We start from the raw sequence: 115343 nt of genomic DNA, 5'->3' as shown, positions 1-115343 counted from the left end.
ATATTCCGGTTCTGTATCCAAAAGATTTAAAGATGTCAGCCATTGTTTCTTCATCAAGTTGCATATCTTCCCTTCCACGGGTAACTCCACTTACCCCGGTTTTTTGATGGTATCTTCCTGTTAATAAACTTGCACGTGTTGGTGCACAAACCGGACTTACATAAAAATGGTTGGCAAACACTCCTGATTGAGCCAGCTGATCAAGTGTTGGTGTTTCCAGCAATGAATTTCCGGTGTGTGATAAATCGCCATAAGCCTGATCATCTGTCACAATCAGAAGAATATTTGGAGTTTTTTCTACAGTATTATTAATGCGATTGCAAGAAAAAATACCAACTAAAAATATCAATAGGATTGTATAGGTGAATCTCTTTTTCATGACTTATATTTTTGCTTCAAATGGGCTTGCAGGAAGGTTTGCTGAGTTTATTAGGTTACAATCGGGATTCGAACTCCAGGCATAACGCACCGCTATAGGTTCAGCAACCATTTTGGAATTTAAAATCACCTTATTTTCGTTGATTTTTGCCTCTGCCCAATGGAAAACACCATCTTTTCCAGCTACCGCAAAGCCTCTTACTTTACCATTATCAGATGTTTTTAACTCCTTGTAACAATTCTCAAATTCTATAATCAGCTTACTATTTTTCCTACTAACAGATTTTAGTGTAGGACCACAAAAAGGAATATTTTCCTTGTATACCTTGTTACGTGCCCAAAGTGCAAGTCTTTTACCAACATCTTGTTTATTGCCAGGGTGAATATCATTTGCATCTCCAAGATCGATGGCAACTGCCATTCCTGTATTCGCTAACTTTTGTGTTTCCCTTTGTGCTTCTCTTAACTCCGACCAGGAATCTTCGACAGGGTGAAGGTTTCTTTTCAGATAAGAAGCTAACTGAACAAAAAGAAATTCAAAGTCATCGCCTCCCCATTGTTTTCTCCAATCAGTGATCAAAGCGGGAAATAGTTCTTTGTATTGATCCGCCCTTCCAACATTACTCTCTCCCTGGTACCAGATCACCCCTCTAAAGGCATAAGGTATTAATGGATGTATCATTCCATTATACAAAACACTAGGCTGATTGGGTTCATTTGGCTTCACAGGAATTGTTTTTACTGACTGTAGATCATAACCCAATTTACACTTCCAATTTTGAGCCAAATCCATTCTAAAGCCATTTTCTCCTGTTAGCGCAAAATGTGATGCTTCTCCCATAAAACCACCAGCTCCACGAAGGTCTGTCAGTCTTATTGTAATTACATTTTTACCCTCTTTAATGATTTTATCGGGTAAGGAATATTTTCTTGGCTCATCCCACACTTTACTTTCTCCTACTTTGTACGCATTAAACCAGGTTTCATCTTCATCATCAGGAGCTGCAATGTGCAAAAACATACTATCTCTAATATCTTCTTTTGAAAGCTGTATCGTTTTTCGAAACCATACGGCTCCATCAACCGGTCCAATTGGTGTACTTTCCACCATTCCAGGCAAATCCATTTTTACCCAATCAGAATCATTCAATTCTGTAGAAGTAAAAATTGTATCTACTCCCTGTATTCCAACATCCAATTTTGCTGATTCCAAAAAAAATGACTTTAGATCCTCGAAATATTTCTTTTCTAAATCTATTTTACTTTGACCAATTGTTTCAATAGCTTGCAATTGTTCATTAAAATCATTTATTTTTTTTAGGCCATTCGAACTTGTCCATGCTTCTGCAACAGTACCACCCCAAGCAGTTTGAATAAGACCAATTGGCATTTGCAAGGAATGTTCCAGATCTCTTCCAAAAAAATAAGCCACAGCTGAAAAATCGGCTACTGATTCCGATGAGCATACTGCCCAACCATTGCTTTTAATGTCTTTTATTGGTTGAAAGCTTGCCATTCTTTCCACCTTAAACAAATGAATATTAGGACAAATCGCTGCAAGTACTTCCTGCTCGGCATTATTCACGTGGGCCCAATTGCTCAACATTGGCATTTCCATATTCGATTGCCCAGAGCAAATCCATACCTCACCCACATAAACCTGTTGAATTACGAGTTCTTCATTTTCAGCCTGTATGATCATCTTATCCGGTCCCCCGTAAACTTCAGGTTTTAATTTTAACATCCATTTTCCATCTGCACCTGAAATTGTACTTTCTGTTTGGTCTCGAAATGTTACAATAATTTTCGTGTTGGGTGATGCTTTCCCAAATACCGGAATCTGTTTGTCCCTTTGAAGAACCATTCCCTCTCCAAACAAAGGTGACATATCGATTTCCTGTGCCATTGAAATGGTATTCAGTAAGGACAATAAGCAGATCAAAATAACGTTGGTATACCTTGTATTTTTCATGAGATAGTAATCTTTATGCTTTTGATTTTAGACGTTGTTTTTTTAGTTCATCCAGTATTTTCAACATATACTTATCGCTCAGTTTATAAAGCAGTATAAATAATGCAGAAACCGCTGCACCAACAGCAGGATAGATACTAATGATCATTTTAATTCCTTTAATCGACTCACTACTTTGTTCTGCATTTGCCTCAAAACCGTAAGCTGCAAGCAACCATCCTGTGATTGCACCACCAAGGGTCCAACCCATTTTCTGTGACATGGATGAAGATGAAAAAACCAATCCCGTTGCACGTCTTCCTGTCTTCCATTCAGAGTAATCTGCAATGTCAGCATACATGGACCATATTAGTGGCAATACAATTCCGGCCGTAATTCCAATAAATATATTCAATAGAAAAATGAGTCCAATCTGATCAGCATTCAGCCAATACAATCCGATACTAAAAACAGAAGCTAAAAGCATAGCCAGTATAAATGTTTTCTTCTTTCCTATTCTGGACGAAACAGGCTTTGCCAACAATACTCCAATCATATTTGTAGCCAACCAAATGGTCATGTAAGCACCAGCAAGTTTATCCCACTTTACCTCGCCAATCATTGGAATACTTTGATCCTTTACAAAATACTTAAAGTAATACATGATACTACCATCGCGCAATGAGTTGAATATTAAAACAGCGATACCTGCCCCCAGCATAATAAACCACTGAGCATTATTCCCCAGATCTTTTATATCTTTCCAGATGGATGTTTTATCGTTTAATGGCTTTACTCTTTCTCTTGTCCATAGGTAAGTCATCACAAAAAAGAAAGCTGCGACTATAGCATATACACTTACAGTATATTGATAACTACTTGCTTCTGAAGAACCCATTTCATTGAAAAAATCCAACAAATAAGGAATGCTAGCCGTCATGAATATACCACCTGAATATGCTCCGATAAATCTAAAAGAAGCCAAAGAAGTACGTTCATTAGGATCATCGGTCATTACTCCCATTAAAGATGAATAAGGTACATTAATGGCAGTGTAAACCATCATCATAAGGGTATAGGTGATATAAGCATAAATTAATTTACCCGATGGCCCTAAAGATGGAGTGGAAAATGTTAGTACGCCAATAATTCCGAATGGAACTGCAACCCACAAGAGATAAGGTCTGAACTTGCCTTTTGAAGTGTTGGTACGATCGGAAATGATTCCCATAAGAGGATCGTTTAATCCATCCCACAAACGGGTCAGTAACAACATTGTTCCAACAGACGCAGGAGACAACTCCACAACATCTGTATAATATATCATAAGGAACATGGAGAAAATTTTCCAAAACATAGAAGAGGCAAAATCCCCAAATCCATATCCTATTTTTTCTTTCAATTGAATTGCCTGATTCATCTTTCTTTTATTTAAGGCATTTTAGAATGAATGGAAAACGACAAGCATTTCCCATTCATCAACTAACTCATCTAACTATAACGCAATCGTGTAATCACTTCCATTAAGGCCCTGCAATTGTGGTAGGAGCATTTCCAGAATCCAACTTTATCTTCAGATTCAATTGGTTCACCGTTCTGGTTGACCCTCCAGTACCATTCACCATTTACTTTATCTACCAAATGTGCTTTGATAAATGTCCAAACCTGGCTCATTTTTCCTAGATATTCGGCTTTATCGTTCCACTCCCAGGCATCCACAAGGCCCACCATAGCTTCTGCCTGTGGCCACCAGTGTTTATCTGTATCTAGTTTTTCATCTTCACGTTCATTAAAAAGCGAAGCATCTTTATCCATTCCTTCATTAATTGTGATATCCACCAATCTTTTGGTAACCTTTTGAATAGAGGCCATTAAATTTGAATCTCCGATTTCTTCTGCTGCTTCATTCATTAGCCAAGCACCTTCTATATCATGTCCATATGAAATAGATGATGAATGTACTGACCAATCCATATCAAAGAAGAGATTGAAGTGTCCTGTATTGGAATCTGTAATTTTATTTACAAACAGATCTAGCAGGGACAACATACTATTTTGAAGTCTATCATCTTTCCAAACACGGTATAGGTTGGTATAGGGTTCCAAAATATGCAAATGGGTGTTCATCGATTTGGGACTATTGGCATCCTTATCGCTAAGACGCATATCTTCTTGCTTTGACCAATTTTGTGTCAAAGCTTCGATATAACCCATGTATTCCTTATCCTGGAACTTTTCCTCCAATATAAAATACAAGCTTTTAGCGTAGTCCAAACACTCCTCATTTTCTGTAATTCTGTAATATTCGGAAAGTGCGTAAATGCCAAATCCTTGCGCATATGCCTGCTTTCTGGTATTTAGTGCATTGCCTTTATAATCAATTGACCAAATTAAACCACCAAACTCTTTATCCCAAAAATGATTGATTAAGTAAAAATAGGCTCGGTTAGCACTTTCAAGGTATTTTTGTTCTCCTGTAAGTCTGTAAGCTGCCGAGAAGGTCCAAAGTATTCTTGAATTAAGCACTGCACCCTTATTTGCTTTTACATCCTTGTTCCCGTAATGATCGATTCGGCTGATGTATCCTCCAAACTCCGTATCTACTGCTTCTGTACTCCAGAAGTGTAAGAGCCTCCTAAGTTCTTCAGACATTTCAGCACACAAGTCATCCAGACCAGGTTCTAGCTGAACTTTAGTTGTTTTATTATGATGTATTTTCATTGATTAGGACTATAATTTTACCAGGTTTTCCTGGTTTTTCTGGATCAGTTCATTGATTGTATCTACTGAATGGTGAGATCTTAGCTTGTCTTGTGGACTATTGATACAATAATCCAATAATTGGTCAATGGTAGAACTTGCCACATGCATTCTTGTATCCGATGAAGCGTAATAGATATAAACCGTACCATTTTCGTCCGTGATCCATCCATTTGAAAAAACTACATTTGATACATCTCCAACCCTTTCCTCTTTTAATGGAGCAATAAAGTGACCATGAGGTTTATGAGTAATAATCCATGGCTTTTCCAAATCGGTAATAAACATGTATAAGGTGTAACGTAATCCAGCCGCCGTATTTCTAACACCATGAGCCAGATGTAACCATCCTTTGTCTGTTCTTATCGGAGCTGGCCCCAATCCATTTTTCACTTCGTAAATTGTGTGATAGGTTTTTGCATCAACAATCAATTCCTCCTTTACTTCTGCACTTTCCATACTTTCGGCCAAACCAAAACCAATTCCTCCACCTTTTCCGGTATCGATAAATCCATCCTGTGGTCTGGTGAACAAAGCATATTTACCTTCAATAAAATGAGGAAACAAAACCACATTTCTTTGTTGTCCTGTTGTAGATATTAGGTCTGGTAAACGCTCCCAGTTTTTCAAATCTTTGGTTCTAACGATTCCAGCAGCTGCAACAGCACTTGATGTATCTCCATCAGGAGCATTAGGATCTTTTCTCTCTGAGCAGAATATGCCATAAATCCATCCATCGTCGTGCTGGGTCAGTCTCATGTCATAAACATTGGTATCTTCCTCTTCACATTGAGGGATACGTATTGGTTGATCCCAAAATCTGAAATTATCGATCCCATTAGGGCTTTCGGCAATCGCAAAAAATGATTTTCTATCGTTACCCTCAACACGCACTGCAAGTAAGTATTTACCGTTCAACTTAATGGCTCCTGCATTAAATGTTGCATTAAAACCGATACGCTCCATAAAGTATGGATTGCTTTCAGGGTTAAAATCAAAGCGCCAGTTTAATGGCACATGATCTCTTGTTAATATTGGGTTTTGGTATCTATTGTATATTCCATTGGTACTGAACTGCTTTTCATTCTTCATTCCCAACAATTCCTCATGCATTTCGCAAATCATTCTTTTTCGTTCTGCAAACATGTTTTTGTTCATAACCGATGTTTTATTTTTTAGTTTGATTGTTTTTTCTCTCTGTTAAAATCTTTTAACAACAAAATATTTGGATGATTTAAAAATTCCCTGGCATCAGGTGCGGCTGCATGATCTTCAGCAGGAAAATAGAAGTGTACTTTTGGATCGCTTCTCCACACCATGGCATAACTTAACTCTTTACTGATTAATGAGTCATTGAGTACTTTACCCAATTTTTGTGTAAACCAAAGCGAGTCTGTCACATTCGACAAACCAGTTTCTGTCAATGCAGAGAGTTTGTTTTTTTCCTTTGCCAGTTCGATGACTACATGCAATTTTTCAATCACCTGCTTCTCTTTGCCTAATTTGAAATCATAATAATTGTCCATTCCCAGAATATCCACGTAGTCATCACCAGGATACCATGTAAGGTATTCCGATTTAGATTTGAAATTTCGGTCGGGTGAATAAGCAACAAGCATGGATGTTAAAGCTTTTTCCTCTCTTAGGTATTGCACGCTAAATTGAAATAGCTCCTTTACCTCTTCTGTGGTACAAGTTTTTGTTCCCCACCAAAACCATGAGCCATCCATTTCATGCCAAGGTCTGAATATAAAGGGAAGCATTTCTCCTTCTTTATTTTGCAATGATTTGAAAAAATCTGCCAGGATATCTAGCTGGTTTTTAAACTGGGAATGATGAGATCCACCAGGTAAAATGTGCTTTACCACAACACTTTCTGTATTCCAGGAGCTTTCCCCATTAATCACTGAGAAAGGGTGCCAACTAAAAGTATTAATACCACCCATTTCGTAGGCTTTAATGGACATTTCTCTCATGTATTCAAATGGGACACTATCCAAATTGTGCGTGTGCTTCATTTCAATGCCTCCCAATTCCCAGCCAAACAGGGCGGGATAATCTCCACTAACTCTCTTTACATCTGATTCTCCTTTGATATAACTCCAGTTCATGCCATAGGCCAAATCGTCCTGGTGACCGAAAAGAATTCCTTTTCCTTTTACGGCTTTCAATTCAATCTCTATTGGATTTTGATTTATACTCTTGTTACAAGAGCATGCAAAAATCAATAATGCAATTAATATCTGTGTTGGATTATTTATCATTTCAAAAAAATTCCGTTTCTATTCGTACACTTTTAAGGCCTTTGTTTCCTCTTGAAACAAGGTATGTGTATTATTCTTAAATTGTATAAAATCCTCTTTTGCAGCTTCTGGACTGCTTCCATTTGGTATAAATAAATCCTCTTGAGCACTCTTCCAGGGAGCGTTAAACCATGCCAACACCCATGCAATTCTGATTTCATTAGCCCCTTCAACAATTGCATCCAAGATGTTCGAGGTCCAGAAATCCGGATCATTACTGATATAGTTGTTTCTATTTCCTGTTTCTGCCAATATGGCAACCTTATTGTGCTCATAGGCAAAAGAACTCAATGATATCAGCTTCGATTTTAAATCGTTTTTATTTGGTTCGTAGATGTCAAAACCTACAAGATCCACATAATTATCGCCAGGATAATAAGATTCATTAAGTTGTCCGTTAGGCGACCAGGCAAACAGCACCCAATTTGTTCTTTCTTTGATATAGTCGGCTGCAATTTGATAAAACTCTATATACAATTCGGCAGAGTGGTTTTTGGTTTTTGTTCCCCACCAGAACCAGTCACCATCCATTTCATGAAATAGTCTGAATACCACAGGGAATCCGAGTTCATTATTGATAATATCCAAAACTTCATCCAGCTCACCATTAAACCATTCTCTTGCACCATTCTGATCATTTACAATATCATAAAGCAATTCTTTGTCGGAAGCAGTTGTAATATCCGAGTAGTATATTTTATTATCGCTTCTGCTCTGCTGATGAAAATCAAAAGTTACGACACTTCCATTCTCGTAGGCATGCTTGGCTTCGCTGATATGAGTTTGTCTTTCCTGATCTGTCTTGTATAGCATGTAATGTGGGTCAATACCGTAAACTCCGGGATGATCTCCTGTAACGTCAAAACAATCAGAGGTTGACAAATCGTGACGAATACTGCCCAATTGAAAAGACAACGGAAATTCCTGTCCAAAAATGAATTGATTGCTATTGGCAATTTTTCCAAGATTTTTAAGCAGATTAATCACTTCCTGATTTGCATCTGGATCTACAGGTTGGTAATTTCCAGCTTCTCTAATATCAATGGTTAAATCATCTGTATCTTTTAATCCTTTTTGATCTGTTACCTCAAGCGTTAAATTATGAATCCCTAAATCGAATTCAATTTCTACAAGCTCACCATTGGCAATCGTTTGACCATTTTCAATCCAGGCATAATCAGCTATTTCTCCTTCTAAATCAGATGACAATGAAGCATCTAGCTCAACCAAAGCTTTGTTAGTAGATTGTTCAACAACAATAACCTTATCATCTCCTGCATTTGCTTTAGGAGCTTGATTGTCCAATTCTGTAATTGTAACAACATAGTCTTTCTCTATTCCACCTGAACCAATCAAATGATAAGTAACTGCACTTGTAAAATCATTTTGGCTTTTGCCCGATTCTTGTTCAATACCATCAACGAATAATTGACTGTTTTCGCTGATATTGAACTCTGCAGTTAGCAAGCTCAAACCTGTTCCGTTCAGAACATCCGCTGATATTGACAGCTCATTTATCGAGAAACTTGTTTCTGGCAATTCCTTGATCTGAAATGTCAATATTTTAGAATCTTTACTGATGACAACAGTATACTCACTTGTGCTTCCATCTTCGGCTTCAACAGTGTAATTCACATTTTTTGAAAAATCATTCTTGGTATAAGAACTGGTTTGAATTGTTTTTCCAACGTATACTTTGGCCTTTTCCGATACTTGAAATACAGCTGTTAAAGATGATAAATTCACTTCATCATCCACCATAGTCTCAATATAGTTATCAGAACCAATACTAAAATCTACATCTAACTCTTTAATCGAAAAACTGATCATCTCTGACAATGGACTTTTCACATCCTCACTATCACTGCAGGATACTCCTAATAGCAAACATATCAAGCCCAACACACAAATTCGTAACATATTTTCAGCTTGTTAATTTTATATATTTCGGGGTCTCAATTCGAAACCCCGAAATCAATTACTTATTCATTGTATCTGGCTCCTTCCGTTATCACCATCTCGTCGATACTGACTCCAATAGGATTCTCACCATTCTTTCCTACAATAATTTCAATTCTATCAAATGGTATATCAGGATTAAATCTCTTTAATGAGGCATAATGTGCTCCAAGCTCGGTACTTCCATCACTCCAGTTTTCCATATCCGTATTGAATAGACTAAACTGAAAGGTGGCCCATTTTCCGTAAGTATTCGGGAAAAACTTTTGAACCATCACCAAATCTTCATCATACTGATACATTCTAACGATCACGTATTGAGAAGTCTCAGAGTTCAGTGCAAACGACAGGTAAGGATCTTCGAAAGCCGATAAATCAACATCCTTTACATCTTTAGAAATGGTTTGACCCCAGTAAGCACCCCAGGCACCTTGCGATCCATCATCTACATAAGTGAAGAACTCATTGCCAACGAAAGCATTTATTTCATCTTTTCTGAAATCCAAGGATGCAATCAAATTGTCACCATTCATAATGTCGGGCCATTCGTTTCTTTCCTCGAAATCCATGATAGAAATTACCGCTGGCTTTGTTGATCCTCCAATTGCATCGCCAATTTCCTGGCTTCCGTCGTATTTTCCTTCAGTTATCTTCACATATGCAATGTCTAAATCCTGGCTTGAACCTGCGTTACCCGCTTTGAAACCTAACTTTGGCATAAAGGCACCGATGTTAAAATCTCCGCCTTCCCAGCTGTCTTCCAAAGGCTGAGAAATGATAACCCACTCACCTCCTGTATTAAAACCATAACCGAAATGTCTCCAATTACCTGCCTGATCTTCCATTTGGAAATATCCTGCACTTCCTTCGGGAGTTCTGATACAAAATGTAAGATATGGATTCACTAATGAGCTTAAATCAGGAATCTCAGTAGCAATCATTTCACCTGTTGCTTTGTCCCAGCCATAACCAGGACCTCTTAAAGAGAAGTATTTCTCTGTTATCCCCAATACATCACCTGTTTCAACAGTAGCTGTACCTTCACCTGAATAGATGTGTGTACCATCCTCGAATCCCCAGATTACAATTTCTTCATAGGTAATAAAAGGATAAATTACATTTACTTTTGTTGCTGTTGGTATCTCATTTTTTGCCAAACTTTTAAAAGCAACGTCAACCAACGATCCAGCTTTTAGGTCAATTCCTGCAACCGAAACTACCAAAGTATTTATGCCGGAGGATATCACGGCTGTTGGCTCCCCATCAACAGTGATTTCCGTTAATAAATCCACATTTTCACCATTGATCGTAAAGGTCAATCCAGTTTGAATTGCACTCACTTCACTTACTGTAGTTACAGGAATAATTGGAACAAACAATTCTGCTGTCTCGAATGATTGGCGATATTCGTTTGTTACGCGAATTGGAGCTCCATCAACAGCCATTGTTCTAGGCACTTCAATAGTCAAAGAAGACTGATCATCTGCTACTTGCAGATTTTTCCCTTCTACTTCACCGAAATACACTTTGCTCACCTGGGTGAAATTCCCTTGTAATGTGATCGTGGCTGAAAGCAGATCGTTGTAGGAACTTACACCTGTAATGGTAGGAACCGGCCAGTCTATGTCGTATTCTGTATCATCTTCGCAAGCGGTAAATGCTCCCAAACAAAGAACCGACATCAATATATATAATAGATATTTCTTCATTTTGTAATAATTTTTACTGATTAGTAACCAGGATTTTGTGTTAAACCAAACGTATTCACATCACCTACAGGAATTGGTAATAATCCAGCGTGACTTGTATAATCCGACTCATAAGGGAGTAAATCGGTTCTTCCCGTTCTTACTAAATCGAAGTAACGAATTCCCTCCATTGCTAACTCCAGTCTTCTTTCTTTCCAAATGGCTTCCAATAAATCGCTTCCAGATTCTACCACCTGTGGTACAGAAGCTCCGGGATACAAATCGTATGTATAAGATGACGTTTGTCCTACAGCTGATCCTAAAGGATAAGTTGAAGCTTCTGCCCTTGCACGAACCATATTCACGTAATCTCTTGCTTCTGATTCCAAACCTTTGTAGTAAGCTGCTTCGGCATGCATCAGCAATACATCGGCATATCTTATTATCCTTTTATTATTCGGTTGGTTGTTATGATTCCCATGACGATTTTCAGGAGCAAGAGCATACTTTCTGTTCAAGCGACATGCTGTTACAAAGTCTTTTGTGCTTTCATGTGATAACGTCCATTCCTGCTTCGACCAAGCCTGCTCTACACCATACAGAACATTAAATTCCTCACCATAAATGGTACACTCTCGTCGTGGATCCGCACTTCCATAAGCATTATACAAATCATCGGTTGGAAGATTAAAACACCATCCCCAATCATCGCGGTTACCCATTTGAACGACAGTTGTATTTCCTACACTCTCGCCCCAATCATTGTTTGTGGTTTTGTGCTGAATTTCAAAAATCGACTCGATATTATTTTCACCTTCAATTTCAAAGTTAGTAGCAAAATTTGCAGCTAGGGCATATTCCCCTGACTCGACAATATCTGAAGTAAGTTCGTACACCTCGTTCCAAATATCTGCGACAGCAACAGGGTAAGATCCAAATGCCAATGCACTATTATAATGGTATGATGTTTCCTGCATTAAAACACGCGCTTTTAATGCTCTGGCAGCACCTTTAGTTACACGACCAAGATCACTTTCGGCATATCTGCTTTTCTCTGGCAACGCATCAATAGCATCGTCCAAATCTGTTTTAATTAAAGCATACACTGCATCTTCTGAGCTTCTTGGCTCTTCCAAATTGTCAACGGAGTAGTCTGCTGTTACTAAAGGCACACCTCCAAATAGAGCAACCAACTTCGAGTAAGAATAAGCTCTTAAAAACTTCGCTTCTCCTATAATTCTCTCCTTTAGTTCAGGATCAAAAGTTGCTGTCGGTAAAGAGTTAATTATTTCATTACACCTTACAATGCCAGTGTATAATAAGGACCATGTTCCGTTTGATACACTATTTCCTGGGTTTGCTTTAAAGGTTCTAATGTGCTCACGATCTACCCAGTCGAATAAATCACTACCGCCTTTTAAGGCGTCATCCGACATGATATCACCGTAAACAAAATACTCATCTTTCGATACTGATGAATAACATGCATTTAATCCTGCCAATGCATTCTCTGGATCATTAAAATAAACCTCTGCTGTTTGTGTTCCCAAATTATCCAGTTCCAACACACTATCGCCACAAGAACTCATTGCAACAATCACCACCAGAGATATATATTTGATTAATTTCATATCTAATAATTTTTGTCTTGATTAAAATGTTGCATTTACTCCAAAATAAATCAGCCTTGGTTGAGGGTAGTTACCCAAATCAACACCAACTCCTAAACTGCTTGCATCAGAGGATGCATCGTGAGTTAAATCTCCAATTTCAGGATCGTATCCGCTATAATCAGTAAATGTCAAAAGATTCTGACCAGACACATATAGTCTTAGTTTATCAATCTTAAACTTTTGGGTTAAAGACTTAGGGAATGTGTACCCCAATTGAACATTCTTTAATCTTAAGTAAGAACCATCTTCTACATAACGGTCAGAGAATTGGGTATTGTTGTTGTTATCCGATAAGGTTACTCTTGGTTGTGAACCATTTGGATTGTTATCAGGGTGAAATCTATCCATTCTACTTGCGTAAGCATTTCTATAATCCTTAACCTCAAGAGCAAAAATATTCATCCCATTTACGATCTCATTTCCATACACACCATAGAAATTACCAGACAAGTCAAATCCTTTGTACTCAACACTAAAGTTTAAACCATAAATAAAGTCAGGGGTTCCAGATCCAAGGTAAGTCCGGTCATCAGCATCAATTACACCATTTCCGTTTCTATCTAAAAATCGAACATCACCTACTTTTGCACTTGGCTGAATAGCACTTCCATCTTTTGAGTGTGCTGCCAATTCTGCCTCTGTTCTGAATATCCCATCTGTCTGATAACCGTAAAAATATGCTATTTCTCTACCAGCTTCAGTTCTGGTTGTATTTCCTAACTTGCTTATATAACCACCATCAATAAATGCTTCAGGATCGGAGTTTAGTTTTCTTACTTCATTTGTAATATAAGAGAAGTTACCACCGATATTGAATCGAACATCACCTATTGTTTTACCATAGTTTGCCGAGATTTCAAAACCTTCATTTCGAACGGTTCCAATATTTGCATTCGGACGATCTTTAGGATAATAACCTGGCAATGCTACACGAGTAATCATATCTTTCGTATCCTTAATGAAGTAATCTGCAGTTACATTCAGATCACCATTCAAAAATCCCATATCCACACCTACATTGGTCGTTTCTACAATCTCCCATTTTAGATCAGGAGTTGGAATATTGGTTGTAGTGCCACCCTTGTATGCAACATCGTTAAATACATAGTACATACCATAGTTTCCGATATTAGCAACATCAGATCCTGCCTGAGCACTGGCCTGGTTACCTACACGTCCCCAACCTGCTCTAACTTTTAAGTTTGAAAATAGTTTCAAATCTTTAATAAACTCCTCTTCTGTAGCTCTCCATGAAGCTCCAAGTGATGGAAAGAATCCCCATTTGTTGTCACCAGAGAATTTATTTGAACCATCGTAACGAGCTGTACCTGTTATCATGTACTTATCCTCAAAAGAGTAAAAAGCTCTAGCAAAATAAGATTCTGTTCCGCCTTCACCTTGCCACGATCCCAATTGCTCTTTATAGGTTTTTGCCAAATTAAGATAACGTAACATTTCTTCTTGAGGTACATTGATACCTGTGCCACTAAAGCCAGCATTCTGATCTTTGGATGACTCATGCCCCAGAGTTGCAATCACCTTATGTTTCTCTGCAAATGTCTTGGAATAATTTAGCAAGTTAATCCAAGTCCAACTGTACCATTCTCCTCTAGCCTCGTACAACTCGCTATCTGTTCTGTAGAAATTTTCATTTAGATAGTAACTTGGTCTGTAATCCTTATTATGTGTGTAACCGCGTGATAGGTTAATAGTTGTCTTAAAGTTAAGATCATCTGTAATATCAATTCCTAACCATCCACGAACACCATATGAATTGGTAGTATTCTCGGCGTATTGCATGTGATCGATCACCAAGCGTGGATTTTGTCCAAAAGTTGTTGGTGTCTCCACTAAATTGCCATTGCTATCAATCCCACTATCCATTGGACTTGTTGTTAAGGCCAATGGAATAGGACCTCCGTACAAACCTTGTGGGAAGTTACCATTTTCTTTGTGAAACAAATCAACCTGTAAACCAACCTGAACTCGCTTATTAAATTGATATTCAGTCTTGGTATTCAACATGTATTTCGTAAAATTTGTGTTTTCTACAACGCCTTCTTCATCATAGTAAGTTCCGCTTACAGAATAGGTTAGTTTTCTATCAGGATTTGCACTTGATTGCATACCACCTCTAACACTAAGGTTGTAGTTTTGCTGTTTTCCCGTCCTAAAGATTTCATCTTGCCAATCTGTACCATGATAATCATTGGCTAAAACATAGTTGATTCTGTTCTCTAGATTAGATGGAATGGAAATACCATCGTTTGCGGCTGCCTCTAAAATTAATTGTCCTTGTTGATTTGCATTTAACAAATCAATTGGATCGGCAACTTCGCCAAGTCCGTAATAAGCATTAAATGAAAACACTGGCTTATCGCTAACCGAACCTGATTTGGTTGTTACAATAATAACCCCATTAGCTCCTTTATTACCATAGATAGCAGTAGCAGAAGCATCTTTTAACACTTCAATACTTTCAATATCCTCTGGAGCAACATGTTCCATATCACTACCTGACGGGATACCATCAATAACATATAAAGGATCTGAGTTGTTTGTACTACCTACACCGCGAATTCTAACTTTCATACCAGCACCAGGATTTCCAGAGCTTTTCGTGATGCTAACACCTGCAACTCTACCCTGCATTGCTTCTACCGGTCTGTTGGATGCCACCTTTTCCAAGTCATCACCGGACACTGAAGCAACAGCACCTGTTAAGTCGCTCTTTTTCATTGTACCATATCCAACCACTACAACTTCATCGAGTCCCACAAGGTCGGTTTTTAATACAACATCTATATTATTCTTCCCTTCTACACCTATTTCCTGGTCGACAAAACCAATAAATGAGAATACAAGAACCTGATCGCTCTCAGAGAGCGAAATCTCATACTGACCATCAATATTTGTTACAGTTCCATTCGTTGTGCCTTTCACAACAACTGTAACACCTGCTAATGGTAATTTGCTTTCATCCAGTACCACACCCGTGACTGTTCTGCTTTGTCCATATGCTGTCCAAAAACAGGATAGAAAGAAAATCATTAAAATAAATCGCAGATTTTTTTTCATAGATTATTACTTTTTTAGTTTAGGTTAGATGAACAAAGCAGAATTATCAAAGCTCATTACATTGGTTTTCTGAATGTTCAACATGCTTTTTAGTTTATAAATACCACTACTTTTTTACTTCTTGTCAATTTCCGGAAATAATTACATGTCAAAAGTAGAAACGTTTGCATAGGGCAACAAGTATTTTTTAATCGTTACATGATACTATTTTATCATTTCAACTAATTGAAATAAAAAAGTAAAACTGTTTTCGTAAACAACTGATCCATTGTACACACCTTCTTTATCATGCATTAACAGTGCAATAATCATGTCTAAGCACTAATAATTCCTATGTTTTTAATGTTAGATTTTAGTACTATTTTATGATACTAAATTGACTTATTTGAATCTTTCTATTGTACTATTTTATCATTTTGCGTAATATTGCAAAAACAAAATGCATGAAAAATCAAATACACCGAGAAATAACCCCTCTGCAGGAAAACGATTGTTTTTTGATATTCGATCGTGAAAGAAATGCATTTACATTTCCTATACATTTCCATCCTGAGTTCGAAATCACCTTTATTCATAATGCCAAAGGAGGTAAACGAATCGTCGGCGATCATATCGCAGAAATACAAGAAAAAGAATTGGTAATGGTAGGTCCTAACCTATATCATGGTTGGGAAAATTATAAAAACACTGGCAAGGAATTATTGCACGAAATCACCATTCAATTTCCGCGCGAATTGTTTGATGATAATATTCTAAACAAAAACATACTAAAGCCTATTCGAGAACTATTTAATAATGCCAACAGGGGAATTCTATTTTCAGCGGATACCATTCGCATGGTTGAGCCAAAATTGTTGGCACTAAGCCAAAAAAGGGGATTTGATAGCTATCTGGCATTTCAATCACTTCTCTACGATCTGGCCATTTCACGTGACCAGCAATTATTGACCAATCTATCTTTTCAAAGGCAAAGTGATTTTCACAATAGCGAAAGAATTGAATTAATATATAAATACGTGCAAGATAATTATCATCACAAAATTAAATTGGAAGATGCTGCTGGTTTGGTTAATATGTCGGTGATCTCATTTAGCAGGCTAATCAAACAAAGAACGGGTAAATCATTTATAGATTTTGTGAATGAAATTCGTTTAGGGATTGCTACACGCTTATTAATAGAAACGAATAAAAGCATTGGGGAAATTTGTTTCGATTGTGGTTTTAACAATATTTCCAATTTCAATAGGATTTTCAAGAAAAAACAGGACTGCACGCCATCTGAATTTAGGATGAATTTTAATGGGATTAAAAATGTTCTCTAAAGGCATTGGACGCTTCATATCCTGACACAACAGACACGCCCTCTTTCAATTCCTAGAAAATCATTATATTTGATTTAAGCTCTGCTCTGAAATGACATGCTGCTAAATAGTGCAAAAACAAGTAAAAAGAACTCAAAATGTCACTATTTGTACCTCACTCAAAACTAATGCATCCATAAAGCCTATAAATACTGATTTTTCGTATTTTAATTACTTTCTGTATCGGGGAAATAACACGAAATCAACATAGCAAAACACAACAACAGCCCTATTTTCATCTTAAAACAGGGCTGTTGCTGTATAAGCTATTCAGTTTTACCATTCAAAATTCGCAAGACCATATCATCAAATTTATTTAGCAGGTCATAATCGCTGGCTGTTTTGTTTGTCAATTTAATGATATTCACCTACTTTAAAACAATACTCTGGCCAACAGTCATTTTCCTAAAACCTTTGCCAAAAGCCAATTCAAATAGTTTCAAACTTCTGTCACAACTGTCATGACCCGAAAATCCAATGCATTTCACACCCTTATTCTTTAAGAGTTCTATATTGTATTGAACATCCTGATCGGATAATCGTTCCCATGGCATTTTATCTACAACGAAGTATTTGTAAATCCATGTGATATTTCGCTTTTCTTCCATCGGAAAATGAAAACCTCCAAGCATGCCATACAATGGTTCTTCAAAAAGGAGATCGGTACGTTGCACTATTTTCTCTATGGATTGATGCCCACAACCGGAAATCAGAACAATGCCTTTCCCTTTTACATTTACAGCCAAAGCTTGTTCGGCGATATCGTTCAAAAAGATTGGTTTGTGGATGATTCCTATTGTTGCCACTCCTTTGGCTATTTTTGTTGGTTTAGGTATGTATTGTGGATGCAATCCGGGATAAGTCATTGGCTTAGGAACATACACCGGCATGTTTTGCAATTCCATTTGATAGTTGCTTAATGAAAAGGTGTTTTCCATGCTCCATTTCGGACCACCAACATGGTCGGGGTGATTGTGGGAGATGACCATCATATCAATCTCATTGATCGATACGCCCAATTTTTCCATATTGTGCAAGAGTGGCGAAGGATGTTTGGTCTTGGGATTCAGTCCCAAATCAAAAAGAATGGTCGTATCGTCAGTTTTTATTAAATAGGCAAGACCATTTTCCCCTTGTAAGCTATCTGAAGCAGTAAACCAATCTATCAAAGGAATGATTTCTAATTTTTCAGTTTCACCAATATCCATTACACTTAAACTGGCCTGGTCGGCTTTCCAAATCGAATCAGCCAGGTGCAAATTCTTTTTGTAAGCATGATACATGCTTTCTGCATCGCCATGCCAGGAAATAAACTTTGCCAACATTGTATCGGCTTTAAGTTCTTGATGCATTCGGTCTATTTCTGCCTGTGTCGCCTTATATTGATCTTGTTGACTAAAGGCATTCAAGAAACATATTAATACAAGTAAACTTAAAATTACTGATTTCATGAAAAGACTGTTTTGATTGGTTATAAAATTTGGTTGATTCATTTAATCAATTTCATTATCCAGAATAAATTCTTCCAGCATCCTGTTAAATTTAAGAGGCTTCTCCATCATTAAAAAATGTCCTACGCTATCCATCTCATAATAGCTCGTATTTGGGAACAAAAATTTCAGGTATTCGACATGGTCTTCTGCAAGTTCTTCATTCTGCGCATAAACCGAGAATGTTGGAATTGTAGTAATGTCTTCTGTCCAGTATTTTTCAAGAAAAAGATTTGTCATCGTGGAAGAACCAACATATTGGGGCGTTTGGGTCATGGTCGACAAGATATATTCTTTTGCCTGTTCAGGGGTATTCACCTTGATAAATTGATCCACAAAAGCTTTCACATTCTGGTTGTAGTTTTTGCCTTGAAATAGATTCACGAATCCGCTCATTTCATGCTTGTAATTCACATATGCAAGACTATCCTTCGGAAAACGCAAATACACACCATCTACATTGCAAATATTAATGTTAATATCGGGATATTGTCTTCCAACTTGCCTGCAAACAGGAAATCCCAAACTATGGCCTATGAGGGTTGTTCTGTTAATGTTGAGTTCATCAATTACCGTTTTCACCGATTTGGCAAACATATCAAGGGTATATTCAATTTGCGGTTTATCACTTTGCCCAAAACCGGGTAAGTCAATAAAAACAAGGCGATAATTATCCTTAAAATAATCAAACTGATTGTCCCAAACTTTTAAATCGCAGCCCCAGCCATGCACAAATACCAGGGTATTTTCGCCATCTCCATGTACTTTGTAATGCACTTGAATACTGTCCATTGTGCTATAATTAGACGATACAGCATCAAGATTTTCAGCTGTATTACAAGACGATAGTATAAAAACCGTAACAATTTGAAGGGCTAATAGTATTTGTTTCATGCTTAGGTGTTTTTTTGGGTTGAAATTCAATAATCGTGTCATCTTGATACAAGTTAGGAAGAAATTACTTTTCTGTTCCACATTCTTATCATACATCCTGGCTAAGCTTTAGGCATAAGGATTTTAAAAACCGTTCATCGGTTCCGCAACAACCTCCTAATATTTTAAATCCGTATTGCTTCTTTAGCACTACCATCTCGTCAATCATCTCATTAAAATCGTTCTGATGCAAGAGGTTGGAATTGTTTAATTCTTCCGGACTTAATACAGAAGCATTGGATTGAATGCCTTTAAACCTAGCTAGTTGTTCACTATTCTTGTTTAAGGGATGCTTTAATGCTTCATGCAGATTTGTAGGATGAATGCAATTTGCCATATAACAGATTGGCTTTGGGTAAACCTCATTGTCAATCATCTTTATGGCTTCCGATAATACAGTTCCATCCATTAAACAACCATCCTTTCTCAGCATAAAACTGATAATATAAGGAAGATTCGTCTCCGACATTGCTTTTGCCATGCCAAGGGCTTCATTCAGCTCGGGCATTATTCCTGCAAACAGGTAATCAACCTCCTGACTTGATAACTGCATGGTTTGCTGGCGATGAAATAAGTAGGCTTCTTCTTTTGAGAGAAGCTTATCTCCGCAATAAGCATCTCCTCTGCATCCAAGCAAAGCTCCAATCAAAATTTTTTCTGAATAATCGCCGTACCCTGCCTTAATGTCATTTAAAAATTTACACGCATCTCCTGTCACATCTTTATCAAAGCAGGATGACAATGTTATCGTTTCTGCATTCACCTTTCGTGTAGGTGTCATCATCATTATGGGAAGGTCGAAGGCTTGCCCAACATTGATGTATTGTTTATAAAAGACTTCTAAAACTTTTGGATTCGTGTAAATTAAACCAGCATGATTGATCATCGCATCCATTCTAATATTAAATTCTGATTTTAGTCGCTCAACCAATGCAGCTTCCGTAACAATCAATTCTGACTGATGATAGATTTTTTCAAATGACATATTCGATTGGCTTTATTTAATCTTATTTCAAGATGCAAATATTCAACGCACTACACTTACTAATCCTGTTTCTCTTTTTGTTCAATCTTAACACCAAGTTTCCTTAATTCTTCAAGACCATTTGTATTCTGAGGATTAAGCTCAACCGATTTTTTATAATAATAAACGGCTTTGTCTTTTTCATTGTTCTTAAGCAATGCTTCTGCATAGCTATCGTAAACATTCCAATCCTTAGGGTTAGCCTCTAAATTGATTTTAAAAATTGCCAATGCTTCTCTCATTTTTCCTTTTAACAGGTAACGATACCCAAGTTTGTTCAGTTCCTCTCTTGAAAAATTATAATCGTAAGCATTATTTTTCTTTAATTCGGTATAAACTCTTATTGCTGAGTCAATTCCCTCATTTTCGATCAGTTTGTTTAGTTCATTAGCAATGGAAGGTTTTGGATTTCTTAATTTCGCTTTAGGGCTTAACAAATGGATTCCAATATCATCTGGCATAAAAGCAGAATTAGATAAAACCACAACACCTCGTTCTCCATCTTTGGTAAATCCCATGAAAGACATGTATCCCCCGGTTCCGCCATTGTGCCATAGAATTTCTTTTCCTTCAACGGTCATTGTCACCCAGCCTAAACCAAGAGTCATATCACCAATTGAACTGCCTGAATATTTATGCGATAATTGCATAGCAGGATAAAGTTTGCTTTTAACTATGCCCATATTTGCAGCCAAATATTTTAACATATCAACAGCGGTGGATCTAATTGCACCGGCTCCAGCCATTCCTGGTAAATCCCAATTCTTTACCTCAACACCAATTCGATGTCCCTTGGCCAAATTCTTTCGCATTTCAGGCGTAAGGCTAATTCTGGTGTTATCCATCCCTAATGGGTTTGCAATATTTTCAAGCATTAGCTCCTCGTAAGAAGTGTTGTTTTTATCAGCTAATACATTACCTAACAAACCCATTCCCAGGTTAGAATAATTAAATTTGGTTCCAATATCGTATGACAATTCATAAGTATTTATAAACTCATAAATTTGTTGTACAGTAAGGTTTGCATACTTATTTTCAGGCTCAGTTATCGCGAAATTATTGGGGGTGCGTGGTAAAGATGATGAATGGTTGGCCAAGTGAAATAACTTTATAGAATTGCCATTTCTGCATGGGGCCTTAATACCCTCGGGCAACAAATTTTGAAGTGGAGTGTTCAAACTTAGTTCACCTTTGATCACTTCATTGGCCAGCAATATGCCTGTGAATGTTTTTGTAATGGAACCAATCTCAAAAATTGAATATTCATCAACAGGTTCTTTTGTTTCCAAAGACTTAACACCACAACTGTAAAAACTTGTGCCATTGGCAGTAACCACACCAATAACAATACCAGTATTAATTCCCTTTTCCACACGTTGCTTAACATTCTTCTTTAATTCCTCAGTAAAAACCTGATTTTGAGCATTGCCATTGAAATGAACTGCCCATAAAAACAGGTTAAGAATTATGATATATTTTTTCATGATGTTGATGAATTTTATTAACTGATGAATTGCTTGTATAATATATATTTAATATGATTTTTTAATATCAAAACAGCTAGAGTGATAAGTTAAAATTCTCCTGATCTCAAGTTCATTCAATTCCTCTATCCACTTTACCTTTTCAACCACTGAATATTTATCAATTATGGATAATGGACATTCTCTTTCACGACTACCATTTCCAAAGCTCAAATTCACTTTTGGACACCCAAACGCAATACTATATAACTGGATGGGACTCATTGCATTTTTCATTGAATAAAAACTCTAAATTAAATGATGAATTAACCAAACATTGGGTTCGATATATACCCCCACATTTCTTTCTAAGCACATGTAAACCGGGCTTAAGGCCTGATTGACTATATAATTTCCAGAATTCTTAAAATGCAACCCGGACCAATTCTCCCAATCTTTTATAGTACCTCTTATTTCCATTGATTTATTACAGACTCCAACTATGCTTCCTCCCAATTCCAGATGAACTCTTAACCATGGATCAAAAGCTTTCCCATCTTCTCTTTTCCATCTGATATACTTATCCATTGACATTAGAGGATATTTATATTTTAAAGTGGGTCGAATTGGCAAGGCTATATTTTCGATATTATTTTGCTTCCCAATATCCATCATTGCCTGAATCATTTCGGAACTTATCCCTTTACCTCTGTATTCTTTGTTGATTAAAATTTGAACAGCTACAAGTAAATTTACGTCCTTTTTTTCATCAAAATCAACATTTGCTTTCTCCATTGCCCAATCCAAACCATTATCTGGCAGATTATTAAGAGAATTTATCCATTGTAATGGTATCATATTTCCTATGCCAACAATTTTTTCTCCATCGAATAATGCAAACTGATAATCTGAAAAATTTTCATATAAGGAAGACCAGTACTTCTCTACAATACTATCGTTCTGCATGAACTCAGGCCAACTTTCCTCACCCAATAACTTCTGATGTATTTTGAGTGCTAATTCTGTATCCTTAACGATTTTAAATACCATAACATTAATATTTCATTCAAGCTTTAATAAAATTAGCTATGCAATGCTTCATACAGAATCCTAAAGCATCGCGCTTTATTGATTTAAGTAAGTAGTTTTTGGAGCAGTGCCCTTTCTGTAAAATTGAAAATGACAGTATTCCCCTCCTTTCGCAAGGGTACAGGACCTTCTAAATTCACATTGCACAGCTTGTTCAATTAAAGGGTAGCCAGCCAAATCGTGCTCGCAGCCAAGTGTATTCAATTCAGGGCATTCTATGCCTTCAAAGAGTTCTATATTTAAACATGATATCACTTTAAACTCTAACAAATCATCTGTTTCATTAAAACCACTGTTCTTCCAGCTTCCTACTCTGTCTATCTCTGTAAACATGGCACGATTATACTTCTTGAAATTGTCAAACACATCACCTTCACATTTTACCAGATCGTTTAATTCATACAAACAAGGCATTGATACCATTGCCATTTTTTGAATCATGGATGTCATAAATTTCTTTGCAAACAGCCTTCCTCTTTTATCAGCTAAAGCATAAAACAGTGCACCTAAAAAGATCAATTCCTTAGCGATTACAGCACTAATTTCATTTGCTTTAACCATTACTTCGGGATATTCGAATTCGATTCTCCTGGAGTGTTTTTTTACACTTAAAGCAATGCTGAAAACGCCAATCAAACCAAATTCTTTCCTCAACAAATGAAAGATGACTTTCTTTTGTTTTCTCAACGCTTTCCTGGGCATTTCTAAAGCTTTACCATACAATTTTAGCTCTTGTACTTTCATCGGGTCTGAATTCTATTTAAAGTTTCCAAACCAAAGGTATGGTTGAATAGCTTGTCGATCGTCTCATTATATGAAGATGAGACAAGAAGATGTCTCAAATATTCATAACACCCACATTATCAATAATATTAAAAAAAAGAGTACTGATTACACTTGAATATGAATTGCCACAGCTTATTTAAAACTTTTTGAATTCATTTTAAGAATATAGCGAGCAGTTATGAGTCGAACAATTCACGATAGGAACTGCATAAATGGTAATATCGTATTCTTAAAACTTATAATTCTCCCTGAATTCTGATGGTGTTAAGCCTGTAGTTTTTTTGAAGATTCTATTAAAGGTGGCTTTTGAATTAAAACCAGCGTCCATAGCCAGACCTAAGATTGAAATGTGTTTGTTTTTTGGATTGGCAGCCAAACTCTTAAACTCATTAACCCTGTATTCATTAATAAACTCAAAAAAGTTTACACCCAATTTGCTATTAATGATTTTTGACAATTGATGCGAATGAATATGTAATTCGTTTGCTATATTTCCAATATTCAATTCAGGCTCAAGGTAAGGTTTATTTGTATCCATCAGGAGCTTTAATTTTTGAATAATCGGATCCTTTTCATCCTGTTCTGTATTTATGGATTGCCTTGATGTCTCCTTTATTTTAGAGGACTTAGTCTGAATAATATTTTTTTGCCCTGTATCTACATCATTGTTATAGATCACTCTCTGCTTATAGCTTGAATATGCCAGGTAAAAGAAGATGACTATATTCAGCAGTATCATTACATAATCCAGCAAGTAAACCGAAATAATATGAGCCGAAACCAGTGCGAGGCCAATAAAATTCAAAATGATAATACCAAAGAGTGCAATCACAATACGTTTGATCCAGGAAAGATTAATTTCCTTTTCATATGAAAAAGCATTTTTGATATTGTTCTGGTGGTTGATCAAAACAATAATAGTGCGAATCAGAAAATAAACCTGTACCAAGAGTAGTGTTAGCAATGGAAGCATCATGTACATGGAAAGATCTTGTTGATTTTCTACTTGCAATAACCTTGCATCCTGATCTAATAACAAATATGGAACAAGTGCAGCAATAAATATAAAGATAACTCCAAAGTGGTATAAGTTCTTGAAATTTATTTTAAAACCAGGATCAGTTAAAGAATTGGTATAAACGAAAATAAAAGGAGCATGCAGAACCATGACTCCGCCCAATATTGCTCCCCAAATCGATTCGTGCAGAAGAATATTTCGTTCCAATAAGAATGGGATCCCAAATTGGAAAACAAAATTGATCACCCATATCATTAAGAGATAATCGCTAATACTTTTTTGACGTTTGAGAAAGATAATAATGGCAATTAACAGCGCATTTACAGCAGCAATCAGGCTAATGATATCCATTGGGTGAAATGTTTTAATAGACTTACTAAAGGTAAACATTTTAGGTGTACTTACCCAAAGAGAATAAAGTGCTGTAAGAAATAATAAACTCAAGCTTTTAAGACCATTTAAGGCTGATTCATTCAATTATATTCCTGTAGAAGTTTAATAATGTGGCATATATATATTATTGAGACTTCTCCTGGTCTTAACATTTAATTTTGATACCCCTAAAACTTAATCGAAATGTATTTTAGCAAACAATTTTATGGGAAAATCGAAATGATTTTGAGCTAGCATTTGGATTATTTCGAGTTCTTTTCTGATTTGTTCATCTTACCTAATAAAGTTAAAATGTGCTGTTTAGATTTATTTGCCGATTATTCTCTTACAACAATCTTTGCACTAGCTGTTCTGGCCTTTACTGCTGGATTTATAGATGCTGTTGTAGGAGGAGGAGGATTAATTCAAATTCCAGCTTTACTGATTAACTTACCCAACACGCCGGTAGCTACAATTTTTGGCACGAATAAGGTAGCGGCAATTACAGGAACATCGGTTGCCGCATATCAGTTCTCGAAAAAAGTGAACTTCAACTTCAAGTTATTAATTATTGTTTCATTTTTTTCCTTCGTTTCTTCCTTTTTAGGTGCAATGATTGTAAGCATCATCAACTCAGAAATATTAAAACCAATTATTTTGTTTGTTCTTGTAATAATCCTGGTATACACCTATTTAAAAAAGGATTTGGGGACAGGTAGCAAGAAGGAATTAAGTTTCAAAAAACAGGTAATTTATGGCTCATTGATTGGAGGTATTGTTGGATTTTACGATGGCTTTTTTGGTCCAGGAGGAGGCAGTTTCTACTTGCTTGGATTTGTTGTGCTATTAGGATTTGACTTTGTAAGAGCCTCGGCCTATGCGAAAATTATTAATTGCGTTACAAATGTAGGCGCACTACTTGTATTTTTAAAACAAGGAAATTACTTAATGCAAATAGGAATTGTAATGGCCTTCTGTAATATTGCGGGTAGCCTAATGGGTAGTAAGATGGCATTAAATCAAGGAAATAAATTTATTCGAGTTATATTTTTAATTGTAGTTATCTTAATGATTTTAAGATATGCTTATGATATTTTCATAACATAAAGCGAATAAACCTGTACGATTATCGACTAAAATAAAAAAAATGAAAATCAATGACTTTAAACTGGAAAGGTACTTTGCCAAACATGAATTTACTGCGAAATATTTGCTCTCCAGTTCTGATTGTGATGGCTTTGAGATGCAGTATCTTATAGATTTAGCCTCTGATCATGAACTTGATTTATGGAAAAATCTGAAATTGGGATATACCGAAAGTGCCGGACATCCACTTTTGCGTGAATCAATACTGCAACACTATCAGCAAAACGATATAGAAAATGTTGTGGTTGCATCGCCAGGAGAGCTTAATTTCATGAGCATGAACATTCTATTGTCCGATAAGGATCATGTGGTTTCGGTTGCACCCGCTTATCAATCCTTACATGAAATTGTAAGGTCATTAAACTGTGAGCTATCCTTATGGCAACCAAATTCTGAAAACTGGCAATTTGATGTAGGTGAATTGGAGTCGTTAATTCAAGAAAATACCCGTTTGCTGATTATCAATTTTCCTCACAATCCAACAGGTTCGTACCTTACACGAAATCAATTGGATAAAATAGTATCAATAGCAAGGAAACACAACATTACCATTTTCTCTGATGAAATGTACCATAAACTGGTAGCAGATGATGTTGAAGTATTGCCTCCAATTTGTGACATTTATGAAAATGGAATTAGCCTTTGGGGAACGTCAAAATCTATTGGTTTGGCAGGATTACGAACAGGCTGGCTGGTCAGTCAAAACAAAGAGTTTTTAAGGAAAGTAATGAGTTTCAAAGACTATTTAAGCATTTGTAACAGCGCTCCTGCAGAAATCTTATCAATCATTGCTTTAAACAATTTCAATCGCCTCTTAGATCACAATAAGGATAAAATTAAAACCAACATAAACCATTTTACAGAATTCGTGAATCAGCAGGATCTATTTTCTTCTTTTATCACTCCTAAATCAGGTTCAACAGCTTTAATTCAATTAAACATTCAGGAAAACTCCATTGATTTTAGCAATAAGTTGGTAAATGAGACGGGTATTATGACCGTTCCGGCGGAAATGTTCGATTATAAAGGAAAATATATTAGAATTGGATTCGGGAGAAAAAACTTCCCCGAGGTGCTCGAAGTTTTTGCGAAATATCTGAAGAGTTACAATTCTGCATTTACATCGAAGTAATAATGCTATCTATTTTGTATGAGAAACCTGGGGCAGAGATGCTCCGCTACTGTGCGAGTCCTCTCGCGTGGGAATGACTAATTTACAGTTAACAATGATCAATTAGTAATGAATAATAGCAGGCAGCCAATAACTTGAAGCTTGTTGCTTGCAACTTGAAGCTTTAGTATTCTTCTCCTCTAGCCGGAGGGGCTCTCACTTTTTGGCTTAAGCCCAAAAAGTAAGCAAAAAACCCAAGGCGAACTGAAAATTGCAATTTGATTCTTGAAATGCTTAAGTGCGGCTGGGTGATCCTTAAGCAAGCTTGCAGCTTCCCAGTCTTACTAAAGCCTTTCTTCGAATAAAATCACAATTGTCAGAATGCCGGACAGCGACTTTTGAAGACAATACAATTAACAATGAGTAATGATCAATTAGTAATGAATAATAGCAGGTAGTAGAAGCTTGTGACTTGAAGCTTGCAGCTTATACCCAAAAACATTCGGTAAGCAACAAAAAAAAGCCTACACAAAACTGTGTAAGCTTTTCCATATTCATATGTAAATTCATGCTTTACAGAGGCTGCAGCATTGCCGCCATACCGCCACCCGGTGCCAGTTTACATTCAGCCTGATAGTTTCGATCAACAATGATCTCTTTCATTTTGTAGTCAATGGCATTTCTGTCGGCATTCACTCCATCCTGGTAAAGGGTCATTTTGTATTTTTTGCCTTTGGGAAGGAAAGAAAGATCGATTTGCAGTGTGCGTGCATCCCAATCTGTCATGGCACCCAGATACCAATCTTCACCTTTTCTCCTGGCCAATAGCAGGTAGTCAGCAATTTTAGCATCCAATACCCTGGTTTCGTCCCATACTGCCGGAACTGCCGATAAGAACTTCATGCATTCCTCCTCTTTGCGGTAATTGGATGGATTATCGCAAAGCATTTGCAAAGGACTCTCGTAGGCCACATACATGGCCAGTTGGTGACAACGTGTGCCCATGCTCATTGGGCGATCGAAGATGGGTTTATAATTCTTCTTCTGTGCATTGTTCATGGCCCCTGGGGTGTAATCCATTGGTCCGGCTACCATGCGCGAAAATGGCGTAATCAGATTGTGTTCCGGCGTTTGTCTCAAACTCCATTTGTACTGCTCTCCCCCATTTACTCCTTCGCGGGTCAAAACATTCGGATATTTTCTTCTCAGGCCGGCAGGCTTGTATGAACCGTGAAAATCGACTAAAATTTGTCTCTTTGCCGATTCCCTGGCAACTTTGTGGTAATAATTCACCATCCACTGGTCATCCTTATCCATAAAGTCAACTTTAATGCCTTTGATATCCCATTTCTGAAACTGGTCCAGGGCTTCTTCCAACTGATCATCCAGGGTTTTCCAAACCACCCAAAGAATCAAACCAACCCCTTTTTCTTTTGCATAGGTGGTAAGTTCTTCCATATCCATTTCAGGCACGATTTTCATAAGGTCTCCCAACTCGTACCAGCCTTCGTCAAGAATGATGTACTCCAAACCATATTCGGCCGCAAAATCGATATAATACTTGTAGGTTTCGGTATTGATTCCTGCACGAAAATCTACCCCATATACATTATTGGCATTCCACCAATCCCAGGCTACTTTTCCAGGTCTGATCCATGATGGATTTTCAATTTCGCAAGGAGCTGCCAACAACCACGACAGTTGATTGGTGATTAGCTCACCATCATTTTCGGCAATGGCAATGTATCGCCAGGGAAAAGTTCTTGTACCCTGTGTTTTGGCAATATAATCCATTCTGTCGCGCACAAAAACATCCCTGTCGCCAACCTGTTCTGTTTTGTTTGGATAAGCAGGAAATGTGGCTGTTAAGGCATTGCCTTCTGCTCCATTGAACCACATGCCCGGGTAATCTTCCAGGTCGGTTTCGCCAATCACCATTTTTACACCTTTTCCAGAATCCATTAACACGGGTAAGCTACCTAAATCTGCGGAAGTAAGCTGGCCTATAGAAGTAAAATCGTAATAGACCTGGTTGTTGGAATGAAAACTCTTTTCTTTGGGCCAATACAGCAAGTGATTGTTTGCAAATTGAAAATCTCCTTTTTCTGATTTAACTGTGATTTCTTTTGCAAATCGACTTTCGAAACGATAGGCAATTCCATTGTTATAGGCTCTGAAGCAAAGATCAAAACCTTTTTGAAAGGACAATTTCAACTCATTGTAATTTTCTTCGATGCGATTGGTTTTTTCGCAAACTTCGGGGGTAATTGTTCTGTTAACAGATTGGATGGTTTTGTTGATCACCTTAGGGTTTTCGCCCAGAGTAAGATCTTCCAATACCATGGCAATTTTTGTAGGCAATAGCAATGGAATTTTATTGTACGATAATTCAAAACTGATCTCCTCTCCTGTTCGAATCAGGATGTTTGTTTTTTTATCGGGCGATTGCAATTCATACTCTTTTGCATGAATTGCGCCTGCAAAGCAGATCAATATCAGCAAGCAAATTATATTTCTAGTCATTGTATTTTATTTTGTAAGTTCTAAGATTTGTTCCTTGTAAGGTTCAGGGTAAGCAGAAATCCACACCTCTGGCTCGAAATCAAGATTCTCCTTATCGTAACCCATTACAAACACCTCAATTTCCTGGCCAATCATGTCCTGATTCAAGGGCAGGTAATAGGTGTAATTGCTGTCTCTTTTGGAATTGACAAACTCCCATGTGTTGGATGGATAAGATACACTTCTATCAGGACAACCCAAGAGACGATCTCCAATTTTTGCAGCTGCATAAGCTCCTTCAATTCCATGCTTCCCATTGATAGCTATGGATAGATATCCACCCTCAGGAATCTCATTCAAAATGAATTTGGCATGCCATGCTTTTTCTGCTTTTTTCTTCTTTGAATGGGCGAATAAATTGGAAGCTTTCCACTTGCTTCGGTCCAACATTTTGCCATCTCTCCAGGCTTCAATTTCTACCATACGTCCGGGCTGAGCATGCAATCGAACATAGCGAATAGGTTCTTTACTATTGATGCGCATTTCTTCGCTGGCAAAATAGGTGATGGTTTTCCATTTTTTCAGGTCGGTTGAGACTTCTGCATAATTACCTTCATCTCGCAGTAAAGGCTGTAAAGAATAATCATCAGGCACACGAATGATGAGTTGATCTACATCTGTAATCTCGCCCAAATCCAATCGGAAACATCCACCATCAACCTTTTGGTCGATATTGTATTTTCTGCTTGGCCAAAATCCGGTTTCCAGATCTCCATCGAAAAGATTCTTGTCCCAAACTCCGCGGTCCACAAATACATCCTGATTAAAAAAAGCATCGCGCGCTTTCTGAACCTGCGGTATTTTCGTATCACCTGATCGTTGCAGAGAACGTACCTCTAATGCATTGTTATCGGCAGCAAAACAACTTGCTTCGTATAGGGCCTGTGCTTCTTCCGGAATTTTAGTTACAGATAAATCAGCCAGTTTACGATGCGCATCATCCTGTAATTTTTCACCTTCAAAGTTCAGCTTTACCGATTTTCCTTTCAATAATGATGGGATATTTTTTCCATTCAGCTTGGCCGTTTTGTATTGTGCCGGATCTATCAATTCTATTTTTTTGCGGCTTCCTGCTTTTCCCAATAGCTTCATTAGAATTGCTTTGCCGGGAACATTTCTCACCACTTCGAAGTCTGTGCCCTGTACGGCAGGTTCATCAATTGACTTTGAACTTGCCAGGATCAAACAGGAACGGAAAGGTGCAACTTCCACCTCAATTTCATCCCCTTTCAGGAATTTACCTAATACTTTTTCAGTCGGGTGAAACTGACGAACTTCAATTTCATTGCCATCCTTCAAACCAATTTCGTGATCAAGCTTTACTTTATAACGAACTGGCTCCCAGCTCAAATTCCTTAAGGTAATTAGTCTTGTTTGCTCATCGCCGCGCGAAACTGCCGATGGACCATATTTATTTCCAGGCAGAACCATTCCATTCACTAAGATCTTTCCAAATTTTCGATGCAGATTATAGATTCTTGCCAGTTTAGGGAATTCATCGTCTCTTAACAACCAGGGATTACCGTAAATCTCAGGCGCAAGAATCATACTGCGATTGAAAGCCTGTAGAATCAGATCATCATCCCAGTAATCCAAACAGGATGAGATGCAAACACCATGATCTTCGGTCAATCGCTTCAAACCGGGAACTAATCCCCTCTCCAATGCCCCTGCACGATGGTGAGGTGCCGTTGTGCTGTTAGAGGTAAATACATCGATATAGGTTTCCTGTCCGCCCCACAAAAATGTAGTAGCATATGCTTTTCCTTTGTTCAAACCCAAACGGTGATTCAGAAGTATCAAATCAGGGCTGTAACGCCTGCACTCCTTCATCATCTCGATAAAGGCATCTTCTTTTTCGGGGCGCAAAGGACCACACACAGCATCGAATTTAAACAGGGCGAACTCATAATCTTTACAAAGATTCACCATTTGATCGATACGCGCCAGCTTCTCTTCTTCGCGATCTCCAAATCCGTCAGGACCGCCCCAAACACCCAGTCGGGTGCCCATGGCTTTTGCCTTTTCGTACATGGGATCAAATCCGTTCGGAAACTGCTTTTTAAATCGCTCGGAAGCAATGCTTCCATAAAAGCGTTTGCCATCGATAGCTCCTGCGTCGAAAGCATAAATGTCCAAAATCATCCCATACTCCTCGTGCAACCATTCAAAGAAATCCAGGTTAATCATTGTGTGTTCTTCTGTTGCTCCTTCGTTTGTGTTGTTGATCCAGGAGAAGTATTGCGCCCTCGACGGACTCTGCTCATCGGCTCCGGGATACACTTGTTCCTGTCCGTTAAGCTGCTGCAAAAGACAGCAGAAGAGCATTGCTACAATTGTTCTTTTCATATTCATTCTTTTTACTATATCGGGAAAACTGATCTACGAAAATTTCCCTTTTTGTGAATCCCTTTCATGGCTTCACTCTTTTTGTTTTGGTCATTCCTTAAAGGCTCCCGGGAAGATTTTCCCGGGAAATATGATTTTACCAACCCGAATTTTGTTCCAAATGCGAAATGTCAATCTCGCTTTGCGGAATTGGCCACAAATAGTGTTTGTTAGGGTTAAATGTTCTTTCTCCCCACGAAAGTGTGATCTCTTCACCTGAATCCGGATCGGTATAAGTCAATCCTTCAGGAACTCCAGGCATCACATTTTCAGCAATTTTCCATCGGCGGATATCCATCAGGCGCAAGCCTTCAAAAGCCAACTCTACCCTTCTTTCGCGTCGAACAATTGTTCGCAACTCTTCCTTGCTTTTTCCTGTTGTAATTACTGGCATATTCACATCAGGACGCTGGCGTACTTCATTGATGGCATCATAAACCGACTGATCGATATCATCATTCTCAATTTTTGCTTCCGCATAAGTTAGCAATATTTCGGCATATCTGATCAATATAAAATGGATGGCTCCATTCCAGTAATCCCCATTATCAATATCATCTTCCGATATGTATTTCAACCAGTTGTAGCCTGTGGCCGTTTTGTTCCATTGTCCGCCGGTACCATCCGTTAAATCATCGCCTGCAACAATATCCTTTCCGGGATATGTAGCTCCTGGAATGGTATTGTAAACACCATTGCGCCAGTCTCTACCCGGGTAAAGAATAGAGTGGGTCAATCGTGGATCGCGGTTTGCATAAGGATCGTTTGGATCGAAAAGTGGCGAGCTCTCGATTGGATTTCCATCGGTACATTCGTAGGCATCAACCAATGACTGTAAAGGGCAACCACTACTCCAGCCACCCACAGAGTTAGGACCGTAATTCTGCATGGTGAAGTTCCAGTGATTGTCTTTGTCCTTCATCTCCTGCAGGTCGAATATCACCTCGCTGTTATTAATTCCTTTGTAGGTAAACATATCCTGGTAACTGTGATAGATCGTGTACACACCAAGGTCCATTACCTCTTTGGCTGCTGCAGCCGCTTCTGCCCATTTTTCCTGGTACAGAAGAATTCTTGCCTTTAAAGAAACAGCTGCACCTTTGGTAACACGTCCCAAATCTTCACCGCTGTAACTTGTTGGCAAATCGGCAGCTGCGGCTGTTAAATCGACCAGCATGGCATCCAGAATTGTCGCTGTGGCCGTTCTCGTGCTTTGGGCAGCTTCATCGGGCGTTAGACTTGTGGTAATGAAAGGCACATCGCCAAACAGGTAAACCAAATCGAAGTAAAAGTAAGCTCTTAAAACCTTGGTTTCGGCAAGAAAACGTGCCTTTTTGCTGGCCGCCATGTCTGTCACACCATCGGCACCTTCAAATATTCTGTTTGCCCTTTGAATGCCTCTATAGCGCTCTTTCCACCTTATTTCTACATAGCCATCGTAGGCCGAAGCTGTTCCGTCTGCCAAACGGTATCCCGCATTCCATGAATGATGATCGAGGGCATTGTCGGTAAGCGCTTCAATGCGAAGCAAATCGGTAGAATAACCATAGCTGGTTCCCCAGCTGTTAAAACCAATTGAGGCATAAACGGCATTCACCGCATAAATCAAATCTTTTTCCTGGCTAAAGAAATTTGTTGATGATACCTGGTCGCTTGGTGAGCGCTCCAGGAAATCGTCGCTACAGCCTGCCAACACCAATAGCATTGCACAGCACAAGCTCAATATTTTTGTTTTCATATGTCTGTTTTTTATCCGTTTACACTGATCTTAAAATTGAAGTTGAACACCCATGGTATAGGTCGATACCGGTGGATAATAGTTAGGTCTCCCATCGTAGGTTTCTGGGTCCAATCCCGATTCAACATCGGTAATGGTGAACAGGTTGGTAGCTCCAACATAAAATCTTAGCTTTTCGATTTTCCACTTCTCCAAAACCGAAGAAGGCAGTGAATAAGCAAATTGCAGGTTTTTTAACCTGATATAGGAAGCATCCCTGATCCAGAAATCGTTGTACAGGTAATTGTTCTTGTTCGATGCAGCTTCCAATCTTGGGAATGAAGCATCAGGATTATCTGGTGTCCAGCGATCCAGGACCCTTTTGGTGGTGAAGATTTCGTAGGCTGGTCCTTCGTTTGGTGCGCCATAGAAGTAATTTTCTGCCTTCAGAACGCCCTGGAATGAGGCCGAGCAATCGAAACCTTTGTATTCCATAAACACATTCAGACCCACATTAAAACGCGGAATTGATGAACCTATTACTTTACGATCTTCATCGTTAATTTCACCATCGCCATTCTGATCAACCAGCTTGATATCGCCAGGTTTTAACTGCGATTGATTTGGTTGAGTGGCATGATTATCGATCTCTTCCTGCGATTGGAACAAACCATCCGATTCATACCCGTAAAAAGCATTTACCGATTCTCCTTCTTTCAGGATGGTCCATCCATTAATCGATGGTTCATTTCCGGCAAAATCAACCAACTCATTTTTTACATCGGCAATATTGAAGCCTATGGAATAGTTGAAATCTTTAATCTTATTGCGGTGTGTAAGAGAAACTTCCCAACCTGTATTTCGCATTTTACCGGCATTGGTTTCCGAGGCAGCCAAACCCGTTAGGTATGAAATCGGCAGTATCAACAATACATCTTTTGTATCCTTCTGATACCAATCAGCCACAATATCCAGCTTGCCATTAAACAAAGTCAGGTCAAAACCAAAATCTATCATTTCGGTGGTTTCCCAGGTAATATCCTTGTTTGCATAGTACCATTGCGAGTATCCATTCACTTCGGCATCGTTAAAGTTGTATGGAAAATCGGCATAAACAGTAGAAGTAAATTTATACAGACCAATATTCTGATTCCCAAGCTGTCCCCAGCTACCTCTTAGTTTTAGGTTGTCCAAAAATTCGAAGCTGCTCATAAAATCTTCTTCAGAAATTCTCCATCCGGCCGAAAAGGAAGGGAAAACGCCCCATTTGTTTCCTTTATCAAATCGAGAAGAGCCGTCGTAGCGGATATTTCCTTCCAGAAGATATTTTCCTTTGTAGGAGTAATTTACTCTCCCCAAATAGGAGAACAGGGCCCAATCTTCAGGGTAGCCCAAATTGCTTTGTCCTTCGGTATCACCCGTATTTAGCTCTACATAATCATCGCTGTAGATATTATTTCGTGATCCCTGAAGGGTATATGATTTATTTTCGGTAACATCGATACCAGCCAAAACATGTAAGCTGTGATCTCCAAAACTCCTGCTGTAGTCCAACAACCCCTTGAAATTGATCTCCTGTTGGTTCCAGCGTCCATCGGTCAACTTGCTTGGAGTCCAGCGGTGAACAATCTCATCCGGATTTTCAGGATTTCTGAAATTGTATTCAGCCCGGTAGTTTTTGTACCTGTTGTTGATGCTTTTGTAAGATAGATCCGATCTTAGGGTCAAACCATTCAGAATCTCCAGATCAGCACCCACTTTCAGATTTAAGGCCTCATTTACAGACTCGTTCATACCACCAACTTCCAAACAGGCCAATGCATTGGTATTGTCCTTGTTCAGGCCATACACCCCATTTGGATATTGCAAAACTGTTACAGGCGAAGTCCCAACAATGGCTCCAATGGCACTGCTCAGTCGGTTCGGTTTTTCATTCTCTCTTCTATTGAAGGAAACATCAGCTCTAAGCTTCAAGTTTTCCTTCACCTGGAAATCTGTATTCAATCGAAAACCAAAACGTTCCGATTCTACATTCTTCAGCATCCCATCTTGTTTCAGATGATTCAGAGAGAGTGCAATTCTCGATTTATCATTCCCCCCGCTAATGCGAACCGACTGATTCAGCACAGGAGCTGTTTCAAACAATTCCTCAAAAAGGTTCACGTAAGGATAATTGATCGGATCGTTACCAGCTACCGTATTTTGAATGTACTCAGGCGAATATTTTGGATTCATTCCTGCATTTACCAATGCTTCGTTTACCAGGTTCAGGTAATCTTCAGCTCCCACCAATTCGGGCAAGGTAGCAGGTGTTTGCCATCCGTAATAGCCATTGTAGTCTACCTTAAAACCACCTTCTTTTCCACGTTTGGTGGTAATCAATACAACACCATTGGCCGCCTTTGCACCATAAATGGATGAAGAAGCTGCATCTTTTAGAATGGAAACACTCTCAATATCATTGGGATTTACATCGCCCAAAGGCATTTCGATACCATCTACCAATACCAGCGGAGAAACGCCTGCCGAAATTGAGCTAATTCCCCTGATTTTAAAATCAAGATTCTCTTCTCCCGGTATGCCACCACGGTCGATAATGGTTAAACCTGGTACGGCTCCTTGTAATGCTTGTCGCGAATCAGTCATCGGTTTGTTCACCATTTCATCGCCTTTCACAGCCGATACCGATCCCGTAAGGTTAGCTTTCTTTTGCGTGCCATAACCTACTACAACCACTTCGTCCAAACCCAGAACATCTTCCTCAAGGGTGATATCCAGTATGGATTGATTGCCTACACTAATCTCCTGATCGAGATAACCGATAAAGGTGAATAGCAAAACCGCATTCTCTGCTACATTAATCTTGTAGTTCCCGTTAAAATCGGTAGTTGTTCCTGTTGTTGTTCCTTTCACAATGATGTTTACACCAATGAGAGATTCCCCATTTTTATCAACTACCTTACCGTTCAATACTTTTTGTTGCTCCTGCCTGGCATAAATAGCATCCTTCTCATGCACAGGCGCAGCCATTACCGATGAGCCCATTAACAAGAATGCACTACAACATAGGCCCGCCAAACATGAAAAACTCTTTGTTCGTAAAGCCCTGTAGCTTTCCAAACTTCCTCTGTTTTTTTTCATAAATTTTCACTTAGGTTAAAAAATAAAATCAACTGTTTTCACAAGGAAGGTGGGAGCATCCTTGATGGGTTTTACCTGTTATTTCATATTGAAATGAAATGATTAGCTTGGTGTCAATCACGAATCAACACTTCCCAAAACAAGCTATTTTAGGGCGTTTTGGCTTGTACAGGCTGACCAAAAACTTGCACAGAAAGACCTTTTACAAGTTTCAATGATCAATTATCAATGGATTGATTTTTAGTTAAGCGTATTAACCTGAGTTCGATTAAAAATATCGGTCACAGAAAAGAAATGACGATGAATAGATGCGATGAGATGAGCAAAAAAAGCAGGCAGGAATACTAATTAATCATTATTCATTAGTAATTGTTCTTTGTATTCTGAAGGTGCTACGCCGAATTGTTGTTTAAAACAACGGGTAAAATAAGATGGAGAGTTAAAGCCTACCTCGTAAGCAATTTCATTCACAGATTGTTTGGCTTCAATTAGCAGGTGAGCCGATTTACGAAGACGTACAAAGCGAATGAGTTCATTAGGCGATAAATCGGTAAATTTCTTCAGCTTTCGATAGAAATTGGATTTACTCATTTGCGTTGCGACATACAATTCATTAACACCAAAGGCGTTGTCGGCAAGATTTTCCTCGATAACGTGGATGGCATTCTGCATAAAGTCATCCTGCAACCATTCCCTGTACATTTTATCTTCGGGTGTTTCATTCACTTCCTTCTCAATTTCCTGGTTTTGTCCTCCCCTTTTTCTGAGCCTGTAAATGATAAAAGAGAGCAAAATAATGAACAAAAATAGCAGTCCTAAAATCATGGAAGAAGTCCATGACTTCCTGATCTGAAACTTGAAAACCTGCACATCCTGATTCATGATACCATCGGCATTGATGGCAGAAATGCTCAGCTCATAAGCTCCCTTGGGGAAATGAGAAAAATCCAATTTATATTGTTCTGCAGACAAATACATCCATGTTGAATCGGGATGAGAAAATCGATAAGCAATTCCATTTTCAGCCTGGTGGTTGTAGGAGTAATTGTAGACATGAAAAGTACCGGACAAGTCTTTATCGCCCTGCACCACTTCAAAATGTGCCTCAGGAAGATAGTTCAACTGCTCGGGTTGAATGGCTACTACGCCATCGTTGCTGCCCCAGTAAAGGTCGCCGCTGGCAGATTTAATTAACTTTCCATGATTAAAGCTGTTGGCCTTCGATCCTCCCAGAATTTGATAATTGGCAAACAATTTAGTTTTAGGATCGAATCGGTAAATTCCCATTCTTGAGCCCAGCCATAAAGAACCCTGTTGATCTTGCTTTAAGGAGGTAAATTCAATTACCTTACTGGTTGGATTGTAGAAAACAGGCTTTGCATTTTGATTTTCAACGAAAGCCAATCCTTTTGATGTGGCAGCCCAGACTCCTCCCTCCTTAGCAAGCATAAAATCTGAAACTTCAGTACCCAAATCTACTTTTCGCTGGTTCACAAAAAGTTCCAAAGTATAGGAAAGTATATAACGATTATCCAATGAATCAATCATTACATTGATAGAAGCTAAGCTATCAAGGCTACTAATTTTTTTACCTATTAAATGATAGGCAAAAGTTCCTTTAGATGAACAGATATAGAGTTTCTCACCATATTGCTTCAAGGCATAGATGTAATCATTTTTTTCAAGGCCAGCTTCGCGGGAAAACAACTGCCCCGAGGCTTGTAGTTTATGAGGGTTCTCTCCCACAGCTTTAACAGTGATGATACCCATATGTCGGGTTCCAACAAATAGCTGATCTTTGTGCTGAAAAATGGCTTCCACATACAAATCGTTCAGGTTGCCTCGAAAAATTGGCATGGATTTCAATTTTCCCGATAGGCTATCCAGAACAAACAAGCCTTTACCCGAAGTTCCGGCCCAAATTCGACCTTGCTCATTTTCAAATAAGGCATTGATATAACCAGCCTCTGCCTCTGGCAGATCACTCTCAAATTTACGATAGGAGATTTTTCTGCGATCAATTCGATCCAGGCCGGCACGATTGGTTCCGATCCACAATGCCCCCGATGCATCTTTGTACAATACATTGATTTGTGCATCGTAATAATCATTAAAAATTTCATTCTCCCGGTTGATATAATCTTTCAACACATATCGATCTTCATCATTGTATACCTGCTGTATAAAATCACCATAAGTGCCCAACAAAATATCTCCTTCCTGCGAAAGACTCATGGAAGAAAAAGAACCTTTTACAATGCATTTCAAATCAGTATCTTCATGTAAATAGAGCCCCTTATCGCTAAGAATTGCTATTTCTCCATTCTCCATAAATTGAATGGCTTTTATGCCTTCATTTTCCATTGGTGGAATCAATTGTGTAAACAACGGCAAACCTGCTGTATCTTGTTTTACTTCCAACACGCCTTTTGTAGTGGTTCCCAATAATACGTTCCCTTGCGGTGATTTCTGTATGCATAAAACAGCAGCATCAAATCGCTTTGTTCCCTTATTGTTATTGCTATCAAATTCAAAAATGCCTGATGTCGTTGCAATGAAAGCTTTTTCTTTCAGCCTGAACATTGCCTGAATCATCAGTGAATCATTTGGAAAACTAATTTTTTGATAGGTTTTTTTGCTTATGGAATAGAGGTAATTGCCCTGTGTTGTTCCCAACATCAGGTGATCTTTATTCAACTGATCGATAAAATGCAACTGGAATCCGGGCATTCCTGCAGACATTGGGTGACAGGAAAATTCTTTGCCATTATAGGAACACAAGCCTTCCAGTGTGCCAAACCACATTCTGCCCGTTGAATCCTGGAAAATGCTAAAAATTGTATTGTTCAGAATGCCATGTTCTGTGGTGAACTTCTCCAGTTTCTGAAAATAGTTACTCGCCTGCAGTGTTGTCCCACAGGTCAAGAGAAAAATAAAAAACCAGTTGAAAATTCTTCTTTGCATTCCAATTTTTTGCTAAGTTTCAAAGATAGAAAAAACAAGAGTGGCCTACAATCTCCCACATTGACAATGCCACTCCTGTAAACGCATCTAAATTTAAAAAACTCAAAATTCTTACAGCCAATTTCGTGTCATTCCCACTCAAAACCGACTTGTAATATTTGATCAAGGTATTAAACCAAGCCTACCAAACCCAGTTTGAATCCCTTTGTAAAACAAGCAAAAACAGCGGCTTTCCGCTTGCACAAACTGACCAAAAAAATGCATTTGCTGACCAAAAAAGTACTTTTTACAGCAAATCGTTAAAAGCAGCATTACCTTCTTCATTTTTATCCTTAGTTGGATGATATTTCCATGCATCTAAAAAAATATTTTATTAAGTTTATCCATCTTTTGAAAAACCTTTAACGATACACATATGAAAACATTCACTTTGTTATCCCATCAATGGAAAGCGGCTACCCGGTCGGCCGCAGCTTCTAAAAGCATTGGGATAAAAATTTTTATGGGATTTTTCTTTTTTATTTTATTCCTCGAGTTGCTGGGAGGAGGCTTTTACATCGGCTCCGAATTGTCCAAAAACTCAGAAAATCCCATTCACGATTTATCGAGATATGGCTTGTATTTCTTTTTAGCCATTCTGATGGCTCGATTCATGCTACAGAAATTGCCAACCTTTATGGTAAAGCCTTACCTGAATTTGCCAATTAAAAAAAGCAAGTTGGTGAACTTTATCCTAACAAAGCCCTTGTTTAACAGCCTTAACGTTTTACCACTGAGTTTTGCATTGGCCATTACAGCAGGTTTGCACAAACAGCTCGACTCTTCAACTTTTTGGGCAATATTTGCTTGTGTAATCATTGGCGATTTATTTGTAAATTACTTGTCTATCTACGTCAAAAGAGTGCAAATTAAGCACGAGTATGTCTTTTACCTGTTTCTTTCAACGCTTGGTGCTATTCTTGCCCTGGATTACTTCGGCATTTTTAATTTGAAAGCCTTTTCGGCAGATATTTTTAGCCAGGTATTCCAACAGCCTTTGTATCTGGTTTTAGGCCTCCTGCTTTTTACAATGGCCTATTACCTGAATTACCAATTGCTGTACAAACACTTTTCTCTTGAAGATTTTGGTAAAGGTGATGCCAACCAACGCAGCAGTTTGGAAAATCTTAGCTATCTCGATCGTTTCGGGAAAATTGGAACATTTGCCTTGCTGGAATTAAAAATGTGCGTTAGAAATAAGCGAACGCGTACCATGTTGTTCATGGCACCTCTCTTCTTACTCTATGGCTTGTTCTTTTATAACGACCCAAAGAACCTTGATATGAATGGCTTCCTGATTTTTATAGGGATTTTTATCTCGGGAGGTTTCATGATGAGTTTTGGCCTGTATTTCTTTGCATGGGAATCGGGACATTTTGATTTAATGCTAACTGCAAACAACACCTATAAGGATTACATCAAAGCCAAGTACTTCCTGATGTTGGCAACCAGCACTATCATTTTTCTATTGTCCATTTTCTATATTATTTATGGGCTGGAAATTGTAATGATAAACACTGCCTGCTTTTTATTCAATATTGGCTGCAACAGTTTGTTACTGCTTTACTTTGCAACAAACAACAACAAACACATGGATCTTTCCAAAGGATCGGCCTTCAACTACCAGGGTGTAGGCGCAAGACATTTTGTATTGATGATTCCACTATTGGTTCTTCCCATTTTGATTTACCTGCCATTTAGTTTAATCGACCAGGCAAATCTTGGACTGACAATAATAGGTACCATTGGAATTTTAGGTCTTCTGTTTCGCGAAAAATTGCTGGATATGATCACACAGCGTTTTATCAATAAGCGATACGAGATGTCGGAAGGATTTAGAAATAAGTAACAATTAAAGAAAACAAGATCATGATTTATATAGATAATTTAGGCAAAGCATACAACGCAGTTACAGTTTTAGATGTTGAACAATTGGAAATTCCTCAAGGCCAATCATTCGGTTTGGTAGGAAATAACGGGGCTGGAAAAACCACTTTGTTCCGATTAATTTTAGACCTGATTAAAGCAGACAGAGGTCAGGTTTTGAGCAATAATATTGCTGTAAACGAAAACAGTCAGTGGAAAAACTATACGGGTTCCTTTTTGGACGAAGGCTTTTTAATTGACTTTTTAAAACCAGAAGAGTACTTTAAGTTTATTGCCGATATTAATGGTGTAACCAAAGAAGAATTACAGGAATTCTATAATGATTTTGCCGATTTCTTTGGCAACGAAATCCTGAACCAAAACAAATACATCCGCGACTTTTCGAAAGGAAACCAGAAGAAAATTGGAATCTTTGGAGCAATTATCAGTCAACCCGAAGTTTTAATTTTGGATGAACCTTTTGCCAACCTCGACCCTTCTTCTCAAATTCGTTTGAAGAGCCTTCTGAAAGATCTGCATCAGAAAAAGAACCTAAGCATGCTGATTTCGAGCCACGACTTAAACCACATTGCTGAAGTAAGTCAACGAATTGTAGTACTTGATAAAGGTCGTGTGGTGAAAGATCTTCTCACTTCTGAGAATACACTTAAAGAACTGGAAGGTTATTTTACCCCTGAAAGTGTTGTTGAAGCTGAGAGTTAAAACAAAAAAAGAACCGCGTAAGTCTAAAGCTTGCGCGGTTTGTTTTTTACTTCTGCTGATGCTGCCAGCAATACTTCGATCCTGCAGCGGCTTTTCTTTTACACTTACTACCCGATTTTGTTGTACCACAGCACTGAATGGAAGCAGTAGTTACACTCTCGTTTTTCCTTGTCTTATTTGTATTGATTGAAGGGTCGAAATACCAATTCTCCTTATCCACATTGTATTCAAGCTTATCCTCTAAATTATCAGGCAACTGGGGAAAGAAATCAATTCCTGAAATGGATTCAATAATATCAGTATTTACCACAAACTTGGATATGTCTTGGTCATGCTTGGCATTGCTCAGAAGGAAGGCAATCATTTTTCGGTTCTCCCCTTCCCCACGCATGATAATTTTGTAGTAACGATTTGGAACAGTAACGCCATTTCCAATTTGCTGAGCACTTGTATTTAAAACCGGACCGGTTACCACGTAAATTTTCCCATAGCTTTTGGCATAGGAACGCACAAGGCTCTCCAATTGCTTCCAAATTCCCCTGTTGAAAGAAGGTTTTTGGGGCGACATATTCGACATGTAAAAGCTTTCGCTCATGGCAGTAGCCGAAAAGCCCATATCGGCTGCCGGAGCCAAATGTCCCCTGTCATATCCCGAAGCTTTGTAGTCGGCCAGCCTTGCCGATCCACTTGAAACACTTGGGTCAGGCCTGAATTTGTCAGCACGCTCAACCAATTTCACAGTTTCGTGGGCGGTAAGTTCATAGGCCACCCATTCGGCCTGTTCGTGATCTTCTGCGTATGAAAGAATGTAGTGTTGATGCTTTACGATTTCACCTTTGCTGCTGGGTTGATACTTGTTGTCTTGAGCGTAGGCACACAGCGATAGCAGTGTAACAAATAATGCTAGTAGTTTTTTCATGAAAATATGAGTCGGTTATTTTGCACCAAAAGTACTAAGCAAACAATGATATTCAAAATACTGTTAAGCTGAAATTAGAGGCGATAAAAAAAGGGCCATCCAAAGTAGTAAAACTTCAGATCGCCCATCCAGGATAAATTAAACGAACTCGCAAAATTGAGTTCGAAAGCTAACTAATTCGTCACAAAGTATCGATTCAATTCTTTGGTAACATAATTTATGGTTCCTTCCACATCCCAACCATACTTTGATCTCCTCAAGGTTTTTGGATTCGTGATGTTCCTGTAAATTTTACCTGTCGAATTATCGATTAACTGAGCCCGAAAATTCTTTAAGTCCAGATGATATTGCATTTTTAAAGTATAAACACTTTTGTATTCATTTTTATCAATTGCATGTACTTTAGAGACAGTTTGAATGGATGTATCCGATTTGCCTTTCTCTTTCTTCACAATTTTCTGTACACTCGGCTTAAATACCACATTAAAATAATGAGCCTCGAGATTCATTTTTAATTTGGACGGAAATTTACTCCATTCATTTTCATGAGTAGGAAATTCCAAAATCAGGAGGGAGGTTTCTTTTTTTCTCAATTTGGTATCCTGGGCAAATAAAAAACTTGCCGGAATGCTAACAGCAACAAGTAATAATAAGAAGAATCGAGTAGTTTTTTTTAAGGTTTTCTTCATCATGTCAGATTTAAAGTTAGGTGAAAATAGTAGTGTAATTGCAGTGTAAAGGCTTATTTTTCAGATCAGCTCATTATTGTGCAACTTCTCTATATCAAACAATTATCATGCCATAAATAAACAATATAATATTTTTGTAATTATTAGTAAACACATTTACAGAAACACCACATAGGCACAAAAAAACCGGAAGCATTCAGCAGATCTGAACAATTCCGGTTTACATTTCAACTCTTATTTTTCCTTATTCGTACTCGTATTTTGTCTCTTGTATATGTACTTTATCGGCATGTTTATAGCTGATGGTAGAACCCAAAAGCTGATTGCCATCCCATTCTAAATCTTCCTCAACTCTAGTACTACATTTATCGCCCACATAAATCTCGTTGAATAGGGTGTTTACAGATAAACCATGGTTGTTGATTTGAACAATGGCTTTGTAAGCAGGAATTGTAGCCAATGGAGTAATGTTATCATCGTAAGTGAGCACATGAGTAGCAACTCCTTCCCTTTCCACTTTGATCTTGTTCTCTCCTGCCAATTTTGTAATGACTGTTTTTTGGGTAGATTCATAAGAATTACTGATTTTTTTGCACGTCACCTTTTCCATGATATTCTCCTTATTATATTCATAATGAAATACTTCAGATAGTATCCCATTTGTATATATCCTCTGTTCCACGATGACATCTCCTTTGTATTCATACTGCTTTTTTACGCTAAGCGAAGCGTCCGCTTTTTCTTTCAGCGATTCTACAATCCTGCCCTTCTTGTAAGTAAAGCTTTCGGTAAATTGAAGCTCACCATCTGTATAGAAAATCAACTCCTTAAGCGTTTGGTCTGCATTGTAAGTGTAGTTATATTCCCATTTGTCGTTAACCACATAGGAACGAATTTGTGTTTCTGCTACATTTGTATTGTTTGATACTCTTGCCAGGGCTTCGCTTTTACTGCATGAGCAGAATAGCACCGCGAGCATTAGAATCCATAAAGTCTTCATATTTCTTTTTTTTAATGTTTTAATCCGAATCAATTTGCCTCCTAACGGTAATTGTAGATCTCTTTGCAAATCAATCTCTCATTCTCACCTGTTTTAGTCAGTTCGAGAAGAATGTTGCCACTTGAATCATAAGTCAATTCCGATTTTTCTGTTAAATCCTTACCCTTTTTAGCGATTTTGGTATAAGTCAGGATGTTATTGGCGATGCCATAAAATGAAGTTTTTCGAATTATCGAATAGCCCTTGATTTTGGCAAGTGGATGCATGTTTTCATCATAGGTGAACTTGAAGGAAGGAATGCCGTTAAAGCTCAGCTGAATTTCATTTTTACCGGCCGGTCTGTGAACATCAATCACAATTTTTTTCTTGGTGGCTTCATTGTTCCATTCTCGTTTTTGAATTTCTCTAACCATCTGGTTGTTTTCATCATAAAAGTATTCACACATGTTCAGAATTTCACCATCCGCCAACATGCTCTCCTTTACCAGCAAATCACCTTTGTATTCAAATACTCTTTTAGTAGGCGATTGATTATATCCATCACGCCAGATGATTTCGCTAAGCTTACCATTGTCATAAACCATTACTGATTCCGAGCGCAGCTCACCGTTCCACTCCACCCTAATGGAATGTAGCGTAGAATCTCTATTGTATTGGTAACTGGTAACTCTTTGATCAGATTGCATTGTTCTCAGCAATTTCTGACTATTTTCATCGCCATTTGGCTTATGATCATTGGCAATCGATCCCTCCTGACTACATGCCAATAAAACCAAGCCTAATAGTATCCCCTTACAAACATTCATAAATTCCTCCTTTTAATTTTGTTTCACATCTAAGTTCAAAACACCTAAAAGTTGGAAGTGGGTGAAGTGCATAAAATCAAATTAAAGCTAAAGATTCTTAAAGAATCTACTTTCAAATAAGAAACATTTTAGTAAGTTTAAGGAATGCTTTTGAGTTATTTACTTGAGTAGCAAAGCGCACTACCTATTAATAAGATACCGCTTACAATTAATAATAAAAATGCATATGAATCATTTTGAAAACAACAGGGAAAGCTGGAATGAATTAACAGCTTTGCATGCAGGTTCGAGCTTTTATGATCTTGAAGGCTTTAAAAATGGGAAAAGCTCTTTGAATCATATCGAAATTGAAGAATTAGGAGATATCAAAGGAAAGAAAATTCTGCACCTCCAATGTCATTTTGGTATGGATACTTTATCTCTGGCGCGCTTAGGAGCAGAAGTTGTTGGTGTTGATATTTCTGATGCTTCCATTGCAAAAGCAAAGGAATTGGCCTCTGAATTAGATATTCCAGCAAGATTTATTCGCTCAAATGTATATGAGCTTGAAAATGTTCTGGATGAAACTTTTGACATTGTTTATACATCATACGGTGCCATTAACTGGCTTGATGACCTTGACAAGTGGGCCAAAATTATCAGATCATACCTGCAACCCATTGGAATTTTTTACATGGTAGAATTTCATCCCTTTATTTACACCCTGAATGATGATTCAGAAATCTCCGACAGCTATTTCAAATCAGATGCGCTTGAGTCAGTTGTAGAGCAATCATATACAGATCAATCTGAAATTTCTGGCAAAAAATTGAAACATATTGAGTGGCACCACAGCTTGAGCGAGGTGATTAATAGTCTGATCTCTAATGATCTTAAATTAGAATTCCTGAACGAATTCCCTTACCAGGTGTACGATTGTTTTCCAAACCTCACAGCGTGTGGACAAGGAAAATGGATGAATGAAAAATATGGGAACAAGGTCCCTCATATGTATTCTATAAAAGCGAGAAAATCGCATACAATAACGCTATAGTAGCGTTCATTTGAATGTTTTAAAGAAACTTTAATGGACGAAAAAACAATTATTGAAAAGTTACAGGATTTTGCCAAAAGAACAAATAGAGAGATCTTTTTTAAAGAGGAGCAGTATCCTTTACCCATGATTAGAAAAAATGTGGACTTTATTGAGGAGTTCAAAGGAAAATCTCATTTCTGTATTTACAATCCTCAAAAATGGATTCTTGATGAATCAGTGATTGAAAAATGGTTTGAAATCATTGAGAAAATTCGAACTGTGCTAAATAATAAAAGAGTTTACGGCAGTAGGTCTCTAAGATGAATATTAATGTAAGACCACTCATAATTTAAAAAATCCGAATGCGGAAAAGAATTTGGAATTAAACACTACCTGGTTTTCGAAATGATTTTTGAATAAAATAAACTAGAGAAATGAATCAAAAGAAAGTATTATACAACCTCTTATTTGTAGTGATTACAGCCATAGCATTGACTGTACTGATTGAATTCGAATTAACAGACAAATACATGGGCTTTGCCCTGATTCCAATGCTAATAGCCTATTATCTTGGCCAATGGGCGGAAAGAAAAACCAGGCCAAAATCCAAATAACACATCGTGCTACCCAATATCTAAGCAAATACAAAAACAGTAAACCCAAAACAATGAAACACGAACAGGAAATACTCAGACAAATGAGTAAAGACCTAGCAAACTGGCGTGGTCCCTTTTATCTGAACCGGAAAGACCCTCGTCTCATTGTACCAAAGTACGATCCAACAATGGGTTGGACTTTGAATTTTGCAAGTCCATACGCATACCTGGGCTTTTTGCTCATTGTACTCATTATTATTGCATCTGAATATTTTTTCTTGTAATAGCCAATTTAAATATTGAAAAAATGAAAAAAATAGCTGTTTTACTCATTTGCATGATGTTTACTGGAATCAGTTTTGCCCAGGAAAATCCATTTGAGAGAATAAAGTTTTTGATTGGCGATTGGTCAGGAACCATAAGCGATTGTAAAGAAACAAGATCAAAACTTACATCCAGTTTCCAATATGTAAAGGATGGAAAGCAAATCGAAGTAGCATATAAAGTCCGTGGCAAGTTTGAATCTTCGCAGTTTCATATTAAATATGATACTGAAAGACAAGTGATCACTTGTGACCGTGTAATTTTGTGCAATTTTGAGCTAAGGGAAGCTTTAAGTGTCAAATTCATTTTAGATGACTCTCTTAGTACAGATACAAAATTTGTATTCATGAGCGAAGATATCAAAAGTACATCTGAAAGCAATGAAAATTCTACCATTAAAAATGTGCGCTGGACCATCAATAAAATATCGGAAAATGAGATAAAAGATGAGTTGGAGATAGCCTACACGGGAAAAGAGATGAAGTGCATTCGATGTATGAATTTAATTCGAAGGCAATAGACTAAAAATAAGTCAAACATGACAGAAGAAGATATCAAATATTCGATGGAGACAGGAGAATTGAAATTGTCAAATTGGGACAGGATTACCCATTTTAGCTTACCTGGCTTTTTGCTCCTGATGCCTCTTATGACAATCTTTATTCACTTGCGGCACTATCTGAAGGGAAGTTCTATCCCACTGGAAGGCGAAAATATTTGGGTTTTTATCATATTCGGTGTGATACCTGCAAGCTTAGGAGTGTTATTCTATAAAATTCAAAAGAATAGATTGCAATTCAAATCCATTGAAACCAAATTATCGCGAGCTGAACTGGCTACAATAATTGAGGATGTATCTGCAAGGCTTGAATGGACACCTGTACTCATTGAAAACAATATTATAATAGCGAAGACCAGTCCCGGATTCTTTTCGGGAAGCTGGGGCGAACAGATCACTGTACTGTTCGACAAAGACAAAGTTTTGGTCAATAGCATTTGCGATCCGAATAAACGGAGCTCTGTGGTTTCAATGGGAAGAAATAAAAAAAATATGAACGGCCTGCTTGAAGAGATAAGAAAGGCCAATAGATAAAAAAATAAATTCTACATTATTTTTTATACATGAGATGACGGTAATATCATGAAGAAACTTAAACTAAGATTACCCTAACTGCCGCAAGTCTGTGACTTGTGGCTAAACGCTGAATAATTATTATTCTTTCTCCTCTAGCCGGAGAGGTTCTTACTTTTAGGCTGATTGCAGTTAACTATTTGTTGTAATCTTAACGCTCTAAACTCGTACTTATAAATAAAAAAGATTTTAGTAAGTTTATATGAGCATTAAACCAAAGATTAAATGACAAAATATCACAGCTGATGAATACTTGTATAAAATGCAATAGCGAAGTTCAGAGCAATTACTGTCCGAACTGTGGACATCCCCAAAAAGTAGAAAGAATCAATGGCCGATACATCTTATCGGAAGTGACCAATGTACTGAATTTCCAGAAAGGGATTTTATACACTACAAAAGAATTGCTCATCAGGCCGGGGCACAATATCAGAACATTTATTAGCGAAGACCGAAACCGCCTGGTAAAGCCCATCGTGTTTATTCTGGTCACATCATTGTTCTACACCCTCTTTCTTCGCATTTTTAATTTCGAAGATGCCTATATCAATTATTCGGGCACTCCAGAATCTACCAGCTATGCTATTTTTAAATGGATACAAGGCAATTACGGTTACTCCAATATGATTATGGCCGTTTTTATCGCCTTGTGGCTAAAACTTCTGTTTAGAAAGTATGCCTTTAACTTTTTTGAGATTCTTATCCTGCTTTGTTTTGTAATGGGCATAGGTATGCTCATTTATGCAGTATTTGGTATTACCCAGGGGTTAACAGGAATTCATTTCATGCAAATTGCGGCCATTGTTGGCTTTATTTATACCACCTTTGCTCTCGGCCAGTTTTTTGAACAAGGAAAAGCCATGAGCTATGTGAAAGCTTTTTTTGCCTACATATTGGGCATGCTCAGCTTTAGCATTGCTGCAGTTGTAATTGGTATTTTAATTGATTTGATAAAATAGAGCATGAATGCAATTAATAATGAGTAATGATTAATGAATAATTGAAGGCTGCCGGCTGAAATTATTTTAGTGCCACATATCAGAGGCTTGTATCCAGGTTAAAACATCAAGATTCAGACACCCTCTCCAAAATGATTTACCTAAAACACCAATACTGTTAAAATGACCACTAATAAAATCATTGAGACCACATTAAGATCAATTCTACTCATCCTATTTACGATAAAATTTGTTGTAGTCGTCTACTCGCATATCGACCTGGTACATCACATGTATTCAATAAAGGAGCTGATAGAGCACCCAATACTGATATTGAAACTCAATTTACTTTTCGAACCATTGGTGATCCTCCTTGGAATTATTGGAATATTCCTAAAAAGGAAATTGGGATTTATTTTGATACTCTTGCTTCCATCTCTAATATTAAGCTATGAACTCATTCCATTATTTACGCAGTATTTTAATTTTGATGTTGCCAGGCCTTCCATTTTATTATCCCTTGTATTATATCTTCTTATCAATTCAAATCCGATTAGGATGAATTTTAAAAGTGGAACGATTAAGCAAAGCTTGTATCTTAATCTAACTGCCCTATTAATATGCATTATAATTTCATTGTTTATGTATCATTTTAATGGTAGATTAGGCTTTTAAAAGCATACGCCCAACAGCCGCATATCTGTGACTTGTGGTTGAATCCAAGAACAAAAACATGACAAAATATAAAACAAACAACTTCTATATATTCGATTATATACTTTCTCTGGTATTTGTATCCATAATCATTGCTGTTTTGCTTTATTTCCTGCATGAGAATAAAGAGCTTCTAATTGGAGGAGCAAGCTTACTAACACTTCTGTTCTTCTTACTGCTAAGATTATTTAGAAAACTGGTTAAAATAGAATTTTACGACAAAAAAATTATGGTACGATACCATTTGGGGAGAAAAGAAGAAGAAATAAAATATACAGATATTAGCGAAATTGCACACATTACAGGATATAATGTTTCGAGCATTAACACCATAAATTATACGCAAGAAGGACAATTGCGAAAACTAAAAGTAAGAGCTGTAGTAAAGATTTCTGAATATATGGATTTTGCACACTGGATGAAAAGGAAGAATGATAAAATTGCATTTAAATTCTATCCTGCAGATTCTGAATTAAAGAAACTGTATGAAGAAAAAAGTAAAGCATCATATTAATCGGCATAGTGTAATTTGCTGGTATATTTGAATGGATAAATCGATGAATAATTGAAGATTAAAAATAGATTGAGGCTTGAAACTTATTGCTTGCGTCTAACTGCTGCCAATCTGTTACTATTATCTACCCCAAAAAACCACATCTAAAAACATGATCAAATCACAAATCAATAGTAAGCGTATCGTTTTTCTATTTTGCATAGGATTAGGAATGATATGCCTGGCTTATTTATGTACAAAGCTGGCATATGGTGTGGAGTACCCTCAACTTTCGGCTTTCATTTTTGCAGGCATGGCAGGTTCTTTGGGAATCTACTGCCTCGCTCTACCCTTTCTTCTAAATGTATATGAAACTGATAAAGAAAAGATCGTAGCCAAAAGCTTACTGGGCTTCACCAAATGGTCGGTTCTCCGCTCTGATATCTTATACTACACAGAGGTTAACAAAGCAGAAGAATATAAGCTATTCAGGAGGAAAGTGCTAAAATTTCAAAGCAAAGAGCGAAGCTTCCGTCTCTCCTCCTATTACGTTCTGAACTATAGAGAGCTTCGACCAATAATGTGCAAGGGACAGAAACGAAATCGGGACATGGAAAGTTCCTGGTATCTGCAATCGAAAAAGAAACTTGGTATAAGCTATTTCATTTATACTTTATTATTCTTTGTGCTTTCTATCAGTTTCTATTTTATGGGAAAGACAGAAGTCAGTCAGGTAGAAATTATCAGCCTTAGCGGACCGACACTCCATAAGGTCCAAAAACAGAGAAGCGGTGGATCACGTAGGAATTCTTATGAAATTGTAATTAAGCTGAAAGATTATCCAAATTTTAAATTCTTTACGGATGCTGATGCACTTGCAGAATGTGATAGCAAAAAGCTATTAAAAGAGGTAAAAGCCGGCGATATTATCGAGATTGACATCGAACTGGACACCTACCAGAAAAAATTAAGCCGGAGTAAAAAGTTGGGCTTTTTCGACAAACACTTCAACTATAAAATCATTCCCGTGTATGCAATCAGAAAAGGAAACACAAGCTATTTAAGCCTTGACCAATACAACAGGCAAAACCATAAAAGCTCGCATTTAATTGTTTTAATAGGTGTTGTACTTGCACTGCTTTTTACATGGGAAGGCTATAAAGTATTCAGGAAAATCGGGGAACAAAAAGTCAAAAGGGCCGGAAAAAGATTGTACAGAACCTACTAATTTTGAAGCTAGCGAAATTCTACCAATTTTATTCAATAGAATAGTATTATTCAAATATATAAGGGATATGTTGACAATGGAGGGTTTAAAGCTGCATTGTTGGTTTCTATTTTGCACTCTTTGCGATTGGTTTTCTGGTAAAGGAAAAACAAGGCATTTAAAAGGATACTAGACATACATCTGGAGCGATTGAGCTATTAACAACTTGAGTCTTACAGCTTGTGGCCGTTTGTTGTTTACTGATTGCTAAATTCAAAAAAAAACATAAAATAAGACCCTAACACTGTTATTTTCATTGGATTATTGAGATATTTTATGTAATATGCTTATATCAACTTTGACCAATCAAATGAAAAAAACTACCACACTCTTTTTACTAATCATTTGCACTTTGTCACTGATGGGGCAAAATGCCAGCATAGACGAGCTAAAGAAGCAATTGTCTGAAAGCACACCTGAGTCCTTCGAAAGAGTTGACTTGTTACATGACCTTACCGGAAAGTACTTCCAGGAAAATATGGACAGTGCATTTTATTTTGTGAACCAGGCACTCTTAGTCTCTGAAAATATCGAATACAAACAGGGACTTGCAAAGAGCAACAAGTTACTGGGGATCTATTACTATTTTGAGTTTGATTATCAAAAAGCTGTAAGCTATTACACCAAGGCATTGGATATTTACAATAAGATTCATTTGCTGACTGAATCAGCCAAATGCACCTACAACATTGGACTCTGTTATTGGAGGCAAAGCCTTCACGATCAGGCAATAGCACAATTCAATAAAGCTTTGCAAAATTTTGAACTACAGGGCAACAAAGCCCTTAAAGCCGAATGCCTTAATAACATTGGCCTGGTGTATTGGAACCAGGGAGAATATCAGCAGGCGCTTGACTACTATAACAAATCGCTTAGCATATTTGAAGATCTCGACATGCAGATAGGCAGTTCGAGATGCCTGTTTAACATGAGTCAAATCTATTTGCGAAAAGGAAATTATAATGCTGCATTTGATTACTGTAACAAATCCTTGCGTATTGTTGAAAAGCTCAGCGATAAGGCCAGGATTGCAACTAGGCTGAATCTACTGGGTTTAATTCATTTTAACCAGAAGAATTACGGCAAGTCCATTTTTAAATACAAAAGAGCCCTGCAAATTAACCAGGAAATTGGCAAACTGGAGGGCATTGGTTCCTGTTTGAACAATTTGGGACTTAGCCATTGGAAAAATGGAGACTTGAAGAACGCATTAAAAAACTGCACAGAGGCATTAGGCATATTTAAAGAAATCAGTTTTAAGGCTGGAATGGTTGATGCCCATAATAACATTGGCCTGATCTATTTGGAAGAACAAAATAAAAAACTGGCCCTGAACCATCTTTACCAGGCATTGGATGTAAGCGAATCGATTGGAGATAAAGAGCGAATCAGTTCTACCCTATTTAGCCTGGGTTCGATTTATGTAAGTACAAAAGACTACGATAAAGCCCTTCAATATTCGCTAAAAGGTTTGGAAATTGCCGAAACAATGGGCTTACTAAAAACGCAAAGAAATCTGAGAGAGCAGCTGTCAGAAATTTATGCATCCCAAAAAATCTACGACAAAGCCTACTCTAATCATGTTTTGTACAAAGCATTAAACGACAGCATTTTTAACGAAGAAAATGTGAAACAACTTGCCATGTTTGAATATCAATTTGAGCTTGACAAAACAAAAGAGGCCATTGCACTGGAACAAGAAAGAAAGGACATCATCAATGAAGAGAAATCGAAAAGGCAAGAATTAATCAGTACGATATTCCTGGTATGCTTTGTTTTAATGACCATTTTAGCGGTCATCGCCTTTAAAAGTTATGTGCAAAAACAACGGGCAAACAAACTGCTTGCCATGCAAAAAACCAGGATGGAAAATGCTTACAAAACACAGATCGCTCAGAAAAAAGAGATTCAAAAAATTGCCCAGGACCTTAGCATTTCAAATCAAACAAAAGACAAGTTCTTCTCCATAATTGCACATGATTTAAGAAGTCCGATTGCCTCGATTATGAGTTTTGGAGAATTGCTTTGGGATGAGAGCAATGAAATTAATGAACAAAACAAGAAAAAATACATTGAAATTATTGCTTCCGAATCCAAACTAACTCTTAACCTCCTGGACAACCTACTGAATTGGGCAGGTTCCAACTCAGGTAGAATTAGTGCACATCCTGAACACATCAGTATCAATGAAATTGTGGACGAAAACCTACAATTCTTTAAGGCTTTGTCGAACATTAAAAACATAAGGCTCCAAAATTCAATAAAGGGAAAAATTGAAGCTTACGCTGATTATGAAATGATCAACACCGCCGTAAGAAACCTGGTATCAAATGCCATTAAATTTACCTCTTCGGGCGGCCTTATTGAAGTCAAGTCGAGAAATGGGGCAAGCAACTGCACCGAAATTGGAATCTCCGATTCAGGAATCGGAATGGAGGAAGAGACAATGGCAAATCTCTTTAAAGAAAATTCAAACTTCAGTACACCTGGAACCAGGAATGAAAAAGGATCGGGATTGGGCCTACAGCTCTGCAAAGAGTTCATCGAAAAAAACGAGGGCAATATTTATGTGGAAAGCGAAAAAGGAGTTGGCACAACATTTTGGTTCTCGCTACCCCTTGAGTAATTAGTAATTAACAATGAATAATGAGTAATTGTAGTTTCAAGAAATTTGCGACTGATCTCAGAACGCCGCAAACTGCAAGCCTATCCCCCTACTCTCTCAATGCATAAATTTCAAATCTAGTCTACAATTCCCCTTAATCAGTCAACAGACTAATGTCGCTGTCAGGTTCGAGCAGCCAAAGGTTTGCAATTTCCTCGTACACAGCTTCGGAATTGCTGAAATTCATCCCCCATTTTTGAAAGAAACCAGATAAATCCTTACCGGAAACCTGGCAGGCTGCGAGCATAAAGGTTCGCATTTTATCTTCTTTGCTGTAAATAACTGGCTGGGTTTTCCTGATGTGTTTGTGAAGTTCTTTCAAGAAGTGCTTGCCAAAGGCTAGTTGCAGCTGGTAAAACATACCAAGACGCACCCAGACATCTGCCTGGTTCGAATTAAAAATTCTCTGATCATCGGGCAAGGCAAGATAGTTTCGTACCTCTTCCCAACGATTATCTCGATTGTAACGCGAAGGTGTTATGCCAAACTCTTTCTCAACTGCCAGACTATATAGGTTCACTGTACTTTCCACAATTTCGCTCCAGGTCCAGGCTGCCATTTGGTGCATGTGTCCGATCTCGTGCCAGGGACCCCAGCCTTCGTTTTTTATGGCCCACGGATCGAGTACATAATGAATGGCATCACTTTTTCGATAAGCTGTTCGATGTGTGTAGGCAAACATGTAGTAATCTGAGCCGCTATACTCCACCAAAAGCAGTTTATGAGCAATGGGTTCATGAATCTTTTCCGATCCATCCATGCCGCTTAAATCACCTTGTATTTTTAAAATATCATCAATGGCTTTTAACAACTCATCCTGGTTCTCGTCCTGGTATTCCATCGCTTTTTCGAGCGATACCACGAGAAATTCTTTTTCTCCCACCAGAGTAGCAGTAGGCAAATCGCTAAATTTTGCCAACATTCTTTTCCAATTGGCATTACTTGTCTTTTTGTAACGATAAAGCGGACTATGCTCCCAGCCATCTTTAAAATTCACTTTCACCTCGCCTTTCGGCTGATTATCGGCAGTGTACCTGATGTACAGCATTCCTCCTTCTTCATTCACTGCAATTTGGTTCATACCCTCATGCAGATCATAAGTTTGCGGTTGAGTGTTCCAATCATCGCCGTGAGAATAAGTTCCTACCAGTAATTGCGGATAATCGCTTCCGGCAAGCAAGCTGACCTCGATTTGTAAGTTTGCATTTGGCTTTACATAGACTCCCGTAGGCTCAATATCAGAAAACTGAAATTGCAAGCCCAGTCTGCTGGCTTCGGCATGCCCTGACAGCATTTGCTTGAATACCTGTACCGAATCTACTGCCAGTTCCAGGGGCAATTCTTCATTTCCAGATCCTTCAGGATACACGATATCAATATCCTCGCTCTCTGAGCAAGCAAATAGGCCGAATACTGCCACAAACAGGTAGATAAATTTCTTCATAAATGGTCGTTTCATGTGTGTGATTTGTTAGATAACAAAGAACAGATGTAACAAAGAGTTGTGGGTTGCGTCCATTGCTGGATATTTTTCCTGATTTTACGCTATTCTTCTTTAACCTGGAACGAGTGATATCTGGCTTGCAGCTTGCCGAAACCCTGTTTTCTCCCTCTTTACTACTCCTATTTAAATCAATTCTGAATTCTCCCATTCGCATGATAACCAGGATATTAATGTGTATTTTTATTAGAGTTGGCATAAAAATTGTTTTCGAATAGGTATAATCATAAAATCTATACACATGAAAAAAATGATGATTTTATTACTTACAATTACACTTATCTCCTGTAGTAATGATGAAAATATTGAACCAGACTATACTGGTTTTTTAGAATTTCGAGGCCAAAGAATCAATGGTGAAATAGATAATCAAGAATTCAGATGGAGCCTTACAGATTTTAATGTACAAAGAGGTGGTGGGTATAGCATGGGAAATGGAATCTGTTCTCCAGACAATCCGGTTCGAATTTTAAGGTACTATTTTACTCATAAAATACATGATGAATTAGAGCAAATCAGCATTATCACTCCTGCTGTAGACACCTCTGATGAATCTGATAGAACCAGGGTATTAGGACTTGGCGAGAAACAAATTGGAAGTATTTATGATGACTTTTACATTAGTTATAGAAAGAATGATCTACTGTACAAAAGCAATTCGAACACCATAGGCACTTTGGAAATATTAAAAACTGAAGAATTCATTGGTCAAGACAATAGTGTATACCTATTGGTTTGGATCAAAATGGATGCTGTAATTTTGGAAACCTGTGGTGAAAATTCCCAAAAAATTGAACTAAAAAACACTTATATGCTCGTAAGTTTATTCGGGCATAGATTTGAGAAATAAACTTTATCTGGAACGAACTACAAATACATCTCTGTTAGCAATGATCATTTGACAGTTAATAATCCCAAGTATCAGATACTTGGAGCTTATAGCTGAATGCTGAAACTGCTATTTAAACCCATTCTTAATTCCCATAAGCTAATGATCTTCAGCTAAATAATGTGTAAATTTATAAGTGCAATTCACAGAATTGAACCTAAAACACATCATCATGAAACAGTTGATCACATCATTCTTTCTTGTCGGTATGCTTCTCATTCAAATTACAGCCTGCGACAATAAAAATCATGAATCTGAGACAGAAGCACCCAATGCCAACAGCCACATCAAATCGCAACTTGAAGGTGATAAAATCATCACAAGTTTTAAGTACAACGAATCCAATCAAATTTCCGAAACAGAGAGCATTTATTTCTACAGCAGATATTTGTACGATCAGGATGGCAATCTAATCAGAATAGAATCGGCAAACGATGAATCCTTGCTCTCCTCGGTATACCAACCTACCAATAATCAATTAATGACTGCTGAAAATAGCAGCATATCCAGCCGACAAGAGTTTAAATATGGTGAAGATGGCAGTTTGCTTGAGATTGAATATTATCTGATGGAAAATGATGAGTTTGAATTGCGGTCTAAACAGAGCTTTGAATTCTATGAGGGAAGAATATCAAAACGAAACCTACACAACGAAAATGGAGAGATTACTCAATTCCATGTTTACGAATATGATGAAAATGGAAATGTTAGCAATGAAAAGTATTACAGCTTTTTATTTTCCGACAATTCCGAAGCAAAACTAATTAGTGAAACATCCTATCAGTACGATACCCACAACAATCCATTCAGGATTTATGAAGCATTGGCTTACCCCGGTCTATACAGCAACACAAATAATATTATTGAAACACGTTTTATAAGTCACCAGGAGGTTCCACCTAATATTGAAACTAGCACCAGCACTTATGAATACAACGAAAATGGCTATCCTGTAAAGGTGATAAGTGAGAACAGCGAATTTGAATATCAATACTGAAAATAATGATCAATTAACAATGATTAATTAATAATTTGAGGTAGCTGAATACTGAAAGCCATTAGCCTATTTAAACCAATTCTTAATTTTCAGCACCTTAGCTTCCATTAGTAAATAATATGTAAATTTATTAGTGCATATTCGTCTGATAATAAAGATTCAAGCCATAAATCATCCTATACCTGATAGTTATGAAACATTTCAAAAGCCTTTACTATTCTGCAAGCATTCTTCTTGTTACACTGGGACTTTTGTTTCTGATCGGCTGTGAGGAAGAGGAACAAATTGAAAGCATAATTCCTGATGGCACCTACATTGGCACATTCCAAAGAGAACTCGTTTGGAGGGATAGCGATACCGCAAATATCACGATCACATTTTCAGAGAACAGCTGGAACGGCACAAGTGATATGCTAAAATATCCTGGACTACAAAAAGGAAGCTATTCAATTAAAGGCGACAGCATTGTATTTACGAATGGAGGGTTTTGGACCGCTGAATTTGACCATACTCTGCTGCTGGAAGGAAAGTATTTATACAAGAAATCAGATCACTCCATTGAATTCACGAGAGATTATCGTTCGGAATCGGCTGATACCTTTATTGATATCTACAAATTAAAAAAAGAAGAATGAATCCTGAATAATTAGAACTTTCCGCTGATTACGAATTCCCAAATAAACAAGACCTTACATACAATGAAAAACATCGCCCCATTTCTTATCAGTAGCATAATCTTAATTGGCTGTCAGAAAGCACCCGAGGTGAGCCGCGAGGCCTGGGTAGAGAAAGCTTATTCCGACTGGCCCAGCTTTGCATTAACAAATGAGATTTCTTTTGCAGATACCACTTTTTATGACATTGCAAACTCATTCCTCGTAGATACAGGATATGATACCATTGGGGTTTCCTGCAAGCACCTGTTCCTGCTCTTTGAAAATCACTTTGGACTAAAAAACATCGAACTGGAGAATGATTTTGAATCCTGGAAAATGTACCCAAAGAATCGAAAGGCAGAATTTGTGACCATCAAAAACTTAATCAATCAAAATCCTCAGGAAAAGATTGGGCAGTACAATACATTAAAAGATCGGGATTGGATCATTTTTAATTTGAAAACCAAAAACAAAGAATTATACCCTCTAAAAATAAGGTACACAGCCGTAAAGAAAGATGAAAGGGTGTATGCAATCGGATGGGTCACCAATAAAAAAGACATTAAAGAACCTACTTTTACCAAAATTCAGTGCTATAAAAATATGGGAAACTATTTTTACATCAAGGCATCTGAAAATCAACCTCATGGCATGAGTGGTTCTCCTGTTATTGACCGAAATGGATACCTGGTTGGAATTGTTTCCGGACAGGAAGGAAATTCGGGAATTATGGGTTCGGTGCATTACTTAACGACTTTATTTGACAGGCATGGGGTTAAGTACAAAAACAATGAATAATGAAATTAGTGGTTCACTTGAAACTTGTGGCTAAAAAATGGTATTGAACGAAAAACTAAACAACATGATACCCAAACAGCTAAAATTTTTCTCCATATTATCTTTCCTAATCCTGATATTGATAGGATGTTCCGACGATGATCCTATTCTAGAACTGAAAGATACGCGTACCGGGCAGCTTTTATTCTATACCGATATACAGGCAATGGCCAATTGCGGAGAATTCGATGTAATCATTCAAATCAACCAGGACTCTGTTGGTGTGCTTCATAAACCCTATTTGGCCAATACCTTACCAGAACGAAGCAGCTCCGACACCACACTTTTGCTTAGCCTTGATGTTGGTAAAGTAAATTACAAGGCTCTGTTTCCCTGTGGAAATGGCGGCTATTGGACCAATGAAGTAGAAGTATTGCCCGATTCCTGTATCTATATCTTTTTAGATGTTGATGACCTTAAGCTAAACGACAAATAAAAATGATTCCAGGAAGAGGCCTTGCAACCAATAGGTATTCCTTATTAGTGTGTAAAGTTTATAGTTGCATTTATATACAAGTTCTAATCAATTAAAAAATAACAATGAAGAAATTCCTATTAATGACAATTTTAATTGCAAGCACAAATTTGCTTTTCAGTCAGGAGAGTTTAAAAATAGATTGGCTTGACAAATACGAATGGGAAATATTATCGAATCAGGAAAACGATAATATTCATGTAATTGAAATTATACCGGGCAAAGAAGAAGCAGAAAACTGGACACTTCTTGGGCAAATGATGTCAATAAAAGGCGCAGTAAATGTACCAATGGATAAAGCCAAAGATTTGATGTTTGAGCAAGCAAAAGCGACTTCGCCAAAAGCCAAATTAACGCTAATAGAAAAGAACCAGGAAGATGAATTCCCATGGATACTATTCAAAATTGAAAATCCATATTTCAAAAATGACAAAAAACCTGAATCTCAACTATGGTACATTCGACAAGGAAAAACATCTTTATATGTCAATTTCATCGCAATGAAAAAAAAGAAATTAAAAGATGAATTTGTAGAAGAATGGTCAAATGTATTTAAGGCCAGTGAAATAGTTGAGTTACAAAAAGGAAAGGGTTGATAGCATTGAATACTATTACAATGAGTAATGAACAATGAGTAATGAGTAATGAGTAATGAGTAATGAAAAATAGCAGGTAGCAGAAACTTGTGGCGGTTTGCTGAACGCAGACATATCCTCGAATAAAATCACAATTATCAGAATGCCGATCCTCAACTTTTGAGGACACCGTAATTAATAATTAGTAATTAGCAAAGAACAATTAATAATAGCAGAAGCCAGATACTTGAAGCTTGCAGCTTGAGACTTGCAGCTGTAAGCTATTTGCTAAATCCTTTCTCATAATAACAAAGCACAGCCCATTTCTATACCATTTTTTCCTTTTTGCATACAGTAATTCGAATGAGAAAGTTTACAACTTTGCTATCCTAAAGTAAGCTAGTTAAAGTGTGAAATGATTAATTCCTGTTGACAGGATTAATCATTCATGTGGCATGTAAGCTTGAGAATATCATTAAAAATTATAATAAATCATGAAAAAAGGAATTTTAATTCTGGTGGCTATCGCAAGCATTTTAGGAGCCTGCACCCCAAAAGAAAAAGAAGAAACAGCCGAGGTTTCAGTTGGCAAACAAATTATCGAAGATTTAAATCATCGTTATACGGCAAAGGCCTACGATAAAACAAAACGCGTTTCTCCCGAAGATTTGGCAACAATAGAAGAAGTATTGCGCTTATCGCCTTCCTCTATCAACTCGCAACCTTGGAAATTTATTGTGATTAAAAGTGATGAAGCAAAAGAACGTTTCGCTAAAACTTTTAAGAAGTATCAATTTAATCAACCACATGCTACCAAGGCTTCAGAAATTATTCTTTTTGCCAATAAGGTGCATTTTAGCAAAGAGGATTACAAAAAACGATTAGACGCCAGTATGGCTGCCGGACGCATGAACCAGAAAGGCTATGACGGCATGCTAAAAAAAGCATTCGGATTTGCCGAAATGGTGGCCGATGAAAACGGAAACAATAGCGCCTGGACAAAAGCACAATCGTACATTGCCCTGGGTAATGTACTGCACGCATTGGCACGCCTGGACATCGATTCTACTCCAATGGAAGGTGTTGATGCCGAAGAAATTCAAAAAGAATTTAGCAAAGAGTTGGGTGAAGATTACGAATGTACTTTTGCCTTAGCAATCGGTTATCACAAAGATGGAAAAGATTACAACCGCAAATTGCCTAAAGCACGTATGGCAAAGGAAGATGTAATTGTTGAGCTTTAATTGAATTTACAATATGAATGTAGAGGCAGTTCTTAAATTGTCTCTACATTTTTGTTCATAGAAATTCGCAAAAATGAAAACAATATTAATAGCAGGAAGCCCTTACAAAATTGGAAAACTAATATGAAAGAAATAAAATTAGCACTTGTCATCCCATTTACACTTATCACACTAATTTGGTTTATGACCAATAGCTTGCTGTATATTCCCTTCGATTCCAACTTGTTTAGCAAAAGTTTGGCTCAATATACCGGAATTATTGCTTTCTCGGCCATGACTTTTGCAATGATACTTGCCACTCGTCCCCTGTGGATGGAGAAACGCCTGGGCGGACTTGACAAAATCTATCGCCTGCATAAATGGCTTGGTATAGGTGCATTTTCCTTTTCTATTATGCACTGGTTGGTGGCAAAATTGCCTGCTTGGTTGCCGAAACTGGAAAACTTAATCCTTTTGGATGCAATCTCGGGTGCCTCCGAAATTCTTGATCTTGAAGCCTCTGCAATCAAAGAATTTTTAGAATCTCTTGAATTCTCGGCTCTTCGAGTAGGTGAATACGCTTTCTATTTAACGGCTCTCTTTCTCATTATGGCCTTGCTCAAGAAAATACCTTATCGCTTTTTTGCAAAAACTCACCTTGCAATGGCAATCATTTATTTGGCCCTGGTATTTCATTCTTTTGCATTAATGTATATCGATTATTGGACTCAACCCATTGGAATTACCATGGCAATAATGATGATAGCAGGTACAGTTGCATCCATTATTGTTCTGCTGGGACGAGTGGGCAAAAAACAAAAGTCTGAAGGTACTATTCAGTCCATCAATACCTATCCCGATATGAATATGTTTGAACTGACCGTAAAAAGCGATGGGTGGCAAGGACATCGTGAAGGGCAATTTGCATTTCTGAAATTCGAAAAGAAAGAGCCGCATCATCCTTTTACCATTAGTTCGGCCTGGGATAAAAACACTAAAAATATAAGCTTTACCATTAAGGCCCTTGGCGATTACACCAATACTTTGGCCAATAAGTTAAAAATTGGCGATCCTGTAATGCTGGAGGGTGCTTATGGCAATTTTACTTTTAAGGACAATAAAGAAAGTCAGATATGGATAGCCGGAGGTGTTGGCATCACCCCTTTCCTGGCACGAATGGAGCGTTTGGGAAAGCTGAATAATAAGCAGGAAATTGATTTTTTCTACACTGCAGTACGATTAGATGCTAATTTAAAGGAAAAGTTGCAGCAACTTTCAGCTACAGCCAGGATCAATTTACACTTGTTTGAAACCTACAAATCGGCTCTTATTTCAGGAGAAGACATCCGAAATTCTGTTTTAAACTGGAAATCTAAAAGTGTTTGGTTTTGCGGTCCCTCAAAAATGGGAACATCAATCAAAAAAGACCTTAAGGGAAGTGGCTTTCATTCAAAATTCCATCAAGAATTATTTGAAATGCGTTAATTGATGGGTAAAAACATAGGCTACCGCGCGAGTTCTCTCGCGTGGTAAATCCAAACCCCAACTGCCATCCTACCCTCCAACTGCCGCAAGTCTGTGACTTGTGGCTTAAAGCTATTAGCTGATGGCTTAATGTTCTTCTCCTCTAGCCGGAGAGGCTCGTACTTTTGGGTTTAAACCCAATGATAATGAGTAATGAGTAATGAGTAATTAACAATGAACAATTAGTAATTAATAATAGAAGTTAGCAGAAACATGTGACTTGTAGCTTGTGGCTGATTATTGATAGCTTAATGTTCTTCTCCTCTAGCCGGAGGGGCTCGTACTTTTGGGTTTAAACCCGATTAACAATGAACAATGAGTAATGAGTAATGAAAAATAGCAGGTAGCAGAAACTGGTGGCTGATTGCTGAACGCGTATATTTTTTCTCTTCTCCTCTAGCCGGAGAGGCTCATACTTTTGGGTTTAAACCCAATGACAATGAGTAATGAGTAATGAACAATTAGTAATTAGTAATAGAAGTTAGCAGAAACATATGACTTGTAGCTTGCGGCTGATTACTGATAGCTTAATGTTCTTCTCCTCTAGCCGGAGAGGCTCATACTTTTTGGCTTAAGCCCAAAAAGTAAGCAAAAAACCCAAGGCGAACTGAGAATTGCAATTTGATTCTTGAAATGCTTAAGTGCGGCTGGGTGATCTTCTAACAAGTTCTCAGCTTCCCAGTCTTACTAAAGCCTTTCTTCGAATAAAATCACAATTATCAGAATGCCGGACAGCGACTTTTTAGGACAGCACAATGAGCAATGTACAATGAACAATTAAAGTTGGTTGATTGCTTGTGTGTACTTGCTGCATCCGCACTACGACACGAATAACACGTTTAAAAATTACACAAGCTTTCCAACGGCCTTTTGATTGAAGTTGTTTTCTGCCATCACCCAATGTGATTATAAAACAGCAATCGTTGAAATGTATTCAACACCAGATAATTTGTATACAGCACACCGCTTTGCTTCAATTTAACTTTGTATCATTATTTTAAATGATACGGAAATGAAAAAAACAGAAAGACAAAAATCTTTTGAATCAGCAGATTTAAGAGGTAAAACCGTAGTTTTTACTGGAGGTACGGATGGTTTGGGAAAGGAAGCTGTAAAAAAAATGGCCAAAATGGGTGCTACCATCATGTTATTAGGACGAAACGAATCAAAAACAAAGGCCGTCGTTTCTGAACTGAATGCCATTTCAAAGAAAGAACTCACACACTACATACATTGTGATTTAGCTTCACAGCAGAGCGTTAGAAAGGCAGCGGGCCTTATTATTGATAAATGCAAGCAAATTCATTTTTTAATTAATTGTGCCGGGGCAAATGTAGGAAGCAGACAGGTAAGTAAGGAAGGATTTGAAATGAATTGGACAATAAACCACCTGAGTCCTTTTTTGCTCACTAATTTATTGCTTGATAGAATTAAAGAAACACCTAAGTCAAAAATTATAAATCTAAGTTCTGCTACAACAGGTTGGATAAAGATGAACTACGATGATTTGCAGTTAACCAAAAAATGGAGTTTACTTCAATCTTACGCTCAGGCCAAGCTGGCTATGATTATGTGTACCCGAAAACTAGCCAAAGAGTTAGAAGGTACAGGCATTACTATTAATGCACTTAATCCAGGTTTTATTAAATCGAATCTTCTGCGTGATGGTAAAGGCCTGGATAGAATAATTGGTGTACCTTATATGTTTCTATTTGCAGAGAAAACAGAAAATGGTGGCGACAGAATTTTACGATTGGCTCTGTCAGATGAATTTGAAAATGTAAGTGGTAAATTTATTGATGAGGATCACATAAAAAATCCAAATCCGGAAGCTTTAGATAACGAATTGGTAGAACGAATTTGGAACACAAGCAGGCAACACATTGGGATTAATAAGTTAAATTGATTTTGTAAATTGCAATTTATGACTGAGTTTTTACATATAAACACCTTAACCGAAGTGTTTAAGATTATGGAGATGCCTTCTCCTAAACATCCCTTAATTGCTGTTGTCGATTTTTCTAAATCTCCATTTACAAAGTCTGTTCCGCAGGTTAAGGTGGTTTGCGATTTTTATCAAATTTCATTTAAAAGCGATAAAAATGGCTTTCTGAAATATGGGCGTGAAACTTACGATTACCAGGAAGGTTCAATGGTGTATTTGGAACCAGGACAAGTTGTTGAATATGATACCAACAATGATGATCATATAACATCTGGCTGGTCGCTTTTCTTCCATGCTGATTTAATCCGCACTTTTCCTCTTGGAAAAACGATAAAGGAATATGGTTTTTTCAACTACCAATCTAATGAAGCCTTACATATATCAGAAAAAGAAAAACAAATAGTTGAATCCATAATTCACAAAATTGAAATAGAGCTTGATTCCAACCTCGATGATTTTAGTGAGGAGCTTATTGTCAGCAATATTGAACTGTTGCTTAATTATTCTAAACGGTTTTATAACCGTCAATTTATTACGCGCAAGCGATTTAATAAAAATACAATTGCGCAATTCTCAAATATGTTAGAAGATTATTTTGAAAAAGAGTTTCAAAAAGAATTGGGAATTCCAACAGTTCAATACTTCGCCAATAAACTTAATTTCTCGCCTAATTACCTAAGTGACTTAATAAGAAAAGGAACTGACAAGAGCATTCTTGAACACATACACTATCATGTTATCGAATTGGCAAAAAACAAATTGCTAAACTCAAATAACAGTATCTCAGAGATTGCTTTTGAACTCGGCTTTGAATATTCTCAATATTTCAGCAGGTTATTTAAAAACAAGGTTGGTAAAACACCTTTAGAATATCGCAGATTAAACTAATTATTATGGAATTTGTGCAACATAGTATAAATTGGGCAAAAGGTGAAACTACTGAAGCCATCATCACTGCAATTTTTGGTTTACTAATCGTAATTTGTAGTCTTGCATTTTGGAAATTTGGAAACACCCCAAACGGAAAAGCATTAATAATTCCATTACTTATTGTTGGAATTATACCATTGTTCTTTGGTATTTCAGGAGCCATAAGTAACAACAATAGAATTGAAGCATATCAGCAAGCATGGCAAGAAAATCCACAGAAATTTATGCAAGACGAAAAGCTTCGTGTAGAACGCTTCGACCAGATCTTTAAATATACATATCCAATGGCGATAACTCTAAGCATTGGAGGAGCGATACTTTTCTTTTTATTAGGTTCTCCCAATTGGAAAGCCATTAGCCTTGCCATGATGACTATGGGTTTAATGGCTTACTTTATTGATCATTTTGCAGCCGAACGTGCCGAAATATATCTTAAGCAAATAAAAGAATCAATTGAAATGTTCTCATGTTTGTAAATTTCTCCCGCTACCGCACCAGCTGCCGCAAGTCTGTGACTTGTGACTGAAAGCTATTAGCTGATAACGGATCTTGCTTCTCCTCTAGCCGGAATGGCTCTTACTTTTTGACTTAAACCCAATGACAATGAGTAATGAGTAATGAGTAATGAGTAATTAACAATGAACAATTAGTAATTAATAATAGAAGTTAGCAGAAACATGTGATTTGTAGCTTGTGGCTGATTAATTATAGCTTAATGTTCTTCTCCTCTAGCCGGAGGGGCTCGTACTTTTTGGCTTAAGCCCAAAAAGTAAGCAAAAAACCCAAGGCAAACTGAGAATTGCAATTTGATTCTTGAAATGCTTAAGTGCGGCTGGGTGATCTTCTAACAAGTTCTCAGCTTCCCAGTCTTACTAAAGCCTCTCTTCGAATAAAATCACAATTATCAGAATGCCGGACAGCGACTTTTTAGGACAGCACAATGAATAATGAGCAATGATCAATTAACAATTGTAGCTGCCAGGAACTTGAAACTTCAGACTTGCAGCTGACTGCTGATAGCTTCTTGTTCTTCTCCTCTAGCCGGACAGTAACTTTTGAGGTCAGCATGGTTAATAATGAGTTATTAAGAATATCCAAATAAAAAACATTTTACTAAATTTAAGCAAATGAATTGCTAGTAGGTTTACCTCTATATTCGACATGTAAACCTAATTAGTTGCGTTTCTACACGTTGTATGGCATTAGGAAGCGCACAAACACTAAATTTGGGAAACTATGAAAAGAAGGATTGCTCTTTTGGCCTTGTTAACTTTGGCATTAAATCTATTTGCTCAATTAGAGCATGAGATTGTTCTTGAAACGGAAACTGGAAATATCAAAGGCACTTTACTAATTCCTTCGACTGCTGAAAAGACTGCAGTTGTATTGATAATTGCAGGTTCGGGACCTACGGATAGAAATGGGAACAATCCAATGATGACTAACAATTCACTAAAAATGTTAGCCGAGGGATTGCAAAAAAATGGTATCGCATCGCTAAGGTATGATAAAAGAGGAATTGGAGAGAGCACAAACTCTGGATTACAAGAAATCGATTTAAGGTTTGAACATTACGTGAAAGATGTTGAAGATTGGATTGACCTATTAAACAAAGATGAAAGGTTTTCTGAAATTATTGTACTGGGCCATAGTGAAGGTTCCTTAATCGGAATGATTGCATCACAGAAAAGCGAAGTGGAGAAGTTTATTTCTTTAGCAGGGGTTGGAATTCCAGCAGGCGATATCATTCGCGAACAATTGAAGGCTCAACCTCCTGTAGTCTTGGATCACTCTTTGCCGATTATTGAAAAACTTGAAAGCGGAGAAACAGTGGAAGATGTGCCATTAATGTTATATTCTCTTTTTCGTCCAAGTGTTCAGCCCTATATGATTTCGTGGTTCAGGTACAACCCACAGAAAGAAATCGCAAAACTAGATAAACCGATATTGATTATTCAGGGAACGACAGATATACAAGTAAGTGTTTCTAATGCAGATCAATTGGCAATGGCAAATGAAAAATCTCAGAAACTAATCATTGAAGGGATGAATCACGTACTGAAAGAATCGGAAGCGGATAGACAAAAAAACATACAGACTTATGCTATGCCAGATTTGCCTTTAAAAAAAGAGTTAATTGGATCAATTGTAGGGTTTATAGAATGATAAAAAACCATGCTAGCGCGCTAGTCCTCTCGTGTTGTATTATCAATTAGATATCATTTTACTAATTTTAAACAAAGGAATAACTATTGCATTTATATACAATTTGGGATTACTATAAATAAAACAAAATGATAAATTGGAGAGCAAGATTAGAAAAGAAATCAAACGATACTCTTTTTGAGCTTTTCCCCCGCTGCCGCACGAATCCTTTCGTGTGGTGAGACCAACCTCCCCGCTACCGCACCAGATCCCTCCTGTGCTAAAACCACCCAACAATAAAAAACATTTTACTAAATTTAAGCAAACTTATAGCTATTACGTTTATAGTGGCCATGTATTCGTAACTATTTTCGTTTATAAACAAGTTAGCTGCAAGCAAGGATACTAAAACAATAACATGCGTACATTCTTAAACATTCTTTTTAAAACCTCAACCACATTTGATGATCTAGATGATCAGTTTGAAGATAATTTAGAAGCTAATGCTAATCTACTTTTTATGCTAGTGGGAATGGTTTCTGGAATAGACTTGTTTTTTAAGGATCATCAATATTTTAAAGAATATCCAATTATTATTGTAGCTCTCGGATTTATATTAGTTTCGGCAGGTTTTAGTTTAGTGATTGGTAGATACCTTACTACTTATATTTTGTATGCTATTGGAAAACTAATAAAGGGTAAAAGTAAAATAATTGATATGCGAGTTGTTGCAGCTTATTCTGCTATACCTATTCTTTTAAAGCTACCAGTTATTTTATACTTTGGTTTTACAGGGAATATTCTGGTGACTGGAAGTATTTCATATTGGATTCTTAGTTCATTCTATTTAGTCTTATGGGTGTGGACGTTGAAGATTATGCTTCAAGGAGTTATGAAATTTCAGGAATTTGGATTCGTAAAAGGGATTATTAATATTAGTCCTTTTCTTTTGCTAGGAATCATGACGTTTCTTTTAATTTAAAGTAATTAATGCTTTTGCAGCCAGCAGCTAACAGAAGCTAAAATTAAAGAGCGGTGCAGTGAAAGGATCGGGACAGTCGCAAACAGATAATGTAATAAAAACAATAAACGCTGGGCGGTTTTGATAAGACTGTAGTTATAGTTCGTCCAAGAAACTTAGCAAAACCGTGGTAGGTAACTAAAAAGAACCGATTTGAGACTCATTTGGCCATATCTATTAACTATCCTTTTTTTCAATATTTTGTTTGTTGTAACAATGACTATTGATAACCAGGAACTATACCTTGGTTTTGGTAAAAACTGGAATGAAGTAATCACAAATAATAAAATTCCTTTACAGATAGAGATCTTTACTTATGGACTGATTATTATACTAATTGGCCTAAACGTAATTGAACGACTATTCACACAGCATTCCAATTGGGGAAACAGAGCAATAAAAACTAGCTTGACTGTTATACTTATTTATGTATTGAATTGGTGTATTTTTGAATTTCTTGACATTAAGGTATATTGCTTGTACTACTACCCGAGAGGAGTTCCTGCACCTTTGTTTGCTATAGCCACCCTGGGGTATTTAGCAATTGCATTGCTATTGTTTGAAATATTTACCAGGTCAAAAGCATATGGAAGAGTTAGGCATATAATTATGAAGACGACACCAAATTTTATTATAAACTATTTTAAATCTGTCTCCAACACTAAAATTCAAGAGCAATAATACCCAAGCATCAAAACAAGTACACAGCAAACACAAAGAGAATAGAATGGATATCCTAACACATACTTTATCAGGACTTGCAGTTGGAACTGTTGTGTCAAGTTTTAGCAATTCAGGCTTTAAAAGCAGGTTGAAAATTGTGTTGATATCTGGCTTTGCAGGTGCAATACCCGATTTGGATGCAATCAGTTTATGGAGCGGTTTTGATACTACAATTGGCAGGTTTTTTAATTTATCGGCCAGTGGAAAAGAAATTTATTCGGCAAAGTATTGGTATTCTCACCACGCATTTATGCATAGTGCACTTGCCGGTGTAATACTGACCGCAATATTAGGCCATGTGAGCTACTTATTGGCTGCCATGAACAAAGCACAAAAAAGCAATCCATTCCTACAGCATTTGAAAGAGAAGCGCTACATGCTAATTGCATTCTTCTTAGGATTCTTAATACACTTAATAGAAGACATGCCAACACCGGCTTCGAGCTGGGGTGGAATTAACCTATTCTGGCCTTCGCAGTCGTATATTGGGGGAAGTGGAGACATATGGTGGTGGAACAATTACGATATATTCCTGATTGTGCTTGCCGTGATTGTCATCAATCTGAGTGTAAGTCTCATTCGAAAGTTTGTTGATTTTGATGCAAGGAAATTTACTGTGGCCATATTTATTCTTGGACTCTCTTTATCCATCCTTCAGATGAAAAGCAGGAAGTACGATTTCGCTTATTCGGGCTATGCGCCAAACTATCAAGAATTGGAAGCTCAATCAAAAGAAAATCAAAAAGAGATTTTAGGAAATCAATTGTTTCAAATCATGGAAAACTTCGACAATAAGTTGCCATTTTATTTCTAGTTCTACAGCTTGTATAACAAGCCTCACCAAACACCTTACAAAAACCACTTACAATCCCAGTCAAAATTTTATTATAATAAAAGTTGAAAATTTATTATAATAAAAGTCGAACACTTATTATAATAAAAGTCGGACACTTATTATAATAAAAATTGGACACTTATTGTACAGCCTCTCGAAAGAGGTGGATAAGATGCCATTAATTCTCCTTAATGAGAGGTTTAGTTTGACTGCACAACTGCTCCCGTTACCACCACAAATAAAAAAACATTTTAGTAAATTTAAGCAAACGAATAGCTATTACTCTTACACATCCATATTGGTCATGTAAACGTAACTAGTGGTGTTTATATACAAGTTAGCTGCAATTTAAGTAATGAAACTAATATAAAATGAAAGTCTTAAGATTAACTAAACGAAGAAAAGTGATACTGGTTGTTTTCGTTTTAACTGCCATTATAGTGGCTTATGTCGGCAATTCAAAACTACCACAACCACCAGAATCTGTTCAAATGGTTACCGAACTGGATAGCTATCTTGAGGGCTTGGTAAATTCAGGTTCGCCACCTGGACTTTCAATTGTTATTGTAAAGCATGACAGCATTGTTTACAGCAAAGGTTTTGGTTGGGCAGATGCGCCACGAAACATAAAAGCCACACCAGAAACTGTTTATCATTGGTGGTCCATAACCAAAATACCAACAGCTATGGCCATTCTTCAACTTCAGGAGCAAGGTAAACTGCAGTTAGAGGATCCCGTTTCAAAGTATCTACCCTTCTTTGAGGTAAACTATCCATCTGATAATAGCAATATCATAACTATACTTCATTTGCTTAATCATAGCTCGGGAATACCTGATGCCAGTGGTTTGAAATTGGCGAAATGGATACATCATGATACAGATCCAGCTTTAGATCAGACTGCCTTGATAGAAGAGTTGTTTCCAGATTATGCAACATTAGAATTTGAGCCTGGAGAAAACACAGCTTACACAAATATTGGATATATGGTTTTGGGTGCTATTATCGAGAAAGTAAGCGGACAAAACTACAGGGACTACATTAGGAAAAACATACTTGAACCGCTTGAGATGACGCAAACAGACTTTGTTTATACAAATAATATGCAAACTGTCGAGGCTGCGGGATCACATCCGTCTTTTTCTTTCATGGCTCCTTTGCTTCGAATAATGATGGGCTCATTCATTCGTGAAAGCTCAAATAATAGTTTATGGTTGGAACGTGTTTACACCAACCAGGAACCACCATCGGCATTAATAGGCTCGACTTTGGATGCATCGCGCTTTATGAGAGCATATTTGAACAAAGGCATACTTGATGGCAATCGCATCCTTTCAGAAGCATCTATTGAACTCATGACGAATGACAGCCATGTTGCAAATGCAAATGATGAGGGCTCGTTCTTCTTCAGGAGAGGGATAGGTTGGCACGTATTTAAGGAAAAAGATGAATTAAAACTTGAGCATACAGGAGGTGGTCCTGGCTTTTTTACCATCATGCAAATTTACCCAAGTCAAGATCTTGGCTTAGTAATGTTCTGTAACGATCTTTCGCTACAACAATATGGCTGGAAGATCTTGCAGTTAGGGGCTAGTTTGCATTGGGATGAATAGTAGTACGAGTTTCTTATCTTTTCTTTTTGAAATATTTTAAAAACAAAAGCACCTATCAAAGTATATAAACCATCGAAAACGGCTCATATACCTCTGGATAGTCCGAGTTTGTGTCGGCTGCTGGCGTGAGTGTATCGCTCGTGTCTTGTGAATACAGGCAATTCCTACCTCTACCCTACAAAACGAATTTCGATAAAATCCATCCTTTCGTGTGGTAAGCCCTAACCCACCACAACAAGCACAAAAAACTTATTACAACAAGTTTTCAAAAAGTATTAGGCTTCTCTTCCAAAGAGAAGCATGTTTCTTGTCGGAAGAGAAACATGCTTCTTCTCCGACAAGAAACTACTAAGTTTTTATAGCAGGACTTTTTTGCCCTTTACCACAACTCACAAATAACAATCATTTTACTAAATTTAAGCGAACCAATAGCTATTGCGTTTATACAGCCATATTGGACATGTAAACGTAACTAGTTGCGTTTATATACAATTTATATGCAATCTAAAAAAATAGTATGTAACATTTTGACATTCCTTGTATCTAAATGAAAACTGAAAGGAAACAAAATGAAAAAAACACTAGTAGTATTCGTATTTGCATTATTTACAATTGTAGTTAACTCTCAAACAATTTATTCAAAAGCATATGGTAATCCAAGTGACAAGCCGCTAATCTTTCTTCACGGTGGACCAGGATATAACTGTGTGAATTTTGAAGCAACCACAGCACAACAACTCGCAGACAATGGTTTTTATGTAATTGTATATGACAGACGCGGAGAGGGGCGTAGTAAAGACCTTAATACAAAATTCACTTTTGAAGAAACTTTTGAAGACTTAAATGCAGTTTATCAGAAATATGGAATTTCAAAATCGAGCTTAATCGGACACAGTTTCGGAGGTATAGTAGCCACGTTATTTGCAGAGAAATACCCTGATAAAATCCAGTCTATTATTCTTGTAGGTGCCCCTATTTCTTTACAGGAAACATTCAAGACTATAATATCAACTTCAAAAGATATTTACAAATCTAAAAATGACAGTATCAACCTTAATTATATCTCAATAATTGAAAAAATGGATACAAGTTCTATTCAATATAGCTCCAACAGTTTTATGCACGCAATGCAAAATGGATTTTATTATCCTAAAGAGCCAACAATTGAAGCCTTGAATATCTATAAAAAATTTAAAACAGACTCATTGCTTATAAAATATAGTTCAAAAATGACATATGAAGCACCTAAAGGATTTTGGCAAAACGAAAAATATACGACCTTAGATTTAAAAGATAACCTAAAACAAATAGTGAAAAATGGCACACCTGTTTTTGGATTATATGGTAAAGATGATGGTCTCTTTTCAGAAAGTCAAGTAAAAACCATTGTAAATTTAGTTGGGAAAACTAATTTAATTTATTTAAACAACTGTTCTCATAACCTCTTTATTGACCAACAAACTAAATTTATTAATGCGTTAAAAAAATGGATAGAATAATGAATTTTGAAACTATTTATAAATCATATTGGCAAAAGGTTTTTAGGCTATGTATGGGTTATTTAAATGATACAGATGCAGCGAAAGATTTAGCTCAAGAAACATTTATTAAAGTGTGGACTCAACTACCTAATTTTAGAAACGAAGCTTCCATAGGAACTTGGATATTTAGAATTGCCTCCAATACTTGTTTACGTCAAATTCAAAAAGAAAACAAAATTTCTAAGTCTGAATTACCATTAGATATTAAGGATGAAATTCAAGAAACAGACATAGAGAAGGATATAAAGTTTTTATATCAATATATCTCAGAACTACAAGAAGTAGAACGAATCATCATATCATTGGAACTAGAAGATATAAATCAAAAAGAAATCGCTGAAATTGTTGGTTTATCTGAAGGAAACGTTAGAGTTAAGATTCACAGAATAAAAGAAAAATTAATACAAAAATTCAAGAAAAATGGAAACTAATATAGATTTTAAAAAAATATGGAATCAACAAAACATAGAAACTCCAAAAGTGAACAATCTTTATACTAAAGCAAATAAACTTAAAAGAAGAAGCTTTTTAAAGCTAATATTAGTCAACATTATACTTTTACTAAGCATTACATTTATTGGTTTTATTTGGTATTATTATCAACCTGAATTTGTAACTACTAAGATTGGTATTATATTAACTATTTTAGCTATAATTATTTTTTTACTACCTTTTAAGAAACAATTTTCTTTACTTACTAAGAATAAGACCGAACCTAATAGTAAAGAATACCTTCAACAACTCATAAAATTAAAAGAAATACAAGTTTACCAACAAGCTACAACGTTAAGTATCTATTTTATAATGCTTTCTTTAGGAATTGGGCTATATATTTTTGAGTATGTTTCTAAAATGACAATTACTGGGGGAATAATTACCTATGCTATAACCATACTTTGGTTTGCAATAAATTGGTATTATTTAAGACCTAAAGTAATTACGAAAAAGAACGCAAAACTTCATAAGCTGTTAGTTGAATTTGAGAAATTGAATAATCAAATGAATGACTAAAAGGCAGCATATAACACTGTATATTAAAATAGCGATCTAAGTGCTGAAAGGAAAATGAATTTTATAAATTTAAAGTCAGTTTTTAACTGAAAAGTTAGCACCTTAAAATCCGCTACTTTTCCCCGCTGCCGCACGAAACGAAGTTCGATAAAATCCATCCTTTCGTGTGGTGAGACTACAAAAATACTTCTACAAAAGAATTAATGTTTTTTCAGAATTATAACCAGAGCAAATTAGAATTAACTAAATATTTAATATTTTAGAATGATATTGTTTAGTTATGAGTCGTAATTATAAATTTCATAATCCAGAAGGGCTTTACTTTGTTAGTTTTGCTGTAGTTGATTGGCTTGATGTATTCACCAGGATGGAGTATAAAGAAATCGTGTTGGATAGTTTACGTTACTGTCAACAACATAAAGGAATGGAAATATTTGCGTGGTGTATCATGAGTAATCATATTCATTTAATTTTTAGAAGTGATAAAGGGCAAAAACCTGAATTATTATTAGGAGACTTTAAACGGTTTACCAGTAGAAGGCTGATAAGAGCTATAAAAGATAATCCTGGTGAAAGTAGAAAGGAATGGTTCTAAGGCAGGAGCTAAAGCATCAAACGTGAGGCATTATCAATTTTGGCGTCACGATAATAAACCAATTGAATTATGGACCAATAAAGTGATTGATGAAAAAATAAACTATATTCATAACAATCCTGTGGAAGAAGGTATGGTGGCTCATCCAGAAGATTACCTGTATAGTAGTGCCAAGGATTATAGGGGTGAAAAAGGAATTTTGTGTGAAGTAATTCCAATTGTGTAGAAGCCACACGAAAGGATTCGTGCGGCAGCGGGGTGTGTAAACGTAATTGGTTGTGTTTATATACAAGTTAGCTGCAACCGAACAACCATTCTGCATTAACTTTTATCTTGCATTAAAATGAAAACAAATTTTAAAATTATCAGATATGAAAAGTGTTCTTAATAAAAATATAATCGTGATATTGATTGCTTTTGCGGCAATTGCATGCGATAAAGAGTCTGATAAGGAATTAAATGATGATAAGGGCTTTTGTTCTTATCTAAACATAGAAGAAATTAGTCAGACTATCCCGATTGTCAATGAATTTTTATCGGAACTTCCTGATAGTATTACTAAAGAACAGACATTTGAATCTTTGGAAGCATGGTTGAATTCTTTTTCCTGTGACGTTAATGCTAAAATCCTTTATGGAGAAGATTTGATTTGGGGCGAAGAACAGATGTCTGGGGTTTCAATTTCAGTCAAAGACAACGATATAATGAGGGAGCTCGAACTAGATTTTTCAATAATTGATAATGCAATTACATATACACAGATTGCAGGTTATACTTATCTGAAACAAGATGCAATTCACGTTAAGACACAGTATGCTGAAATTGATAAAGTCTTTGAATTTATTAATTCGCTAGATTTTGATATAAAAGAAATTCAAGGTGGTACTTATCTTTCTTCAATGGCAGCTGATTCTGATACACTTGAATACATCATTGATAACTTAAAATCTAAACCTTATACTACTGATTCTTGGGTTACTGGACATCTAAACTGGTATAACGCTAATATTGTTATTTTCCTCAGATTGTATGATATGAAAAACAATGATTATCAGGCCGATTGGAAAGAAGCAATGAATGAATACAAACTTGAAAATTATAGCAGTGGAACTAAACATATTATCGTATTTTTCATTCCAGAGGGAACAGGTGAAGAATGGGAGACGAATTTTACTGAATATGAATTTGTTGATTGGGCAGAGTTGAGTTATACAAATTACACTATTCGATGATATGGATTTATAATTTCAAACAAAAAAATTTGGCAGCTGCTAACACGCGGTCATAAAACATTGTACAGATAGTGCTGTATTTGAACGAAATAACAATTAATTAACGATTTATGGAATGTTAGTTTTGTGCTTCGAAATGCGCAACGTTTCATACCTCAGACAGTTTCAAATCATTTAATCATTAATGCAAGATTATAACACAATAAAGCTTCGTATCTATAACAAACTAGACTGGAGTGATCGATATCATTCAATATTCTGGATAGGGACAGCACTGTTCTTAATATCCCTAATCGTTATTACATCTATCTATACAAACGAAGAAATTAGCGCAAATCCTATTTTGAAAGGATACTTCTGGCTATCAATACCAATAGTATTAATCCTGGGCATCTATGAATTAATTGGCAAATATGAAAGCTTAATCAAGAAACACGAACCTATCAAACCTTTAAAACTGACAAACAACACCATTCACCTTTTCAATGAGGACATACCGTTCTCAAGAATTGAACAAATCACAATCCGACTAAGAGATGATCAAGAAAAACCTCTCCAATCTGATAATAATTATTTAAAGATTGAAACCGATTCAAAAACTCATAAGTTAGCGGTAGTGATCGATTCTCAAGAAGAACTTAAAGAGGTTGAAAATGCAGTAAGCCAACTAAAGAAACATGGTGTCTCGGTTTATTTTGAAACCTATATCTAATCAATAGCTACAACAAAATACTTTATTTAATCACCATTAATACCCCCGCTGCCGCACGAATCCTTTCGTGTGGTAAAGCCACCCCAACCAATAAAAAACATTTTACTACATTTAAGCAAACGAATAGCAATTACATTTATATACTAGTTAGCCTAATTATTTAAGATCCATGAAGGTTAAACTCTCCAACTCAGCCACAGATTTGCAAAGAATACAAGTTTATGCAATCTATCTTTTTGACATTGCTATAGCACTTGTTCTTGTAGTAAGTCTTATAAAAGGGAATAGTTTTATCGCACTCTTGCTTCTACCCTTCCTCATTTTATTTTCAATAATTACCTGGATAGTGAGAGATTACAATTCAAAACTATGCGACACATATATTGATGAAGAATATTTGTACATAGAACGTGCTAAACTGACTGATAAAGTAGAATTAAGCAATATTAAATCTTTAAAATATCATCCATTTTATATCCGTTTCGTGACAGAAAGTATCATTATTGTTCGCTTTCGAAAAGAAACGGCCTTAGGAACAAAAATTTATATTTATCCAACAAGTCTGAATCAGCAGATTGAATACAAATCGAATAGACATATTCTGAACTTGATAGCCAAGAAAGCAAATAATTATATTAAAGCCAGAAGAACAAACGATAACCAAAGCTTTTGATAATAATGAATCACATAGGTAAAAAAGCCAGAGATATTGAACATGATCGAGAAGGTATCATTGTAGGACATTCGATTGAACACGACGAACGCAATTGGAAAGTTGCATTAAGCATAGATTCTGAATCCAAAATTGTTAGAATAGATGATGATAAGGTGGAGATTTTCGATACCCTTGAATTGGATAATTATTACAAAAGACTCTTAAGAGATATCCAGTCTGAATGTGTTCTTACCAGAAGAATAGCAGCTTTTAGCATATGCGATTTTCATGAATCACTGGATGAATCTCTCATATATAATATGGTACATGATAATATTTCAACAATAATAGAGCAATTACATCTCGAAAAAGATGCAGATACTGGACTTAAACTAGCTGAATCTATTGAAGAATTTATATGCATGGAAAGTGTTCAGAAGGATGAAGAATTAAAACTAATCAGAGAAATAGCAAGTATTAATGAAAGATGGGCATATCCAATAGTTAATGATATCGACTATAAAGTCATAGCTGAAGTACAACACTATTTGCAAAGATTCAAGTAATGTACTAATTAAAGATCTTAGATCCAGTACAGACCCCCGCTACCACACGTAACGAAGTTCGATAAAATCCAACCTTTCGTGTGGTAAGCTCAACTCCTACACATCGGCTATCACACGAGTCCTATTCTATGGTGAGACTACTTATTTTTATGCTAGCAAAAAACCACTTACAATCCCAGTCAAAATTTTATTATAATAAAAGTTGAAAATTTATTAGAATAAAAGTCGAACACTTATTATAATAAAAGTCGGACACTTATTATAATAAAAATTGGATACTTATTGTACCGCCTCTCGAAGAGATGAATAAGATGCCATTAATTCTCCTCCACCCTCTTCACTGTAGACTTCAACATCTCTATCAATTCAGGAAGCTTTCGCAATTTCCTGGAGAAGGTGTAGTATCTATCTTCGTAGGGACGATCGTAACTCTTAAAATTCAAATTTTGCACCATAGAGGCTACGCTATTAATGCCTTCCGATTTTCTTTTCTCTCTTATAAACTCAATCTCCAATTCTTTCGAATAAAAAGTATACTCCACTCCCGATCCTACATCCACCGCTTTTTTATCATTGGGCAGCACATAGGCTTCCAGGAAAACAATAAAATCCTTTACTTCGTCCATATCAAGATATCCACTATGGTAAATTCCATACTCGTAGCCTGTGGCGCCCCATGCAGAATATTCACTTTCGAACTTAATGGCTGTAAGGCTAGTTCCAGTTTTTAAATTGCTAATGTAAGCAGGGTAAAACTCAATGTACCACTCTCCCGATTTAAATGCTGTCATCTTCGTGAAATCGTAATCGCACTTTATGAATTCAGCATTGCGAATGAATTTGGAAGTTTCGGACAGGTTCGGCTTCTTATCCTGGGCAAAAAGACTTGCATGGCAGAAAAAAAACAAGCCAATAAATAGGCAGTAGACTTTGAATTGCATGGTGTAAAATTAGGTTTGGATTAGCTCTACCTAATTTACAACTGTTATACATATATTCAAAATAATTGTTAATCAGGTAACATTACATAAGGAATAATTTTAGTAAGTTTGAACACTTGATTAATTAGTTACAATATTTCCACCGGAATGTATCAAACCAACTGCTTGCCTTTGCATACAAGTTAGCAGCGGTAAAAACCTAAAATAATACAAACAACACTAACACCATAACTTATGAATCAGATTAAAAATTTGGCAATTGTTTTCATGATAGGAATAATTGCTTCATCATGTGGACAAAAACACAATCTTAGCGCAGAAATCGAGGATTTGGGAAATGATACCATATTTGTAGAGTATGCCCCGGTTTCTCAGTTTTATGAAATGGAAGAACCACTAAGAGATACCATAATTTCGGTGAATGGCAAATTCATTTACGATTCGCCACTAAATGAACCCATATTGGCTTTTATCTTTCCCAAAAAAGGAGCGTTTACAAGGGTAACAGGAAGCCAATATCGTCCACAACACAAATATTTGGTACTTCTGATAAAACCAAACGACCGTTTAACCATTAATGGCAGACTTCATAAATTCTATTTAGACTATGAAGTTAAAGGTTCTGACTTCAATGAAAATTATAGTCGATTGAGGAAAGGATACATTAAGGAAGTGTCTCTTGGTGCTAAAATTGAGCTACAGCTTGATACCTTAATGGCTAATAAAGGAGACAAGGAGCAAATTAATAATTTATTTAAGGAACGCAGAAAAGCAAATGCCATAGCAGGAACTAAACAATTGGAATATATTAAGAATAACCTGAATGCAGAACTTTCTGCTTTCTACCTTACAAGACAAAGTCTTGATACACTTGCCAAATATTATGAAAATTTAGACAGAGAGATTAAAAATGGCATTTTTAAAAATATGCTTGAAAGTCAGCATTTGAGATTTCAGAAATATACAAAGGTAAGAGAAGCAGAAAAGAATATCGTTGAAGGAAAAATTGCTCCAAACTTTAGTCTAAAAACTTTATCGGGTTCAGATTTCGAACTTAACTCCATTCAAGGGAAATATGTAGTTCTCGATTTTTGGGGAAGCTGGTGTGGCTGGTGTATCAAAGGCTTTCCAAAAATGAAAGAATATTACAATAAGTATAAGGCCCAGGTAGAAATAATTGGAGTAGCATGCAGCGATACTGAAGATAAATGGAAGAAATCGGTTGAAGAGAATGAACTAAACTGGTTACAGGTGATTAACGATAAAGATATCAACAAAGATGTATCGGTAATGTATGCAGTACAAGGCTACCCAACAAAAATAATTCTTGATAAAGACAAAAAGATAATCGCAAAATTCATAGGCGAATCCGACGACTTTTATGAGAAACTAGATGAGTTGATGAAAAACTAAAGCTGCTCACATTTTTTTTAGATGTAATTAGCGGGATAGCATAAATTAACACCGCCACAATATTATCAAAAGCCGACCCTAGCAGGTTGGCTTTTTTTTACTCCCCCGCTATCGCACGAGTCATCTTGTGTGATAAAACCACCCAACAAATAAAAAACATTTTACTAAATTTAAGCAAACATATAGCTATTTGGTTTGTATAGCCATATTGGGCGTGTAAACGTAATTGGTTGTGTTTATTTACAAGTTGCATGTAATTTAATGAGACACCTACGAGATATATCAATACTGATAATTATTCTGATTATAAATTCCTGTTCATCCGATTATGATTTGACTGGATATTGGAGAGAATATAATATAAATCATCCTGACTGTTTTCATGCTTACCATTTGACTGATTCATTAATTCTTATTGACCCTGTTGTATTGGACGGTTGGTATAAAAAGGATTTTGAAGGGAAAAGATTTTATATTCCATATGGTGATTCGAATGAGTGGATTCTTGACTATAAAATTCAAAATGACACAGTTTTTATAAGCGATAAACATAAATGGATAAGATATGATTATAATGATAGTTTATTTATAGGAGATATTTCTGGTCCTCTGATGCTAAAGGTTGTTCCCGAATTGACTAAAAAAGAAGACGTTTATCTGGATTATAATCAAATCAACTCAGCATTCTTGCACATAGGAGAACTTAAAGATTCACATAAAGAGATAATTTTTGGAGATACTTTAAACAACTGTGGCAGATTTTGCATTCAATTTAATGACGTGATTGGGAAAATCGAAGACATTCCTGAATTTATAATACATTCAAGTAAATTGATTCTTAATATGGATAAGAATGTTTCGCAAACATTCATTGATTCATTAGGATTTGAAATACGGAAATATAACGGTCGAATTGATGTTTATAGGACATATATTGACCTAGAAAACAGACGACTAATGATTAAAGAGATAGAAATATAAACTTCATGCAACAATGTGTATAGTGAATAAGTGTTTCAGAGCAGTATCACCCGCATCAATTTTGGGTGGTAACATGATAGGTTTACAGTCCGCAATCCCTTACGACACCATACACTCAACGTTATGGCTTATTAAAAATAGAAACATGTATTATAAAATATTGAAAAGTGTAATTTTTATTGTGACATTATTAGTGTCAAATTCAGTTGTAGGACAAGGAATTGACTTTAGTAAAATTTCTGTTTCTGAGGTTGAAGTTTATGAAAAATCTAAAAATTCAACACCTAAAGATACATTGGATGACTTTGGAATTTTGAAAAATCCACATTTTGACTTAGAGACCTTAGTTCAAACAAAAGCTTTGATATTTAAAAGAAATGATGATGAATTTGACCCTCAATTGCATATATGGTATCACTTCAATAAAGACTGGACAGAGTTAAAAGGGAGAAGTTATCACTGGGGATTGTATAATCCGAAGTTTAAAGCTAAAGGCAATGAAAAATGGCTAAAGAAGTTATCAAAAAATGAGAAGGGATTTAAAGAAAAATATAATTCATTAGAGCAAAAGTTAAAATCTGAATTAGGAGAGCCAATAAAAAAGAAAACCATTGCAGATAATGAAAATAAATTTATTGAAAATATGTTCTGGGAGGATGATGAAAAAATAGTTGGTTTAGCAATAAGCTTTGACAGAAAAATAAAAGAAATCCCTGGAATTGGAATATTTGCAAAATTTAAGATTGAAGTAATGATAACGTATAAATAACAAGCCATAACAAAAAAAATGAAGTACACATCTATAATATTGATTCTGATTTTTATAATTGGATGCTCAACTAAAGAGCCTATTGATAAAAATTTCAACAAGAAATATTGGAATCTGTGTGTCAGTGAGAAAGATAGTAACTTGATAGAATATAAAGACCAAGCACTTCACTTTGGAAATGGTGTTGCATACTTCTATAATAAAAAGATTGCAAATTATTCAATTTCAAATGACACTCTAATTATTTGTGACACTTCATACTATGACAAATGGATAATTGATAATGGAATTCGTTCAAAAGGAAAAGTTGATATTCGTTTTCATAAATTTATCAAAAACGACAGTTTATATCGAGTGACATATAAATATTTTATAGGAAAAATCTTAAAAGCAAATACTGACAGCTTGATAATTGATAAAATAGAAGGATATGGATTCCCTTTTAAGAACCAAGATCAATATAAATTTTACAATGACACTCTACTTTATGATCTAAATATGACTGTTGACACAATTGAGTTTTCTAGTAGTTTGTGTTATGGGAATTGCCCAGCAATAGCCATTAAAATTGATAAAGGACTTAATTTCAATTTTTGGGGTGGAAAATATGCTGACAAACAAGGATTCTATAACGGTGAAATAACCCAATCGCAATTTGATAAGTTTGAAAACCTTATAAGAATCGCAAATATCGAGAATAACGATTCAGAATTTTGTCCACCAATTGATGAACCATATGTGGAGTTAATCATTGATTACAATAAAAATAAAACAAAAAGATTCTGGGGTTACCGGAGAGATTTTCCTGCAAGAGTTAAAAATGTAAGTTCTGAGATGTTTAATTTGTATAAAACTTCATCATTAGACTCCTGTGGCTATAAATTGACTTTTGAGGTTGAGCTTGACATTCCAGAAAAAAGAGTGCCTCCACCTCCACCTCCGCCAGAAATACTTAAAGTGCTTGAAGAAGCTTCAAATGAAAACATTGGAATAAACGATATTGAATAAATAGTGTGCTCGCTATCCCCCGCTATCGCACGAGCCCTCTCGTGTGGTAAAACCACCCAACAAATAAAAAACATTTTACTAAATTTAAGCAAACGTATAACTATTACCTTTATACAGCCATATTGGACATGTAAACGTAACTAGTTGCGTTTATATACAAGTTGGGCACAATTCAAGTTTCTCATAAACTGTAAATACTCTTTACTATGAGTTTTAATATTAGACAATTATTTAAAAAAAGAAAGCAGGTAAAACCAACTATGTCATACCGCTTTATTAAAGGGCTAATTGAGAAATTTGCATCAAGAATAAATGCTCCAGTTAACCTTTTGCCAACTTACGAACACTCCGAAGACTTTGCTAGACCACATATAGAAATAGATGTTGATAATAATCTTCATTTCGTAGTTATTGAGCGTGGAAAAGAAATAGAAAGAAGAAAAACTGCTGAGCTAGAGGAGTTAATTTATTGGGTATTTGAAGGAATAACTCTGACAATGGCATTTGATTACGAAGTAAAAAATAGAAAGCAAAATCAAGACCCTAGAATAATAGCATTTAACAAGCAATTGGAACTTTTAAATACTATTGATTCAAAATTAGGACATAAATGCAAACAAAAACAAGAAAAGATTCTTCTCGATGCACCTTATAGTGATATCAATGACAAAAAGTTATAAACTGTACCCAACACGCTAGTATAAAGCAAATGGCGTTCGTGAGACTTTGGAAGTTAAGTTGGTTAATCGAATACCGCCAAATCTTTGATTTGGCTTTAAAAATGACAAAATAAAACAAATAAAAGATTTGGCTCAGTGGAGTTCTGAAAGGTTTGGTTCATTAAATCACCATACGCTTCATCTAGCCAACCGTTAACTCTAATCTAACCAAAGAATAAAAAAAAATGGGAATATTTGATTTTTTCAAAAGGAACAATAAAAGGAACGAAAACAGAAAAATGGAAGTCCTAGTTTTGGAAAAACCAGATTTCGCAGAGATAGACTTGAATAAATTAACTGATTATTACGATTGGACATTGAAGTTTGGAGAAGGAAAACTCAATTTGGACTTGAATTTTGAGACTGAAACAACCAGTCAATTTCAATTAAACCAGGTAATAGAATTTATTAACAAAATACCTGAATTTGACATTCAAAATCAGAACTATATAAAAGCGGACTTTGAACAAAGCGTTAGCATGACAGCCGACTATTTAAACTTCTATCTTGATGAACTTAGCGAGAATGAATTGGCTGGAATAATCGACTTAAAGAATCGCAAAAAATCTAGAAGTAACCTATTAATGGAAAAACTAAACCTAATAAGAGTTGGTATTTATCCACAGGCATCTTATTTCGGAACATTTGACTACTCGATTGATATTGATGGAGAACCTTGCAATCAGCTTTTAGTAGTACAAATTAATAGAGATGGATCATTAAATTATATAACTTGGGAAAGCTGAAAAGAACTACAGCTAACAAAAATTAAAGGACAGTAACCCTCCCCCGAAAACTATCGTGAGTCCTCAAATATTAGCAAAACTCTTGTAGGTAATTGACTGAACTAAAAAACGGAACAAATTGAAAGCAAAAAAACTGAATACAATAATTCAGAAGTTTAACACTCCTGAAATTCTTGCAATTAATTATAACCTGGATAAATTAGATATAAAATACTCTGTAGATAAAACTGATGAGTATTTAATCCGTTTTGAGAATCCCTTTGGTTTTAAATGCATACACGAGAGAGATATGATGGACTATTGGAATGATAAGACTGTAACTGACAACTGGATCCTGGAAATTATCGAAGGTGGATGGTTAGATCAGGAAAAGTCTCGTTCTTTTATTTCAGATGAAATGTTTCAATTAAGAGAATTTCTTATTGAAGGAATCGATTATTGTATTTCAGTATTTTCATTAAATGAACCAATTATTAAACCAATTGAAATTAACACACGCAAGAAAAAATAAGAATAGATAAAATGAAAACTATATTAAGAAATACTGCTTTTATTATCTTATTGGTAATTTTTAAGGCAAATATTGTTTTTAGTCAAAACGAATTAAATAAAGAGTTGAGAGAATTGGCTACAGAAACCAGTAACTGTAAAGACACATTAAATCTCACTGAAATTGATATTTATTCTCTTCCAAAAATTGAAACGTTAACTTTGGCGAATAATGATTTAATCAAGCTTAACCTTGATGAAAATTACTCGGTAAAAAAAATAGAAGAAGCTAATTGTACATTTATTTGTTATCGTGAATGGAAGGAATTGAATTTCTTATTATTAGTTTATTTCCCATCGCAAGCAGGAGCTGGAAGTCCAACCTTACAATTTACAACCATATCGAAATCGGGAAAATTAATTGACAGAAAAACGGTTCCATATCGTTATTTTATTGACCCAGGGTATGAACCAACTCAAATACTAAAGATTCACTCTGAAAACAAATTTGAGTTAGAGACTAAAGCAATTAATCGTGTGTTAAAAAATGATGAGTTTGTCTTTAAAAACAAGGAAAGTAAAAAGGAAATTTTCTTTATCCGTGATGGTAAAATTGAGAACGAAAGCTAATTAAAATTAAAGGGCGGTGAACCCGAAGGATAGGGACAGGCCCAACTAGAAAATGTAACAAAAACAATAAAAGCAGGCGGCACTTGATAAGGAAGCAGTACAATATCGCCGTCAAATTTTAGCAAAACCCTTAGCCATAAATAGAAATAAAAAGTGAGAATTATATTTACATTAACATTATTACTTCTTTTTCATTGGGGATATTGCCAAAAAAATCCCTCTGAGGTATTGAAATACGTAAAACCAGGAATGACAATATCTGAAATAAAATCATCTTTGGTAGGATACTCATTTGATAAAGATTTTCTTTCAAACTATGGAATTGACAGTGAATTAGAAGGAACTTTGATTAAGCATCAGCATGATAATTTACTTTTCGTTTGGACTAAATACAATTCTGGAAAAGTATTTGAAGTTATCGTGTTAAACCCAAAAGTTTATGTTGATGGAAATATTCGAGTTGGATCAACACTTAATGACTTTACCTCAAAATATTCAGATTACCGAATGGAACTAGATGCAGTAAATGAATCTACGGAATATGCATATAGTAAAAAATGCTTTTACGTGATTGAATTCATTTCTAATAATACTCCTGTTTCTGAATACAATGCAGACTTTTCATTGAATAAAGTTGTAAATTCTCATGCAATCATTGATAGAATAAGAATAACTATGGCTAACAAAAATTAAAGGCGGCGATCGCGGAGGGTCGGGACAAGCCCACGCTACCACACGAGTCATCTCATGTAGTAAAACCAACCCACAAATAAAAAACATTTTACTAAATTTGAGCAAACGAATAACTAATACGTTTATACCTCTATATTGGTGTGTAAAATTCACTAATTAGGTTTATCTACAAGTCGGCAGTCATATAAAAACCAATACGACAAATGAAGCAACTAACATTACTATTCTCTCTGATTTTAATCTTATTAATGGGATGTACTAAAACAAGCAAATTCAAAGTTTTAACAGCTGAATCTTCAGAGCTGAAAGGAAAGATAAAATCATTGATTGAGAAAAGATATTCGGCACGAGTAGTTAATGGAACAATACTAGAAATCAACGAAGAAGGTACTGGCAAAATAGAAATTCAAAAATTCTTCGATAATGAAAATCGACTTGAACTATCTAAAGCATTTGATGAAAATGGAAAACTATATTCTATAACGAAAGTTAAGACAGATTTTTCTAAAAATTACACTGGTGCGGATACCTATGACAACACTAACAAACTGATATATGTAGATAAAGTTATTAATTCAACCGACAGTTCATTTGTCATTGAAAGGACTAATCTAACCAATGCCACTAAAACAAAGTCAAAAATGGTTTATGACAGAAATAGGTTGTGTGTATTGATTTCAAATCAAATCAATGAAAGTACATCAATTACCTGGGAATATGATAGAGATGAAACAGGAAAACTAACCAAAACAATAATGATCAATGAGTTTGGGCAGCATATTGATACTACATTATTCTCAGTAAAGTATTTAGAGTTTGACCATAAAGGAAATTGGACGAAACGATTCGATCTTAAAAGTGGACAAAACGAAAAAGTGTACGTATATGAAAGAAAAATAAAATATTTGATTGAATAATTACTACTGCCAATTGTGGTTCATAACCCACGGTAGCTCACGAGTTCCCTCGTGTACTAAGCCTGCCCTAACCCCCACCAAAACAACCACAAAAAACTTACTATAACAAGTATTGGAAAGATGTTATAACAAGCCTCAGAAACATGTTATAACAAGTTTTCAAAAAGTATTAGGCTTCTCGTTCAAAGAGAAGCATACTTCTTGTCGGAAAAGAAACAGGCTTCTTGTCGGAAGAGAAACATGCTTCTTCTCCGACAAGAAACTACTACGTTTTTTTTAGCAGGACTTTTTTGCCCATTACCCAACGCACAAATAAAAAACATTTTACTAAATTTAAACAAACCAATAGCTATTACTTATGCAACCACATTGGGTGTGTAAACCTAACTAGATGCATTTATATTCAAGTTAGAAACAATTAAATGGGAAATAAATGATAAAGAAAGCATTGCCTAAAGTTTTTCGTCACCTGTTTTCAAAAAAAGAAATTAGAAGCATTGAAAATGAATCCAATATTAAGTTTATTGATATTTCATTTGGTCATATAACTAATTCAGAAAAATTTAATGAAGATGTTTTTTTTCAAAGTTCATTGCATCCAGTTAGTATAAATGCGGTGCAAGGTGAAAACAATTGGAATTTTAAAATTCATCAATCTGGATTTAGAAATGAATTGATTCCCGAGAAATTTGATGCAGAATCTAAATTACAAGTAAGACACGCTATTACAAACTATATACTAAAGATTGAACAATCAATTGAAACAGATTTTTTAAAGCAACCACAACTTTGGATCTATTTACGAATAAGGAATGGTGAAGTTGATGTTAGTACAAGGGAGATAAAATAAACTATAGCTAACTAAAATTAAAGGACAATAATTCCCATCCGGATAAACTAACAAAAATTCAAACAGAGCTTAAATAAGGCGGTAGTTTTTAATCCCAATAGCCATCAGCCCTCTTATTTTTTTTAAAACCCTTAAGTATATTAATAAAAACGAATGAGTCGAGTAAAACAAAACTGTAATGAATGTGAATCCGAATATTTTGAAGACAGTTCGGAAATGATGGGTTTGTGTCCTAATTGTTCTCACATACTATATGGATATCCAAACTGTAAACACGAATTTGAAAATGGTAATTGTATCAAATGTTCTTGGAATGGTTCAAAATCTGAATACATAAAAAACAAAGACGAACAGAATGGAAATTAAATATTGCTGGAGGTGTAAGTTGAAAGTTCCAATGCTTGACAAGGAGGAATTTAAAATTGCTTCAAAACTCTATTCTAAAGCATTAAAGAACACAAAATCTAATAAACAAGAAAGGTTCCAAGAACTTTTGGCTTATTACAATAATTTAACTGGCTTTGCTGAAACAGAACCAAATGCAATTATGCACCATGCGATTGAATATTATGGACCTGATTGTGTGAAGTGTGGCAAACCATACAGAACTCCAAAAGCTAACATATGTGCAGCATGTGGCAACAAAAGAGAACCGAATGCATAGTAAAATTTGCTACCTCCAAATACTCCACAAAAACTTATTACAATCCCCGTCGAAATTTTATTAGAATAAAAGTTGAACATTTATTAGAATAAAAGTCGGACACTTATTATAATAAAAATTGGACACTTATTATGCAGCCTCTCGGAAGAGATAAAAACCACCGCCAAAAACTTATTATAACAAGTCTTGGAAAGATGTTATAACAAGTGTTGAAAACTTATTATAACAAGTCTCGGAAACATCTTACAACAAGTTTTCAAAAAGCATTAGGCTTCTCGTCCAAAGAGAAGCATGCTTCTTGTCGGAAAAGAAACAGGGTTCTTGTCGGAAGAGAAACATGCTTCTTCTCCGACAAGAAACTACTATGTTTTTTTAGCAGGACTTATTAACCCATTACCCAACCCACAAATAAAAAACATTTTACTAAATTTAAGCAAACTCATAGCTATTACGTTTATACAGTCATATTGGGCGTGTAAAAGTAACTGGTTGTGTTTACATACAAGTTGAAGTTCATTCCGTGACTTTGTTTTTTAATTTTCGCTTCGATTCCAGGCAAGAGAAATGGCTAAAGAAGGGACAAGGGATTTTAGGTAAAAATGAAGGGCAAAAAGGGTGATCTTTCCAAAAGGCTTTTTGCTTTTTGCGGGAAGAAAAGCGGGCTTTTCTGGGAGTTGGAAGCCTAAAGCCTTTGCTTCAAGTTAGGGGATAAATGGCTAAAGGTCAAGTGTATTTGGAGTGTATTTTCATTTTATGTTTGGCATCCCTTGTGAATATTTTCTTTGCCTGACATCTGAGCCACGGCAACTTATCCCAAGATGAAATTGCATTGCTCAGATTGAAAAAAGCGAAAGGAAAAAGCAAGGTGCAGCAAAGAGGAAAAGTAACGGAACGACATGCTTCAGGGGATTCTTCCCTTTTCCTTGCACTTACAGGGCTTGGGACAGCACAGACAGAGAAGTCAGGCAGACTGGAACGCACCCCAACAACAGTTAAAGTGTAGCGGGATGTTTTTCTGTTTTGATCTGATATTTATTTTGTTAACTTTAAATAGATAAAAAAGGTAGGTGCAAGTAGTCCCCGCCGACACTTTAGCCTTACCGTTAGCGTTAAGCAAGGGAACTAGATTCATAAATTTGAGGAAAATATGGAAGTATGAACTATTCACATTTACAAAAAAATGCTTTGGTTATTATTATATTCTTACTTCCAACTTGTTTTTCTTGTCGGGATGACAGAAGATCAAGCCAGATTAAGATTTTACTAGCTGATACCTTAAATTTAAGTTTACAAGATCAAGTAGTAGAAATAGACTCTTTGAATTCAGGAATAACAAGGAATTTGAGAGAAACAAAAGAAATGCAGGATTCTATTTGGATTCACTTTAATGAATCCTTTGATAGTGTTCCAGTAGTTCTAATTCATAATAACACGGACTTATATCAAGACACACTTTATACAGATCGTTCAATAGGGTTGGCATCAGTTGCAAAGTTTAAGCGTGATTCGATAAATAACATTTTTGATTTAAGAATTAATAAAAAGAGATATAAGTTTAAAGAATCGAACAGCTATAATTTTATTCACATATATAACACTCAAAACGATTTCGAAATTATTTATACGAATAAAGGCTATATATATGAATAGCCAAACGCTAACAAAACTTAAAATTAAAGTACGGTGACGCTCACCCGATAGCTATTCCCCCAATTGTTCACAAACCCCTTAGCACCACCCCTAATGAAAACACTACTACTAATAATAACAATGCTAACTTTAGGACTGATAAGTTGTAAATCGCAAACTATGGAGAATAACTATTACACCTGGGATGATTTTGTAAATGGTTTTGGAAAAGAAATGGTATCAGCTGAGGATGTTTATAAAAGAATGAAAAAAAGCGGGCTCGTTGATTTCTCCATGATTGTGTTTGACTATCATTTCGTTTCTGACAGCAAGGAAAAACTTGAAAAACTAAATGACTTTTTGCTGACTCATTATCCGTACAAATTTGAGAAATATATACAACATAAAGACTGCTTTGAGCTTCACGGCACAACCGATTCAATGCCAATTACGAAAGACAATCTACTTTATTGGGGCTTAGATATGGCCAAACGTGGATACGAGTTTGATTGCAGACTTGATGGCTATGGAGGTGCCATTGATTTGGAACCAAAACTTCCTGATTTTGACAAGTCCAAAGAGGATTATTATTTTAATAAAGCAATAGAGTGTTATAATTCAGGGAACCTAAGTGGAGCAATTGCAAACTGGACTATTGTACTTGAGATTAATGACAAAGACCCAAATTCATATTATTCCCGCGCGATAGTGAAAAATGAACTTTACACATGGAAATCAGCACTACAAGACTATGATAAGGCGATTGAGTTAGCACCTGATTTTGATGATGCTCTTGTTAATCGTGGCTCAGTAAAAGATGAAAATGGCGACTATGATGGAGCGATAGTCGATTATAATAAAGCGATTGAGATTAATCCTGAAAATGGAATGGCATACTTTAATAGAGGAAATTCTAAATTTAATAAGGGTGATCAAAACGGAGCATGCCTTGACTGGAAAAAAGCATTAGAGTTAGGAGAGCATTATGCAAAAGAACGGATTGAAAAACATTGCGAATAAAACACAAAGGCTAAGCCCCTACCCCTCCACCACAACAAGCACAAAAAACTTACTATAACAAGTCACGGAAACATGTTACAACAAGTTTTCAAAAAGTATTAGGCTTCTCGTCCAAAGAGAAGCATGCTTCTTGTCGGAAGAGAAACAGGCTTCTTCTACGACAAGAAACTACTATGTTTTTTATGCAGGACTTTTTTGCCCTTTACCGCAACCCACAAATAAAAAACATTTTACTAAATTTAAGCAAACGTATAGCTATTACCTTTATACTGCTATATTGGGCGTGTCAACGTAACTGGTTGTGTTTATTTACAAGTTAGGTGGCATTTAGGAGAAACTGCATAACATGATACTATTTACAATATTCATATTGATTATTTTCTTTTCATCTAAGCGAGTTGGATGGGTTTCAGATTGGTACAAAAGAATTACATCTGAACCTTACAATTATTATTTATTATTGGCTTTACTTATAATCGGTTTTTTTGGACAATTAGACTATACAAATAGATGGGGATGTGTTGTAGGAGGAGAATCAATTTTTGATGCCAAGAACATTCTTTTCTCTTCAATTTCAATCATTCTAATTCTAACTTCATTCTTATTCAAACCGAGAATATTAAAAAGTAGCTTATTAATTATTGAATTAGTTTTTTGGATTTTTAAGCTGTTTTATTTTAAAGGTGGATATGTTGTTTCAATTGCAGCTGCACCAGACCCTATAATCTCATTTTATGATACGTTAACTCTTGCAATGCGACTTTTTATAATAACTGGACTATTGCGGACAAATTTCAAGACGATTTACATTTTGATATGTACCTTGACAATAATGGCAATAAAAGTGTTTGGATTTCCTACTCAATTGAGCATGATTGTGGAAGGAGAAAAAAGCAAACAAAGAGCGGAATTTACAAAAGAAAAACTTACTGGAGACTGGATTGGGATTTATGAATATGACTCTACTTATATGAGTGAGACTACACATATTAAAGATAGTGCTACGCTTAGATTTGACAGTTTATACATAACTCTATATGACTTCAGAGACATTGATAGTCTTCAGCTAAAAATGGAATTTAATTATGAATTTGGTGGACACTTTCACAATGGAATTAAAGATGATTGGAGAAATCAATATGATTTTTGGATAAGAAATTTAACAAGTGATTCATTAGATATTATTTTGACTCAATCGCTTGATGATTATAGATTTAAGATGATAAAAAACGCCACCCAACAATAAATATACGTAATGCGGGGCGATTTGGTAAATATGAACTTTAAAGCATTTAATAAACAACGTTGCGGTTTGAAAGTGAGGTACCTTGAAACCACGTACAACGCATATTCGAGCCGTTGTGCTGCATGCTGGAGACTGCTGCAAATGATAGTTTTTAGGTATAGATGACAGATTAGGATAATTATTCCAAGACTGAAGATATATGCTTTGTAGCGAGGATTTACATTTTAAAAGTCGTTATTGACTTCAAAGATTCAAAACGACTGGATTGGTCGTTGATATTTTTGCATTGTTCGGCTTACTAGAGACTTATAATGAAATAAATAACAAAGGAAAATATAATATTAATGCGAATGATTGACTATAAAAAATCAATGCTATTTCAACGATTAATTATTAAGACTTCTTTTTTAGATAAAATAGGAGTTCTATTCGTTTGGATTTTAGGCTCAACTGCTTTGATTTCTATGAGTTTATCAATGTTAATAGGTAGTTTAAAATTTAATTGGTTTAATGATTCTGCCACTGAGATTATTCTAGCACAGATAATTAGTTTTTCAATATTTCTTTTTGTAATGGCAGGATTGATAATTAATAATAATTTGATTAGAGTTAAAATTACTTCAAATGAAAATCCAAGAGATGTAGTTAAAAATTCATTAAAGTTATTCAACGAAAGAATAATACATCGGGACAATGAAAAAGAATTAGTCCTTAGTATTAATTCAGGACCTTTTGCATATAATAGACATTTGATTGCTCTTTTCGAAAACCAATATGTTTATTTGAATTGTAGAACTTATGCTAGGGGCGACTTGATTTCACCTGTACATTGGGTGGTTCATAAACGGATTATAAATAAATTGATTAAAGAAATTAATACACGACAGCCCAACAAGCGGCCATAAAACATTGCGCGGACAGTGCTAAATTTAAACGAAATAACATTTAATCAACAGCATAGCGGGTTGATAGTTTTTTGCTTCGAAATGCGAAACGTTTCATACCGAAGGCCGTTACCTGCAAGCAAAATGAAAGACACTGCATAAAATGAGACGATTTTTAATAATAGGTTTAATAATAATTGGCGCCATCGTAATTGCAATCACAATGGGATTATTCGATAAGATTTTAGGAAAACAAAATGAGGAAGTTCAAAAAATAGAAATGAATGAAACACACAAAGAAAAATGGGATTTCTATTTTACAAATGTGGATGACAAATTAGGCTCAATTTACCTTGACTTAGGATTGAAAGATATTGCTCCAATTAAAAATCAGCCTCATGTCATGTGGATTTCGATAAAAATGAATAACCCAAGAGAAGATGGATTGTCTTCACAAGAAGAATGTTCAAATCTTTTTGATATTGAGGATAAATTGGTAGATGACTTGAAACAAAAGTTCGATTTGACATTCGTAGGTAGGTTGACGTCTGACTTCAAACGTGACTTATATTTCTATATTGGCAGTTCGAATTTATATGAAAAGACAATTTCTGAAACTATGGGCATGTTTCCTGATTATCAATTTGATTACGGAATTAAAGAAGATTCAGATTGGAGTGGGTATTTTGACTTCTTATACCCTTCACCACAGCAATATCAAAGCATGCAGAATAGACTTGTTGTTGAACAACTTGAAAAAGGTGGTGATAAATTAGAAAAAGAAAGGCAAGTTGACCATTGGATTTTTTTCAAAACGGGCTCAGATAGAGAAAGCTTTCTTGATAAGATTAAGAACGACGGATTTGGTATTGTTTTGAACGACTATGATAAATCATTTGGAGAATTCCCATATCGATTGCACATAAAGAGAGTTGATAAAGTTGATTTAAATAGCGTTGACCAATATGTCCTGTATTTGTGGAATTTAGCAAATGAGTGCAATGGAGATTATGATGGATGGGAAACATCAATTGAAAAGGAATAAATACCAGCAGGCAACAGTTTATAAAAAATATAAGTTACTCAGTGGTTTATGAATCTTTAGAGCATTTAATCGGCTCCGCCAAATCTACAATTTGAAAGGTATGAGCTTCAAAATCACCTACGTTTCTTATACTAATCGTTAGCAGCAATAACCCAAATGAATATCAAAAACACTATACTCCTAGCTTTCTTAATAATAAGTTCTTTTGTTGCTAATTGCCAGTTTATAGACAAAGAGTTCGTAGACAATTGGACAAAAGAGACCTATGATTTAGAAGAAATTAAAAGTGATACAAAGTATATTATATACGGAGAGGTTTTAGACTGGAAAGAAGATAAAAGTTTTAATACAAATAAGTTTGTAGCAACTTTATATTTAGACAAATCAATGTCAGATAATATTATTCATAACTTTCCAGTAATTATTATAGTCCATGGCAAATCTAGTAAGAAAATAACTCGGAGAAATTTTAATGAGATTCGAAAATGCTTTAGAACAAATTCAAAAAGTAATCCAGTTTTAATGATTGATGGAAAACAAATAAAACAGTCGCTTTGCAATCAAGTGATTAGATCACTGAAACCAAATAAAATTTTAAACTGCATAAATACTTCTATCCCAGTGTCAATAAAGAAGTATGGTATGTGTGGAAAAAATGGAATTGTAGTTATAAAAACGATATAAAGCTGCTAACAAAATTAAAGGACAGTGATCCCGAATGATCGGGACAGGCGCAACATGATAATGTAACAAAAACAATTAACGCAAGCGGTGCTTGATAATCAGGCGATATAAAATCGCCCTCAAAATTTAGCATAACCGTTAGGTGCAAGTGAAATTCAGAGTACATCTTTGTATTAGATGTTAATTTTAAAACAATATGAGAATCAATTATATTTCATTTCTGTCTTTATTGCTATCCTTGATTCTTATCTCTTGTATAAGAACCAATAAAATATCGACAACAGGATATCAAAATGATTTAAAGCAATTTCCAACAGATATGGTAGATTTCTTTCCAGATCCTGAATCCATTAATGGAATGTATTCAACATCAAAAAATGTCGATACTACAAGTGAATGTATTTTTTATATGTTTTTTGATTTTGAAGCAAAAGACATATTGAAATTTAAAAAATATGCACAAGACAAATCAATAGGAAGTTATCTGGCATCTGACTCTTTATTAATTACGATCAAAAGGAGAACAATAATAGACTGGGATATTTCTAAAAAGGCTTATTATGAAAATCTATTTAGAAGCGATACTCAATATTATCCAGTCCCATTCTTTGAGACTATGAGTAAGCTCGATTATATTGGGATCGATAAAGATGATATTTTTTCGAATAAAAACACTTCTGGACTTTCTAATAGTTTTGTGTTTTACATTTTAGATAGTAAATCAGGACAATTCTGGGATGGATTAAAGCCAAATGAATTTATGCCAGAGAGTTGGAAGAACGGATATTCAAAAGGGATTTGCATTAATGAGAAAGAAAATATTACAATATATTGGTTAATTATTTGGTGATACTATAATAAATAACACCAGCACCTAACAAAACCGATATGTAATGCGGGATTCAGCGGGTAATTCAACCGCAGTTCTTCGCATCAACACCGCCAATTCGTCTTTGACGATTTGGCTATAAAAACAAAAATATGAATAAACGAATTGGCTCAGTGACAACCTGACAGTGAAGTATTTCAAAGTCCCGCACTCCACATAGCCAAACCGTTGTGTGTAATATCAGGAAAATATTGTGAAATAAAACAATTGACCTTAATAAAACAGTACCCAAACATGAAAAGAATAGTAGGAATAATACTAATTGTCGTTGGAGTTTTACTCTATCTTTTTTTTAGAAATTATGATGGAAATTTTCTACCATATCCGACTCTATGGTTTTTTATTGGAATAATACTAGCAATAATTGGTTTTAAATTATTCGTGACCAGCAAATCAAAAACCGAAAAAGAAATAGAGGAATCTTATCAATCAGAAATAAAAAGGCTAAAGGAAAATGGAGATAAGATATCTGTAGAATTCAAAGATTGTGAAATTGTTTCAAGTAACTATCATGTGGAATTACCAAAAAGTAGTAATTATCGAGTACAAGCCTGGGATTCACTTTATGACAATGGTAAATCAGCAGAAAATATTGAAATAAATCAATCGCGGATTATATATAAGAATGAGAATTCTGAAGATAATAATGTTTTTATTAGCCCATTGATCAATAAAGATGAGATAACACTGAGCTTTAGGTTGAGTAACTACAAATCTACCGTAATTTATGTGGATAAACTTGATAAAGATTTATATTATTTTGACTTGGAGCTTTTAGATGAATAAATACTACACACAACAAAAGTTAAAATTCAAAGGCGGTGATCCCGAAGAATCGGGACAGGCGCAACTAGATAATGTAACAAAAACGATAAACGGTAGCGGCTTTGATAAGGAGGTAGTTTCAATCCCGATAGTTATCGGGAGCCCTCAAATTTTAGCAAGACCGTTGTACAGCAAAACTATGAGATACTTGATAACATTATTACTTGTTTTAATTTGTACTAGCTCATTTGGTGATACTTATTCATTACCAAAAGATACTTTCTACAAATCAGATAATGGTAAATTCTTGTTTAAAGTTGAACCTCGTTCCCCATTTGAGAACGAAAATGGGGAAAGCAATTATAGGAAATTCACTTATGGTACTCTTTATAAGATACAAGCAAATGACACCCTTGAAATTTGGAAAACAAAATTGATTAATAAATATGCTCCTCCCCAAGTTTTTGTCGCAAATAATGGAAGATACATCGTTACTTCAGGAGAATGGTATGGTACTACAGAATTCAATACAATCGTAATCTATAATGAATCTGGTAAAATTATAAAGAAGCATGATTTTTATGACATTGTACCTAAAGGATTAATATTTGAGAGAATATCAGTGACAAGGCTATTTTGGAAAAGAAGAATGTATTTCAAGAATAAAAATTCTTTTGTAATTGAAATAGTATCAAACGGACATGAAAAAGGAAATGCCAATTTTGAAAAACTGAAAATTGATCTGATTACTGGAAGAGTAATTAAGAATAAGAAATTAATATTAATTGCAGAGAAGAACAAAAAGAAGTACAACGAGAATGCTTGTGATTATTTCAAAATACCTCCTCCTCCGAATGGAAATATATTGGATCTAATTGATTGAACATTATCCCCGCTACCGCACGAGTCCCCCTCGTGTGGTAAAACCAACCCTCAAATAAAAAACATTTAACTAAATTTAAGCAAACGTATAACTATTACCTTTATACTGCTATATTGGGCGTGAAAACGTAACTGGTTGTGTTTATATACAAGTTGTACCACATTAAAAAAACCTGTGAACTGAATGAAATTGTTTCCAACTAAATATTTTAAAGCTGAATTAAGAAGCGATTATTCAATATCAATGGAAAATTTAATATCGAATACTGACATTACTGAATCACTAACTTCTGATTGGACAAAAAAAGCATTTCGTGGACAAGTAAATGAAAAAGGATTCAAAATAATATCATCTCGAATTGGTCTTGGAGCTATATGTATTTTGACTGGAAAATTTAACGGGAATATCGGAGAAATTGAAGTTCGTATACATAATGCTTTTAAAGTAATGTTTTCGATTTTAATGCTATTGCCAATTATTGGATTTGGAATTTCGATTCTAACAAACGGAATTGAAAATTCAATCGGAATTATTATACCAGCAGTTTTGGGAATTGCATTTGTGAGATTTGTGTTTATTGAATTAGGTTTTCAATTTATATCAATTACTGGAATTAATAAACTATCTGATATTCTTGCGATAAAGGAATTAAATAAAATATAAAAAAAAACGTGGTACAACAGAAGGTCATATCGCATGCCACGGTCTGGCTCGGCTGGATGCAAAAGTGAGAATTTGAACGACAGAACAATAAACAACTGACCTGCGGACACGGCGGCACGACGCCATACCCGCGAAACGTTGTACGCAAACTTAAAAATGGAAATCAAAAAAGACGAAAAATATTGGCAAGACTACACTGAATTCATTAATGAAGTGGAAAAACTGACTGAGTTAAGTCCAGTGGATTTGCTTTCTCGATATAAAGAATTGATTGAGGAATTGATTGAGACTGACAAGGAATATTATTTGGAATGGAAATATGAACTAGACTATGATTTGTGGACAAGACAAAAGATTCAAAAAGTCCTTGACAACAATCTGATTTCGGAAAATATTCTATTAAAAGATTTTAAAGCTCAAATCTTAGAACTGGATACAGAACTAAAAAACATCTTATAAATTCTGACCAAATTGATTGCTGGAATAATCCAAAACTTGAATTGAAATAAAAGCCTGGCTACCCACCACTACCTCACAAATCCCCTCATTTAGTAAGTCCAGCATCAAAAACCCACAACAAGCACAAAAAACTTATTATAACAAGTCTCGGAAACATGTTATAACAAGTTTTCAAAAAGTATTAGGCTTCTCGTCCATAGAGAAGCATGCTTCTTGTTGGAAAAGAAGCATGCTTCTTGTCGGAAGAGAAACATGCTTCTTCTCCGACAAGAAACTACTATGTTTATAGCAGGACTTTTTTGTACTTAAAATGGTAGGTACAAAAAAAGCAGCCACTCCCAATTGTGGCTGCTTATAAGGCAATCGGATATCTATATTTTTCTGAACTCTCGGAATGATTTCAAGATGAAATACGAATAATTTGATTGCTTGTTAGGAATGATAGATTTTCTATTTATTTAATTTTATTGGCTTATTATTTACCTGTAAATGCCCAATCCGATTTATATGCCCATCGGGAAGGACAAGCTTCTAATACTGCTCTAATTCGTTTTACCTGATCGGCAGTAATAGAATTTTTACGGCTGTATGAACACATAATATTGAAAGTGGTGAAATCAATATTTTCCACATAACTCTGCTTGTATATAGAAACTGGTATTCGTGTCTTATACACGTAAGTATCCTCACAATAATCAGTATCACCATCTACCAAATTGTTTACAAAAGTTCCGGTCATCCAATTGTAGTACTCATGATAGACCATAGGCAATAAGCCAAGATATTTTCCCATAATTGTAGAAAATTCTAGAATATCGTGTGTATAAGTAGAATTGGGATTAATAAATTCTGTCATTTCATACAGGATTCCAATTTCACTAAAATCCTGAACCTGCGACAACCCATAATTGTTAACTTGTCTGGTAATTAAGCCTGGAATTGCATAAAAACCCGGAGCAATCACATTTGGAGCCATGATAGAACTTGTAGCATCGCTAGACCATTGAGAAGAATATCCGGCAACCCAAACATTCAAGTATTTATTGGGATCCCATAATAAATAGGTATTGATATAATTAAAACAGTCTATGCCTTTTAAGTTTTCTGACAATTGAACTAAATTCTTTCCTTTTGTTTCCAATAATTTTCCGTTAGGACCATACTCTGCCAACTTAAATGTAATTTTAGCCGATGCCCCATTAGGATTGGTGGAAACTTTAAAATTGAAAACATCATTCAGTTCATTCACTTTTTCCTGTAATTTTTCAAGCGACACAGTGTAGGTAGAGCCTGAGTTAGCAGGTGGTTGCATAATGTGAAATACCAAGGGAATAACAATTTCATTATAATTCGCTTGCAGTGGCTCTCTTATTTCAATACTTAATGGCTCACTCTCTATACTTTCTGTTTTTGCATAAAAAGTATAAGTATTAGCAGCATTTTCTGGAGTTCTAAATATACCTTTATCCAACTCTTCGCCGTTTTCATCCACAATCTTTATAAAACCTTTTGGCAATTGGTCGTGGGGGATTAGAAAAGTATCCTGCTTCAACTCTTCACTATAAGTACTGTCATCTTCATTAAAAACATTATGAACCAACTCCTTGATTCCATAGGCTTGGGCTCTGAATTGCATTCTGTTGTATTCACCAGGTAGTAAAGTGCGATGATCTGAAGTCAACTTAATTATCTTCACCTCATTTTGATCCACAATGTTATCTTTTATTACGTAGTCTTCGGGTGTACAAGACACAGCTAATGTCACACTTAACAGTAATAACATATGTATTTTCCTTTTCATTATATCCATATTATTAATGTTATTAATTCCATCCCGGATTTTGTGGGATATTGTTGTACTTTAACTCCTCCTCTAGTGGAATAGGGAAAGTATACCTATAGTCATTTGCATTGATGGTATAATTCTCAAGTTGTTTTGTTTCAGAATTAATTCCTGTTCTTGTAAATTCTGCTCCTGTTCTTTTCAAATCAATCCATCTATAATCATTTTCGTAACAGAACTCTTTTCTTCTTTCATTGTAGATTTCTGTTAACAAATCTCCACCATTGTAAGAGGTATAATTTAAAATTCTAGCCCTTTTAAATTTTTCAAGAACACTTATGGCTTTCGTATTGTCTCCTAATTTGGCATTGGCTTCTGCATTAATCAAATAAGCATCAGCAACTCGAAACAAGGTCACTAAATCGAATGCTCCACCCGTAAAGCTAAAGGTCCACTTTTTAATTCCCATCTGACTGTTAAAAAAGGCTGCAATTCTAATATCCTGCCCACTGTAAAGCTGTGATAATCCAGAAGCTGGGGTAAGAGCATCTGCAGCTGTAAACCCAAAAGGCGCAAAGAAATTATTCTTAGGGTTTCTTTTCCTTCCAATAATTAAAAAGGCATGAGGATTATTGGTAGATAAACCATATTTGTTAGCTGTAAACATAGCTCTTAAATCAACTACACTATTGGCTAACTCATTATTAACAACAATTTTATTAGAATAACTTTCCGCCAGTTTAAGGTCATCATCGGAGGTAGCTCCCGAACCCGATTTGTATAAATAAACCTGTGCCAACATTAAGTTAATAATATCTTTAGAGTAAAAGGCGTTCCAACTCGTTTTACCTGTTTCATATTGAAGTGCTTCAACCAAATCTTCGGTAATTTGCTTGTAAACTTTCGTTTGTGACCACCTTTCTCCACCGATAATAACTTCAGGGTCTAAATTCAATGGAATTCCCAATTCATTGTCTTTATAAGGAGAATAAACCTGTAAAAGTTTAAAAATGAAATAGGAACGCATAACCAAGGCCTCTCCTTTTACAATTTCAAATTCATCTTTTTCAAATTCATCCAGCTCATTTAATTCTGCAATTACCGTATTCAAATAGCCTATTGATTCATATAGTCTCGACCAGTAAAGCGAAGAAAATTGTTCAGAATTCCAGTTTATCGCTCTAAAGTATTCGTTCTCATATACTCTCCCATAATAACTATTTAAGAAGGTTGATAAATCAATGTTGTCATCCAATAGGAGAAAATTAGTTTGAACTTCTTTATCAAACGGAAATTCCAAGTTTTTCTCATTATACATTATTTGTCTGGTCCAAGTATCGCCATCTTGCATCATGTAGAAATAACTCGACATCATCTCTTTAATTTCTGGTAAGGATTTTATGGCAACAACATTCTTTGGCTTTAAATCCAGGTATTTTTCGCAGGAAGTAAAAAGCACTGGAATGAGTATTATTATTATTAATCTAATCTTATTCATGATTGTTATTTTTTAGAATCCAATGTTAACACCAAGCATATATTTCTTTGCTCCTGGATAACCAAATGCCCCCATGGTTTCAGGATCTATACCTTTGTATTTGGTAAACGTGAAGAGATTGTGGACATTCAGGCTTACTCGTAATCTTGAAATTGAGAGTTTTTCACATAATTCGGGAGAAAGGTTATACCCAAGTGTAATATTGGTACACCTTAAAAAGCTACCATCCTCAATATCTGTATCGTATAAATATTTCAGACTAGAAGTTTCCCAACTGCGACTGTAAACGGCAACATCGGTAATATCTCCAGGTTTTCTCCATCTATTTAACTCTTTGGTCTGCTGATTTAACCTTGATGCGCTAAATGGTGAGCCATTGTCTGTTGTAAACGACCTGATTTTATGACCGGTCATAAATGTAAATTGAGATGATATGCTTAACCTTTTATAATTGAATGTAGTTCCAAATCCACCTGTAACAGGAGGATATCCTTCACCTAAGTATTGTAATGCATCATTGGTAAATTCGGTATTCATGTCGATTACATACTTTCCATCCTGATAAAGGTGTCCTATTGGCTTTCCTTGTAAATCTTTTTTATCAATATAGGCTAATATGTGCCCTGTTGCGGGATCGATTCCTGCTACTTTATAGCCGTACCAAGCATTTACTGCCTTTCCTTTTACAAAATAGTTGCTTGATGAATAATCTTTTGTAGTAATAGGTAAATCATCTACTGATTTGAAATAAGTATTGGTAATCCTATTCTTATTAAACGAGATATTAAATGATGTTGTCCATCGAAAATTCTTTCCATTTATATTAAGAGTTTTCAATGAAATTTCATACCCCTCATTCTTAAGACTTGCAACGTTCGCTTTAACTTTATTACGGCCAGTTGAATATGGCAACTGTTTATTATCCAACAAATCCCGAGTATCATTATTGTAATAATTAAAACTACCGTTAATCCTATTTTTATACATCGAAAAATCGATACCAATACTACGATCTTCCTTTCTTTGCCACTTAATGGATGGATTACCAGGTATAATATCTGATGGAACAGTTTCATTGTTGTAACGAAATGTTGCACCATATTGTAGTGTAGTAAAAGGATATGCGTTCCGATCTATACTACCTGTAAAACCATATGATGCCCTCAATGCCAAGACATTAACAAAAGGTAATTTCTCCATAAACTCCTCTTTGTGGATGTTCCATTTACCACTTAGATTCCACAGTGGTGTGAATCTATTTTCTGTACCAATAATATCAACCCCATCCATACGCCAACTGCCGCTTACTACATATTTTTCATCATAAGTATAGGAAGCTGTAGCAAAAAAAGAAGCACTTCTGTTTTGAAACTCTCCGGTTGATCCAAGTCTGTTCAAATCCAGATAACGCGCATCTACACCATCAAGTTCAGGAAACGTTATCAATCCATAACCAGGTGCATATTCCGGGCTGTAGTTCATAAAACGATAAGATTTCTCTGAAGAAATTTCTTGTCCAACAATCGCATTTACGAAGTGTAGATCTTTAAAAGATTTTGCATATTCAAAGTTATTTCTAATTGTATAAGAATCTGAACGACTGGTTGATTCTTGAAGTGCACCCTTATTTAAATGGTCGGGAATTTCCCTGTAATTATAAGTATTTACTAACCAGTTCTGAATTTTAGAAGTATAAGTACCGGGTACAATTTCTTTTCTGTTGTGAGAGTTGGTAGCGCTAAAGGTAGACTGTGATGAGAACATTAAACCATCAAACAATTTATATTCTAATTTTACATTCATCGAATTACTTACATATCTTGTCTTATTGGTATTGGCATTCAAATCTTCCAAAATATTAAGATCGTAAGCATATCCTTCCTTCATACGACTATAGTAATAATTATAGGTTCTATCATATGCATATGAACCATCATCATTATAAGGCTTCTCGTATGGATTTGCAAAAGTGGCATATCGCAAAGGATCGACCACCGAAGCTGATGTTCTATCCTTCCTTAAACTAGTATTTAAATCAAAATATATTCTGAGTTTTTTATTGAAATCGTGCGTTAATTTTACGCTTGCACCTAATCTGCTATACTCGTTATTAGGCATAATGCCATTCTGATCTAAATAATTCACAGATGCATAATATTGAGTTTTTTCATTCCCTCCTGATAAACTTACACTGTGGTTCTGACTTTTAGCCAATCTAAAAATTTCATCAAACCAATTTGTATTGGTGTTTCTTAACTGATTAATTTGTTTGTCTGCTTCTTCCTTGGTGATACGACCATTTTCAGCAGCCTTTAATAATCGGAACACACGGCCATATAAAGTAGCGTAGCTAAAGTCGTTATATAATGAAGTTTCATAAGCTATTTTTTGCTCAGAATTCATCATATCCAGTTTATTTTTAGGAGCTTCTTCTAATGAGAATGAAGAACGCACATTGATGTAGCTCTTTCCCGCAACACCTCTCTTTGTTTTCACTACAATTACACCATTGGCAGCTCTAGCTCCATAAATAGCGGTTGCTGCCGCATCTTTTAAAATGGTAATACTTTCAATGTCATCAGGTGAAATATTTCCAATCCCATTGGTCAAAATAGAATTTTGCAGATCAGTCCCACCAGTTGTAACCGAAGGCAAATCACCTTGAAGCGGCATACCATCAAGTATCCATATCGGGTCGGCATCTCCTGTTAAAGAGTTAACACCACGGATTCTAATTTGCGATGTGCTACCTGGTCGACCGGAAAGATTCATTGACGAAACCCCAGCTAATTGTCCACGTATTGCATCTTCAACATTGGTGATTCCTTTATTAACGATATCGGCAGCAGTAACAGTTTCAACTGAACCTGTCATCCTGCTTTTCTTTATTTCCTGATAACCTGTTACAACAACTTCACTAAGCTCACTGTGATCATTTTCCAAAACTATATCAAGAAATTTCCTATTCTTAATGTTTAATTCTTGTGTAGTCATCCCCACAAAAGAGAAAATCAATGTTTGATTTCCATTCATTACTTTCATGCTAAAGTGTCCATTCAAATCCGTTGAAACACCAATATTTGTCCCCTTCACCACAACCGAAACCCCCGGCAAAGGCATCCCATCGGTATCGGTCACTTTCCCCTTTACCTTTATGGTATTTTCTTGTTCTGTGCTTTTTGGGGGTTTGGCTTTGGGGGTAACCAACACATAATCGTCTTGTACCTGGTATTGTAGCTGTGCCTGTTTGCAAATTTCATCCAATGCTTCTTCCAAATTCGCATTTTTCAAATTCAAATTTAAAAGCGGAGCATGTTTCAGGCTCTCTTCCTTGTACATGAAATAAGTGCCGGTCTGCTTCTTCAGCTCCTTAAAAGCTTCTTGCACCAATATTTCGCCCGATTTTAAATTCACCTGCTGTCCCAGCATTACACTTGCCGACAAGTGAAAGCTACACAGCAGAAGCAAAAACACGCTTACTTTCGTAACACGCAGAATTTTCCGGATGGGTATGGTCAAACCCACCCTTTTTCCAAGTTTTTTCATAATTTTAGATTGAGGTTAATAGATACCATTGCGCCAACAATGGTGTTAACTATCACGAACAGGAAGTAGGTCGATACTTCCTGTTTTATTTTTTGCCAACAACAACACATCCATCCCTTATGGCGAAATGTACATCTGCCACTTTGCCAATTAGCTGCAAGGCATATTCAAAAGAATTCTCACGCTCAATGGCCCCTGTAAAGCGAATGCTTTTGTAAGCTTCCTTTTCGAAAAAGAATTTCACATTGTACCATCGGCTCAGCTGTGCCATAATGTATTGCAGTTCGGTATTTTCAAACTCGTAAACGCCATGTATCCACGAAGTATACAAGTCTGTGTCGACCTGCTTTACTGCAATTTCCTCTTTGCCCCTGTAAATTTTCGATTGCTCTCCCCGCTTTAGCAATGCACTTCTGCCCAGATTATCGACCTGCACACTCCCTTTTACCAGGGTGGTGGCAATAAATTCCTGGTCGCGGTAGGCACTCACATTAAACTGGGTACCCAACACCTTAACTTTAGAGTCGTAAGCATGCACCACAAAAGGTGCTTTGCTATGGTGAGCAATTTGGAAAAAGGCTTCACCTTTGAGGTAAACTTCTCTTTTGTTTGGGTCAAATTGGGTTGGGAATTTCAATTCGGAGTCTGCATTCAGAATCACCAGGCTACCATCGCCCAGGCTCAACTGGTATTCGCCTCCTTTGGGCACAAACACCTTGTTGTATAGTAAGGCGGTTTTGTTTGCATCGGTATTCTGTGTATAGCGAATGCTATTCGTTGAATCTTTGTAGATTTTGGTACCATCTGCTTCGGCCAGTTCCAATTGCTGCTTCTCTTGCAAATTCACCACCGAGCCATCGGCCATTTGCAGCATGGCTTCTTCTCCTTCTACATCTACCAGTTCTTCGAAATTGTATTGGGCGGTATAATCTACTCGTTTTAGGCTGTCATCAATTAAAAAATAGCCTACCAAGGCAAAAATTACTATGGCTGCTGCATAAGGGAGCCAATGTTCTGGTTTCCTTTTGGCAAGCTGTAGTATTTTTACTTTTCGGGTTCGGGCACTGATTTTCTGCCAGGCAGCCTCTTGGTTCAGCTGCTTTAGAAATGCTTCCGATCGACCTTCCTGGTAAATTTTATGGTACCTGGCAAACTGCTTTTTACCTTCAGGATCTTTTAGGATCTGAATCAATTCTTCCTGCGCTTCTACCCCAAGTTCCCCCTTGCAGTATTGGCTTAACAAATTGATAATGTGTTCCTCGCTGATATTCATTTTTTACATGCTTTATTCGCTATTAAGTGTGTATTCTCATTAATAGGAATCTGAATAAAGCGTATGGGTGACAAATCTTTATCAAAAAAATGACTTAGACCTTATTGACTTGCTCATAGCTCATACACACACGCCTTCAGCCGAACTGTGTAAAAGATTCTAATAAGTTTCTGATTTTTTCGATTGGCTTTCTGCCCCTGGTCTGTAAGCGAACTGTACAATTAGCTGAGTAAAATGGCGATAATTACTCCCAATGATGAGCGGAGCTTTTTCAAGGCTCTTGAGAAATGTGTTTTTACAGTATTGAGCGAGATGTTGAGCTCTTGTGCCACCATATCGTAAGGGTAATTGCTAAAGATAATCAGTTCGAAAACCTTACGGCTTTGGCTGGGCAGCTTTTCAATTTCCTTGTAAATGCCCTGCTTTCTAATTTCAAAAGCTTCCTTGTCGAAATCGGCCTCTTCGTCGGGCAAATCGAATTCATCGTTTAAGCTTTCAATGCAAAAACGATTCTCCTTTTTCATTTTGCTAAGGGCATTGTTCCGAACCGAAGTAAAGAGGTAAGATTTTAGAGAGCCTGTAAGATTGTTCACTCTTTTCTTTTCCCAAAAGCCAACAAAAATATCCTGAACCAGGTCTTCCACTTCATCGAAATCGTCGATATACTTTAGGGCAAATACACACAAAGGGGTATAGTACAAATCGAACATTTCGCGCAGTCCCGATTCCTTTCCCCCTTTTAGTTTTTGAATGATATTTTGCTCCTGTATTTTCATACGCATTCGGTTTCTCTTTAGCGATCGCTAATTTTAAGAGAATGATAGGTGACAGGCAAGCGATATCGACAAACAGGTATTGAGCATCGACAAAGCCATACTGAGCATCGACTTATGAAATTTGGGAGTTGAAAAATGGAGAGTTTTTTAATGAACAATTAGCAATTAATAATTAGTAATAAACCATTAAAAACCCAGGAGAAGATTTACTAAAATAAATTATATTTATTGTACATTACATACCAAATACGGATGTATTGTGCAATGCACCTTATAAGATAAATAAATACAACATTGTGTTTATGCGTACGTTAGCGAGCATATATGAAACGACTAATTAAAATATTGACAATAATACTTCTGCCCTTGTCTGGATATGCAACTGGACAGGTGGGTGATATTTTAATTTATAAAGGTGATACATTGAAACTATTTGCTAATCCGTTGGAAGAGTACTTTGAGAAAAAACAGAAGAGAACGATTAATGAATACGAACTTAAATGGACAAGTACAGCCTGTTATCGTGGTTATCAAGCAACATGGGAATTAACTAATGATAGTCTGTTTCTTGTTAGAATTCAAAAAGGTTGTTACAGTAAAAATCCCGAATATTTTAACTTGAAAGAAGAATTTGGTACAGAGAGAGTCTTTGCCCATTGGTTTACAGGAAACACATTAGCACCTAAGGGTAAGTTAATTCAATACTTTCATAGTGGATATGATTCTTTGTATGAAAAGGAGCTTACTTTTTCATTCACTAGTGGAATTTTAACGGAACAAATAGAATATGACAACTCTAAATCTTATAAGTCAGTTTTTACTGAAAATCAAGACAGCCTTAGAAATTTCATTTATACAAACATTAACTGGAACCTAGTACCTAATTTAGAAAATAAAAAAGCGAGAGTATTTATATCAATAAAATCAGGTGAAAAATTGAAACCAGATAGTATTGTCATCTTGAGAGGTTTGAAAAACGAACTACTAAATCAAGAGGCGTTAAGAGTCGTTAATTTGATCCCAGAATGGGATGTATATTACCGACATGGTAAAGTTTATAGAATGGGATGGACAATACCAATAGTATTTAGTGAAGAAAATAGAAAGAAATACGCTCGCTAACAAAAGTTAAAATTAAAGGGCGGTGACGCTTAAATAGATAATGCAATAAAAACAATAAACGCAATGCGGTTTTGATAAGGAGGCAGTTTTAAATCGCCCTCAAATTTTAGCAAGACCGTTGGGAGCAATCTAATACAAACTAAATAAAACACATACAATGACTAAATATCTAATGATAACAATTTTAGTTCTTATTCAAGCAACTGGGTTTAGTCAAACTATGGGTGACATTGTATTTCCTAATAAGTCAGTTATAAAAAAAGCTAAGTCCGAAGCTGAAAATTTCATGCAGACTGTTCAAGATAGTCTTGATCTTTCAAAGAGACAGATTAGAATAAGAAATTTCGAACTTACTCCCTGTGATGAAATCTTTGAGAAACTAAATAAAGGGCTTGAACAACCAGCAGATTCTATTATAAAAGAAAATATTGGAAAAGGAATCTATTCTTTCCAATACAAAACTAATAGTAAAGGTTCTCACCATCTTATTAGTTTTTTCTTTGATTCAAATGGTGAAATAATTAATACAGAGATTGTCTGGTATTTAGTATATTGATAAAATAAACTGAGAAAGCTCCAACAAAAGTTAAAATTTAAGGGCTGCAACGCTCAACCAGATAATGTAACTAAAACAATAAACATAAACAGTTTTGATTAGGTGGTAGTTGTAAATCGCCCTCCAATTTTAGCAAGACCGTTAGGTGTTAAGCTAAAAAAGACAAAAGATGATGAAACTAACATTAATACTTTCAATTTTTATCTTTTTAACTTCTGCTGTTCACGGACAAACAAGAGCCATAAAAGGTACTGTAATATGTGAACATTTAGAATTGCTTCCTGGCGTTTCAATTTATAGTATAGACACTGTAGAAATAGGTAGAACCTATTTACATGGAGAATTTAATATTTCTATTCCAGAAGAAACTGATCAATTGATGTTTTGGTTAGTAGGTCTGGAACCAATGACTATAAAATTTGCTGACAATTGTGAAAAGTTAGAAATAATAATGATGTATGGTGTACATTATGATTTTATTTCACTCAGAAAAGCGGATAGACTCAGAAAAAAAAGGTTCGATAAACTTCCTGAAATTCGTAAAAAAGCGTTTGAGCAAGGAATATTCAAATCTGATTCTATAAACTATAGTCAAGAATTTGTTTACTATAGAGACAATTAGGTAGAAAACTTGAATACTCAACACCTAACAAAAGTTAAAATTAATGAGCGGTGACGCTCAACCAGATAAAGTAACTAAAACAATAAACGAAAGCGGTACTTGATAAGACGGCGGTTGTACATCGCCCTCAAATTTTAGCAAAACCGTTGTGTTTAATTAAATGAAGAAACTACTCATTATGTTAACCATTTTATTTGTGCAGAAAGCAACTGCACAAATCGAAGTAGAACTTTTTTTCTACGACACTTGTGCAGATACAATTGCTCAGGTACAATTTGACTTGTTTGATATTGAAAAAAACAAAACCTTCTATTCTAAAAATAATAAGGTAATAGTTGACACAATAGGCAAATATTTGGTTGGTGGATATCTTACTCCGGGCGATTTAAGTTATTATTTTACATCTATTCTTCATATTAAAAAAAAAGACAAGCTTATTGATACTTTAAATGTTTCGACAATTAGGTTTGTTACAGAAAGAGCTTTGCATTCATCTTTCTGGAATTACTATAAATGTGATAAACCTTGCGAAGGTTATGAAACTGACTATTATTCAAATGGTGCAAAAAGAGTGGAAGGTTATTTTAATTCAGGTAAACCAGATTACATTAGTCAATACAGAGAAGATGGTACTTTAGAAACAAAAACATTCTATCTGAAAGGTATGAACCTTCAGAGGAGAGTTGAATATTATGACCAAGCTGGTGAGTTGTTTGAATATGAAACTTGGGATAATCGTGAAAGAAAAACAATAATAAAAACATACGATAGCAACGGTAAATTTTTGAACAAAGAAATAATACGCTAATAACTAAACACAACAAAAGTTAAAATTTAAGGGCGGTGATCCCGAAGGATCGGGACAGGCGCAACTTGATGATGTAGCAAAAAAAATAAGCGCCATACGATTTTGATAAGGCGGTAGTTTTAATCTCGATAGCTATCTGGAGCTCTTAAATATTAGCATAAGCGTTGTGACCCATAAAAATGAGAGAACTAGCATACATATGGATATTATTGATTTTGATTCTTTGTGGATGTAAAGAGAATCGAATAGAAATTCCATTGAATGCAGAGTTTATAGAAAAAGAATCAATGTATATATTTCAAATTGACAATGATTCTCTGACCTTTACCCCATTGATAAAATCAATTGATAAAAATAAATTCAAATATAAATTTCATGATGACACCTTAAAGGTATATGATTTTAAAGGATGGGATGAGACAAGTCTATTTGTTAAATTCATGAATAAGGACTCAATAAAACTTATAGATACCAGATCAGATTCCATACCAGTCTTTAAACGGGAATATGTACTCTATAATCGAAATCAATTATATGATTCGACATTATTTTTAAAAAGCATAACATTCAAAAAAAGCATTGTTGAAGGAGGGTATCCTGAGGAAGCATTCACTATTAATGATGATCTTGACTTCTATGTTAGAAAAGATTTGGGTGTTGTTGAAACCTCTTCTGGTACATATAGTCACAAAATGACTGATTATAAAGGTAAAGTTGCGGAAAGCACTTTTAAATATGTTCAAGATATGGTTAGATTGCTTGATTTTGAATTCATTGATAAAAAATTTGGTAATTTTTCAACTGCTCATGTTTATTGGAATGTTGAGATTGAATTTAAAAATGGAGAGAAGTATAAAAAAGGTGGTATTGATATAACAGATAATTTAGGACAAATTTGGGCATACAATTTTTATCGAATTCCAAAATTAATTGAATTGACAGAATTAAAGGTGATTGATGGAATAGGTTGGATGAAGAATGAATAACGGGGCACAACAATGTATATACAAAATAGGCATGATAGTAGTAAATTAAAGTGTTATAACCCGCTTTAAAATTGTAACGGTTTGAAAAGTATGAAGCATACAATCACCTACTTTGCATATACTCACCGTTAGGTGTAATGACAATGAAGCAATACAATCTCATATTTTTAAGAAATGACAAGATGCTTTTAAGCAGAAAGCAATTCTCTGACTGGAGAGAAATCCAAGACGAGTATGAAGAGTATATGGCATCTCTTGATTTCGAATCGCTAAAAGATATTGAGGAATATATCAAGATGGACTACAAATTGACTTCTAAAAAAGTAAAGTATGAAGTGAACAAATTAACTAACTCATCTAATGATACAATTGAAATAGAAATATGAATCAAAACTTTGAATTTTTCAAAACAACGATGCCCGAGACTAGAAAGGCTGACTATTATTTAGGCTGTCTTGATAGTTGCGTGTTCCTGGATTTTAACGTATCAACTGACAATCGTATTTCTTTAGCACGAATATCTTTTGATGGTTATGGATGCTGTACTCTGGATGAAAAAGCAGAATTTCTTGACAGAAAAGAATCATCATTATTCATTGAAGAAATGAACAAAGAAAATCTGAATCAAGAAACTATTTCAACATTGGTAAAAAAAGTAATTAGAATAAACAAAGAACATATTTGGAATGATGCTATTGAAGAATATGGGCTAATAGAAAAAGAATAAAATACCTCCGCTGCCGCACGAATCCTCTAGCGTGGTAAAACGACCCCCTCCTATTTAAACCAGTTCTTAATTTTTGGCACATTGGCTTCTGTGATTAAATAATATGTAAATTTAGTTGGCCTAGATTTTAGGAAGCTATTATGCGATGATAAAAAAGGATTAATAAATATGAAAAAAACCAATCATTGTGAATTATGCGATTTGCAGGCTTTCGACTTTAAAAGTGGAATAATATGCGGTTTAACTAAGCAGAAGCCTTCATTTCAAAAACAATGCTCAAATATTAGCCTTGAACAGAAATTGGCAGAGAAACTGGTTGAAATCAATTTGGAGTGTGAAGATTTAAAACATGTAAAAAGGCAATCAATTTTAAATTTAGTTTTCTATCTAATAATCGGAATTGCTGTGATTTACCTCTCCTACTTTATCGGAACAATTTTACCCGAAGCCATTATTTTTCATACCATAACAATCATCATTTTTGTTGCAGGACTGGTGCTTCTTGGGAAAGGGATTGGAGGGATAAATTTCTATAACCAAAGGTATAAAGTACTATCGCCAAAGAAGGAAGTTTTAGATCAATTAACACGCATATACAATATCGACTATGAGTTTAAATCACAAATCACTACAGACTTGATGGATGTAAAAAGAACGAATTTCGAATTGTTTATTGGAGGTAAATCCTTTGTAACGAAACACGTGATTGATTAAAAGAAGGAATGGTTTTCTTCTAATATGGAAACATGCCTACAAATTTTATCAATAATGATGTTTTGCATTAAACCAGCACCACTGAAGAATTATGCGGAAACAATTAAATAATCATATGAAATTCTACCTTATTGTTCTAACAGTCTTATTTATTAGTTGTAGTACACAAAACAAAGATGTCATTTCTGAAATTAAGGCTCCAC

103 protein-coding genes (1 of these 103 running past the window's edge) are annotated in these 115343 nt (G+C 35.8%); 70 read left to right on the top strand and 33 right to left on the bottom strand.

Going from position 1 to position 115343, the window contains the following annotated elements; all coding sequences use genetic code 11:
* The 10 genes from ELS83_RS07770 to ELS83_RS07725 all read right to left on the bottom strand — a co-directional run.
* On the bottom strand, nt 1-379 hold the 5' portion of the coding sequence (locus tag ELS83_RS07770) for an arylsulfatase (protein ID WP_171594972.1). It extends 1394 nt beyond the left edge of the window; 379 of the gene's 1773 nt are visible here — the first part of the coding sequence; it begins with the start codon at nt 377-379; its stop codon lies beyond the left edge, outside the window.
* A 3-nt stretch (nt 380-382) separates the two neighbouring features.
* Complete coding sequence (locus ELS83_RS07765; RefSeq protein WP_171594971.1) at nt 383-2350, bottom strand: sialate O-acetylesterase; 1968 nt, start codon at nt 2348-2350, stop codon at nt 383-385.
* Between the two features lie 13 nt (nt 2351-2363).
* Complete coding sequence (locus tag ELS83_RS07760; protein WP_171594970.1) at nt 2364-3749, bottom strand: MFS transporter; 1386 nt, start codon at nt 3747-3749, stop codon at nt 2364-2366.
* Between the two features lie 71 nt (nt 3750-3820).
* Nucleotides 3821-5050 (bottom strand): AGE family epimerase/isomerase, encoded by a 1230-nt coding sequence (locus tag ELS83_RS07755; protein ID WP_171594969.1) that lies wholly within the window; start codon nt 5048-5050, stop codon nt 3821-3823.
* Between the two features lie 9 nt (nt 5051-5059).
* Nucleotides 5060-6247: a glycoside hydrolase family 130 protein gene (locus ELS83_RS07750; RefSeq protein WP_171594968.1), complete on the bottom strand. Its 1188-nt coding sequence runs from the start codon at nt 6245-6247 to the stop codon at nt 5060-5062.
* Nucleotides 6248-6264: 17 nt separating this feature from the next.
* Nucleotides 6265-7353: a glycoside hydrolase family 26 protein gene (locus tag ELS83_RS07745; protein WP_171594967.1), complete on the bottom strand. Its 1089-nt coding sequence runs from the start codon at nt 7351-7353 to the stop codon at nt 6265-6267.
* Nucleotides 7354-7371: 18 nt separating this feature from the next.
* Nucleotides 7372-9312, bottom strand: a complete 1941-nt coding sequence (locus tag ELS83_RS07740) for a glycosyl hydrolase (protein ID WP_171594966.1) — start codon at nt 9310-9312, stop codon at nt 7372-7374.
* A 62-nt stretch (nt 9313-9374) separates the two neighbouring features.
* Entirely contained in the window at nt 9375-11060 is a 1686-nt protein-coding gene (locus ELS83_RS07735) for a hypothetical protein (protein WP_171594965.1), read from the bottom strand.
* A 20-nt stretch (nt 11061-11080) separates the two neighbouring features.
* Nucleotides 11081-12670 carry a RagB/SusD family nutrient uptake outer membrane protein gene (locus tag ELS83_RS07730; protein WP_171594964.1) on the bottom strand — a complete coding sequence of 530 codons (1590 nt, stop codon included), beginning with the start codon at nt 12668-12670 and terminating at the stop codon, nt 11081-11083.
* Between the two features lie 21 nt (nt 12671-12691).
* Nucleotides 12692-15790 carry a SusC/RagA family TonB-linked outer membrane protein gene (locus tag ELS83_RS07725; RefSeq protein WP_171594963.1) on the bottom strand — a complete coding sequence of 1033 codons (3099 nt, stop codon included), beginning with the start codon at nt 15788-15790 and terminating at the stop codon, nt 12692-12694.
* A gap of 443 nt (nt 15791-16233) precedes the next feature.
* Here ELS83_RS07725 and ELS83_RS07720 point away from each other — a divergent pair, with 443 nt between their 5' ends.
* Nucleotides 16234-17112, top strand: coding sequence for an AraC family transcriptional regulator (locus ELS83_RS07720; protein ID WP_171594962.1), 879 nt, complete (start codon nt 16234-16236; stop codon nt 17110-17112).
* Nucleotides 17113-17519: 407 nt separating this feature from the next.
* Here the strand turns inward: ELS83_RS07720 and ELS83_RS07715 are convergent, their stop codons facing one another.
* From ELS83_RS07715 to ELS83_RS07685, 7 genes are all read right to left on the bottom strand, one after another.
* On the bottom strand, nt 17520-18602 hold the full coding sequence (locus ELS83_RS07715; protein WP_171594961.1) for an MBL fold metallo-hydrolase: 1083 nt from the start codon (nt 18600-18602) through the stop codon (nt 17520-17522).
* Between the two features lie 42 nt (nt 18603-18644).
* Nucleotides 18645-19535, bottom strand: coding sequence for an alpha/beta fold hydrolase (locus ELS83_RS07710; RefSeq protein ID WP_171594960.1), 891 nt, complete (start codon nt 19533-19535; stop codon nt 18645-18647).
* Nucleotides 19536-19623: 88 nt separating this feature from the next.
* A complete protein-coding gene (locus tag ELS83_RS07705; RefSeq protein WP_171594959.1) occupies nt 19624-20559 on the bottom strand; it encodes a homocysteine S-methyltransferase family protein in 936 nt (311 codons plus the stop codon).
* A 59-nt stretch (nt 20560-20618) separates the two neighbouring features.
* Complete coding sequence (locus tag ELS83_RS07700; RefSeq protein ID WP_171594958.1) at nt 20619-22082, bottom strand: serine hydrolase; 1464 nt, start codon at nt 22080-22082, stop codon at nt 20619-20621.
* 288 nt (nt 22083-22370) lie between these two features.
* Nucleotides 22371-23111: a GNAT family N-acetyltransferase gene (locus ELS83_RS07695; protein ID WP_171594957.1), complete on the bottom strand. Its 741-nt coding sequence runs from the start codon at nt 23109-23111 to the stop codon at nt 22371-22373.
* Between the two features lie 75 nt (nt 23112-23186).
* Complete coding sequence (locus ELS83_RS07690) at nt 23187-23894, bottom strand: L-2-amino-thiazoline-4-carboxylic acid hydrolase (RefSeq protein WP_171594956.1); 708 nt, start codon at nt 23892-23894, stop codon at nt 23187-23189.
* A gap of 271 nt (nt 23895-24165) precedes the next feature.
* Nucleotides 24166-25398, bottom strand: coding sequence for a helix-turn-helix domain-containing protein (locus tag ELS83_RS07685; RefSeq protein ID WP_171594955.1), 1233 nt, complete (start codon nt 25396-25398; stop codon nt 24166-24168).
* Between the two features lie 240 nt (nt 25399-25638).
* Between ELS83_RS07685 and ELS83_RS07680 the strand changes: the two genes are divergently transcribed.
* Together ELS83_RS07680 and ELS83_RS07675 are read left to right on the top strand one after the other, a co-directional pair.
* Nucleotides 25639-26433 (top strand): TSUP family transporter, encoded by a 795-nt coding sequence (locus ELS83_RS07680; protein ID WP_171594954.1) that lies wholly within the window; start codon nt 25639-25641, stop codon nt 26431-26433.
* A 40-nt stretch (nt 26434-26473) separates the two neighbouring features.
* Nucleotides 26474-27604, top strand: coding sequence for an aminotransferase class I/II-fold pyridoxal phosphate-dependent enzyme (locus ELS83_RS07675; protein WP_171594953.1), 1131 nt, complete (start codon nt 26474-26476; stop codon nt 27602-27604).
* Between the two features lie 552 nt (nt 27605-28156).
* Here the strand turns inward: ELS83_RS07675 and ELS83_RS07670 are convergent.
* From ELS83_RS07670 to ELS83_RS07650, 5 genes are all read right to left on the bottom strand, one after another.
* Entirely contained in the window at nt 28157-30106 is a 1950-nt protein-coding gene (locus ELS83_RS07670) for a glycoside hydrolase family 97 protein (RefSeq protein WP_171594952.1), read from the bottom strand.
* A 6-nt stretch (nt 30107-30112) separates the two neighbouring features.
* On the bottom strand, nt 30113-32494 hold the full coding sequence (locus tag ELS83_RS07665; RefSeq protein ID WP_171594951.1) for a hypothetical protein: 2382 nt from the start codon (nt 32492-32494) through the stop codon (nt 30113-30115).
* Nucleotides 32495-32630: 136 nt separating this feature from the next.
* A complete protein-coding gene (locus ELS83_RS07660; protein WP_171594950.1) occupies nt 32631-34271 on the bottom strand; it encodes a RagB/SusD family nutrient uptake outer membrane protein in 1641 nt (546 codons plus the stop codon).
* A 30-nt stretch (nt 34272-34301) separates the two neighbouring features.
* A complete protein-coding gene (locus ELS83_RS07655) occupies nt 34302-37391 on the bottom strand; it encodes a SusC/RagA family TonB-linked outer membrane protein (RefSeq protein WP_171594949.1) in 3090 nt (1029 codons plus the stop codon).
* Nucleotides 37392-37739: 348 nt separating this feature from the next.
* On the bottom strand, nt 37740-40355 hold the full coding sequence (locus ELS83_RS07650; RefSeq protein WP_171594948.1) for a two-component regulator propeller domain-containing protein: 2616 nt from the start codon (nt 40353-40355) through the stop codon (nt 37740-37742).
* A gap of 415 nt (nt 40356-40770) precedes the next feature.
* Here ELS83_RS07650 and ELS83_RS07645 point away from each other — a divergent pair, with 415 nt between their 5' ends.
* Both ELS83_RS07645 and ELS83_RS07640 read left to right on the top strand, forming a co-directional pair.
* On the top strand, nt 40771-42243 hold the full coding sequence (locus tag ELS83_RS07645) for a DUF5687 family protein (RefSeq protein WP_171594947.1): 1473 nt from the start codon (nt 40771-40773) through the stop codon (nt 42241-42243).
* A gap of 20 nt (nt 42244-42263) precedes the next feature.
* Entirely contained in the window at nt 42264-42983 is a 720-nt protein-coding gene (locus ELS83_RS07640) for an ABC transporter ATP-binding protein (RefSeq protein WP_171594946.1), read from the top strand.
* Nucleotides 42984-43029: 46 nt separating this feature from the next.
* Here the strand turns inward: ELS83_RS07640 and ELS83_RS07635 are convergent, their stop codons facing one another.
* From ELS83_RS07635 to ELS83_RS07620, 4 genes are all read right to left on the bottom strand, one after another.
* A complete protein-coding gene (locus ELS83_RS07635; RefSeq protein WP_171594945.1) occupies nt 43030-43902 on the bottom strand; it encodes a DNA/RNA non-specific endonuclease in 873 nt (290 codons plus the stop codon).
* Between the two features lie 173 nt (nt 43903-44075).
* Nucleotides 44076-44591: a hypothetical protein gene (locus ELS83_RS07630; protein ID WP_171594944.1), complete on the bottom strand. Its 516-nt coding sequence runs from the start codon at nt 44589-44591 to the stop codon at nt 44076-44078.
* Nucleotides 44592-44835: 244 nt separating this feature from the next.
* Nucleotides 44836-45591, bottom strand: a complete 756-nt coding sequence (locus ELS83_RS07625) for a hypothetical protein (RefSeq protein WP_171594943.1) — start codon at nt 45589-45591, stop codon at nt 44836-44838.
* Between the two features lie 41 nt (nt 45592-45632).
* Nucleotides 45633-46397, bottom strand: a complete 765-nt coding sequence (locus tag ELS83_RS07620) for a hypothetical protein (protein ID WP_171594942.1) — start codon at nt 46395-46397, stop codon at nt 45633-45635.
* A gap of 226 nt (nt 46398-46623) precedes the next feature.
* Between ELS83_RS07620 and ELS83_RS07615 the strand changes: the two genes are divergently transcribed.
* The 10 genes from ELS83_RS07615 (at nt 46624) to ELS83_RS07570 (ending at nt 55502) form a co-directional block, all read left to right on the top strand.
* The gene (locus ELS83_RS07615) at nt 46624-47430 is read left to right on the top strand and encodes a class I SAM-dependent methyltransferase (protein ID WP_216616423.1); all 807 of its coding nucleotides are present in this window, start codon (nt 46624-46626) and stop codon (nt 47428-47430) included.
* 33 nt (nt 47431-47463) lie between these two features.
* A complete protein-coding gene (locus tag ELS83_RS07610) occupies nt 47464-47736 on the top strand; it encodes a hypothetical protein (protein WP_171594941.1) in 273 nt (90 codons plus the stop codon).
* 110 nt (nt 47737-47846) lie between these two features.
* The gene (locus ELS83_RS07605) at nt 47847-48026 is read left to right on the top strand and encodes a hypothetical protein (protein WP_171594940.1); all 180 of its coding nucleotides are present in this window, start codon (nt 47847-47849) and stop codon (nt 48024-48026) included.
* A gap of 53 nt (nt 48027-48079) precedes the next feature.
* Nucleotides 48080-48292, top strand: coding sequence for a hypothetical protein (locus ELS83_RS07600; protein ID WP_216616422.1), 213 nt, complete (start codon nt 48080-48082; stop codon nt 48290-48292).
* A 23-nt stretch (nt 48293-48315) separates the two neighbouring features.
* Nucleotides 48316-48852 (top strand): hypothetical protein, encoded by a 537-nt coding sequence (locus ELS83_RS07595; RefSeq protein ID WP_171594939.1) that lies wholly within the window; start codon nt 48316-48318, stop codon nt 48850-48852.
* 18 nt (nt 48853-48870) lie between these two features.
* Nucleotides 48871-49425: a hypothetical protein gene (locus ELS83_RS07590; RefSeq protein WP_171594938.1), complete on the top strand. Its 555-nt coding sequence runs from the start codon at nt 48871-48873 to the stop codon at nt 49423-49425.
* Nucleotides 49426-49709: 284 nt separating this feature from the next.
* Entirely contained in the window at nt 49710-50423 is a 714-nt protein-coding gene (locus ELS83_RS07585; RefSeq protein ID WP_171594937.1) for a DUF3667 domain-containing protein, read from the top strand.
* A gap of 712 nt (nt 50424-51135) precedes the next feature.
* Complete coding sequence (locus tag ELS83_RS07580) at nt 51136-51630, top strand: hypothetical protein (RefSeq protein WP_171594936.1); 495 nt, start codon at nt 51136-51138, stop codon at nt 51628-51630.
* A gap of 151 nt (nt 51631-51781) precedes the next feature.
* Nucleotides 51782-52837: a hypothetical protein gene (locus ELS83_RS07575; RefSeq protein WP_171594935.1), complete on the top strand. Its 1056-nt coding sequence runs from the start codon at nt 51782-51784 to the stop codon at nt 52835-52837.
* A 349-nt stretch (nt 52838-53186) separates the two neighbouring features.
* Nucleotides 53187-55502 (top strand): tetratricopeptide repeat-containing sensor histidine kinase, encoded by a 2316-nt coding sequence (locus tag ELS83_RS07570; protein ID WP_171594934.1) that lies wholly within the window; start codon nt 53187-53189, stop codon nt 55500-55502.
* A gap of 133 nt (nt 55503-55635) precedes the next feature.
* Here the strand turns inward: ELS83_RS07570 and ELS83_RS07565 are convergent, their stop codons facing one another.
* Entirely contained in the window at nt 55636-56985 is a 1350-nt protein-coding gene (locus ELS83_RS07565) for a M60 family metallopeptidase (protein ID WP_171594933.1), read from the bottom strand.
* Between the two features lie 298 nt (nt 56986-57283).
* On the opposite strand from ELS83_RS07565, the gene ELS83_RS07560 reads away from it, so the two are divergent.
* The 24 genes from ELS83_RS07560 (at nt 57284) to ELS83_RS07450 (ending at nt 79742) form a co-directional block, all read left to right on the top strand.
* Nucleotides 57284-57892, top strand: coding sequence for a hypothetical protein (locus ELS83_RS07560; RefSeq protein ID WP_171594932.1), 609 nt, complete (start codon nt 57284-57286; stop codon nt 57890-57892).
* Nucleotides 57893-58103: 211 nt separating this feature from the next.
* Nucleotides 58104-58928: a hypothetical protein gene (locus tag ELS83_RS07555; RefSeq protein ID WP_171594931.1), complete on the top strand. Its 825-nt coding sequence runs from the start codon at nt 58104-58106 to the stop codon at nt 58926-58928.
* A 191-nt stretch (nt 58929-59119) separates the two neighbouring features.
* Nucleotides 59120-59563 carry a hypothetical protein gene (locus ELS83_RS07550; RefSeq protein WP_171594930.1) on the top strand — a complete coding sequence of 148 codons (444 nt, stop codon included), beginning with the start codon at nt 59120-59122 and terminating at the stop codon, nt 59561-59563.
* 63 nt (nt 59564-59626) lie between these two features.
* Nucleotides 59627-60382: a S1 family peptidase gene (locus ELS83_RS07545; RefSeq protein ID WP_171594929.1), complete on the top strand. Its 756-nt coding sequence runs from the start codon at nt 59627-59629 to the stop codon at nt 60380-60382.
* A gap of 37 nt (nt 60383-60419) precedes the next feature.
* Nucleotides 60420-60857, top strand: coding sequence for a hypothetical protein (locus tag ELS83_RS07540; protein WP_171594928.1), 438 nt, complete (start codon nt 60420-60422; stop codon nt 60855-60857).
* Nucleotides 60858-60961: 104 nt separating this feature from the next.
* Nucleotides 60962-61492: a hypothetical protein gene (locus tag ELS83_RS07535; protein WP_171594927.1), complete on the top strand. Its 531-nt coding sequence runs from the start codon at nt 60962-60964 to the stop codon at nt 61490-61492.
* Nucleotides 61493-61965: 473 nt separating this feature from the next.
* The gene (locus ELS83_RS07530; RefSeq protein WP_171594926.1) at nt 61966-62715 is read left to right on the top strand and encodes a nitroreductase family protein; all 750 of its coding nucleotides are present in this window, start codon (nt 61966-61968) and stop codon (nt 62713-62715) included.
* 123 nt (nt 62716-62838) lie between these two features.
* Nucleotides 62839-64179, top strand: a complete 1341-nt coding sequence (locus ELS83_RS07525) for a ferredoxin reductase family protein (RefSeq protein ID WP_171594925.1) — start codon at nt 62839-62841, stop codon at nt 64177-64179.
* 1051 nt (nt 64180-65230) lie between these two features.
* Nucleotides 65231-66124 carry an SDR family oxidoreductase gene (locus ELS83_RS07520; protein ID WP_171594924.1) on the top strand — a complete coding sequence of 298 codons (894 nt, stop codon included), beginning with the start codon at nt 65231-65233 and terminating at the stop codon, nt 66122-66124.
* 18 nt (nt 66125-66142) lie between these two features.
* On the top strand, nt 66143-67051 hold the full coding sequence (locus ELS83_RS07515) for a helix-turn-helix domain-containing protein (RefSeq protein WP_171594923.1): 909 nt from the start codon (nt 66143-66145) through the stop codon (nt 67049-67051).
* Between the two features lie 5 nt (nt 67052-67056).
* On the top strand, nt 67057-67569 hold the full coding sequence (locus tag ELS83_RS07510) for a hypothetical protein (protein WP_171594922.1): 513 nt from the start codon (nt 67057-67059) through the stop codon (nt 67567-67569).
* A 760-nt stretch (nt 67570-68329) separates the two neighbouring features.
* Nucleotides 68330-69259: an alpha/beta hydrolase gene (locus tag ELS83_RS07505; protein WP_171594921.1), complete on the top strand. Its 930-nt coding sequence runs from the start codon at nt 68330-68332 to the stop codon at nt 69257-69259.
* 397 nt (nt 69260-69656) lie between these two features.
* Nucleotides 69657-70220, top strand: coding sequence for a YIP1 family protein (locus tag ELS83_RS07500; RefSeq protein ID WP_171594920.1), 564 nt, complete (start codon nt 69657-69659; stop codon nt 70218-70220).
* Nucleotides 70221-70986: 766 nt separating this feature from the next.
* Nucleotides 70987-71796, top strand: coding sequence for a metal-dependent hydrolase (locus tag ELS83_RS07495; protein ID WP_171594919.1), 810 nt, complete (start codon nt 70987-70989; stop codon nt 71794-71796).
* A 392-nt stretch (nt 71797-72188) separates the two neighbouring features.
* On the top strand, nt 72189-73430 hold the full coding sequence (locus ELS83_RS07490; RefSeq protein WP_171594918.1) for a serine hydrolase domain-containing protein: 1242 nt from the start codon (nt 72189-72191) through the stop codon (nt 73428-73430).
* 569 nt (nt 73431-73999) lie between these two features.
* Nucleotides 74000-74929 (top strand): alpha/beta fold hydrolase, encoded by a 930-nt coding sequence (locus tag ELS83_RS07485; RefSeq protein ID WP_171594917.1) that lies wholly within the window; start codon nt 74000-74002, stop codon nt 74927-74929.
* A complete protein-coding gene (locus tag ELS83_RS07480) occupies nt 74917-75402 on the top strand; it encodes an RNA polymerase sigma factor (RefSeq protein ID WP_216616421.1) in 486 nt (161 codons plus the stop codon). The genes ELS83_RS07485 and ELS83_RS07480 overlap by 13 nt, the downstream gene beginning before the upstream one ends.
* On the top strand, nt 75392-75982 hold the full coding sequence (locus tag ELS83_RS07475) for a hypothetical protein (RefSeq protein WP_171594916.1): 591 nt from the start codon (nt 75392-75394) through the stop codon (nt 75980-75982). Before ELS83_RS07480 ends, ELS83_RS07475 begins: the two co-directional genes overlap by 11 nt.
* 280 nt (nt 75983-76262) lie before the next feature.
* Nucleotides 76263-76577 (top strand): transposase, encoded by a 315-nt coding sequence (locus ELS83_RS22255; protein ID WP_249414420.1) that lies wholly within the window; start codon nt 76263-76265, stop codon nt 76575-76577.
* A gap of 22 nt (nt 76578-76599) precedes the next feature.
* On the top strand, nt 76600-76803 hold the full coding sequence (locus ELS83_RS22250; RefSeq protein WP_249414419.1) for a hypothetical protein: 204 nt from the start codon (nt 76600-76602) through the stop codon (nt 76801-76803).
* 145 nt (nt 76804-76948) lie between these two features.
* The gene (locus ELS83_RS07465; protein WP_171594915.1) at nt 76949-77809 is read left to right on the top strand and encodes a hypothetical protein; all 861 of its coding nucleotides are present in this window, start codon (nt 76949-76951) and stop codon (nt 77807-77809) included.
* A gap of 184 nt (nt 77810-77993) precedes the next feature.
* Entirely contained in the window at nt 77994-78521 is a 528-nt protein-coding gene (locus tag ELS83_RS07460) for a hypothetical protein (protein WP_171594914.1), read from the top strand.
* 169 nt (nt 78522-78690) lie between these two features.
* On the top strand, nt 78691-79194 hold the full coding sequence (locus ELS83_RS07455; protein ID WP_171594913.1) for a hypothetical protein: 504 nt from the start codon (nt 78691-78693) through the stop codon (nt 79192-79194).
* A gap of 5 nt (nt 79195-79199) precedes the next feature.
* Entirely contained in the window at nt 79200-79742 is a 543-nt protein-coding gene (locus ELS83_RS07450) for a hypothetical protein (protein ID WP_171594912.1), read from the top strand.
* Between the two features lie 317 nt (nt 79743-80059).
* Here the strand turns inward: ELS83_RS07450 and ELS83_RS07445 are convergent, their stop codons facing one another.
* Complete coding sequence (locus tag ELS83_RS07445; protein WP_171594911.1) at nt 80060-80683, bottom strand: hypothetical protein; 624 nt, start codon at nt 80681-80683, stop codon at nt 80060-80062.
* Between the two features lie 234 nt (nt 80684-80917).
* Here ELS83_RS07445 and ELS83_RS07440 point away from each other — a divergent pair, with 234 nt between their 5' ends.
* The 23 genes from ELS83_RS07440 to ELS83_RS07330 all read left to right on the top strand — a co-directional run bounded on the left by ELS83_RS07440 (nt 80918) and on the right by ELS83_RS07330 (nt 100729).
* Nucleotides 80918-82096 carry a TlpA family protein disulfide reductase gene (locus ELS83_RS07440; RefSeq protein ID WP_171594910.1) on the top strand — a complete coding sequence of 393 codons (1179 nt, stop codon included), beginning with the start codon at nt 80918-80920 and terminating at the stop codon, nt 82094-82096.
* A 333-nt stretch (nt 82097-82429) separates the two neighbouring features.
* The gene (locus tag ELS83_RS07435) at nt 82430-83077 is read left to right on the top strand and encodes a hypothetical protein (protein ID WP_171594909.1); all 648 of its coding nucleotides are present in this window, start codon (nt 82430-82432) and stop codon (nt 83075-83077) included.
* Between the two features lie 145 nt (nt 83078-83222).
* Nucleotides 83223-83846 (top strand): hypothetical protein, encoded by a 624-nt coding sequence (locus ELS83_RS07430; protein WP_171594908.1) that lies wholly within the window; start codon nt 83223-83225, stop codon nt 83844-83846.
* Between the two features lie 18 nt (nt 83847-83864).
* On the top strand, nt 83865-84854 hold the full coding sequence (locus ELS83_RS07425) for a DUF6438 domain-containing protein (protein WP_171594907.1): 990 nt from the start codon (nt 83865-83867) through the stop codon (nt 84852-84854).
* Nucleotides 84855-85060: 206 nt separating this feature from the next.
* The gene (locus ELS83_RS07420) at nt 85061-85534 is read left to right on the top strand and encodes an Imm63 family immunity protein (protein ID WP_171594906.1); all 474 of its coding nucleotides are present in this window, start codon (nt 85061-85063) and stop codon (nt 85532-85534) included.
* A gap of 278 nt (nt 85535-85812) precedes the next feature.
* Nucleotides 85813-86319, top strand: coding sequence for a DUF2004 domain-containing protein (locus ELS83_RS07415; protein ID WP_171594905.1), 507 nt, complete (start codon nt 85813-85815; stop codon nt 86317-86319).
* A gap of 118 nt (nt 86320-86437) precedes the next feature.
* Nucleotides 86438-86830 carry a hypothetical protein gene (locus tag ELS83_RS07410; RefSeq protein ID WP_171594904.1) on the top strand — a complete coding sequence of 131 codons (393 nt, stop codon included), beginning with the start codon at nt 86438-86440 and terminating at the stop codon, nt 86828-86830.
* Between the two features lie 11 nt (nt 86831-86841).
* Entirely contained in the window at nt 86842-87438 is a 597-nt protein-coding gene (locus ELS83_RS07405) for a hypothetical protein (RefSeq protein ID WP_171594903.1), read from the top strand.
* A 228-nt stretch (nt 87439-87666) separates the two neighbouring features.
* On the top strand, nt 87667-88131 hold the full coding sequence (locus tag ELS83_RS07400; protein WP_171594902.1) for a hypothetical protein: 465 nt from the start codon (nt 87667-87669) through the stop codon (nt 88129-88131).
* A gap of 203 nt (nt 88132-88334) precedes the next feature.
* Nucleotides 88335-89048: a hypothetical protein gene (locus ELS83_RS07395; protein ID WP_171594901.1), complete on the top strand. Its 714-nt coding sequence runs from the start codon at nt 88335-88337 to the stop codon at nt 89046-89048.
* 433 nt (nt 89049-89481) lie between these two features.
* Nucleotides 89482-89898 carry a hypothetical protein gene (locus ELS83_RS07390; protein WP_171594900.1) on the top strand — a complete coding sequence of 139 codons (417 nt, stop codon included), beginning with the start codon at nt 89482-89484 and terminating at the stop codon, nt 89896-89898.
* Nucleotides 89899-90253: 355 nt separating this feature from the next.
* A complete protein-coding gene (locus ELS83_RS07385) occupies nt 90254-90562 on the top strand; it encodes a hypothetical protein (RefSeq protein ID WP_171594899.1) in 309 nt (102 codons plus the stop codon).
* 1155 nt (nt 90563-91717) lie between these two features.
* Entirely contained in the window at nt 91718-92212 is a 495-nt protein-coding gene (locus tag ELS83_RS07380) for a hypothetical protein (protein WP_171594898.1), read from the top strand.
* A gap of 159 nt (nt 92213-92371) precedes the next feature.
* Nucleotides 92372-93211, top strand: a complete 840-nt coding sequence (locus tag ELS83_RS07375) for a tetratricopeptide repeat protein (protein WP_171594897.1) — start codon at nt 92372-92374, stop codon at nt 93209-93211.
* A 346-nt stretch (nt 93212-93557) separates the two neighbouring features.
* A complete protein-coding gene (locus ELS83_RS07370; protein ID WP_171594896.1) occupies nt 93558-94457 on the top strand; it encodes a hypothetical protein in 900 nt (299 codons plus the stop codon).
* A 350-nt stretch (nt 94458-94807) separates the two neighbouring features.
* Nucleotides 94808-95362: a hypothetical protein gene (locus ELS83_RS07365; protein ID WP_171594895.1), complete on the top strand. Its 555-nt coding sequence runs from the start codon at nt 94808-94810 to the stop codon at nt 95360-95362.
* Between the two features lie 142 nt (nt 95363-95504).
* Nucleotides 95505-96386, top strand: coding sequence for a DUF695 domain-containing protein (locus ELS83_RS07360; RefSeq protein WP_171594894.1), 882 nt, complete (start codon nt 95505-95507; stop codon nt 96384-96386).
* A 156-nt stretch (nt 96387-96542) separates the two neighbouring features.
* Nucleotides 96543-97070: a hypothetical protein gene (locus ELS83_RS07355; protein ID WP_171594893.1), complete on the top strand. Its 528-nt coding sequence runs from the start codon at nt 96543-96545 to the stop codon at nt 97068-97070.
* Nucleotides 97071-97266: 196 nt separating this feature from the next.
* A complete protein-coding gene (locus tag ELS83_RS07350; RefSeq protein ID WP_171594892.1) occupies nt 97267-97920 on the top strand; it encodes a hypothetical protein in 654 nt (217 codons plus the stop codon).
* A 273-nt stretch (nt 97921-98193) separates the two neighbouring features.
* Nucleotides 98194-98745, top strand: a complete 552-nt coding sequence (locus ELS83_RS07345; RefSeq protein WP_171594891.1) for a hypothetical protein — start codon at nt 98194-98196, stop codon at nt 98743-98745.
* Nucleotides 98738-99607, top strand: a complete 870-nt coding sequence (locus ELS83_RS07340) for a hypothetical protein (RefSeq protein WP_171594890.1) — start codon at nt 98738-98740, stop codon at nt 99605-99607. Before ELS83_RS07345 ends, ELS83_RS07340 begins: the two co-directional genes overlap by 8 nt.
* 183 nt (nt 99608-99790) lie before the next feature.
* On the top strand, nt 99791-100270 hold the full coding sequence (locus ELS83_RS07335) for a hypothetical protein (RefSeq protein WP_171594889.1): 480 nt from the start codon (nt 99791-99793) through the stop codon (nt 100268-100270).
* A 156-nt stretch (nt 100271-100426) separates the two neighbouring features.
* Nucleotides 100427-100729 (top strand): hypothetical protein, encoded by a 303-nt coding sequence (locus ELS83_RS07330; protein ID WP_171594888.1) that lies wholly within the window; start codon nt 100427-100429, stop codon nt 100727-100729.
* Nucleotides 100730-101204: 475 nt separating this feature from the next.
* Here the strand turns inward: ELS83_RS07330 and ELS83_RS07325 are convergent, their stop codons facing one another.
* From ELS83_RS07325 to ELS83_RS07305, 5 genes are all read right to left on the bottom strand, one after another.
* Nucleotides 101205-102530 (bottom strand): zinc metalloprotease, encoded by a 1326-nt coding sequence (locus ELS83_RS07325; RefSeq protein ID WP_171594887.1) that lies wholly within the window; start codon nt 102528-102530, stop codon nt 101205-101207.
* Between the two features lie 22 nt (nt 102531-102552).
* On the bottom strand, nt 102553-104010 hold the full coding sequence (locus ELS83_RS07320) for a RagB/SusD family nutrient uptake outer membrane protein (RefSeq protein ID WP_171594886.1): 1458 nt from the start codon (nt 104008-104010) through the stop codon (nt 102553-102555).
* Nucleotides 104011-104022: 12 nt separating this feature from the next.
* Complete coding sequence (locus tag ELS83_RS07315) at nt 104023-107556, bottom strand: SusC/RagA family TonB-linked outer membrane protein (protein WP_171594885.1); 3534 nt, start codon at nt 107554-107556, stop codon at nt 104023-104025.
* 85 nt (nt 107557-107641) lie between these two features.
* Complete coding sequence (locus ELS83_RS07310) at nt 107642-108829, bottom strand: FecR family protein (RefSeq protein ID WP_171594884.1); 1188 nt, start codon at nt 108827-108829, stop codon at nt 107642-107644.
* A 221-nt stretch (nt 108830-109050) separates the two neighbouring features.
* The gene (locus tag ELS83_RS07305; protein WP_171594883.1) at nt 109051-109611 is read right to left on the bottom strand and encodes an RNA polymerase sigma-70 factor; all 561 of its coding nucleotides are present in this window, start codon (nt 109609-109611) and stop codon (nt 109051-109053) included.
* 318 nt (nt 109612-109929) lie between these two features.
* Between ELS83_RS07305 and ELS83_RS07300 the strand changes: the two genes are divergently transcribed.
* From ELS83_RS07300 to ELS83_RS07265, 8 genes are all read left to right on the top strand, one after another.
* Entirely contained in the window at nt 109930-110727 is a 798-nt protein-coding gene (locus ELS83_RS07300) for a hypothetical protein (RefSeq protein WP_171594882.1), read from the top strand.
* A 157-nt stretch (nt 110728-110884) separates the two neighbouring features.
* Nucleotides 110885-111283, top strand: a complete 399-nt coding sequence (locus ELS83_RS07295) for a hypothetical protein (protein WP_171594881.1) — start codon at nt 110885-110887, stop codon at nt 111281-111283.
* Between the two features lie 169 nt (nt 111284-111452).
* Nucleotides 111453-111905, top strand: coding sequence for a hypothetical protein (locus ELS83_RS07290; protein WP_171594880.1), 453 nt, complete (start codon nt 111453-111455; stop codon nt 111903-111905).
* Between the two features lie 160 nt (nt 111906-112065).
* Entirely contained in the window at nt 112066-112713 is a 648-nt protein-coding gene (locus ELS83_RS07285) for a toxin-antitoxin system YwqK family antitoxin (RefSeq protein ID WP_171594879.1), read from the top strand.
* 179 nt (nt 112714-112892) lie between these two features.
* Complete coding sequence (locus tag ELS83_RS07280; RefSeq protein ID WP_171594878.1) at nt 112893-113699, top strand: hypothetical protein; 807 nt, start codon at nt 112893-112895, stop codon at nt 113697-113699.
* A gap of 143 nt (nt 113700-113842) precedes the next feature.
* On the top strand, nt 113843-114085 hold the full coding sequence (locus tag ELS83_RS07275) for a hypothetical protein (RefSeq protein WP_171594877.1): 243 nt from the start codon (nt 113843-113845) through the stop codon (nt 114083-114085).
* On the top strand, nt 114082-114426 hold the full coding sequence (locus ELS83_RS07270; protein ID WP_171594876.1) for a hypothetical protein: 345 nt from the start codon (nt 114082-114084) through the stop codon (nt 114424-114426). Before ELS83_RS07275 ends, ELS83_RS07270 begins: the two co-directional genes overlap by 4 nt.
* Nucleotides 114427-114594: 168 nt before the next feature.
* Nucleotides 114595-115140 (top strand): hypothetical protein, encoded by a 546-nt coding sequence (locus ELS83_RS07265; protein WP_171594875.1) that lies wholly within the window; start codon nt 114595-114597, stop codon nt 115138-115140.
* Nucleotides 115141-115343 lie beyond the last annotated feature (203 nt).

Origin of the sequence: Marinifilum caeruleilacunae, from assembly GCF_013141825.1 — a bacterium.
Taxonomy (GTDB): domain Bacteria; phylum Bacteroidota; class Bacteroidia; order Bacteroidales; family Marinifilaceae; genus Marinifilum; species Marinifilum caeruleilacunae.
The sequence above is the reverse complement of the archived record's forward strand: the minus strand, read 5'-3'. Positions and strand labels throughout refer to the sequence as shown.

Bases quoted from the DNA above. Each gene is read 5' to 3' on its own strand.
- ELS83_RS07765 (WP_171594971.1), bottom strand. From the start codon at position 2,350: ATGAAAAATACAAGGTATACCAACGTTATTTTGATCTGCTTATTGTCC.
- ELS83_RS07760 (WP_171594970.1), bottom strand. From the start codon at position 3,749: ATGAATCAGGCAATTCAATTGAAAGAAAAAATAGGATATGGATTTGGG.
- ELS83_RS07755 (WP_171594969.1), bottom strand. From the start codon at position 5,050: ATGAAAATACATCATAATAAAACAACTAAAGTTCAGCTAGAACCTGGT.
- ELS83_RS07750 (WP_171594968.1), bottom strand. From the start codon at position 6,247: ATGAACAAAAACATGTTTGCAGAACGAAAAAGAATGATTTGCGAAATG.
- ELS83_RS07745 (WP_171594967.1), bottom strand. From the start codon at position 7,353: ATGATAAATAATCCAACACAGATATTAATTGCATTATTGATTTTTGCA.
- ELS83_RS07740 (WP_171594966.1), bottom strand. From the start codon at position 9,312: ATGTTACGAATTTGTGTGTTGGGCTTGATATGTTTGCTATTAGGAGTA.
- ELS83_RS07735 (WP_171594965.1), bottom strand. From the start codon at position 11,060: ATGAAGAAATATCTATTATATATATTGATGTCGGTTCTTTGTTTGGGA.
- ELS83_RS07730 (WP_171594964.1), bottom strand. From the start codon at position 12,670: ATGAAATTAATCAAATATATATCTCTGGTGGTGATTGTTGCAATGAGT.
- ELS83_RS07725 (WP_171594963.1), bottom strand. From the start codon at position 15,790: ATGAAAAAAAATCTGCGATTTATTTTAATGATTTTCTTTCTATCCTGT.
- ELS83_RS07720 (WP_171594962.1), top strand. From the start codon at position 16,234: ATGAAAAATCAAATACACCGAGAAATAACCCCTCTGCAGGAAAACGAT.
- ELS83_RS07715 (WP_171594961.1), bottom strand. From the start codon at position 18,602: ATGAAATCAGTAATTTTAAGTTTACTTGTATTAATATGTTTCTTGAAT.
- ELS83_RS07710 (WP_171594960.1), bottom strand. From the start codon at position 19,535: ATGAAACAAATACTATTAGCCCTTCAAATTGTTACGGTTTTTATACTA.
- ELS83_RS07705 (WP_171594959.1), bottom strand. From the start codon at position 20,559: ATGTCATTTGAAAAAATCTATCATCAGTCAGAATTGATTGTTACGGAA.
- ELS83_RS07700 (WP_171594958.1), bottom strand. From the start codon at position 22,082: ATGAAAAAATATATCATAATTCTTAACCTGTTTTTATGGGCAGTTCAT.
- ELS83_RS07695 (WP_171594957.1), bottom strand. From the start codon at position 23,111: ATGGTATTTAAAATCGTTAAGGATACAGAATTAGCACTCAAAATACAT.
- ELS83_RS07690 (WP_171594956.1), bottom strand. From the start codon at position 23,894: ATGAAAGTACAAGAGCTAAAATTGTATGGTAAAGCTTTAGAAATGCCC.
- ELS83_RS07680 (WP_171594954.1), top strand. From the start codon at position 25,639: ATGTGCTGTTTAGATTTATTTGCCGATTATTCTCTTACAACAATCTTT.
- ELS83_RS07675 (WP_171594953.1), top strand. From the start codon at position 26,474: ATGAAAATCAATGACTTTAAACTGGAAAGGTACTTTGCCAAACATGAA.
- ELS83_RS07670 (WP_171594952.1), bottom strand. From the start codon at position 30,106: ATGACTAGAAATATAATTTGCTTGCTGATATTGATCTGCTTTGCAGGC.
- ELS83_RS07665 (WP_171594951.1), bottom strand. From the start codon at position 32,494: ATGAAAAGAACAATTGTAGCAATGCTCTTCTGCTGTCTTTTGCAGCAG.
- ELS83_RS07660 (WP_171594950.1), bottom strand. From the start codon at position 34,271: ATGAAAACAAAAATATTGAGCTTGTGCTGTGCAATGCTATTGGTGTTG.
- ELS83_RS07655 (WP_171594949.1), bottom strand. From the start codon at position 37,391: ATGAAAAAAAACAGAGGAAGTTTGGAAAGCTACAGGGCTTTACGAACA.
- ELS83_RS07650 (WP_171594948.1), bottom strand. From the start codon at position 40,355: ATGCAAAGAAGAATTTTCAACTGGTTTTTTATTTTTCTCTTGACCTGT.
- ELS83_RS07645 (WP_171594947.1), top strand. From the start codon at position 40,771: ATGAAAACATTCACTTTGTTATCCCATCAATGGAAAGCGGCTACCCGG.
- ELS83_RS07640 (WP_171594946.1), top strand. From the start codon at position 42,264: ATGATTTATATAGATAATTTAGGCAAAGCATACAACGCAGTTACAGTT.
- ELS83_RS07635 (WP_171594945.1), bottom strand. From the start codon at position 43,902: ATGAAAAAACTACTAGCATTATTTGTTACACTGCTATCGCTGTGTGCC.
- ELS83_RS07630 (WP_171594944.1), bottom strand. From the start codon at position 44,591: ATGAAGAAAACCTTAAAAAAAACTACTCGATTCTTCTTATTATTACTT.
- ELS83_RS07625 (WP_171594943.1), bottom strand. From the start codon at position 45,591: ATGAAGACTTTATGGATTCTAATGCTCGCGGTGCTATTCTGCTCATGC.
- ELS83_RS07620 (WP_171594942.1), bottom strand. From the start codon at position 46,397: ATGAATGTTTGTAAGGGGATACTATTAGGCTTGGTTTTATTGGCATGT.
- ELS83_RS07615 (WP_216616423.1), top strand. From the start codon at position 46,624: ATGAATCATTTTGAAAACAACAGGGAAAGCTGGAATGAATTAACAGCT.
- ELS83_RS07610 (WP_171594941.1), top strand. From the start codon at position 47,464: ATGGACGAAAAAACAATTATTGAAAAGTTACAGGATTTTGCCAAAAGA.
- ELS83_RS07605 (WP_171594940.1), top strand. From the start codon at position 47,847: ATGAATCAAAAGAAAGTATTATACAACCTCTTATTTGTAGTGATTACA.
- ELS83_RS07600 (WP_216616422.1), top strand. From the start codon at position 48,080: ATGAAACACGAACAGGAAATACTCAGACAAATGAGTAAAGACCTAGCA.
- ELS83_RS07595 (WP_171594939.1), top strand. From the start codon at position 48,316: ATGAAAAAAATAGCTGTTTTACTCATTTGCATGATGTTTACTGGAATC.
- ELS83_RS07590 (WP_171594938.1), top strand. From the start codon at position 48,871: ATGACAGAAGAAGATATCAAATATTCGATGGAGACAGGAGAATTGAAA.
- ELS83_RS07585 (WP_171594937.1), top strand. From the start codon at position 49,710: ATGAATACTTGTATAAAATGCAATAGCGAAGTTCAGAGCAATTACTGT.
- ELS83_RS07580 (WP_171594936.1), top strand. From the start codon at position 51,136: ATGACAAAATATAAAACAAACAACTTCTATATATTCGATTATATACTT.
- ELS83_RS07575 (WP_171594935.1), top strand. From the start codon at position 51,782: ATGATCAAATCACAAATCAATAGTAAGCGTATCGTTTTTCTATTTTGC.
- ELS83_RS07570 (WP_171594934.1), top strand. From the start codon at position 53,187: ATGAAAAAAACTACCACACTCTTTTTACTAATCATTTGCACTTTGTCA.
- ELS83_RS07565 (WP_171594933.1), bottom strand. From the start codon at position 56,985: ATGAAGAAATTTATCTACCTGTTTGTGGCAGTATTCGGCCTATTTGCT.
- ELS83_RS07560 (WP_171594932.1), top strand. From the start codon at position 57,284: ATGAAAAAAATGATGATTTTATTACTTACAATTACACTTATCTCCTGT.
- ELS83_RS07555 (WP_171594931.1), top strand. From the start codon at position 58,104: ATGAAACAGTTGATCACATCATTCTTTCTTGTCGGTATGCTTCTCATT.
- ELS83_RS07550 (WP_171594930.1), top strand. From the start codon at position 59,120: ATGAAACATTTCAAAAGCCTTTACTATTCTGCAAGCATTCTTCTTGTT.
- ELS83_RS07545 (WP_171594929.1), top strand. From the start codon at position 59,627: ATGAAAAACATCGCCCCATTTCTTATCAGTAGCATAATCTTAATTGGC.
- ELS83_RS07540 (WP_171594928.1), top strand. From the start codon at position 60,420: ATGGTATTGAACGAAAAACTAAACAACATGATACCCAAACAGCTAAAA.
- ELS83_RS07535 (WP_171594927.1), top strand. From the start codon at position 60,962: ATGAAGAAATTCCTATTAATGACAATTTTAATTGCAAGCACAAATTTG.
- ELS83_RS07530 (WP_171594926.1), top strand. From the start codon at position 61,966: ATGAAAAAAGGAATTTTAATTCTGGTGGCTATCGCAAGCATTTTAGGA.
- ELS83_RS07525 (WP_171594925.1), top strand. From the start codon at position 62,839: ATGAAAGAAATAAAATTAGCACTTGTCATCCCATTTACACTTATCACA.
- ELS83_RS07520 (WP_171594924.1), top strand. From the start codon at position 65,231: ATGAAAAAAACAGAAAGACAAAAATCTTTTGAATCAGCAGATTTAAGA.
- ELS83_RS07515 (WP_171594923.1), top strand. From the start codon at position 66,143: ATGACTGAGTTTTTACATATAAACACCTTAACCGAAGTGTTTAAGATT.
- ELS83_RS07510 (WP_171594922.1), top strand. From the start codon at position 67,057: ATGGAATTTGTGCAACATAGTATAAATTGGGCAAAAGGTGAAACTACT.
- ELS83_RS07505 (WP_171594921.1), top strand. From the start codon at position 68,330: ATGAAAAGAAGGATTGCTCTTTTGGCCTTGTTAACTTTGGCATTAAAT.
- ELS83_RS07500 (WP_171594920.1), top strand. From the start codon at position 69,657: ATGCGTACATTCTTAAACATTCTTTTTAAAACCTCAACCACATTTGAT.
- ELS83_RS07495 (WP_171594919.1), top strand. From the start codon at position 70,987: ATGGATATCCTAACACATACTTTATCAGGACTTGCAGTTGGAACTGTT.
- ELS83_RS07490 (WP_171594918.1), top strand. From the start codon at position 72,189: ATGAAAGTCTTAAGATTAACTAAACGAAGAAAAGTGATACTGGTTGTT.
- ELS83_RS07485 (WP_171594917.1), top strand. From the start codon at position 74,000: ATGAAAAAAACACTAGTAGTATTCGTATTTGCATTATTTACAATTGTA.
- ELS83_RS07480 (WP_216616421.1), top strand. From the start codon at position 74,917: ATGGATAGAATAATGAATTTTGAAACTATTTATAAATCATATTGGCAA.
- ELS83_RS07475 (WP_171594916.1), top strand. From the start codon at position 75,392: ATGGAAACTAATATAGATTTTAAAAAAATATGGAATCAACAAAACATA.
- ELS83_RS22255 (WP_249414420.1), top strand. From the start codon at position 76,263: ATGAGTCGTAATTATAAATTTCATAATCCAGAAGGGCTTTACTTTGTT.
- ELS83_RS07465 (WP_171594915.1), top strand. From the start codon at position 76,949: ATGAAAAGTGTTCTTAATAAAAATATAATCGTGATATTGATTGCTTTT.
- ELS83_RS07460 (WP_171594914.1), top strand. From the start codon at position 77,994: ATGCAAGATTATAACACAATAAAGCTTCGTATCTATAACAAACTAGAC.
- ELS83_RS07455 (WP_171594913.1), top strand. From the start codon at position 78,691: ATGAAGGTTAAACTCTCCAACTCAGCCACAGATTTGCAAAGAATACAA.
- ELS83_RS07450 (WP_171594912.1), top strand. From the start codon at position 79,200: ATGAATCACATAGGTAAAAAAGCCAGAGATATTGAACATGATCGAGAA.
- ELS83_RS07445 (WP_171594911.1), bottom strand. From the start codon at position 80,683: ATGCAATTCAAAGTCTACTGCCTATTTATTGGCTTGTTTTTTTTCTGC.
- ELS83_RS07440 (WP_171594910.1), top strand. From the start codon at position 80,918: ATGAATCAGATTAAAAATTTGGCAATTGTTTTCATGATAGGAATAATT.
- ELS83_RS07430 (WP_171594908.1), top strand. From the start codon at position 83,223: ATGTATTATAAAATATTGAAAAGTGTAATTTTTATTGTGACATTATTA.
- ELS83_RS07425 (WP_171594907.1), top strand. From the start codon at position 83,865: ATGAAGTACACATCTATAATATTGATTCTGATTTTTATAATTGGATGC.
- ELS83_RS07420 (WP_171594906.1), top strand. From the start codon at position 85,061: ATGAGTTTTAATATTAGACAATTATTTAAAAAAAGAAAGCAGGTAAAA.
- ELS83_RS07415 (WP_171594905.1), top strand. From the start codon at position 85,813: ATGGAAGTCCTAGTTTTGGAAAAACCAGATTTCGCAGAGATAGACTTG.
- ELS83_RS07405 (WP_171594903.1), top strand. From the start codon at position 86,842: ATGAAAACTATATTAAGAAATACTGCTTTTATTATCTTATTGGTAATT.
- ELS83_RS07395 (WP_171594901.1), top strand. From the start codon at position 88,335: ATGAAGCAACTAACATTACTATTCTCTCTGATTTTAATCTTATTAATG.
- ELS83_RS07390 (WP_171594900.1), top strand. From the start codon at position 89,482: ATGATAAAGAAAGCATTGCCTAAAGTTTTTCGTCACCTGTTTTCAAAA.
- ELS83_RS07385 (WP_171594899.1), top strand. From the start codon at position 90,254: ATGGAAATTAAATATTGCTGGAGGTGTAAGTTGAAAGTTCCAATGCTT.
- ELS83_RS07380 (WP_171594898.1), top strand. From the start codon at position 91,718: ATGAACTATTCACATTTACAAAAAAATGCTTTGGTTATTATTATATTC.
- ELS83_RS07375 (WP_171594897.1), top strand. From the start codon at position 92,372: ATGGAGAATAACTATTACACCTGGGATGATTTTGTAAATGGTTTTGGA.
- ELS83_RS07370 (WP_171594896.1), top strand. From the start codon at position 93,558: ATGATACTATTTACAATATTCATATTGATTATTTTCTTTTCATCTAAG.
- ELS83_RS07365 (WP_171594895.1), top strand. From the start codon at position 94,808: ATGATTGACTATAAAAAATCAATGCTATTTCAACGATTAATTATTAAG.
- ELS83_RS07360 (WP_171594894.1), top strand. From the start codon at position 95,505: ATGAGACGATTTTTAATAATAGGTTTAATAATAATTGGCGCCATCGTA.
- ELS83_RS07355 (WP_171594893.1), top strand. From the start codon at position 96,543: ATGAATATCAAAAACACTATACTCCTAGCTTTCTTAATAATAAGTTCT.
- ELS83_RS07350 (WP_171594892.1), top strand. From the start codon at position 97,267: ATGAGAATCAATTATATTTCATTTCTGTCTTTATTGCTATCCTTGATT.
- ELS83_RS07345 (WP_171594891.1), top strand. From the start codon at position 98,194: ATGAAAAGAATAGTAGGAATAATACTAATTGTCGTTGGAGTTTTACTC.
- ELS83_RS07340 (WP_171594890.1), top strand. From the start codon at position 98,738: ATGAATAAATACTACACACAACAAAAGTTAAAATTCAAAGGCGGTGAT.
- ELS83_RS07335 (WP_171594889.1), top strand. From the start codon at position 99,791: ATGAAATTGTTTCCAACTAAATATTTTAAAGCTGAATTAAGAAGCGAT.
- ELS83_RS07330 (WP_171594888.1), top strand. From the start codon at position 100,427: ATGGAAATCAAAAAAGACGAAAAATATTGGCAAGACTACACTGAATTC.
- ELS83_RS07325 (WP_171594887.1), bottom strand. From the start codon at position 102,530: ATGAAAAGGAAAATACATATGTTATTACTGTTAAGTGTGACATTAGCT.
- ELS83_RS07320 (WP_171594886.1), bottom strand. From the start codon at position 104,010: ATGAATAAGATTAGATTAATAATAATAATACTCATTCCAGTGCTTTTT.
- ELS83_RS07315 (WP_171594885.1), bottom strand. From the start codon at position 107,556: ATGAAAAAACTTGGAAAAAGGGTGGGTTTGACCATACCCATCCGGAAA.
- ELS83_RS07310 (WP_171594884.1), bottom strand. From the start codon at position 108,829: ATGAATATCAGCGAGGAACACATTATCAATTTGTTAAGCCAATACTGC.
- ELS83_RS07305 (WP_171594883.1), bottom strand. From the start codon at position 109,611: ATGCGTATGAAAATACAGGAGCAAAATATCATTCAAAAACTAAAAGGG.
- ELS83_RS07300 (WP_171594882.1), top strand. From the start codon at position 109,930: ATGAAACGACTAATTAAAATATTGACAATAATACTTCTGCCCTTGTCT.
- ELS83_RS07295 (WP_171594881.1), top strand. From the start codon at position 110,885: ATGACTAAATATCTAATGATAACAATTTTAGTTCTTATTCAAGCAACT.
- ELS83_RS07290 (WP_171594880.1), top strand. From the start codon at position 111,453: ATGATGAAACTAACATTAATACTTTCAATTTTTATCTTTTTAACTTCT.
- ELS83_RS07285 (WP_171594879.1), top strand. From the start codon at position 112,066: ATGAAGAAACTACTCATTATGTTAACCATTTTATTTGTGCAGAAAGCA.
- ELS83_RS07280 (WP_171594878.1), top strand. From the start codon at position 112,893: ATGAGAGAACTAGCATACATATGGATATTATTGATTTTGATTCTTTGT.
- ELS83_RS07275 (WP_171594877.1), top strand. From the start codon at position 113,843: ATGAAGCAATACAATCTCATATTTTTAAGAAATGACAAGATGCTTTTA.
- ELS83_RS07270 (WP_171594876.1), top strand. From the start codon at position 114,082: ATGAATCAAAACTTTGAATTTTTCAAAACAACGATGCCCGAGACTAGA.
- ELS83_RS07265 (WP_171594875.1), top strand. From the start codon at position 114,595: ATGAAAAAAACCAATCATTGTGAATTATGCGATTTGCAGGCTTTCGAC.